The organism is Algoriphagus oliviformis, assembly GCF_017254915.1.
Lineage (GTDB): Bacteria > Bacteroidota > Bacteroidia > Cytophagales > Cyclobacteriaceae > Algoriphagus > Algoriphagus oliviformis.
Genome location: NZ_JAFKCT010000005.1, coordinates 229931 through 332375 on the forward strand (window position 1 = coordinate 229931; position 102445 = coordinate 332375).

94 protein-coding genes and 1 riboswitch (1 of these 95 only partly in view) are annotated in these 102445 nt (G+C 52.2%); of the genes, 52 read left to right on the top strand and 42 right to left on the bottom strand.

Annotated elements, in window-relative coordinates; all coding sequences use genetic code 11:
- The 4 genes in view from J0A68_RS13690 to J0A68_RS13705 are tightly spaced (at most 41 nt apart) and all read left to right on the top strand, a layout consistent with a single transcriptional unit that may run on beyond the window.
- Window positions 1-1273: the 3' portion of a nicotinate phosphoribosyltransferase gene (locus J0A68_RS13690; protein ID WP_206578773.1), read on the top strand. It extends 215 nt beyond the left edge of the window; only the last 1273 of its 1488 coding nucleotides appear in the window; the start codon falls outside the window, past its left edge; the stop codon is at window positions 1271-1273.
- On the top strand, window positions 1260-1889 hold the full coding sequence (gene pncA, locus J0A68_RS13695) for a bifunctional nicotinamidase/pyrazinamidase (RefSeq protein WP_206578774.1): 630 nt from the start codon (window positions 1260-1262) through the stop codon (window positions 1887-1889). The genes J0A68_RS13690 and pncA overlap by 14 nt, the downstream gene beginning before the upstream one ends.
- A gap of 3 nt (window positions 1890-1892) precedes the next feature.
- On the top strand, window positions 1893-2408 hold the full coding sequence (locus tag J0A68_RS13700) for an acyl-CoA thioesterase (protein ID WP_206578775.1): 516 nt from the start codon (window positions 1893-1895) through the stop codon (window positions 2406-2408).
- Window positions 2409-2449: 41 nt separating this feature from the next.
- Window positions 2450-2983 carry a dihydrofolate reductase family protein gene (locus J0A68_RS13705; protein WP_206578776.1) on the top strand — a complete coding sequence of 178 codons (534 nt, stop codon included), beginning with the start codon at window positions 2450-2452 and terminating at the stop codon, window positions 2981-2983.
- Window positions 2984-3025: 42 nt separating this feature from the next.
- On the opposite strand, the gene J0A68_RS13710 is transcribed toward J0A68_RS13705, so the two are convergent.
- Window positions 3026-3343 (bottom strand): antibiotic biosynthesis monooxygenase family protein, encoded by a 318-nt coding sequence (locus J0A68_RS13710; protein WP_206578777.1) that lies wholly within the window; start codon window positions 3341-3343, stop codon window positions 3026-3028.
- A 159-nt stretch (window positions 3344-3502) separates the two neighbouring features.
- Here J0A68_RS13710 and J0A68_RS13715 point away from each other — a divergent pair, with 159 nt between their 5' ends.
- Window positions 3503-4450 (top strand): DUF4097 family beta strand repeat-containing protein, encoded by a 948-nt coding sequence (locus tag J0A68_RS13715; protein ID WP_206578778.1) that lies wholly within the window; start codon window positions 3503-3505, stop codon window positions 4448-4450.
- A 542-nt stretch (window positions 4451-4992) separates the two neighbouring features.
- On the opposite strand, the gene J0A68_RS13720 is transcribed toward J0A68_RS13715, so the two are convergent.
- Window positions 4993-5553 carry a hypothetical protein gene (locus J0A68_RS13720; protein WP_206578779.1) on the bottom strand — a complete coding sequence of 187 codons (561 nt, stop codon included), beginning with the start codon at window positions 5551-5553 and terminating at the stop codon, window positions 4993-4995.
- Window positions 5554-5871: 318 nt separating this feature from the next.
- Between J0A68_RS13720 and J0A68_RS13725 the strand changes: the two genes are divergently transcribed.
- The gene (locus tag J0A68_RS13725) at window positions 5872-7023 is read left to right on the top strand and encodes a class I SAM-dependent methyltransferase (protein WP_206578780.1); all 1152 of its coding nucleotides are present in this window, start codon (window positions 5872-5874) and stop codon (window positions 7021-7023) included.
- A gap of 8 nt (window positions 7024-7031) precedes the next feature.
- Here the strand turns inward: J0A68_RS13725 and J0A68_RS13730 are convergent, their stop codons facing one another.
- Window positions 7032-8243, bottom strand: coding sequence for a serine hydrolase domain-containing protein (locus tag J0A68_RS13730; protein WP_206578781.1), 1212 nt, complete (start codon window positions 8241-8243; stop codon window positions 7032-7034).
- Between the two features lie 147 nt (window positions 8244-8390).
- Here J0A68_RS13730 and J0A68_RS13735 point away from each other — a divergent pair, with 147 nt between their 5' ends.
- Entirely contained in the window at window positions 8391-9635 is a 1245-nt protein-coding gene (locus J0A68_RS13735) for an NAD(P)/FAD-dependent oxidoreductase (protein ID WP_206578782.1), read from the top strand.
- A 142-nt stretch (window positions 9636-9777) separates the two neighbouring features.
- Window positions 9778-10140, top strand: coding sequence for a hypothetical protein (locus J0A68_RS13740; protein ID WP_206578783.1), 363 nt, complete (start codon window positions 9778-9780; stop codon window positions 10138-10140).
- A 125-nt stretch (window positions 10141-10265) separates the two neighbouring features.
- On the opposite strand, the gene J0A68_RS13745 is transcribed toward J0A68_RS13740, so the two are convergent.
- Window positions 10266-11195, bottom strand: coding sequence for a ThuA domain-containing protein (locus J0A68_RS13745; RefSeq protein ID WP_206578784.1), 930 nt, complete (start codon window positions 11193-11195; stop codon window positions 10266-10268).
- A 74-nt stretch (window positions 11196-11269) separates the two neighbouring features.
- On the opposite strand from J0A68_RS13745, the gene J0A68_RS13750 reads away from it, so the two are divergent.
- From J0A68_RS13750 to J0A68_RS13765, 4 genes are all read left to right on the top strand, one after another.
- Window positions 11270-12238 carry a DUF6807 domain-containing protein gene (locus J0A68_RS13750; RefSeq protein WP_206578785.1) on the top strand — a complete coding sequence of 323 codons (969 nt, stop codon included), beginning with the start codon at window positions 11270-11272 and terminating at the stop codon, window positions 12236-12238.
- A gap of 27 nt (window positions 12239-12265) precedes the next feature.
- The gene (locus J0A68_RS13755) at window positions 12266-13636 is read left to right on the top strand and encodes a Gfo/Idh/MocA family protein (protein ID WP_206578786.1); all 1371 of its coding nucleotides are present in this window, start codon (window positions 12266-12268) and stop codon (window positions 13634-13636) included.
- A gap of 38 nt (window positions 13637-13674) precedes the next feature.
- Window positions 13675-15069 (top strand): putative oxidoreductase C-terminal domain-containing protein, encoded by a 1395-nt coding sequence (locus tag J0A68_RS13760; protein WP_236025595.1) that lies wholly within the window; start codon window positions 13675-13677, stop codon window positions 15067-15069.
- A gap of 445 nt (window positions 15070-15514) precedes the next feature.
- Window positions 15515-16486: an aldo/keto reductase gene (locus tag J0A68_RS13765; RefSeq protein WP_317195115.1), complete on the top strand. Its 972-nt coding sequence runs from the start codon at window positions 15515-15517 to the stop codon at window positions 16484-16486.
- Window positions 16487-16551: 65 nt separating this feature from the next.
- Here the strand turns inward: J0A68_RS13765 and trpF are convergent, their stop codons facing one another.
- Window positions 16552-17172, bottom strand: coding sequence for a phosphoribosylanthranilate isomerase (gene trpF, locus J0A68_RS13770; protein ID WP_206578787.1), 621 nt, complete (start codon window positions 17170-17172; stop codon window positions 16552-16554).
- Between the two features lie 131 nt (window positions 17173-17303).
- Between trpF and J0A68_RS13775 the strand changes: the two genes are divergently transcribed.
- The 10 genes from J0A68_RS13775 (at window position 17304) to J0A68_RS13820 (ending at window position 31622) form a co-directional block, all read left to right on the top strand.
- A complete protein-coding gene (locus J0A68_RS13775; RefSeq protein ID WP_206578788.1) occupies window positions 17304-17993 on the top strand; it encodes a hypothetical protein in 690 nt (229 codons plus the stop codon).
- The gene (locus tag J0A68_RS13780) at window positions 17980-19647 is read left to right on the top strand and encodes a S8 family serine peptidase (RefSeq protein WP_206578789.1); all 1668 of its coding nucleotides are present in this window, start codon (window positions 17980-17982) and stop codon (window positions 19645-19647) included. Before J0A68_RS13775 ends, J0A68_RS13780 begins: the two co-directional genes overlap by 14 nt.
- Window positions 19648-19703: 56 nt before the next feature.
- Window positions 19704-20354 (top strand): ribulose-phosphate 3-epimerase, encoded by a 651-nt coding sequence (gene rpe, locus J0A68_RS13785; protein ID WP_206578790.1) that lies wholly within the window; start codon window positions 19704-19706, stop codon window positions 20352-20354.
- 119 nt (window positions 20355-20473) lie between these two features.
- Complete coding sequence (locus J0A68_RS13790; RefSeq protein WP_206578791.1) at window positions 20474-20974, top strand: hypothetical protein; 501 nt, start codon at window positions 20474-20476, stop codon at window positions 20972-20974.
- Window positions 20975-21067: 93 nt separating this feature from the next.
- Window positions 21068-22087 carry a hypothetical protein gene (locus J0A68_RS13795; protein ID WP_206578792.1) on the top strand — a complete coding sequence of 340 codons (1020 nt, stop codon included), beginning with the start codon at window positions 21068-21070 and terminating at the stop codon, window positions 22085-22087.
- 95 nt (window positions 22088-22182) lie between these two features.
- The gene (gene gyrA, locus J0A68_RS13800; RefSeq protein ID WP_206578793.1) at window positions 22183-24705 is read left to right on the top strand and encodes a DNA gyrase subunit A; all 2523 of its coding nucleotides are present in this window, start codon (window positions 22183-22185) and stop codon (window positions 24703-24705) included.
- A 26-nt stretch (window positions 24706-24731) separates the two neighbouring features.
- Entirely contained in the window at window positions 24732-25940 is a 1209-nt protein-coding gene (locus J0A68_RS13805; RefSeq protein WP_206578794.1) for a tetratricopeptide repeat protein, read from the top strand.
- A 188-nt stretch (window positions 25941-26128) separates the two neighbouring features.
- Window positions 26129-27244, top strand: coding sequence for an acyloxyacyl hydrolase (locus J0A68_RS13810; RefSeq protein WP_206578795.1), 1116 nt, complete (start codon window positions 26129-26131; stop codon window positions 27242-27244).
- Between the two features lie 93 nt (window positions 27245-27337).
- On the top strand, window positions 27338-29800 hold the full coding sequence (locus tag J0A68_RS13815; protein ID WP_206578796.1) for a PIG-L family deacetylase: 2463 nt from the start codon (window positions 27338-27340) through the stop codon (window positions 29798-29800).
- A gap of 103 nt (window positions 29801-29903) precedes the next feature.
- Window positions 29904-31622, top strand: coding sequence for a sodium:solute symporter family protein (locus J0A68_RS13820; RefSeq protein WP_206578797.1), 1719 nt, complete (start codon window positions 29904-29906; stop codon window positions 31620-31622).
- A 124-nt stretch (window positions 31623-31746) separates the two neighbouring features.
- Here the strand turns inward: J0A68_RS13820 and J0A68_RS13825 are convergent, their stop codons facing one another.
- The gene (locus J0A68_RS13825; RefSeq protein WP_206578798.1) at window positions 31747-32595 is read right to left on the bottom strand and encodes a DUF2911 domain-containing protein; all 849 of its coding nucleotides are present in this window, start codon (window positions 32593-32595) and stop codon (window positions 31747-31749) included.
- 177 nt (window positions 32596-32772) lie between these two features.
- Here J0A68_RS13825 and J0A68_RS13830 point away from each other — a divergent pair, with 177 nt between their 5' ends.
- Window positions 32773-33693 (top strand): 2-hydroxyacid dehydrogenase, encoded by a 921-nt coding sequence (locus J0A68_RS13830; protein ID WP_206578799.1) that lies wholly within the window; start codon window positions 32773-32775, stop codon window positions 33691-33693.
- Window positions 33694-33701: 8 nt separating this feature from the next.
- Window positions 33702-34544 (top strand): universal stress protein, encoded by an 843-nt coding sequence (locus J0A68_RS13835; protein ID WP_206578800.1) that lies wholly within the window; start codon window positions 33702-33704, stop codon window positions 34542-34544.
- Here J0A68_RS13835 and J0A68_RS13840 read toward each other — a convergent pair.
- Window positions 34531-35340, bottom strand: a complete 810-nt coding sequence (locus J0A68_RS13840) for a tetratricopeptide repeat protein (RefSeq protein ID WP_317195116.1) — start codon at window positions 35338-35340, stop codon at window positions 34531-34533. The genes J0A68_RS13835 and J0A68_RS13840 overlap by 14 nt on opposite strands.
- Before the next feature lie 72 nt (window positions 35341-35412).
- Here J0A68_RS13840 and holA point away from each other — a divergent pair, with 72 nt between their 5' ends.
- From holA to trmB, 9 genes are all read left to right on the top strand, one after another.
- Window positions 35413-36435: a DNA polymerase III subunit delta gene (holA, locus tag J0A68_RS13845; protein ID WP_206578801.1), complete on the top strand. Its 1023-nt coding sequence runs from the start codon at window positions 35413-35415 to the stop codon at window positions 36433-36435.
- Window positions 36436-36543: 108 nt separating this feature from the next.
- Complete coding sequence (locus J0A68_RS13850) at window positions 36544-39531, top strand: tetratricopeptide repeat protein (protein ID WP_206578802.1); 2988 nt, start codon at window positions 36544-36546, stop codon at window positions 39529-39531.
- Window positions 39532-39534: 3 nt separating this feature from the next.
- Window positions 39535-41247 (top strand): TonB-dependent receptor, encoded by a 1713-nt coding sequence (locus J0A68_RS13855; protein ID WP_206578803.1) that lies wholly within the window; start codon window positions 39535-39537, stop codon window positions 41245-41247.
- Between the two features lie 67 nt (window positions 41248-41314).
- Complete coding sequence (locus J0A68_RS13860; protein WP_206578804.1) at window positions 41315-42142, top strand: hypothetical protein; 828 nt, start codon at window positions 41315-41317, stop codon at window positions 42140-42142.
- A gap of 1 nt (window position 42143) precedes the next feature.
- The gene (locus J0A68_RS13865; RefSeq protein ID WP_206578805.1) at window positions 42144-42833 is read left to right on the top strand and encodes a MotA/TolQ/ExbB proton channel family protein; all 690 of its coding nucleotides are present in this window, start codon (window positions 42144-42146) and stop codon (window positions 42831-42833) included.
- Window position 42834: 1 nt separating this feature from the next.
- Window positions 42835-43224 carry an ExbD/TolR family protein gene (locus tag J0A68_RS13870; RefSeq protein ID WP_206578806.1) on the top strand — a complete coding sequence of 130 codons (390 nt, stop codon included), beginning with the start codon at window positions 42835-42837 and terminating at the stop codon, window positions 43222-43224.
- 3 nt (window positions 43225-43227) lie between these two features.
- The gene (locus J0A68_RS13875) at window positions 43228-44184 is read left to right on the top strand and encodes an energy transducer TonB (protein ID WP_206578807.1); all 957 of its coding nucleotides are present in this window, start codon (window positions 43228-43230) and stop codon (window positions 44182-44184) included.
- A 2-nt stretch (window positions 44185-44186) separates the two neighbouring features.
- A complete protein-coding gene (locus tag J0A68_RS13880; RefSeq protein WP_206578808.1) occupies window positions 44187-45473 on the top strand; it encodes a bifunctional folylpolyglutamate synthase/dihydrofolate synthase in 1287 nt (428 codons plus the stop codon).
- Entirely contained in the window at window positions 45474-46136 is a 663-nt protein-coding gene (gene trmB / locus J0A68_RS13885; RefSeq protein WP_206578809.1) for a tRNA (guanosine(46)-N7)-methyltransferase TrmB, read from the top strand.
- A gap of 3 nt (window positions 46137-46139) precedes the next feature.
- Here trmB and J0A68_RS13890 read toward each other — a convergent pair whose 3' ends face one another.
- A complete protein-coding gene (locus J0A68_RS13890; RefSeq protein WP_206578810.1) occupies window positions 46140-46907 on the bottom strand; it encodes an SDR family NAD(P)-dependent oxidoreductase in 768 nt (255 codons plus the stop codon).
- Window positions 46908-47170: 263 nt separating this feature from the next.
- Between J0A68_RS13890 and J0A68_RS13895 the strand changes: the two genes are divergently transcribed.
- Complete coding sequence (locus tag J0A68_RS13895) at window positions 47171-48040, top strand: DUF1684 domain-containing protein (protein ID WP_206578811.1); 870 nt, start codon at window positions 47171-47173, stop codon at window positions 48038-48040.
- 90 nt (window positions 48041-48130) lie between these two features.
- Window positions 48131-48550 carry an RrF2 family transcriptional regulator gene (locus J0A68_RS13900; protein WP_206578812.1) on the top strand — a complete coding sequence of 140 codons (420 nt, stop codon included), beginning with the start codon at window positions 48131-48133 and terminating at the stop codon, window positions 48548-48550.
- A 78-nt stretch (window positions 48551-48628) separates the two neighbouring features.
- Here the strand turns inward: J0A68_RS13900 and J0A68_RS13905 are convergent, their stop codons facing one another.
- The 4 genes from J0A68_RS13905 to J0A68_RS13920 form a co-directional block, all read right to left on the bottom strand.
- On the bottom strand, window positions 48629-49657 hold the full coding sequence (locus tag J0A68_RS13905) for a sugar phosphate isomerase/epimerase family protein (protein ID WP_206578813.1): 1029 nt from the start codon (window positions 49655-49657) through the stop codon (window positions 48629-48631).
- A 222-nt stretch (window positions 49658-49879) separates the two neighbouring features.
- Window positions 49880-51580 carry a gamma-glutamyltransferase gene (gene ggt, locus J0A68_RS13910; protein WP_236025596.1) on the bottom strand — a complete coding sequence of 567 codons (1701 nt, stop codon included), beginning with the start codon at window positions 51578-51580 and terminating at the stop codon, window positions 49880-49882.
- Entirely contained in the window at window positions 51577-53937 is a 2361-nt protein-coding gene (locus J0A68_RS13915; protein WP_206578814.1) for a S9 family peptidase, read from the bottom strand. Before J0A68_RS13915 ends, ggt begins: the two co-directional genes overlap by 4 nt.
- A 25-nt stretch (window positions 53938-53962) precedes the next feature.
- On the bottom strand, window positions 53963-54298 hold the full coding sequence (locus J0A68_RS13920; protein ID WP_206578815.1) for an Hpt domain-containing protein: 336 nt from the start codon (window positions 54296-54298) through the stop codon (window positions 53963-53965).
- A 168-nt stretch (window positions 54299-54466) separates the two neighbouring features.
- Here J0A68_RS13920 and J0A68_RS13925 point away from each other — a divergent pair, with 168 nt between their 5' ends.
- The 3 genes from J0A68_RS13925 to J0A68_RS13935 are packed head-to-tail and all read left to right on the top strand — an operon-like array spanning window position 54467 to window position 55731.
- Window positions 54467-54625 carry a hypothetical protein gene (locus J0A68_RS13925; protein WP_206578816.1) on the top strand — a complete coding sequence of 53 codons (159 nt, stop codon included), beginning with the start codon at window positions 54467-54469 and terminating at the stop codon, window positions 54623-54625.
- Complete coding sequence (locus J0A68_RS13930; protein ID WP_206578817.1) at window positions 54622-55080, top strand: DUF2452 domain-containing protein; 459 nt, start codon at window positions 54622-54624, stop codon at window positions 55078-55080. The genes J0A68_RS13925 and J0A68_RS13930 overlap by 4 nt, the downstream gene beginning before the upstream one ends.
- A gap of 3 nt (window positions 55081-55083) precedes the next feature.
- Window positions 55084-55731, top strand: a complete 648-nt coding sequence (locus tag J0A68_RS13935) for a DUF7255 family protein (RefSeq protein WP_206578818.1) — start codon at window positions 55084-55086, stop codon at window positions 55729-55731.
- Between the two features lie 141 nt (window positions 55732-55872).
- Here the strand turns inward: J0A68_RS13935 and J0A68_RS13940 are convergent, their stop codons facing one another.
- Both J0A68_RS13940 and J0A68_RS13945 read right to left on the bottom strand, forming a co-directional pair.
- Window positions 55873-56490 carry a deoxynucleoside kinase gene (locus tag J0A68_RS13940; RefSeq protein WP_206578819.1) on the bottom strand — a complete coding sequence of 206 codons (618 nt, stop codon included), beginning with the start codon at window positions 56488-56490 and terminating at the stop codon, window positions 55873-55875.
- Between the two features lie 15 nt (window positions 56491-56505).
- Window positions 56506-57399, bottom strand: coding sequence for a 3-hydroxyacyl-CoA dehydrogenase family protein (locus J0A68_RS13945; RefSeq protein WP_206578820.1), 894 nt, complete (start codon window positions 57397-57399; stop codon window positions 56506-56508).
- Between the two features lie 181 nt (window positions 57400-57580).
- On the opposite strand from J0A68_RS13945, the gene J0A68_RS13950 reads away from it, so the two are divergent.
- On the top strand, window positions 57581-58414 hold the full coding sequence (locus tag J0A68_RS13950) for a CvfB family protein (protein WP_206578821.1): 834 nt from the start codon (window positions 57581-57583) through the stop codon (window positions 58412-58414).
- On the opposite strand, the gene J0A68_RS13955 is transcribed toward J0A68_RS13950, so the two are convergent.
- Window positions 58411-58770, bottom strand: coding sequence for an arsenate reductase family protein (locus J0A68_RS13955; RefSeq protein WP_206578822.1), 360 nt, complete (start codon window positions 58768-58770; stop codon window positions 58411-58413). The genes J0A68_RS13950 and J0A68_RS13955 overlap by 4 nt on opposite strands.
- A 70-nt stretch (window positions 58771-58840) precedes the next feature.
- On the opposite strand from J0A68_RS13955, the gene J0A68_RS13960 reads away from it, so the two are divergent.
- Window positions 58841-59335, top strand: coding sequence for a YkgJ family cysteine cluster protein (locus J0A68_RS13960; RefSeq protein WP_206578823.1), 495 nt, complete (start codon window positions 58841-58843; stop codon window positions 59333-59335).
- Window positions 59336-59380: 45 nt separating this feature from the next.
- Entirely contained in the window at window positions 59381-60313 is a 933-nt protein-coding gene (locus J0A68_RS13965; protein WP_206578824.1) for an ROK family protein, read from the top strand.
- On the opposite strand, the gene J0A68_RS13970 is transcribed toward J0A68_RS13965, so the two are convergent.
- Window positions 60294-60680 carry a hypothetical protein gene (locus J0A68_RS13970; protein ID WP_206578825.1) on the bottom strand — a complete coding sequence of 129 codons (387 nt, stop codon included), beginning with the start codon at window positions 60678-60680 and terminating at the stop codon, window positions 60294-60296. The two genes, J0A68_RS13965 and J0A68_RS13970, sit on opposite strands and share 20 nt — an antisense overlap.
- Window positions 60681-60904: 224 nt before the next feature.
- Here J0A68_RS13970 and J0A68_RS13975 point away from each other — a divergent pair, with 224 nt between their 5' ends.
- The 6 genes from J0A68_RS13975 to J0A68_RS14000 all read left to right on the top strand — a co-directional run bounded on the left by J0A68_RS13975 (window position 60905) and on the right by J0A68_RS14000 (window position 67759).
- On the top strand, window positions 60905-61399 hold the full coding sequence (locus J0A68_RS13975; RefSeq protein ID WP_206578826.1) for a DNA topoisomerase IV: 495 nt from the start codon (window positions 60905-60907) through the stop codon (window positions 61397-61399).
- Between the two features lie 9 nt (window positions 61400-61408).
- Window positions 61409-63310: a DNA topoisomerase IV subunit B gene (locus J0A68_RS13980; protein ID WP_206578827.1), complete on the top strand. Its 1902-nt coding sequence runs from the start codon at window positions 61409-61411 to the stop codon at window positions 63308-63310.
- An 88-nt stretch (window positions 63311-63398) separates the two neighbouring features.
- Window positions 63399-64028, top strand: coding sequence for a SatD family protein (locus J0A68_RS13985; protein ID WP_206578828.1), 630 nt, complete (start codon window positions 63399-63401; stop codon window positions 64026-64028).
- Complete coding sequence (locus J0A68_RS13990; RefSeq protein ID WP_206578829.1) at window positions 64012-64338, top strand: hypothetical protein; 327 nt, start codon at window positions 64012-64014, stop codon at window positions 64336-64338. The genes J0A68_RS13985 and J0A68_RS13990 overlap by 17 nt, the downstream gene beginning before the upstream one ends.
- The gene (locus tag J0A68_RS13995; RefSeq protein ID WP_206578830.1) at window positions 64339-66957 is read left to right on the top strand and encodes a DNA gyrase/topoisomerase IV subunit A; all 2619 of its coding nucleotides are present in this window, start codon (window positions 64339-64341) and stop codon (window positions 66955-66957) included.
- A gap of 94 nt (window positions 66958-67051) precedes the next feature.
- Window positions 67052-67759 (top strand): TrmH family RNA methyltransferase, encoded by a 708-nt coding sequence (locus J0A68_RS14000; RefSeq protein ID WP_206578831.1) that lies wholly within the window; start codon window positions 67052-67054, stop codon window positions 67757-67759.
- Here J0A68_RS14000 and J0A68_RS14005 read toward each other — a convergent pair whose 3' ends face one another.
- The 3 genes from J0A68_RS14005 to pckA all read right to left on the bottom strand — a co-directional run bounded on the left by J0A68_RS14005 (window position 67760) and on the right by pckA (window position 70770).
- Window positions 67760-68362, bottom strand: a complete 603-nt coding sequence (locus J0A68_RS14005; RefSeq protein WP_206578832.1) for a hypothetical protein — start codon at window positions 68360-68362, stop codon at window positions 67760-67762.
- Between the two features lie 229 nt (window positions 68363-68591).
- Window positions 68592-69035: a peptidylprolyl isomerase gene (locus tag J0A68_RS14010; RefSeq protein WP_206578833.1), complete on the bottom strand. Its 444-nt coding sequence runs from the start codon at window positions 69033-69035 to the stop codon at window positions 68592-68594.
- 133 nt (window positions 69036-69168) lie between these two features.
- Window positions 69169-70770, bottom strand: coding sequence for a phosphoenolpyruvate carboxykinase (ATP) (pckA, locus tag J0A68_RS14015; protein WP_206578834.1), 1602 nt, complete (start codon window positions 70768-70770; stop codon window positions 69169-69171).
- Between the two features lie 343 nt (window positions 70771-71113).
- On the opposite strand from pckA, the gene J0A68_RS14020 reads away from it, so the two are divergent.
- Window positions 71114-72613 (top strand): peptide MFS transporter, encoded by a 1500-nt coding sequence (locus J0A68_RS14020; RefSeq protein ID WP_236025602.1) that lies wholly within the window; start codon window positions 71114-71116, stop codon window positions 72611-72613.
- Window positions 72614-72843: 230 nt separating this feature from the next.
- Here J0A68_RS14020 and J0A68_RS14025 read toward each other — a convergent pair whose 3' ends face one another.
- The 9 genes from J0A68_RS14025 to pdeM all read right to left on the bottom strand — a co-directional run bounded on the left by J0A68_RS14025 (window position 72844) and on the right by pdeM (window position 81462).
- Window positions 72844-75888, bottom strand: coding sequence for a TonB-dependent receptor (locus tag J0A68_RS14025; RefSeq protein WP_206578836.1), 3045 nt, complete (start codon window positions 75886-75888; stop codon window positions 72844-72846).
- Window positions 75889-76204: 316 nt separating this feature from the next.
- Window positions 76205-76546, bottom strand: coding sequence for a gliding motility protein GldC (gldC, locus tag J0A68_RS14030; protein ID WP_206578837.1), 342 nt, complete (start codon window positions 76544-76546; stop codon window positions 76205-76207).
- A gap of 58 nt (window positions 76547-76604) precedes the next feature.
- Window positions 76605-77264 carry a CoA transferase subunit B gene (locus J0A68_RS14035; protein ID WP_206578838.1) on the bottom strand — a complete coding sequence of 220 codons (660 nt, stop codon included), beginning with the start codon at window positions 77262-77264 and terminating at the stop codon, window positions 76605-76607.
- 4 nt (window positions 77265-77268) lie between these two features.
- Complete coding sequence (locus J0A68_RS14040) at window positions 77269-77964, bottom strand: CoA transferase subunit A (protein WP_206578839.1); 696 nt, start codon at window positions 77962-77964, stop codon at window positions 77269-77271.
- 13 nt (window positions 77965-77977) lie between these two features.
- Window positions 77978-78901, bottom strand: coding sequence for a bifunctional riboflavin kinase/FAD synthetase (locus J0A68_RS14045; protein WP_206578840.1), 924 nt, complete (start codon window positions 78899-78901; stop codon window positions 77978-77980).
- Window positions 78888-79571, bottom strand: coding sequence for a tRNA pseudouridine(55) synthase TruB (gene truB / locus J0A68_RS14050; RefSeq protein WP_206578841.1), 684 nt, complete (start codon window positions 79569-79571; stop codon window positions 78888-78890). The genes J0A68_RS14045 and truB overlap by 14 nt, the downstream gene beginning before the upstream one ends.
- Window positions 79572-79617: 46 nt before the next feature.
- Entirely contained in the window at window positions 79618-79827 is a 210-nt protein-coding gene (locus J0A68_RS14055) for a DUF3098 domain-containing protein (RefSeq protein ID WP_206578842.1), read from the bottom strand.
- Window positions 79828-79831: 4 nt separating this feature from the next.
- On the bottom strand, window positions 79832-80722 hold the full coding sequence (locus tag J0A68_RS14060) for a cell division protein FtsX (protein ID WP_206578843.1): 891 nt from the start codon (window positions 80720-80722) through the stop codon (window positions 79832-79834).
- Between the two features lie 41 nt (window positions 80723-80763).
- On the bottom strand, window positions 80764-81462 hold the full coding sequence (gene pdeM, locus J0A68_RS14065; protein ID WP_206578844.1) for a ligase-associated DNA damage response endonuclease PdeM: 699 nt from the start codon (window positions 81460-81462) through the stop codon (window positions 80764-80766).
- 138 nt (window positions 81463-81600) lie between these two features.
- Here pdeM and J0A68_RS14070 point away from each other — a divergent pair, with 138 nt between their 5' ends.
- Entirely contained in the window at window positions 81601-81957 is a 357-nt protein-coding gene (locus J0A68_RS14070) for a DUF2147 domain-containing protein (protein WP_317195119.1), read from the top strand.
- Window positions 81958-81981: 24 nt separating this feature from the next.
- On the opposite strand, the gene J0A68_RS14075 is transcribed toward J0A68_RS14070, so the two are convergent.
- The 14 genes from J0A68_RS14075 to J0A68_RS22945 all read right to left on the bottom strand — a co-directional run bounded on the left by J0A68_RS14075 (window position 81982) and on the right by J0A68_RS22945 (window position 97073).
- Window positions 81982-83034, bottom strand: coding sequence for a homoserine O-acetyltransferase family protein (locus J0A68_RS14075; protein ID WP_206578845.1), 1053 nt, complete (start codon window positions 83032-83034; stop codon window positions 81982-81984).
- Between the two features lie 12 nt (window positions 83035-83046).
- On the bottom strand, window positions 83047-84351 hold the full coding sequence (locus J0A68_RS14080) for an O-acetylhomoserine aminocarboxypropyltransferase/cysteine synthase family protein (protein WP_206578846.1): 1305 nt from the start codon (window positions 84349-84351) through the stop codon (window positions 83047-83049).
- A gap of 175 nt (window positions 84352-84526) precedes the next feature.
- Window positions 84527-84638, bottom strand: a riboswitch (SAM riboswitch).
- 91 nt (window positions 84639-84729) lie between these two features.
- Entirely contained in the window at window positions 84730-85371 is a 642-nt protein-coding gene (gene can / locus J0A68_RS14085; RefSeq protein ID WP_206578847.1) for a carbonate dehydratase, read from the bottom strand.
- Window positions 85368-86909 carry a SulP family inorganic anion transporter gene (locus J0A68_RS14090; protein WP_206578848.1) on the bottom strand — a complete coding sequence of 514 codons (1542 nt, stop codon included), beginning with the start codon at window positions 86907-86909 and terminating at the stop codon, window positions 85368-85370. The genes can and J0A68_RS14090 overlap by 4 nt, the downstream gene beginning before the upstream one ends.
- Before the next feature lie 105 nt (window positions 86910-87014).
- Window positions 87015-88349 carry an argininosuccinate lyase gene (gene argH, locus J0A68_RS14095; protein WP_206578849.1) on the bottom strand — a complete coding sequence of 445 codons (1335 nt, stop codon included), beginning with the start codon at window positions 88347-88349 and terminating at the stop codon, window positions 87015-87017.
- Window positions 88350-88361: 12 nt separating this feature from the next.
- Entirely contained in the window at window positions 88362-89432 is a 1071-nt protein-coding gene (locus J0A68_RS14100) for a M20/M25/M40 family metallo-hydrolase (protein WP_206578850.1), read from the bottom strand.
- Window positions 89432-90232 (bottom strand): acetylglutamate kinase, encoded by an 801-nt coding sequence (gene argB / locus J0A68_RS14105; protein WP_206578851.1) that lies wholly within the window; start codon window positions 90230-90232, stop codon window positions 89432-89434. The genes J0A68_RS14100 and argB overlap by 1 nt, the downstream gene beginning before the upstream one ends.
- Before the next feature lie 25 nt (window positions 90233-90257).
- Complete coding sequence (locus J0A68_RS14110) at window positions 90258-91202, bottom strand: Rossmann-fold NAD(P)-binding domain-containing protein (protein ID WP_206578852.1); 945 nt, start codon at window positions 91200-91202, stop codon at window positions 90258-90260.
- Window positions 91203-91205: 3 nt separating this feature from the next.
- Window positions 91206-92339, bottom strand: coding sequence for an aspartate aminotransferase family protein (locus J0A68_RS14115; protein ID WP_206578853.1), 1134 nt, complete (start codon window positions 92337-92339; stop codon window positions 91206-91208).
- Between the two features lie 94 nt (window positions 92340-92433).
- Entirely contained in the window at window positions 92434-93402 is a 969-nt protein-coding gene (argC, locus tag J0A68_RS14120) for an N-acetyl-gamma-glutamyl-phosphate reductase (protein WP_206578854.1), read from the bottom strand.
- Complete coding sequence (locus J0A68_RS14125) at window positions 93395-94585, bottom strand: argininosuccinate synthase (protein WP_206578855.1); 1191 nt, start codon at window positions 94583-94585, stop codon at window positions 93395-93397. Before J0A68_RS14125 ends, argC begins: the two co-directional genes overlap by 8 nt.
- 36 nt (window positions 94586-94621) lie before the next feature.
- Complete coding sequence (locus J0A68_RS14130) at window positions 94622-95305, bottom strand: GNAT family N-acetyltransferase (protein WP_206578856.1); 684 nt, start codon at window positions 95303-95305, stop codon at window positions 94622-94624.
- A 384-nt stretch (window positions 95306-95689) separates the two neighbouring features.
- Window positions 95690-96934 carry an aminotransferase class V-fold PLP-dependent enzyme gene (locus tag J0A68_RS14135; RefSeq protein WP_206578857.1) on the bottom strand — a complete coding sequence of 415 codons (1245 nt, stop codon included), beginning with the start codon at window positions 96932-96934 and terminating at the stop codon, window positions 95690-95692.
- A 13-nt stretch (window positions 96935-96947) separates the two neighbouring features.
- Window positions 96948-97073: a hypothetical protein gene (locus J0A68_RS22945; protein WP_262898028.1), complete on the bottom strand. Its 126-nt coding sequence runs from the start codon at window positions 97071-97073 to the stop codon at window positions 96948-96950.
- A 200-nt stretch (window positions 97074-97273) separates the two neighbouring features.
- Between J0A68_RS22945 and J0A68_RS14140 the strand changes: the two genes are divergently transcribed.
- The 3 genes from J0A68_RS14140 to J0A68_RS14150 all read left to right on the top strand — a co-directional run bounded on the left by J0A68_RS14140 (window position 97274) and on the right by J0A68_RS14150 (window position 101983).
- Window positions 97274-97981, top strand: coding sequence for a DsbA family oxidoreductase (locus J0A68_RS14140; protein WP_206578858.1), 708 nt, complete (start codon window positions 97274-97276; stop codon window positions 97979-97981).
- Window positions 97982-98215: 234 nt separating this feature from the next.
- Window positions 98216-100639 carry a TonB-dependent receptor gene (locus J0A68_RS14145; protein WP_236025597.1) on the top strand — a complete coding sequence of 808 codons (2424 nt, stop codon included), beginning with the start codon at window positions 98216-98218 and terminating at the stop codon, window positions 100637-100639.
- 12 nt (window positions 100640-100651) lie between these two features.
- Window positions 100652-101983: a DUF4374 domain-containing protein gene (locus tag J0A68_RS14150; RefSeq protein WP_206578859.1), complete on the top strand. Its 1332-nt coding sequence runs from the start codon at window positions 100652-100654 to the stop codon at window positions 101981-101983.
- The last annotated feature ends 462 nt before the right edge of the window (window positions 101984-102445 follow it).

Sequence of the window (102445 nt, forward strand, 5' to 3'; positions counted from 1 at the left end):
AGCCGACTTGGAATACCTGGAGGTGATGAAAAACAAGGACGGGAGTCCGGTCTTTGAGCCGGCGTTTCTGGACTACCTCCAAAACCTCCAATTCTCCTGCGACATCGATGCGGTAGAGGAGGGGACGGTCATTTTTCCCAACTCACCCATGGTCAGGGTCAAAGGGCCGCTGATCCAATGCCAGCTGCTGGAGACTCCGCTGCTGAACATCATCAATTTCCAAACCCTGATCGCCACCAAAGCTGCCCGGATCAACGTTGCCGCACAGGGAGAGCCGGTTTTGGAGTTTGGGCTTCGCCGGGCACAGGGCATAGACGGGGCTTTGGCAGCCAGCCGCGCCGCCTACATCGGCGGCTGTACCTCCACGTCCAATGTGATGGCTGGCAAGCTGTTCGGAATTCCAGTCGCTGGAACCCATGCGCACAGTTGGATCATGTCTTTTGAGACGGAGCTGGAGGCCTTTCAGGCCTATGCGGAAGCCTTCCCAGATCAATGTATCTTCTTGGTAGACACCTATGATACGATCAATGGGGTGAAGAATGCCATCAAGGTCGGGGAGATTTTGCGGAGCAAGGGAAAAGAAATGGTGGGCATCCGGATTGACTCCGGCGATCTGGCCTACTACAGTTCCCAAGCCCGACAGATGTTGGATGAGGCGGGTTTTCCGGAAGCAAAAATCGTCGCTTCCAACGACCTGGACGAGCATATCATTGCCTCGCTCAAATCCCAGGATGCCGATATCAACGTGTGGGGAGTGGGTACCAAGCTGGTCACTGCCTACGATCAGCCAGCCCTGGGCGCGGTGTATAAGCTCTCAGCGATCAAGAATGCGGACGGCCACTGGGAGCCCCGGGTAAAGGTATCCCAGCAGTCGCTAAAGATCAACGTGCCGGGATTTCACAATACCAAACGGTATTTCAGCAAAGGGAAAGCCGTGGCGGACATGATCTTCCTCGAAGACCAGGAAATCGACCCCAAGGGCGTAGTGATCATCGATCCGGTCGATGCGACGCGACGCAAGCGCTTGATGCCCGCATTCTATCAGGAAGAAGTCTTGCTGAAACCGATATTCAAGCAAGGAAAAAAAGTGTATAAGCTGCCTACTTTGACAGAGATACGGGAGCGAGCTTCAAGCCAACTGGAGTCGCTAGATAAGACGCATATGCGCTTGGTAAACCCACACCTGTATCCGGTAGGTTTGGAGGAAAACCTGCACCATCTGCGGATGGAGCTGGTATTGAAAGCCAAAAAATTTGAAAATGGTGAAGATTGAAAAAGACGACGCGCTGCTGATCGTGGACGTGCAAAATGACTTCCTGCCAGGCGGCGCACTGGCAGTAGCCGAGGGAGATCAGGTGATCCCGGTGATCAATGGGCTGCAAAAGAAATTTGGGCTGGTCGTCGCCACACAGGACTTTCACCCCGCCTGCCATGGCAGCTTTGCGGCAAACCATCCGGGCAAAAGGCCCGGCGAGATCATTGAGCTGGCGGGCTTGCCCCAAGTATTATGGCCAGTCCATTGCGTGCAGGGCAGTTCGGGCGCGGACTTCCATGACGGATTAGACCGTGGGACTTGGAAGGCCGTTTTTCAAAAGGGCAAAAACCCGGAGGTGGATTCCTATTCCGGCTTTTTTGACAACGCCAGAAGAGGCGCGACAGGCCTCGGGGATTTTCTGACAGCAACTGGCGTACGGCGGGTGTTTGTGTGTGGGCTGGCCCTGGATTATTGCGTTAAATTTACCGCCACAGACGCCAAGGAGCTGGGTTTTGAGACCTTTTTGGTCAGCGATGCGACCCGCGCGGTGAATTTGGCCCCAGGCGATGGAGCAAAGGCAATCCAAGAAATGAAAACGCTGGGCATCAAAATCATTACCAGCAAAGAACTTTAAGACATGTTTGACTACGATCCAGACAAGCACTACGCCAGCGAAACCGAAAGCCGCGTGGTGATCCGCTTTCAGGACTGCGACCCGCTCCAGCACCTGAACAATGCGAAGTACTTCGACTATTTTTTCAACGCCCGCGAAGACCAGGTTCCGAAGCTATACGGCTTGGAAATCATCGATCTGATCAAAACCTACAAGGCCGCCTGGGTGGTGTACAACCACAACATCAGCTACGTGAAGCCTGCTATGGTCGGGGAGTGGGTGCGCATCATGAGCCGGATACTGTGGTACAACCACAACACCATCGTGGTGGAGTACTACATGACCGATGACTCCAAGACCCAGCTGAAGACCGTGCTCTGGTCGACCATGCGCTATGTGACGCTGAAAGAAGGCAAATCCACCGACCACAGCGGGGCGGTGCAGGATTTTCTGAAAGCCACTTCCGTGAATCTGGACATCTCCCAGATGGATATCCGGGACAGGGTGAAAGCGCTGGTGGCGGAGTTTAAAAAAGCCTAGGCGAAAAGGATAAGAGCAATTGCCATAAATACACGAAAACCATGAGGAAATTGAGCATTTACATCGCCTCCAGTTTGGACGGCTTTATCGCCAAGCCAAATGACAACCTGGAGTTTCTCAAACTGGTCGAGAAGGAAGGGGAGGACTACGGCTATGCTGATTTTACGGCGACGATAGATACGATCATTCTCGGGCGGAAAACCTACGACTGGGTGCTTCGGGAAGTCGGTACCTCGCACTATGACAATGGCGACAGGGACGTCTATGTGATCACCCGCTCGCCTAGGCCCAGCAGCGGCAGGACTACTTTTTTTACCGGTGACTTGCCAGAGTTGGTCAGGGGGCTAAAGTCTGGAGAGGGGAAAAACATCTACTGCGACGGCGGAGCCGAGGTGATCAATTCCCTTTTGCGGCACGACCTGATCGACGAACTGATCATTTCCGTGATTCCCGTACTGCTCGGTGAGGGAACGCGGCTTTTTGCCGAGGGAAGGCCAGAACAGCAGCTTGAACTTTTGGGCACCAAATCATTTGAAAGCGGCCTGGTGCAGCTTCACTACCGGCGCAAAGGATAAATTGGCAGACAGCACGCTACTTTTTTCCATAAAAGCTGAAAATCAAAGCTCAAATCCATAGTCCCGCTCCACGAGCGCAATGCGGGTTTTGTAGGCCGAGTACCATTTTTCGCGGCCGTATTGCTGGGCGAGCAGGTGGTCTGTATTCGCCTTCCATTTGCGTATCGCCTCGGTGTCAGTCCAGTAGGAAATGGTGATTCCCAATCCCTCGCGCACACTTTCATGTCCTAGGTAGCCGGCTTGCTGCTCGGCAAGGCGGACCATTTCCCCGGCCATTTCTGCATAGCCTTCGTCCACGTCTGTACGGATGTTGGAGAAAATCACGGCGTAGTAGGGTGGTTTTGGAGTGGTTGCTATCATTTTTTTTTGAAAAAGGAGTAGGGGTAAAGGTCGGCTCGATTGTCTTAGCTAAAAATAGGGAAAAGAGCGGGCGTGTTTGTCGCACTGCCAAGAAATAGTCGGCCTGGCTCAGAGACCCTGAAGAAAAGCAGAATCAAAACTATCTAAATAAAACCAACTATGAGATTTAGCAACATGAGTTACAAGAGCAAAAGTACCGGCCTGCTACTGGCAGCGTTGATCGCGTTTTCTTCCTGCGAAGGAGAAATGGAAGTCGTGCAAAGCATCAATGAGGAATTTGCCGGTGTCGAAAAGATCCAGGTCGAATCGTCCTTCATGGAAATCAACTACCAAGGGGTTTCCGGTCAGGCGGCTGTACAAATGAATGGGCTCTTGGAGTCCAGCCGCTCTGGCAATTTCGAGATCGAATACAAGCAGGAGGGAAATACCCTCTTCATCGAACTGGACAAAAACGGCGTTTTCGGGGGCGGTAACCATCGGGCAGTGGTCAATTTGGTCGGGCCAAAAGACTTGGAGCTGAGCGTGGAGTCTGGATCTGGCAAGACGGTCGTGTCTGGCATCGAGTATCCGCACCTTCACCTCAGCTCTGGCTCAGGCAATATCCGGGTGATGCAAGCTCGGGTGCCTTCCATACGCCTGCAGGTGGGATCGGGGTCCATCGAAGGGTTCGACTTGATCGGTGACGTAGATGCAGATGCTTCCTCCGGAAAGATAGAAATCGATCAGATGCAAGGCAATCTCGCCATCGAAGCCTCCAGCGGTGGCGTCAAAGTAAGAAACCTGACCGGCAAGCTCAACGTGCAGATGAGCTCTGGAAAAGTGGAAGTGGCCAATGTCTCCGAGATGGAAAGCATGAAGGTAAGCTCCGGCAGTATCACCGGAACCGGAGTGGGCCTGAGCCCCAATACGCGCTTGGTGAGCTCTTCGGGAAGGATTGCCATCCAGAGCATTTCCAACTTGGCGGACTACAACTATGATTTCGAGGCGGGGAGCGGCCGGGTGACCGTGGGCGAAAGCTCTTCCTCTGGCTCGCTGAAGATCAACAACGGCGCGTCAAGTACTATTTCGGGCTCCGTTTCCAGCGGATCCATAGAAATCAAAAACTAGCAGTCGAAGTCCAAAAAACGCAGCCCCGGCGATTTGCCGGGGCTTTTTTTGTCCAAACGACATATCGTTTACGATTTTTTGTACTTGGTTTTGAAAATTGGGTATTCTGCCGAAAAGGGTAAACCTTGCAGCACTATTCACTGAATACAATCGATAGCACGTGTCGGTTTGATATTTGTCAAGAAAATCCAGGGAGCAAATCTCCCCGAGGAAGATCTGCGTAATTTTGTATGCATGACGAATAAGTTGTCTTGGATTTCCAAATAATATTTGGCTGGCGTTGTTTTGTTTCTTCTTTGCGAAACAAGAGCCGGGGTGTTGCGGTGTCAGAATTCCGCAACGAGTCCTGAGGCCAAGCCAGACATCTCGACTTCAATACAGTCTTCCTTTCTGTGTCGATACCAATACTTGGTAAAAATAATAAAGGAGTAGTGAAAAGTTGTTTAAATCACCCCCAAAAACCCCGGTATATACACCGGGGTTTTGTTTTTGAAAAAGGATTTAGGATTGTAGAAAATCGAATTGTCGGAAGCCAACTTGGTTTACTTGCACTCGGATGGCCTTACCTGCGCCTTGCCGCCACAGTCGAAGTATTTTTCGAAGTTGTACCATTCCAGTGACACACCCACTTCGCAATGGTAGTTGGCTGTAGCCTCGTCGATCGGATAGCGGATGTCTGTTGTTTCATTTATGCCCATGCCGTCGTCGACGACAGTCCAAATAGCATAGTAGCCCGGATAGGTCGGATCGGAGCCGGAAGTGATCACGCCGGTGATTCTCGCCGTTTTGCAGTCCTCAGCAAAGGCAATGCAGATAATTTCCCCCTTGGCGTGAGAAACGGGCTCACCTTCTACTCCGAAGTTGTAAACCTCAAAAGTTCCATCTACGACGCGGTTCTTGAGCCGTCCATTGTAAGAGTGGATCTCGGTTGCGCTTTTGTACTGCATTCCTTGGAAATCCAGGAATACGTCTACAGCTTTTGCGGTGCCTTCCTTATCGATCCAGGGTATGTCTGGCGTCAGGGAGGTGTCTTCCAGCGAACAGCCAAATGCGAAGATGGCCAGTGCGGCGAGTGCGATGTTTTTGGGTTTGATAAACAGCATGTCTTTTTATTAAAACCAATAAATAATATATGAAATACAAATAAATGTATTTGATTGAAATTTTCAAATTAACGATGAAAAAAAACTAATTTTTGTTGGTGCAATTGAAGTAGTAGTCAGTTTTGAAAAGGAGGATCAAAAAGGGAATTTGTCTTTTGGAAATCGGAAGGGGGAGTTCAGGGCTTAATCCCAATTTCCTGTGGAATCGCTGATTTCAGCCCGATAGGCGGGTTTACATAGAGTCCGGAATTCCTTAACTTTTGCCAACGAGTCGAACCCATTCTGTTTCATTTTTCATCGACAAAACTTCCTGTTTTTATGGCAAGTAAATTTGCTCGACTTTCGGATTTGCTTTGGGCGCATTTCGAGAAAGGAGGAACCGTCTCCGTCCGTATTCCATTTTCATTGATCAGTCCGGAAGGCGAAGAACGTGTATTTGGGGTAGGGTATCCCAGATTTTCGCTTCGGCTAAATGGTCAAGATGCCATATCGGCCTTGAGTACGCTGGACCAAAAGCAGATCGTAAAAGCTTACCTGAAAGGGCAGATAGACGTGTCCGGGGATTTTTTGCAGGTATTGTCTCTCAGAACTTATTTTGGGGATAGGCGTGGAGTCAATTTTGTGTGGCGATTGGTTCGTCCCCTTCTTTTTGGCCAAGTAAAAAGCGACAAAAAATGGATTTCCCAGCACTACGACTTGGATTCGGACTTTTTCCGACTGTTTTTGGACCAAAGACACAGAGCCTATTCCCAGGCGGTTTTCGATTCTGACCAAGAGTCTTTGGAGGATGCGGAAACGCGCAAGTTTGAATTTGTGCTGGAGTCCATAGGAGCCCAGCCGGGCCAGAGGATACTTGAGATCGGGGCGGGTTGGGGTTCCTTTGTGGAGTTTGCGGGCCAGCGGGGGATACACGTCACCTCCTTGACCATATCGGAGCAGTCCAGACACTTTGTGCAAGAGGTCATCAATGCGCAAAACCTTCCCTGTGAGGTCTTGATGAGGCACTTTCTACAATATGATCCCGGGGCAAAGTTTGACGCAATCGTCAACTGTGGGGTGACCGAGCACCTGCCTGATTACAAAGCTTCGCTGAGACAGTATGGCAAGTTGCTCAAGCCAGGCGGTCATCTCTATTTGGACGCCAGTGCGGATCGGACGAGGAATTCCCATGGGACGTTTATGAACAAATATGTGTTCGAAGGCAACGGCCATCTGATGGTTTTGCATGAATATCTAGCCCAGGTGGCCAAAACACCGTTTTTGATCAAGGGCATCTGGGACGACAGACACAACTACTATCTGACCTGTCGGGAATGGGCCAAGCGGCTGGACGCCAACCGAGAACTCATCGAGGAGCGATGGAGCCAGTCGTTGTACCGGACTTTTCAGCTGTACCTATGGGGGAGTGCAGAGGGGTTTCTGTCCGGGTCTATACAGGCCTACCGCGTCGTACTTCAGCTACCCGAATGATTTCGAAGCTATTTGCCAAGGCTTTCCAGCACCAGTCTTACCAATTCGGCCTTGTCTCCGTTTGGAATCCATCGGGCCACGATCACCAGGTCGTTTTCTTGATCTACGTAGACCATGTTCGTTCCGGCACCGATATGGAGAAAAGCAGTTTTTGGCGCCGACGGCACTTCTTTTTGGTCGTGGTTCAAAAAGTAGTTCATCATCCCGTAGCCAGGCTGAGCTTTGGTTGGTGTGCGGGATTTGGCAATCCAGCTGGGTTCGATGAGCTGTTGGCCGTTCCAGTTTCCATTGCGCAGTGTGAGGTAGCCAAATCTGGCCTGATCCCACGCCGATAGCATCATCCCGCCACCCCAGTGCGAGCCTCCGCTGATGGATTGGACGATCTGCCCATCCAGGATGACAAAGGAGTTTTCATAGCCCGTCCATCTCCAGGTATCGCTGGCTCCGATGGGATCCATGATTTTTTCCTTTAGGACGTTTGGGAGCGGTTTTCTCCACACATTCAAGAGTGCCAAAGCCAGGACATTGACCCGGGTGTCGTTGTATTCATAGGTCGAGCCCGGAGCATTTCTAGGCCGCGTTCTCCATTCCTTCGCTTCGCCGCTTGGCCGATCCGCCCAGTCGGGCTTTCCCCAGAGGCTCCCTTCCCAGTCCGAAGTCTGCCTCAGCAGGTCATCCCAGCGGATCTTTCGGTTGTGCTCGGTGTCAAAGAGCTCGAATACATCGTCCTCGTAAAGATGGTCCGCTTTGTTCACGGTAGCTCGCATCGGATCGTAGGGATAGATGGGGGCCATGTAGGGATAGACCAGATCCATCTCATCGCGGATTAGTCCCTCCTTCACCGCCAGTCCCGCAGTGGTGGAAAGGAAGCTTTTTGCCACGCTGAAGGTCAAATCCACTCGCCCCGGATCTCCCCACTGACCCACGACATAGCCCTGGTAGATGATCAGACCCGTAGCCGGCCCCCTCGTTTTCATCGGGCCCACGGGATAGCCAAAGGGCTCCCGACCAAAGGCGCTCTCGTAGTGGGCGATCTTCAGGTTGGGGTTTTGCTCACTTTCATGCGCTGTCGCAAAGTCTATGGCTGCCTTGATTTTGGCTTCGTCCAGTCCGAGCTCGTCGGGCTTCTTGCTGAGCCAGTTGTTCTTTTCTGGAAAGTAGGTTTGGGCTTGGGAGGAAAAAACGACAAGTGAGAAGAGTAGGAGGCAAAGCTTTTTCATGGCGGGGGATTTGGTGCGATGTTAAGGATTTCTGCAACGGCTTGCCAGACCATCTGTCAGAAATTCCGGACTGCAATCGGCAAACACCTGGTGGGAATCTGTGTTATCTTAGGAACTAGACACACACGGATTCAAGCCATCAACGCAATGGACGAAAAAATCTACATTATCGGCGCAGGACTGGCAGGCTTAGTAGCCGCCTTGGAGTTGGAGAAAGCGGGCTTTTCGCCAATCATCCTCGAAGCCTCGGATCGGGTAGGCGGCAGGGTCAAAACCGACCAAATCGACGGATTTCTCCTCGATCATGGATTTCAAGTGCTCAATACCGCCTATCCCGAGGCGCAAAAATACCTTGACCTGAATGCCCTGGACTTGAAGAAATTCACTCCCGGCGCGATTATTTTTGAAGGAAAGGACTTTTATATGGTCTCGGATCCGCTGCGGAGTCCGCTCGGCGCGATGGGGACACTCTTTTCCAAAGTTGGGACGTTTGGAGACAAACTGACGCTGGTTAACCTGGTGCGGAAGCTAAAAAAGCTCAGCGACGAGGAGATTTTTGCGAAGCCCTCGCTGCCTACCCACCAATATTTGCGTGACTGTGGCTTTTCGGAGCAGATCATCGCCAACTTTTTCCGGCCGTTTTTCAGGGGGATTTTTCTGGAAAAGCACCTGAATACCTCTTCCCGAATTTTTGAGTTTGTGTTCAAGATGTTTGCGCTGGGCCACGCCGCCGTGCCGGCGAAAGGCATGGGGCAGATCCCGGAGATGCTCCGTCGCCAACTCAGCAAGACGCAGCTTTATTTCAATACGCCGGTCAAGCAGGTAGCCGGAAAAACCATCCAGCTGGAAAATGGCGAGCTGATCGAGGCCGACCGCATTGTGATTGCCGTCCAGCCCGATCGGGTGATGCCGCAGCTGCAAGGGCAGTTTTCTTCTCCCCAGCAGGTGACCAACCTCTACTTTTCCCTCCAAAAATCATTTATCGCCAAACCGATGATTGGCCTGGTCACGGGCGAAGGCTTGGTAAACAACCTCGTGTTCATGGACGATGTGTCAAAAAACTACTCGGAAAACGGGCGGGCACTGCTCTCTGTAACGGTCTTGGAGAGCGAGCTGGAGGAAAAAACCTTGATCGAGGCCGTCACCGCCGAACTGGAGCGCATCTCCGGTGTCAGCAGCAAGTACTTCCAGTTTGTCAAGTCCTACCACATTTCCCACGCCTTGCCCTTTTTGGACGATCCGAGGTACAGCATCCCGATGACCGAATGCAAGATCTCCGACCATGTCTATCTCGCGGGCGACTATTTGCTCTATGGCTCCATCAATGCTGCAATGACTTCTGGACGGATTGCCGCGGAAGCGGTCGTGCATAGCTATATGAGGACGTATTGAGGGTTCTTTTTCCTCGATTAAATGAATTGGGACGAAGTCTTGGTTGCTCACTTGAGAATTTAGACGCGGAGGAAAGTATAATAGGCCAAGTCTGTAGCGAATTTCGATCAAGCTCCGTCTTAAAACGAAATCTTCTTATCAAATGAAAATCTACTTTTTTGTATTCGCTGTTGCTATTTGCTTCATGGGATGTCAGTCGGACACCGATCCGACATGTTTAGAAGTTGCCATGATAGGGGTAGATCCGTGCGGTGGAGGGATGTTAGTCTCCGTGAAAAAGCCGGAAAATATCGGAGAAACTATCACTTATGACGGGACGACTTATACTAATGTGGTGAAAGTATTTACGACCCTAACCATTCCAGCGTCGACTACCACATATATCCAATTCAGAGATTTCGATCCCGAAAAAGACAAGCAGTTCTATGGGATCTGTCTTGCAATTTACGCGCCTTACCCTGTCCCATGGAAGGTCGCCACATATTGGACTGAAGCCCCTTGTTGATAATTTGCTGAAGGAGTTTTTCCAGACACATGAGATAAAAGAAAAAAGGCGCTGAAATCAAATTCCAGCGCCTTTTTCATCGGTCACCCGACATCGGACTCTCGTGCTGAGCCTGTCGAAGCATTTTACTTTCCAACCGGCGTCTCGTCACATTCTACATCGCCGGCAACATATTGCATGCCGTCCAGGTAAAACTGCAGCAGTTGCGGGTTTTCGAAGCTTTGCGCGTTGTGGGAAGGGGAGATGTACATCACCTTGCCTTTGCCTTCGGAGCGAATCCAAGACACGTAGGTCTTGCCTTCGGTTTTTTCCTGGCCTTTGCGCTGTCCGTCGATCTCGGCATTGTTAAAGTAGAGCAGTGGCTTGAAATCGCCCTCTGCGTAGGCATTCTTGTAGAAGTATGGCTCGTCGACATGGTTGAAGCCCTCAGCCGGGAAGGCCTGCACCAGCGGGTGCTTCGGATCTTCCAGTCTCACTTGGATGGCTTGCTGCTTGGGATGGTAGTCAAAGCTGGCTCCCAGCAGTCGGCTGAAATCCCATGAGTTGTTCAAAATAGTGTTTCCTCCGTGGACGACCATCAGGCCTCCGCCATTTTTCACATAGCTGAGGATATTTGCTTCGAGCTCTTGGGCTTTCTTCAAGACCGTGAGCGAGTCGAAGTTTTCGCCTGCTTCTGCTTTGAGTTTGTCCCAAAAGAGATTGCGATGATCACCGATGGAGCAGGTGTTGTTCAGAATGATGGCGTCGTATTTTTTGAGGTTTTTGGCCTCAAACTCGGAAATGTCCTTGCTGCCGCTCACGGAAAAGGCTCCGCTTTTGTCTCCGAGGATTTTCAGCATTTCCTCGGTGTGGGGGATGACCCAGTGGTTGAATCCGGTGTGCAGGGAAAAAACCAGGATGTTTTTCTTTTTGGCTGGAAAGGTTTGTTTCTCAGGAGCCAGCGATCTGATCTGGTCTTTCCAGGCTTGGTCGAGGGTGACTTCTTTTAGGCTCTGGGCACAGGCAAAATGAAAAGTGGAAAAGAAAACGATTGCGTAGAAATAAAGCCGCTTCATGGGGATTAGTAAAACTGGGTTAATTGGTTTTTGGAGATTTTAATAAATTGGAAGCCCAATAACCTGAATTTTAAATGTGTTTCAAAAGGAAATTATTTCTATCCCTGCTTTTTCTGGGATTTTCTTCGGTATCGTTTTCGCAAAAGATCACCCTAGACGAGACTTCTACCGGAATTGACTTTTTGATTGACAATCAGCGAGTTTTGACCTATCAGACTGCCAAAGAGCCTGTGCCGGAGGGCGTCAAATCGGACTTCAGCAAGTCGGGCTTTATCCATCCCATTACCTCACCGAGTGGCCAAGTGCTCAGCCGAATCCAGCCCAAAGACCACTACCACCACTACGGAATCTGGGGACCTTGGACACGAGCGACGATCTCCGGACGGGAGGTGGATTTTTGGAATCTAGGAGATGGCAAGGGTCGCGTGGACTTCGCCAAAGTGCTTTCCAAAAAGGTAGCTGGCGGAGCAGCTGAACTCAACGTCCGCCAAAATCACTTAGACCTCAAGGCTCCGGAAGCGGAGAAGCTGGCCATAGAAGAGGACCTTCGGATCAAAGTCAAGCCTGCCGACAAGGGCAGATATATGGTGGACTATACCACCACCATCGAAACCAAGATTCCCGGCGGAATTCTCCTCGACGACTACCGCTACGGCGGCGGGATTGGTTTCCGCGCCACCGAGCTCTGGGGTGATGCCAACAGCAGCATCCTTACTTCCGATGGCAAAACCCGCAAGGACGCTGACGGCACCAACGCCAAATGGGTGATCGTGAAGGGGAAAACCGCCGATCCCTCTGGCCAAAGTGGGATTCTTTTCCTTTCCCACAATACCAACAAATCCCACCCTGAGCCGCTTCGAGTTTGGCCACTGGGCCAGTACAAGGGCGAGGGAAATGTGTTTATCGAGTTTTGCCCCATCCGGCACGAGTCCTGGGAGATACAGCCCAACGAGCGCTACTCGCTCAAGTATCGTTTGATCGTCTTTGATGGAGACCTTACGGCCGATGAAGCCGAGGCCTATTGGAGAGCATTTGTGAAATAATAACCCTTTTACTCTGATTCTATAGTTATGCAAAGAAGAGATTTTATGAAAAAAACCGCCTTGGCTTCGGCTGCGATAGGTTTTCCGACGATTGTTCCAGCTTCCGTTTTTGGTAAAAATGCACCAAGCAACCGAATCACCATAGGCCAAATCGGCTGCGGACGGATTGCCCGAGACCACGACTTGCCTGGGACCTGGCGCCATGAGGTAGCCCAGCTGGTGGCTGTCTCCGATGTGGACAGCAATCGTATGGCTGATGGCAAAAAGCTCATAGAGAACTATTACACCAAGAAGAACGGCAAGCCCTACGTGGACGTGAAGCAATATGGCGACTACCGTCAGCTGCTTTTGGACAGAGAAATCGACGCGGTGGTGATCTCCACGCCGGATCACTGGCACTCCCAGCCAGCCATGGAAGCAGCCTTGGCCGGAAAGCACGTATATGTGCAAAAGCCAACTTCCCTGACAATCAAAGAAGGCCGCCAGCTCGTCGACGTCGTCAACAAAACAGGTATAAAACTTCAGTTGGGTACCCAGCAGCGCTCCAGTGAGCAGTTTCGCATCGCTGCAGAGCTCGTGAGAAACGGTCGCATCGGCAAGCTCCATACCGTGAAGATCGGCCTGCCAGGCGATCCTTCGGGGCCAGAGGCTGCCCCTATGCCTGTTCCCGCTAATCTGAACTTTGAGATGTGGCTGGGCTCTACGCCCGAAGTGCCCTATACCGAAATCGGCGTGCATCCTCAGGTAGGCTACGACCGTCCGGGATGGCTGAGACTCGAAAACTACGGTGCCGGTATGATCACCGGATGGGGACAGCACCACTTTGACTCCGCCGCTTGGGGGATGGACACCGAGCTGACTGGCCCACGATATATCGAGGCCGTGGCTGATTTCCCTCGCTCCGGTCTCTGGAATGTACACGGCGACTTCATGGTGAAGGCTGAGTACGACAACGGCATCATGATGCTCACCTCCGGCGGCTATCCCAATGGTATCCGCTACGAAGGTACTGACGGATGGATCTGGGTATCCAGAGGAAACTACCAGGCTTCCTCTTCCGACCCCGTGGCCAAAGACAATAATGCCAAGGCACTGGATGCCTCCGATCCGAAGATCCTCCAGTCGGTCATCGGCCCCGAGGAAATCCACCTGATCAAGAGTACAGAGCATCACGGCAACTGGCTGGGCGCTATCCAAGGCAACAACGAACTGCTTTCTCCGGCAGAGATCGGCCACAGAGCCTGTTCGGTCTGTCTGGTGAGCCATATCGCCATGAAGCTGGGCAGAAAGCTGGAGTGGGACGCAGCCAAAGAGGAGTTTGTCAACGACAAGGAAGCCAACTCCCACCTCAGCCGTACACAGCGCAGACCTTGGGGTACTGACTATGTCAAAGCCTAAATGATTGTTTTCAAGCCTTGGCGGCTATGCCTAACTTGATGAAGTTTAAATTTGAAATGATGTTTTCCAACAAAGTAAAAATAGGGGCCGCTTTGGCCCTTTTTTCCGCCTCTTGTTCCAGTCCAGAGATGAAAAGCGACCTGTCTGAATCTGATACAAAGGTGAAGATCATGACCTTGGATCCCGGGCATTTCCATGCCGGGCTCATCCATAAGTCCATGTACCCCACGGTGGATTCGACGGTGTACGTCTTTGCGCCGGAAGGTGCCGAGCTCAACGACCACCTCAAGCGTATCGCCGGGTACAATGAGCGCTCGGAGAATCCCACAGCTTGGAATCTGGAGGTGTACACTGGAGCGGATTATCTGCAAAAGATGATCTCAGAGAAGCCTGGCAATGTGATGATGGTGGCCGGCAAAAATGACCGGAAAGTCGATTACATTCTCGCGGCCATAGAAAACGGCATACACGTCTATGCGGACAAGCCTTTGGTGATCAACCAGGAGGGCTTCAAGAAACTTCTCAGGGCATTTCAGCTCGCTGGCGAAAAGGACCTCTTGCTCTACGATATCATGACCGAGCGCTTTGAGATCACCACGCTGCTGCAGCGGGAGCTTTCCATGATCCCGGAGGTCTTTGGAGAGCTGGAGACCGGTACGCCCGAGGATCCGGCGATCACCAAGGAGTCCGTGCACCACTTCTTCAAGTATGTGTCGGGCGCTCCGCTGATCCGTCCGGACTGGTTTTTTGATGTGGCTGTCGAGGGCGAAGGAATCGTGGACGTGACCACCCACTTGGTCGATCTGATCCAGTGGGAGGCATTTCCTGGGGTGACGCTCGATACCACGGACGTGCAGATGCTGGCCGCTAAGAGATGGGCGACGTCCATGACGCTGGAGGAATTCCAAAAAGTGACCGGGAAGAGCGAAATCCCGGATTTTCTCCAAAAAGACATGAAAGACGGAAAGCTGGAAGTCTTTGCCAACGGCGAAATGACCTACACGCTCAAAGGCAAACACGCCAAAGCCAGTGTGATCTGGAACTATCAGGCTCCCGAGGGAAGTGCGGACACGCACTACAGCATGATGCGCGGCACCAAGGCCAAGCTGATCATCCGTCAGGGCAAGGAGGAAAACTACCGTCCGGCCTTTTATGTCGAGCTGGCTGGAGCAGATCTCGCTTCTTTGGAAAAGGCTGTAAAAGAAACCCTTCAGGGCAAGTATCCGGGAATCGGCTTGGAGAAAATGCCATCCGGCGAGTACCAGGTGACCATTCCAGATTCTTACCACAACGGGCACGAGGCGCATTTCGCCCAGGTGACCGAGCGCTTTTTGGAATATTACCAAGCGGGAAAAATGCCAGCTTGGGAAGTGCCAAACATGATCACCAAGTACTACACCAATATCAAGGCAAGGGAGTTTGCTTTGAAGTAAGCTAGGTAGTAAACAAATACAGGCTGGGCGGGGTTGAATGATCCCGCCCAGCTTTTTTTGTGCCAAAGAAAAGAAGAAGGTGCTCCATGGAAAAGGCTCGAATTGGATTTTGGACAGCTGGTGGGCTAGGGGGGACGTCCCAAAGCGGATTTTGCCCGTATAGGATAGTGTGCCGTCTTAATTTGCGATTTTGGCGGAGGGATCGGTTCAGGATTGTCCTGAAAAGAGGTAGATTTAGCTAGTCAGAATTTGTTTTGAGGTAAAAAAGAACATGATTATCCGCAATCTTGCCAGTAAGCGAATTTGCTTCTTCAATCGGGTCGGGAGACCGATGACCGAAGACCGAAGTAGGGCAAAGCCCTAATTTTAACGTTCTTTCGGATTGTCACGGCTGCCTAATGGCATAGAGGCGGAAAATCGTATAAAGTTAACCCTAGTTTTTTCGATGAATCAACAATTGACCGCAATGAAACACCTGGAATTTGCAAACGGAGACAGACTTCCCATCCTGGGGCTCGGCACATGGAAGAGCAAGCCTGGAGAAGTGAGAAAAGCCGTTTTTTGGGCCATAGAGGCCGGATACCGCCACATAGACTGCGCCGCGATCTACCAAAACGAGCGGGAAGTGGGGCAGGGGATAGCCGATGCGATGGCTGTCGGATTGGTGGACAGAGCGCAGCTTTTCGTGACCTCTAAGCTGTGGAACAACAGTCACCGGCACGAGGACGTGAGACCGGCCTTGGAGAAGTCCCTGGACAATCTTCGCTTGGACTACCTGGACCTCTATCTCGTGCATTGGCCCATCGCTTTCAAGCCGGGTATTGGCTTTGCCGAGCATAGGGAGGATTATTACACCTACAAGGACGTACCCCTGACACAGACCTGGGAAGCGATGCAGGAGCAAAAAGACGGTGGGGCCGTGAGGCACATCGGTGTTTCCAATTTCAACCAAGCCAAGCTGAAGGAGCTCCTTGCCATGGCTGGACAGCGACCGGAAATGAACCAAGTGGAAATGCATCCCTTTTTGCCCCAGACGGGATTGGTGGACTTCTGCAAGGAAAACGGCATCCTGATGACCGCCTACTCTCCTTTGGGCTCGCCGGACTCTCGAGGAGAACGACATAAAAACGACCCCAAGCTGCTCGAAAACCAAACGGTGGCGGACATTGCAAAAAAACACGGGGTAAGCCTCGGGCAGATCCTGCTCGCTTGGTCTATGGCTCGGGACATTGCGGTGATTCCCAAATCGGTCAACCAAGGCAGGATCGTGGAAAACCTCAAATCAGCAGAGCTGGAGCTGGACGCAGAGGACATGGATAGACTTGCCGCTATCGGCATCGCACATCGCTTCGTCGATGGCAGCTTTTTCACGGGCCCCCAGAGCCCCTACAAATCGACCGATCTTTGGGACTCTTAAATGGGTCGAAAGAAAAGAAGGCAGGAAGCAAGGAGCTAGACTCTGGACTTCCTGCCTTTGGTTTTTTAATCTTCAGTCTCGAGCTTTTCGAGGATGTCGGCCAGCTCGTTCATGTCTTTGAGCCCGGGTTTGATTTCTTCTCCTCCGCTCAGGGATATGCCGTAGATGCCGCTTTGGTCGATTAGATCGAGGATATTTGACTCCGTGATGCCGGTTCCCAGGATCACTTTGCAGTTTTGCGCGAGCGCGGTCACCACTTCCAGGTCTCTCGGTGCCAAGGTTTCTTCCTCGGAAAAGATATGGAGGACGATGTTGGACTCGCTGAGAAGGCCGGCTACTTCTGATTCGATGTGGCGGATCTCTGCCAGCGCTACCTTATAGATGAGGGAATAGTCCGTGGCGGCGAGCGCTTGGAGTTCTTCCAGCCTGTCATATTCTATCCAGGTGATGGAGGGATAGGCCTTCAGCTTTTCGAGGAGGTCTGGAGAATTGTGATGGGTGAATTCGCCCACGAAGTCCACGCCCGATACCCAGCCGGTGATTTCCTGAAACTGCGCCGGATTGACATAATTTTCGGAAGTTTCATTCAGGTTAAAACCAAGGAGGTTGACGTACATTCCCGCGCCGTATCGCGCATCGGTCAGGTTGGTGACGCTGTTTAGTTTTACAAAAGTCTTGAGGGCCATAGTAGAATAGGAATTGGACGGCTAAGGTAAGCAGGCCAATTTTAACAGAAAAGCAAAGTTAGCTCGGCGAAATTGGCCTATCCTCTCGCGGTGGCGGAAAATGATTGTATTTTTCGTAGTATATTTTCGGCATGGTAATGCGCTTTTCCCAGCTATATCTCCTTCTTGTCTTGCTTTTGCTCGCCTGCGGCGAAAAGATCGAATCCCCGGAATCCGACTTGCAAAGGGACTTCCAACCGCTTGAAATCGGGAATTTTTGGATCTACCAAGTGGATGAGACCATCCACTACGGGGAAAACGACTCCGAGAGTTCCAGCTATTTTTACAGGGACTTGATCCGCGGCAGCTATCTGAATGCAGAGAATGAAGTGGTCTATATCGTCTCTCGATCCAGGTCTGAGGATCGCGTATCCTGGACTCTGGACCTGGAGTACACGCAGCTCTATCGGGATCGTATCCTATTGCGAACGACCCAAAATACTCCTCTCGCCGCGTTGGTGTTTCCACCGGAACTGGGCAGGCTTTGGAACGGAAAAGCTTATCAGGCGGAGGGAGACGATGATTTTGAGATTGATGGGTTGGGGCCCTCCAGCCTTCCGGGTTTTGAGGAGGTCACGGCTGTGCGGGTAAACCAGGAAAATCTCGACGACAAAATCACGATCCGCGATATACGGTATGAAATCTATGGAAAAGGAGTTGGGCTTTTGGAAAAATACGACGAAGTGCTGACCTATTGCTCCAGAAACGACTGCCTGGGAAACCAGCTGATCGACGGCGGAAGCAAAATCCACCTGACCTTGATCGACTATGGAAAGGAGTAGCTACGGAATGGGATTGCTTTTGGTCTTGTTTTTGGCATTCTCAGCCAAAGCCCAGGATCGCTATGCCGTATATTTCAAATACAAACCCCAGACCTCCCTTTCGCTTTCCCGTCCCGCTGAGTTTTTGACCCCAAAAGCCATCCTAAGAAGAGAAAAGGAGGCAATCCAGCCAGACAGCTTAGACTTGCCGGTGTCGGCAAAATACCTCAGCGAGGTGGCCGACCTGTCGGAGTACGTGCTTTATACCAGTAAATGGATGAATGCCGCTGTGTTGGTCGCGGATCAGGCGGGGAGGGATGCCATGGTTGCGCTTCCCTTTGTGGATAGGGTGGAGCTGGTGGCTAGAGGCTTTTTGGAAAAGCCAAATGCCAGACTGCGCAACCAAGTAGATGACGGCGTGACCGTGGAGAAGGAAGGAAGAGTCTCCAAGCTGAATACCCGTGAGCTGGCCCTCACGGACAATTCCTATGATTTTCAAAATGAACTGATCGGCATAGACCGTATGCACGCCGATGGCTATACGGGCAACGGGGTGCTGATCGCGGTTTTTGATGCAGGTTTTCCGGGCACCAACACCAGCTCGGCCCTTGCGCATCTTTTCTCCAACAACCAAATCATCGCCGAAAAGGACTTTGTCCGGCCTTGGAACAGTGACATTTTCACCGCACATCAGCACGGCACCAATGTCCTTTCGCTCATCGCGGCAAATGAGCCTGGCAAGCTCGTGTCGGGAGCCTATGACTCGGATTTTATTCTGATGATCACCGAGGAAGTGGCAACGGAATACCGCGTGGAAGAGTTGAACTGGGTGCGCGCGGCCGAGTACTCGGACAGTCTGGGCGTGGACATCATCAGCAGCTCAGTGGGCTATTGGGATTTTGACGATTTGGATATGAACTACCGTCTGGAAGACCTGGATGGAAAGACCACAGTGATCACCAGAGGAGCGAGCATTGCCTCCGGCAAAGGAATATTGGTGGTCAACTCGGTGGGAAACTATGGAGCCAGCGGAGCTTCCAGCTTGGTCGCTCCGGCTGATGCGGAAGATATCATCTCGGTGGGCTCCGTAAAGACGAATGGTGAAGTCTCGACTTTCAGCTCCAGAGGCCCGACTGGAGACGGACGCTTCAAGCCGGAACTGTCGGCTTTTGGCGACAGTCCCAGCCTGATCCGCTCCAATGGTTCGGTGGGTTCCTCGAGCGGCACGTCTTTTTCCGCACCTCAGATCACGGCGCTGGCCGCTGGGCTCTGGGAGGCAAAGCCAGAATGGACGAAAGCCCAGCTGATGGAGAACCTTTTTAGAAGCGCCAGCCAGTATGACGCCCCTAACAACCTGCTCGGCTACGGAGTTCCCAACTACTATGATGCGCTCTATGGGGAGATTCTTTCCGCTCCAGAGGAGGAAAAGAAAGCGTTGAGGTTATTCCCCAATCCCATTCAAGGCGATGTATTGAGCATTCACTTTGGCACTGGAAGCAGCTGCACAATCCGGCTGGTCGACACGGGCGGAAGGACGCTTCTGGAGCAGGAGCTTCTGAGGACAAACACTTCCTCTCCCTACACGCTGGGTCTGCAGGACATCAAGCCTGGCTTGTACTTGGTCTTATTGAGCGAGGGAGGCTATGTGAAGCATACCAAACTGATAAGGCATTAGCCGATTTTGTCCCGCCGCCGGATTTTACTTGATTTGTATAGTTTAAGATACCCACTATGTCTCCATTGATTGCCCCGTCCATACTTGCCGCCGACTTTGCCAACCTCCAGACTGAAGTCGAGATGCTCAATCGATCCGCGGCGGATTACATCCATGTGGATATCATGGACGGCGTTTTTGTTCCAAATATCTCCTTTGGCATTCCCGTGACCGAGGCGATCCAGCGGCATGCGAAGAAGCCGCTGGACGTCCATCTGATGATCGTCAATCCGGATCCTTACCTGGAGGCCTTTCGTCGTGCCGGAGCGGAAAATATCTCGGTGCACTACGAGGCCTGCCCCCATCTCCACCGCACGGTGCAGGCTATTCATGGCCTCGGTGCCAAGGCCGGCGTCGCCATCAATCCCCACACTTCCGTATCTCTTCTCGAGGAAATAATAGCGGAGATTGACCTGGTCTGCATGATGTCGGTCAATCCCGGGTTTGGAGGCCAGAAGTTCATCGAAAACACCTATTCCAAAGTCTCCCGCCTAAAGGATTTGATCCTGAAAAAAGGCGCCGCGACCAAGATCGAAATCGATGGGGGAGTGAACGAGCAGAATGCCCAAAAGCTTGTGTCCGAGGGTGCCGACATCCTGGTGGCAGGCAGTTTTGTGTTCAGTTCGGCAGATCCCGTCGCGACGATAGCGAGGCTGAAATCGTCTTAAATTTGCCTGAAATTCGCACTACCGCTTATCACAAAATATCTTAAAAGGACATTTTTTGCTTGGTTTTTGAGGCTTAGAAGGTTTAATTGAAAGCTTAACAATTTTAAACTAAGACGATTATGAGAAAGATTTGGATGTTTATGTTCCTTTTTGGAGGATTGAGTTTGGCGGCATTTGCCCAGGAAGCTGCTGGAGAAGAGACTGTTACGGATGATGAACTGAAGAAGTTCGCCAATGTGGAATTTATGACTTCTGAATTTGTGGACAAAAAAACAGAAGAGCTGAAGAACATGATCCTCAACAATGAGGTCATCGACGGCGGCGCAAGATACAACGAGATCAAAGCGGCTTGGGGCGATGCTGCCAAAGAGGCGGAAATCGAACTGACAGATGAGGAAAGAGCAGCCTACAAAGCGATCAAGGATTTCCAGGATTCGCTGCAGAGCTCCGTGGTGGAATACAAGACTGAGCTGATCAAGGATGACGAGGTGCTCGGCGTATCTACCTACAATAAAGTGAACGGCGCCATCAAGGAAGATCCGGCTATGAAAGAGAAGCTGGATCAGATGGTAGAAGAAATGAAAAGCAAGGACGAGGACGGCGAAGCTCCGGTGAAGTAAGGTTCTTGGCAAAAGATTTGAAGAAGTCTCCCCAAAAAGGAGGCTTCTTTTTTTATTTTCACACCATCCGAACCACCGCGTCGTTTACTTACCATGACCATCAGAAAAACCGTTCTCCTCGCAGTTGCCTTTCAATTCCTTATTCTTCACGCCTTTGCCCAGGATGAGGACATCTTTGGGATCAGCACCAAAGCCAAAAATCCCAAGAGTGAATCCGGCGTGGGCAACGTTTTTAGGAATGTCCTGGAGGCCTTCGCCGTGGAATTTTCGACGGGAGCTGCCTATCACCAGATAGGCACGGACTTTTACTCCGAAAATCCTTCACTCTATCCCATCTCCCAATACCAAAACCTGGAGAATTCGGAATTCAGCCTGCAGGATACGCTCTCGCTGTCCAGCAATGAGTGGATCTTCCCCCTGCTGAATGGCGGCGTCCGGATCAACCTCTTCAATCTGTTGACCATTGGCGGAGGGTATGGCATGGAGTGGGGCAACTTGGCGCCGATGAGGGGCAATGACCACGAGTTCCAGTTTGAGGGAGCTACCTACCAGATCAGCAAATATTACGGCACCGTGGGGCTGGTGCTTTTTGACGCCAAGCGTCGCCAAAGCATTCTCAAATGGCAATACCGAAAGTATAGCAGCAACAACCTATACATGCAGTCAGAGCTCCGTCAGCGGGCGAGAGCCAACTATCCATGGAGATTTATTTTGGAGGGGGAGTTTGGAAAAATGAATTTGAAAAAATCCTACGACCCGGCGCTGGCTACGGGGGGAGCTCCCTACGTGCCGCGGCTGGCGGTGTCGGAGGATCCTTATTTTGGCGTTTCCATGCGGGTCGAATACGATTTCTCCGAGTATGCCAAGGTCTTCGTGAAAGGAGGGGCGGAGTTTAGGGAATTTACCTACGCTGCTTCTGATTTTTCTGAGTTTCAAAACATTGACCAAACCGTCTATGGACTACAGGCCGGCTTGGCCATCAAGATTCCCGGGACCAAGCGTTGCAAAATCCAGGGCTGCGGCGTGGTGATGAAGCACCTCCATGACGGAGTAGAGTACCGGGGAAGCTCCATTTTCAACATGCAAAACCGCAAAATAGGGCAGTGGTATTGATGGTCTGAAGGCCTCGCAAGGTTTGAATCTTGGGTTTCGAAACCTTGCAGTTTTTACTATCTTGCAGCTTAATTTGAAGCGCGAAAAAGTACTTTATGGCCCAAGGAGAGAACGAGCACATCATACCAATCAATATTGAGGAGGAAATGCGTGGTGCCTACATCGATTATTCGATGTCGGTCATTGTTTCCAGAGCACTTCCTGATGTCCGAGATGGACTCAAGCCAGTTCACAGACGCATTCTCTACGGGATGCAGGAGCTCGGCGTATTGCACAACAAACCCTATAAAAAATCAGCCAGAATCGTCGGGGAAGTATTGGGTAAATACCACCCCCACGGAGACTCCGCAGTTTACGAGACGATGGTCCGTATGGCCCAGGATTGGTCCCTGAGATATCCCTTGGTCGATGGCCAGGGTAACTTTGGGTCTATTGACGGGGACAATGCCGCCGCAATGCGATATACCGAAGCAAGGCTGAAGCGCATCGCCGAGGAGCTGCTGGTGGACATCAACAAGGATACGGTCGATTTCCAGTTCAACTTTGACGACTCCCTGAAAGAGCCTACGGTATTGCCTGCCAAGGTGCCAGCCCTGCTCCTGAACGGAGCTTCCGGTATTGCGGTGGGTATGGCGACGAACATGGCCCCGCACAACCTGGGCGAGGTCATCGATGGTATCGTGGCCTATATTGATAACAAGGAAATCACCGTGGCCGAGCTGATGAAGTTTATCATCGCTCCGGACTTCCCTACGGGCGGGATTATCTATGGCTACAATGGCGTGAAGGCAGCTTTCGAAACCGGAAGGGGCAGGATCGTTCTTCGAGGCAAGGCCAACGTGGAGACCAAGGACGGAGGAAACAAGGAGATGATCGTCATCACCGAAATCCCTTACATGGTCAACAAGGCCAACATGGTGGAAAAAACCGCCGCCCTGATCAACGAAAAGAAAATCGAGGGCATCTCTGCCATCCGCGACGAGTCTGACCGCTCCGGGATGCGGATCGTCTACGAGCTCAAGCGTGACGCAGTATCCAGCGTCGTACTAAACAACCTCTACAAGCACACCGCGCTACAGACTTCCTTCTCAGTAAACAATGTGGCTCTCGTCAAGGGAAGACCCCACACGCTCAACCTGAAGGATCTTATCGTCCACTATGTCGCACATAGACACGAGGTGGTGATCCGCAGGACCGAGTACGAGCTCAAGGAAGCAGAGAAAAGAGCGCATATCCTCCAGGGCTATCTTATTGCCCTAGACCATCTGGATGAGGTCATTTCACTGATCAGAAACTCCCCTGATCCAGAGACTGCGAGAAACGGTCTGATGGAGCGATTTGAACTGAGTGAGATTCAGGCCCGAGCGATCCTGGATATGAGGCTACAGCGCCTCACAGGCATGGAGCGGGAGAAGATCCAGCAGGAATACAAAGAAATCATGGCACTCATCGAGGAGCTGAAAGAGATCTTGGCCAATGAAGACAAGCGAATGGAAATCATCAAGACCGAACTGGTCGAGATGAAAGATCGCTATTCCGATGACCGTCGTACCGAGATCGAGCACAACGCGGAGGACTTCAGCTACGAAGACATGATCCCTAATGAGGAAGTGGTGATTACCGTTTCCCACCAGGGATATGTGAAGCGCACTGCGCTGACCGAATACCGCACCCAAGGAAGGGGCGGGGTAGGTTCCAAAGGAGTGAGTACCAAAGAGGATGACTGGACCGAATATATTTTCACCGCATCCACCCACAATTACCTTTTGATCTTTACCGATAAGGGTAAGCTGTTTTGGCTGAAGACCTATGCGATACCTGAAGGGTCCAAGACCGCCAAAGGCCGCCCTATCCAGAATTTGATCAACATCGAGTCCGACGACAAGATCCGATCCATCATCCAAGTGGATAGCCTTGACGACGAGGATTACATCAACAACCACTTCTTGGTCATGATCACCAAGCAGGGCGTGATCAAAAAGACTACGCTTGAGCAATACAGCCGACCAAGATCCAATGGTATCATTGCCCTGAATATCAGGGAGGACGACCAGCTGGTCAATGTCAGCATGACCAACGGCAGCCAGCATATCGTGATCGCCGCCAAGTCTGGCCGTGCGATCCACTTCCCGGAAACAGCGGTGCGCCCAATGGGCCGTACAGCGACAGGAGTGAAGGCGATAACGTTAAATGGTGATAAAGATTATGTCATTGGCATGGTTTGTGCCTCAGAGGAAGATGCCACCCTACTGGTAGTCTCCGAAAAAGGCTACGGAAAACGCTCCGAACTGGAGGAATACCGAATCACCAACCGTGGTGGCAAAGGAGTGAAAGCGATGAATGTGACGGATAAAACCGGTGCGTTGGTTGCGATCAAAGAGGTGGTGGATACGGATGATCTGATGATCATCAACAAGTCCGGCATCATGATCAGAATCTCCATGGACGAACTCAGGGTGATGGGCCGAGCTACCCAGGGGGTGAGGCTGATCCGAGTGGGAGAGGGAGACGAAATCTCCTCCGTGGAGAAAATCTCCAGAGAGGAAGAATTGGAAAATCAGGATTCTTCTGATCTTGCAAACCAATCTTCTGAAAGTACAGAAGAACCTAAAGAGTAACCGAACAATTAAGATAAATAACGCTAATGAAAAAGCTGATTCTCTCTTTGGCACTGCTAAGTGCTACATCCTTGGCCTTTGCTCAAAAGAAAGTAGTAAGGGAAGCCGAAAAAGGATATAAATCCGGAAACTATGACGCTGCACTGACTGCGATCAACGCTGCCGCTACCAATCCAGAAACCAGCGGTGACCCTGCGACTTTCTTACTGAAAGCCCAAATCCAAACCAAAATGTTTGGTTCGGACTCTTCCAACACCATGGAGACCGTAGAAATGGGCGCCGAGGCATTGGAAACTTACAACAAGTCTTTCGAAATGGCCGGAGCCGACAAGTCTTCAGGTGTAGGTAAAGACGTCTATGCTGAGGACATGCCAGGCGTACCGGACAACATGCGTCCTTACTCCATACTCACTCTGAAAAACATCTCTTTTGACAAAGGCATCGAAAGATACAACGTCGAAGATCTGGAGATGGCCTATGAGTTCTTCAACCTGGCTGGCGAGATTGACCAGAAAGATACCACGATCCACTACAATGCCGGTTTCTTGGCAAACGACCTGGGTAAATTTGAGGAAGCTAAAAAGCACTTCGGCTACCTGCTGGAGGTTCCTGAATACAACAAGTTGAACGCTTACTACTTCATGGTTCAGATCCTGAGCACAGAAGAGAAGAATCCAGAGGCGGCTTATGAGTTGGTAAACAAGGCAAAGGCTGACTATCCAAACGACAAAGTCCTGGCTGAGTATGAAATCCAGCTCTTGCTGCAACTGAACAAGATGGATGAAGCAATGGCCCAAATCAAGGATGCGCTTGCCAACGATCCAAACAACACGGGTTTGCTGCTGAGATCAGGATATCTGAAGGAACAAGCGGGTGACACAGACGGAGCACTGGTTGATTACAAAAAGTCTGTAGAGGTAGATCCAAACTTCTTCGAAGGCAACTACTACACCGGCGCGCTGCTGCTGGAGCAGGCAACAAAAATGCTGAACACGCTGAACGATCTTTCTGACGCTGAGTGGGAAAAACAGTCCCCGATCATCGGCAAAAAGGCTGACGAAAACTACAAGAGCTCTGTTGCCTACTTCTCAAAGGCCCTTGAGCTCAAGCCGGACAACACCGACATCATGATCATTCTCTTCCAAGTCCACAACAGATTGAAAAACACTGCTGAGGCGGAAGCGATGAACAAGAAATTGACTGAACTTCTTGGTCCAAACTGGCAAGAAAACTAAGATCGAATTTCAACAAAGGCCGACTGAAATGTCGGCCTTTTTTTTGGCCTTAGGAAAGTGTAGCTTTTTTGCCGGCTTGGCCGTCTACTGACTTGGATACTGACTTTTGTCATCTCTGCCCAAAAGCCTGAGTTCTGAAAGGAATTTTAAATAGTTTTGCACTACCTAATCCAAGCGGAAGAGAATTTATGTTTTATCTGATTAAAGTTGGATTTTTCCTGTCTTTGATTTTTTTGGTCAGCACGGTTTCCGCCCAGAATCCCAAGTTTCAGAAGTCGCTTTCCTTCTCCTACGAAACAGGCCCCATGCTCAGCAATGGCACTGACTGGGGCAACGAAATCAAGGATGCGGTGGATTTCAAAGCCATCGATGTCAAGTTTGGCTGGAGAAAGCTGTCCAACACCAAGTTTAACTACCTGTACAGATATCCGACCTTGGGCTTGGGCTTCAATACGACCCTAAAGTACTACCAAGAAATAGGCAAGCCCCAGGCTCTGTATGGTTTTATGGAGATTCCATTCTCCGTTTTGGGACAAAGGAAAAGGGTGAGTTTCGGCTATTTCACGCAATTGGGATTGGGCTTCAACCTAAAGCCCTACGATTCGCTTTCGAACCCCAACAACAAGTACATTGGCTCCAAGGTCAATGCCTACATCCACATGGGCGTCAATTCCACAGTCCGGATTTCGCCAAGGACGGATTTTCAGGCCAGCCTGGGCCTAAAGCATTACTCCAATGGTTCGGCCAAGAAGCCGAATGCGGGTATTAACCTTTTTCCTCTTAACCTGGCGATGAAGATCAAGCTGGGAGAGCTGCAGCCCACGCCAAACGCCGCTCCCGACTTTGCCAAGAAGGAGTTGAAGACCTTTTGGAATCTGGCGCTCTACACGGGAATCAAGAATTACGAGATCGGCGATCCGGTGTATTTCAGGGGCGGTGTGGGATTCAATTACCTTTTGGAGCCGACTTACAAATACCGCTTGGGCTTGGGGATGGATCTGTTTTGGGCGCAGGGCATGGAGTCGAGATTTCCAGAGGAAAGCTTTTCCTTCAAAGACCAGACTTCCTTGGCTTTGGTCGGCTCTTGGGAGTGGCAGCTGACCGAGCAGCTGTACGTGCCGATCGGGCTGGGAGTGTACTTGTACTCCAATGAATTGAATCAGGAAATGAGCTGGTTCTACGAGCGTATCGGTGCGCGGTACCGCTTTGATAACAACATGTTTGCAGGCTTGCAGATCAAAGCCCACAAAGCGAAAGCCGACTTTTTTGAGTTTACCGTGGGCTATACGATTCCCGGAAAGTGATAAGTTGGATCTCGGAATTTTATCCACTAGTCACAAAATATTTTTATTTGGTCTGAGAATAGGATAGCTTTCTGTGTCAATCAAAAGCCCAATATGATCTCGCCCAAGCATGTCCAAGCGTTTGTTTTTGTTGTTTTCGGCTTTTTCAGCAGCCTCTCTTTAGCCCAGTCCCTTCCTTCTTCCCTGATCTACCAGCAGGTGCTCCAGCTGGAGGAAACCAAGCGCGTGCTCTACGTCGCTGCACACCCCGATGACGAAAATACGCGGCTGATCGCCTATCTCGTCAATGGCGTCCATGCGGAAGTGGCCTATCTCAGCCTCACACGGGGGGACGGGGGACAAAATCTTATCGGTAAGGAACTCGGGGTGGAGCTGGGACAGATCCGTACCCAGGAGCTGCTCAAGGCCCGTGAGACCGATGGAGGAAGGCAATATTTCACCCGAGCGACTGATTTTGGGTATAGCAAAAATCCCACGGAGACCCTTCAAAACTGGGACAAGCAAAAGGTCTTAGCCGATGTGGTCTGGGCTATTCGCCGCTTTCAGCCGGATATCATCATCACCCGATTCAATACCATTCCCGGCGTGACGCACGGGCACCACACCACTTCGGCGATTTTGGCAGGTGAAGCTTTTGAGTTGGCTGGCAAATCCGACGCGTTTCCAGAGCAGCTTGATTGGGTAAAGCCATGGCAGCCCAAGCGCATCTTCTTCAACGCCTACAACTTCGGTGGGGAATTCAAGCCCGAGGAGGGAAAGAAGTACCATGTTTTCCAAGTGGGCGGCTACGATCCGATTTTGGGCGAAACCTACCACCAGATTGCCGCAGACAGCAGGACAATGCACAAGTCCCAAGGCTTCGGTGCCACGGCGGGCATAGGCGAAGCCCGTGACTATATCCAGCTGGTGGCCGGAGAGGACTATGAGCAGGATGCTTTTGAGGGAGTGGCAGATCGCTGGCAGACGGTGGCTGGAGGAAAGGAAGTCCAAAACCAACTCAAGCAGCTGATAGCCGGTTTTGACTTTGTCCAGCCGGAAAAGAACATCCCCGCACTGCTGAAAATCCGGTCGGCGATGGCTGCGCTGGGCTCTGATGAAACCTGGATCGCTGAAAAAATGGGGAAACTAGACCAGGCGATCAGACTCAGCCTGGGCTTGGAACTTGAATTCAACGTCAGAAAGGAAACAGGATTTCCCGGGGAGGAAATTCGTGCCGAGCTCGTCGTAAACAATCCCTCTTCGCAGGCGCTCACTATTTCGGCCTTCCGCGTCGGCGGGATCCAGCAGGCGGAAGCGAGTGGAGAGCTGGCTTCCAACAATACCCTGTCTGCGCCGGTGACCTTCACCATTCCTTCCGATGCGGCTTATTCCCAGCCTTATTGGCTGAGTCGTCCCATCGACGGTGCGCTATATGATGTGCGGGATCAAAACCTCATCGGAAAGCCTTTCAACGAGCCGGCGATTTCCGGAGACCTTTCCTATGAAGTAGGGGGACAAAAATTTTCCATTTCGGTGCCATTGAAGTACAAATACAATGACCAGGTGGACGGAGAGGTCAAGCAGCCCTTTGTGATCGTGCCCGAAGTGGACCTGACCGTGTCCAAGGAAAACGTGTTTTTGGTATCCGGAGCAGAGCCTACGGTCACCGTTTCCGTTAATTTCAGGGATCAGTTTTTGGCTGGTGAACTTGACTTTGAGGTTTTGGATGCTTCCCAGTTTAAGATCCTCAGTATTGAGGACGTGCCGATCCAAAAGAGGAGAGTGTATCAGGTATCCTTTATTCCCAATGGAAGTGGACTCAAGCGCGTGACCGCACGCTTCACTACTGGCAGTGGCAAGGCCTACACGCAGAGCAGTCGGTCGATTTCCTACAAGCATATTCCCAACCTTACCTATTTTTTCCCGTCCTCTCTCAACCTGATCCAAGAAGACTGGAAGGTGTCTGGGGCTGAGATCGGCTATGTGCCGGGGGCGGGGGATGACGTGCCGGGAGTGCTTACAGCCCTGGGGTACAAGGTATCCTTCATTGGTCCGGAGGACTATGATGTGGAGCGGCTCAGTAGATTTAAGGCCATCGTGGTCGGAATCCGCGCTTACAATACCAACGAGGTACTGGCAGCCAACCAGGCCGTGCTGATGGGCTATGTACGTGCGGGGGGCAACCTGATCGTGCAGTACAACACCAGTTCGCCGCTGCTCACCAACCAACTGGGGCCATTTCCCTTTACCATCGGGAGGGATCGGGTAGCGGTGCAGGGATCTCCTGTGACGGCCGATTGGCAAAATCCTGTCTTGGCAAGCCCGAATCAAATGAACCCGCAGGATTTGGAGGGCTGGGTGCAGGAAAGGGGGCTTTACTTCGCCACCGCGATCGATTCGGCCTATCAGACCCCATTTGTGATGCAGGATCCAGACGAGCCGGCCAGCAAGGGAGCCCTACTGGTGGGCAAGTATGGGGACGGGACTTTTGTCTATACCGGGATTTCCTTTTTCCGACAGCTGCCTGCTGGAGTACCGGGTGCCACCAAACTATTCATCAATCTGATCGAGCAATAAACATGAAGGAGGAGCGGATACGCTGGAAGTTGATTTACATTGGGCTGATGGCCAGCCTTTTCGCGATGATCGCACTGTTTTACTGGCTAACGGTGGCATTCGCATGAGTACACTCGACTGGGTCGTCCTGTTTTGGACTTTGATTTCAATCGCCATCTATGGGATCTACAAAACCAGGGAAAACCGAACCCTGGAGTACTACCTGAGGGGCCGCAGTAGCATGAACTGGTGGACGATAGGACTGTCCATCATGGCTACCCAAGCATCCGCCATCACATTTCTTAGCACACCAGGGCAGGCCTATGAAGATGGGATGCGTTTCATCCAGTTTTATTTTGGACTGCCGCTGGCGATGATCATCATCTCGGTGAGCTTTGTGCCCATTTACTATAGACTGAAAATCTACACTGCGTACGAGTATCTGGAGCAGCGCTTCGACTTGAAAACCCGGACGCTTACCGCGCTGCTATTCATTGTACAGCGGGGGCTGGCGGCGGGAATTACCATCTATGCGCCTGCGATTATACTTTCCACGCTGCTGGGTTGGAACTTGACCTGGACCAACATCCTGATCGGTACGCTGGTCATCCTCTACACCGTCTCGGGCGGGACAGAGGCCGTGTCCATTACCCAAAAGCAACAGATGGCGGTGATGATGGGCGGGATGATCCTGGCTGGCATCATCGTGATCAAGTTGCTGCCCATTTCCTTTGGCGAGGCACTGCACGTAGCAGGCAAAATGGACAAGCTGAACGTGGTCAGTTTCGAGTTTGACCTCGCTGATCGCTACAATGTCTGGTCTGGTATGACCGCGGCGGTCTTTCTCTTCCTGAGTTATTTTGGCTCGGATCAAAGCCAAGTCGCCAGGTATCTCTCCGGACAGACGATAGGCCAAAGCCGGATGGGCCTGATCATGAACGGTTTCCTGAAGATCCCGATGCAGTTTGTGATTCTCTTCATCGGGGTGATGGTGTTTGTCTTTTACCAGTTTATCCAGCCTCCGCTGGTGTTCAATGTGGTGCAGACAGACAAGCTGCGACAGAGCGAGTATGCGCCGGAGTTTTCCGAGCTGGAAAAGAAATACCAGTCCAATTTCGAGTCCGGGAAGGCGGCCTACACGGAGATGCTCGCCGCGATCGATGCAGGCGAGGAGGAAAATGCCGACCTGATCAAGGGACGCATCCAAGAGATCAAGGCCGAGCAAAACGAAATCCGCGAACAGACCAAGGAACTCATCCTCAAAAATGATCCCGCGGCGGAAACCCGGGATACCGATTATGTCTTCATGAGGTTTGTGATGGACTATCTGCCAAAAGGCGTCGTGGGTCTTCTTTTCGCGGTGATCTTCAGCGCGGCAATGTCGTCCTCTGCCTCAGAGCTCAACGCCCTCGGCTCTACCACGACCATCGACCTTTACAAAAGGTCCTTCAAAAAAGAAGCAAGCGACCAACACTACGTCCGCTCGTCCAAGGCCTTTACAGCTTTTTGGGGACTTGGGGCCATTCTGTTTGCTACCTATGCCTCGCTTTTCGAAAACCTCATCCAAGCCATCAACCTACTTGGCTCGCTGTTTTACGGTACTATTTTGGGAGTGTTCCTCGTGGGCTTTTTTATAAAGTGGGTGAAAGGAAGGGCTGTGTTTATCGCGGCACTACTGTCTCAGGCTACCATTTTGCTGATCCATTTCCGAAATGGAATTGGCATTTTGGGCTTCCACTGGGATATAGGATTTCTGTGGTACAATGCCGTGGGATGCCTGTCGGTGATGTTTTTTGGGGTGATTTTGCAGCCTATCCTGGGAGGTAAGGGGCCCAAAGGCTAAAAATTAAAAAGCCCCAGAATCATGTCTGGGGCTTTTCGGTTTTAGCCTTTTCCTTCTGCGGGAATCGTCGAAAGTGTCTGTATTGATCCGGAATCCAATTTTTCGATCTTCTGCTTCCTGATTTTTACTTGATCGACTTGATCAGACGGTCGTTTAGGGCTACGTAGTCGGGGTTGTCCGCTTCGGCGGCCATAGACTTGGATTTGTTGGCGGAGTCCAGTGCCTCGGTTTTCATGCCAAGTGTATTTTCGATCTTGGCCCTGAGGTGCATGGTCCAGTATTGTGGCTCCTCCTCGGTGGACTGTTTCACCCAGGCGTAGGCTTGGTTGAGGTCTTTGGAGGTAGTGAAGTAGTAGTTTGCCGCCTGGAAAAGGAGCGTAGGGTTGGAGGATTTGGCGTCGATGACTTCCTTCTGGATTTGGGCCATGACGACGGGATCCACGTTGGTCTCGACTTGGAAATCAACCTGGGTATTGTCCCATCTGATGGAAGTCACCAGGCTGTTGTCGGTGATGTTGTTGAAGCCGATTTCGAAGGTCTCCGATTTTTTGCTCGGCTTGGTGGTGGCTGCCTGAAACCTCAATTGGTCCTCGGCTGGATCGTATCCGATGGCTCCCCAAAGTTTGGTGTTTTTGCTGAGAATGAGCGTCCATTGGCTTTTTTCAGGAATTGCGTAGAGCGCGTAGGTTCCCGCCGGCACCGTCTGCCCACTGATGGACACCTCGGTGGAGAAGGTGATCTGCGTGGCCGAGTTGGCGCCAGTTCTCCAGATTTGGCCATAGGGTACGAGCTCGCCAAAGATCTTCCTGCCCTTGGCACTCGGTCTGCTGTAGTCCACCGTCACCACAGACAGGCCAAACTGCTGGGAGATTTTGGAGCTGGGACTCGCCTGGGGCATTTGGAGCTGCTGCGAAAAACCGGCAAAGCTAGCCAGGAACAGTGTCATGAGAGCGAAATGGAATTTTCTGGTCATGTTTTATTAAATTGAGTTTTGATTACAATCTCGAAACGTTGTTGATGGTTCGCAAAGACATAGCGGTTTGGTTTTTTTCGTTTCCATGCTACGAGATTTCCCCTCGGTTTTTGACCAACGGATGTCGGAGGCTTTCCGAACCTGTTATTTTTACTCCAGAACCCAAAAATACTCAAAATGAGCTTAGCGATCATAAGCCCCGGCCGCAATCCCAAAGTTTGGATCGACGCCCTCACTTTTCACGACCCTGAAATAGACATCCAGGTTTACCCCGACATTACCAGGCCCGAGGAGGTGCAGATGGCCCTGCTCTGGCAGCACCCTCCAGGTTATCTGGATGCCTTTCCCAACCTAAAACTCATCAGCTCCCTGGGTGCAGGGGTGGACCATATCCTGAGCGACCCGGCGATTCCCCGCTCGGTTCCGATCGTCAGGATAGTGGACGAGAAGCTCACCTGGTCTATGACCAACTATGTGGTGATGGGCGTGCTCAACTTCCACCGCCAGCTGCCCAGGTATCAGGCGGATCAGAAGCGCAAGGTCTGGGATATGAGCAATCCGGAGATTCCCACGCGCATAGGCGTGATGGGGGTAGGGGCGCTTGGCGGCGATGTGCTGGACAAGCTCGACTACATGGGCTTTCCTGTATTTGGCTTTGGTTTTTCGGAAAAAGAAGACTTTCCATATCCCTACTTTTCCAAGGACCGGCTGCAGGAGTTTTTGGACGAGATCAACGTGTTGGTATGCCTGCTTCCGCTCACCCCGGACACCGAGGGTATTTTGAACCTGGATCTTTTCAAAAAGTGCAAACCAGGTACTTTTTTGATCAATGTGGCTAGGGGAAAGCACCTCGTCGAGGAGGACTTGATCCCGGCGCTGGAGGCCGGATATATAGCTGGGGCGCTTTTGGACGTCTACAGGACGGAGCCTCTGCCGACGAGCCATCCGTTTTGGGAGGAAAAGCGGATCCAGCTCACCCCGCACATCGCCAGCGTGACCAATCCCCAGGCCGCCGCTCCCCAGATTATTGACAATTTCAAGAGACTGAAGGCCAACCAGCCCCTTTTTAATCTCGTTAACCGCCAGAGAGGCTATTGATGTTACTGATGGAAAACACTTTTAAGATTCTTTGTCCTACAGATTTTTCCGAATGTTCCCTAAATGCCATAGAGTTTGCCACCAAATTGGGTGAAAAATTGAAAGCACACATGGTGTTGTTTCATGTGCTCAACCGGGAGGATTATCTGAAGCTCTCTCCGCTTGACCAAGACGGAAAGCACCAGGAGGATTTTGTGAAGGAAAAGCTCACCAACCTCCAGAAAGCGGTAATCTATGAGGGGATCCCAAACGGGCTGAAGGGCTGTGACGTGGATTTTCAGGAGGGAAAAATCGTCAGCGGAACGCTGGAATATGCCAAAAAAATCAATGCCGACCTGATCGTGGCGGGCACTGAGGGGATCAACGAACTCCGCTCACACATCATCGGCAGCAGGGCTAGCCGGATGGTGGAGCAGTCGGATCGCGATATCCTGATCGTGCCCCGGAAGGTCTTTTTCAAGCCTCCCCGCAAGTTTGTCTATGCCTCGGACTACCTCGAGGAGGACAAGCTGGCCATACAGAAGGTGGTGGATCTGGCGAGCCTTTTTGACTCGGAAATCGACATCGTCCACGTCTCCTCCAGCCAAAAGGCCATCGACAAGTCGCTACACATCGCCATGGTGGATGAGATCAAGCCCTTTGTCCGCTATGAGAAAATCAACTACGTACTCAAATCCTATCGGGATGACCTGGCCTTGGGATTGGAAAACTACCTGCAGGTAGCCAAGGGCAACGTGCTGGTCACACTCAGCAAGAAAAAATCCTTTTTTGACCAGATCTTCTCCAAGAACCTGTCAAAGAAGATGTCCTACTTTCTCAACAAGCCGCTCTGGGTGATCAAGCGTTTTTAGACTTTTTGCCCGAGAAAAAATCGCCCAGGAACCTGCCAAACTCACGGCGGGTCTTGGAGTCCAGCAGCAGAGACTTGAGCGTGCTCCAAAAGTGGCCTGAGCTCATTTGTTTGGGTGCCTGTTCCCGAATGGGCCCTGGCTGGGGTGTTTCCGCAGATTTTTTGCTTCCTATGGAAGGAAGGTCGTTGGCCGATTTTTCCGGATCATACCCGATGAGTTCGTCGGATTTTTCAAAGCTTTTCTTGGACCGCTCCTTGAATCCCAGCTTTTCCTCTACCAGCCCCTTGTTGTTGTAGGCCACGGCGTCCTCGGGATCTAGCTCGATGGCCTTGTCGTAGTCTTCGATAGCTCCGTGGAGATCGCCGATACGATCCTTGAAGAAAGCCCGGCTGCTATAGCGGTAGGGGTTTTTCGGATCCAGGTTAGCAGCACGATCCAGTTCCGCTAGCGCCTCGTCGTTTCTTCCCAAAAGATGGAGCACCACGGCGCGGTCGCTGATGTAGTCCGTCTGATACGGCTTCTGGCTGAGCAGAAGATCAAAATCCTGCAGGGCCGCTTCGCCTTTTCCGAGGCGGGTCAAGATCCTCGCCCGATAGAGGTGGAGTGAAGATTCCCCTGTCTTGGATGAAATCAGCTGGTTGAATATCTCCAGGGCCTCCTCAAACTTCCCTTCCTGATACAGTGCTATCCCTTTTTCGAAACTCATCATGTTGTTAGATTCCCAATGGCTGTGGATGGTCGACTGAGAGCCGTTGACCAATATCCATACAAAGTTAAGCCCGGAATAGTTTGCCAAAGAATATTTTCCCGGTTTTTGCTCCGGTTTCCCTCTGCCTGTTATCTTTAAACCTTCTAGTTTTCCCCATCCATGGCCCATTCTCCCGAAGCTGTACTCAAAGATCTGAAAGCGAAAAAGTTTGCCCCCATTTACTTTTTGGAAGGGGAGGAGCCCTACTACATCGACCTGATCACCGACTACGTCGAGAAGAATGCCATCCCCGAACACGAGAAGGGATTTAACCAGCTCGTGATGTACGGAAAGGACTCTCCGATGAGCGTGATCCTGAGCAATGCCCGCAAATTCCCCATGATGGCTGAACGTCAGGTGGTGATAGTGAAGGAGGCGCAGAGCATTCCTGATCTTGGCAAAGAGGATGCGCAAAAGCTCCTGTTGGCCTATGCGGGCAATCCCCTGCCGAGCACGATTTTGGTCTTTGCCCACAAGCACAAAAAGCTGGACGGAAGGGGCTCGCTGAAAAAAGAGCTGGACAAAAAGACCGTGTTCGTCAACTCGGAAAAGGTCAAAGACTGGAAGCTGACCGAGTGGGTAGAGGGATATTTCCGGGGCTTGGGACACCAGATCGAGTCCAAAGCCGCGCAACTGCTGTCCGACTCGATAGGCAACAACCTGGAGGTGATCACCAATGAGGTGGGGAAGATGCTGATCAATTTTCCCGAACCGACCAAATTCACCGCCGAGCACATCTCCAAGTACATCGGCATCAACAAAGAGTACAACAATTTTGAGCTGACCAAAGCGATAGGATTCAGGGATGTGATGAAGGCCAACCAGATCATCCACTACTTTATCCAAAATCCCAAGTCCCATCCGATTATCCCGATTTTTTCCTTGCTGTACAACTACTTCAGCAAGATAGCCCTCATCCACCGGGCTGGGGCCATGCCTGACAACCAGCTGGCCGGAGCCATAGGCGTAAACCCCTATGCGCTAAAAGAGTATTCAGTGGCCGCCCGAAACTACAAATTGGGCAAGGTAATTGATGTGTTCGCACACATCAAAGAGGCAGACCTTCGCTTCAAGGGAGTGGACTCCGGAAGCATGGAGCAGGGTGAAATCCTCCGCGAGCTGGTGTATAAGATTTTGCACTGATTACCCGACAGCCAATCCGGAAATAGAAGCTGTGGCATGCCATCCGCAAACGGCGCGTGGTGTCCGCCGTGATGTTCCTATTGGTCTCTATAAACCAATTATAAACCGATGAAATACTACCTGGTACTGATTGCAGGCCTGGGGATAAGTGCGGGGACGCATGCGCAGTCCACGCTGTATCAGACCAGTCCCCAGCAAGCTCTGGATTATCAATTGGAGCTTTTTGACAAACAGCTCTTTTCGGCGGTTCTCTATGACAACAGCCGATTGCTCGCCCAAAACCTCACCTCGGAGCAGCAAAAGTCCGCTGAGCTCCACCGCGCGATGGCCGCGCTTCAGGTGGAGAGCCCCGATGGCCCGGGATTGATGAAAGCCTATATTTTTGACCACGGCAACCACCCCTCCGTAGCCACTGCGGGCCTGTACATGGGGGATCACTTTTTCTACAAAAGAAACTACAAAGAGGCACTGGATGGCTATGCCTTGGTGAAGACCAACAGTCTCAGTGAAGCCAATAGGGCAGAGGTACTGTTCAAGCAGGGCTACTCCCATTTTCAGCTGAAAAACTACGGTGCGGCGGCTCCGTTTTTTGACCAAGCCAAGACGCTCAACCAGCCTGTCAGTGCCGATGCCTACTACTACAGTGGCTTCATCGCGATGGAAAACGGCAACAACGCCAAGGCCATCGCCGATCTGCAAGCCGCAGGCAAATCCTCCTTCTATGCCAACAAGGTTCCCTATTTGCTGACCGCGCTGTACTATCAGGAGAAGAGCTACGATCAGGTAATCAGCTACGCAGAGCCGCTTTTGGCTTCGGGTCAAAGCCTGGATCGCAAGGAAACCATCAATCTCTACCTGGCCGAGGCCTACTATGCGAAAAAGGATTTTGCCAACGCTGCGAAGAACTACGATGCCTTCATTAACGCCAAGAAGGGGACACTTTCCCGGGAAGAGGTGTATAAGGCGGGTATTTCTTTCTTCGAAATCGGCAACTACCAGCGCGCGACCGACTATCTGAAGGTCTCGGCCTCTGCCACCGACGAAATTGGACAGTCATCCAGCTATTACTTGGGCCATGCATATCTGAAGCTGGACAATTACCAGTTTGCGACCACCAGCTTTCAGGCCGCATCCAAATCCTCCTTCAACAAGCAGATCCAAGAGGAATCCCTCTTCAACTACGCGAAAGCCAGCCTACAGAAGGGCACTTTTTCCACGGCGATCTCCGCCCTCGACGAATACCTCGATACCTATCCAAGCGGAAAGAATCGGGCTGAGGCAGAGACCCTGCTCTCTGAGGCGCTGATCAATTCCAACGACTACCTGCGTGCCATCGAGCAGATGGACAAGATCCGCAACAAGTCTCCGCGCATCCAGTCAGCCTATCAGAAAGTCGCCTACTACCAGGCCATGGTCTACTATCGCGACCAGAAATACAAGCAAGCGCTTTCCCTTTTGGATAAGTCCCAGGCATTTCCGGTAGACAAAGAGCTGCTCTTGGAGACCCATTTCTGGAAAGGTGAGATCCTAGCCGCGGAGGGGAATCTTCCCCAGGCCATCCGTGCTTATGAGGCGGTTCGTGCCATGAATCCGGCAAGCAACAATCCCTATGCGATCAAAAGCCACTACGGCTTGGGCTATGCGCACTTCAATTCCCAAAACTATCCCAGAGCCGAAGAGCAGTTTAGGCTCTACACTGACAAGCTGAGAGGAAGAGAGGACAAACAAAACTATGACGATGCGCTGCTTCGTCTCGGTGATTCCCAATATGTGCAGAAGAAGTTTGGGGATGCAGCTGCCACTTTCCAGCGGGCGATCTCCGAGTCCAATTCCCAGATCGACTACGCCTACTACCGCTTGGCGGTGGTGCAAAACTTCCAGTCGCGAAACAACGAGGCACTTGGCAATCTGGATCGACTGATCTCGGGATTCCGCACTAGCCTTTACCTGGAGGACGCCATGTTTCAGAAGGGGCAGATCTATCTGGAGGAGTCAAGATACAACGAAGCCTCCCAGGCTTTCACGGACTTGATCATGAATCGCTCAAACTCTCCTTTCATTCCTTTCGCTCTGGAAGGCAGGGCCGTGGCCAATTTCTCCCTGAGAAACTACGACCAGACCGTCGCCGACTATCGCGACATTCTCAACAATCACCCCAATTCGGACAACGCCGAAACAGCCCTCAAGGGCCTACAGGAAACCTTGGCACTGCAAGGCAGATCCGGTGAGTTTGGAGACTACGTGGCCAAATACAAATCGGCCAATCCCGGCTCCGGCAATGTCCAGTCCCTGGAATACGAAGCTGCGAAGAGCCTCTATTTTGACAAAAACTACGCACAGGCGGCGCGGGCTTTGGAAAACTACCTCCGCAGCTACCCGCAATCCGCACAGCGCAGTGAAGCGCTTTATTTTGCCGGTGATGCGTTTTTGCAGGCCGGAGATCAAGAGCGCGGCCTCAGCTTTTTCCGTCAATTGGAAAAGGAGCCTTCTTCCCCACAGCGGGTGAGAGCCATGCAGAAGATCGGCGCGATCGAGCTGGAGCGAGGCAACTATGCGGCTGCGATTCCTTACTTGGAGACTGCTGCGCAAAATGCCCGAAGCAAGGTAGAGGAAGCCGAGGCCTTCCAAGGTCTGATGGTAGCCAATTTCGAAGCAAAAAACTATCAGCCGAGCATCACCTATGCCGACAAGCTGATGACGCTGGACGGGATTATTCCCGAGTCCACGCCAACGGCACTGCTGACCAAAGCAAAGGCCCAGGCGGGACTGAAGCAAAACCAGCAAGCGGAGCTCACGCTTCAGCTCCTGGTCAACGAGCACAAGACCATACAGGGAGCGGAAGGATTGTATTTGCTGGCTTTGTCTTTGCAGCAGAAAGGGGACATCGCCAAGTCCAACGACGCCATCTTTGACTCCTCCGGCCCCTACGCAGACTTTGGCTACTGGTATGGCAAGATGTTCCTCCTGCTGGCGGACAACTACCTGAAAACCGGTGAAGACTTCCAAGCCAAGGCTACGCTCGAATCCATTGTGGAGCGCGCTACCAATGCCGAGATCAAAGCCGAAGCCGAAGCCAAACTCAAAACCCTGAACTAAGCCATGAACAGACTGACTTTATATACATTCATTGTGGGGGCTATTGCTTGTGGAATCACCCCCTTGTCGGCCCAAGATCAGCAGCAGAAGAGGGGAGAGGTGCAGGATCAGGAGTTTGTGATCAGAAAAGACCGGGTACTGACGGTTCCCACCCAGCCTAGAGCCTATGAGCGCATGCCTGCCTTGCCTCAGCCGAAGGGCTTGGGAGACTTTAGTTATGCTGTGACGCCCTTTTTTCTAAACCTCCCGGCTCTGAAGCTCCAGCCAACGGCTTTGGAGAAAAACTACCGACAGGACAAAGTAGACCTTTACCCTGGCTATGTCCGAGCCGGATACGGCAATTTTGCCTCGCCGCTACTTGAGGGACGATATATGTCCATCAATGCCGACCCACTTAACTATGCGCTGAAGTTCCAGCATCAGAGTTTTGGCAAAGGTCCGGTAGAGGCGGAGCAAAGCGCCGAGTCGCACACGGTCTTTGGAGCGGACGGAAGCTATTTTGGGGAGCTGTTTGAAGTGTTTGGAGGATTGGAATGGGGTCAAAACAAATACTCCTTCTATGGTGTCGATCCTGTGAATTTCGAAAATCCCGACTCTCCCTTTGAGACGGCAAACAATGTACTCAACCATGTACAGGTCAAGGCAGGCGTAAGGGACATCGAGAAGACTGGGCCTTTTTCCTATGAGGGCCAGCTGAGTTTTAGGAATTTCAAGGACAGCTACGCCGTCAAGGAAAACGAAGTCGGGATCCAAGCCGGAGGTAAATTCCGCACCGAATCCGACTGGTCGGGCAAGGTAGACTTGGCCTATTTCCATACCAATCCCAACGACGTCAACTACCAGGAAAAGCGCAACTATTTTTCCATCCGTCCACGCATTTCCTACGACTACGAGGCCTTCCGCTTCACGGCTGGGCTGAATTTGGTGTCTGAAAATGACTCTCTGGCGGACAAGGACAGCGATTTTCATATTTTCCCGGTATTGCAAGCCAGCTACCAGTTTGCCGATGAGTTTGGTTTCTTTGCCTCATTCTCCGGAGACGTGCAGCGGAATACCTATTTCAGCTTTGTCAACGAAAACCCCTACCTCGGCCCGAGCGAACAATTGCTCAACACCATCAACAACTACCAGATCGAAGGCGGTGTCGAGGGGCAGTTTCAGGAGGCGTTTCACTACCGCGCAGGCGTCAAGGTAAGCCGATTCAACCAGCTTCATTTCTTTGCCAATTCCCTTACGGACACTGCCCGTTTTGAAATCGTCTATGATGACAAGTCCACCGTGGCCAATATCAACGCGGAATTGGGTTTTAAGCTCAGCGAGTTTTATTCCTTGGGCAGCCGACTGGACCTCTACCAATATGAGCTGAATACCCAGCAGGAAGCTTGGCACCGGCCAGTTTGGGAGCTGAGGATCAACAATCAGGTGACTCCGGTAGAGCGACTCGTCGTGCAGGCCAATCTCAATTTTATGGGAGGAGTCAAGGCGAGAGGCGAAGCGATCCCTACCGCCGATTTGATACCGGTTCCGAGTGGATTTTATGAAGTGGAAACACTGAAAACCATCGCCGACCTACAGCTCAAGGCTTCCTACGGCATCACCGACCGCATTGGGATCTTTGCCGAAGGCAACAACATCCTCAATGGGAATAACGCCAGATGGCTCAACTACCCCGTCAGAGGCATTCAATTGATCGGCGGGGCGAGCTTTAAATTCTGATAATGTTTCACCGCTGGGTTGGCCTTTCCCTGCATTTCGGTTAGTTTCGTAGCTTTCCCCCAAGCGCATGTCGGCAAAAGATTCAGAGAGCAAGCAGTGGTCAGACCCCAAGGATTTCGGACTTCCCTTTGTGGAAATCAGTCCGCTCAAGCCAAAACTAGAGGCAAAGGAGTTGATTTCCAGTGAGGTGTTGGCTTCTGGGGAAGAGCATTTGGAGGAGGAACCAAAAGCGGGGGTAGCGGAATCCGAGCCGGCGTCTGTCCCTACCGAAACTCCCGCTCAGGCCGTCCAGCCCAAGACTGCACCACCTGCCGCTGCCGCGTCGAAAGACGGGGAAAAGTCTTCTTCCTGGGCGTGGGCAGTTCTGCTGATAGGCTTGGGGATTGTGACGGTGATCGTTTGGCAGATCCTCGAAAACCGAAAGCCGGCAGTTTCAGAAACCATTTTTGAGGTGGTAGAGCAAGACAGCCCCCAATCGGAGCCCGTTGCAAGCCAATCTCCCGCCGAAACTACAGCAGCTGGACAAAATCAAGAGGTTGTAAACCAGGACTCTATCGCTACTTCAACTATTTCAAACCCTAATATTTCCAAACCAGCCGAAACTGGTACAACTATTGCCAATACTGCATCTGGGAATTTGATCCGAGTAGAGTCCAAAGGGGAACGCCCGCAGTATTTTATCATCGTTGGAAGTTTGCCAAATGAAAAGATGGCGATAGAGGAGGCGAGCCAGTATTTTGCGAAAAACGCGGAGCTATACCTCATCACTCCCTACGACGGTGGCAGCAACTACCGCCTCGCCCTTTCCAGGTTTGCCAGCTTCAGGTTGGCGGCCGAGAAACTCGAAGAGCTCAAATCCCAATACAGCGAAGAATTGTGGATTTTGAAATATTAATATGACTCTTCTCCAAACCCTCTCTACCGATTCCCTATCCTCCATGGACAGTCTGGCCATGGGTGCCGAAGCCAAAAACATCGGCTTGCTCGACCTCCTCATCAAAGGAGGCTACATGATGGCTCCGCTTTATCTCTTGTTTGTGCTGGCGATATTTATCTTCGTCCAGAAGCTCATCACGCTCAACAAGGCCGCCAAAACCCCCGGCCACCTGATGGATCAGGTGAAAGTGCTGGTGCAGAGTGGACAGATCGAGAAGGCTAAGATGCTCTGTGCCGGAGAAAATACCCCGGTGGCCAACATGATCGCCAAAGGGGTGGACCGCATCGGTTCCCCACTGAAAAACATAGAGGTGTCTATCGAAAACGTCGGGAAGATTGAGATCTATAAACTGGAAAAGAACCTCGGCCTGTTGGCCACTGTTTCCGGTGCTGCGCCGATGATCGGCTTCTTGGGTACCGTTACGGGGATGATCCAGGCTTTTATCTCCATCGCGCAGGAAGAGGGGATGGTCTCTCCCAAGCTGCTTTCCTCCGGGATCTACGAAGCGATGATCACCACGGCCGCCGGGCTGGTGGTCGGTATCGTGGCCTATCTAGGCTACAACTACTTGGTCACGCAAGTGTCCAAGCTGGTTCACAACATGGAATACACCTCGATTGAATTCATAGACCTTCTTCAGGACAAATAAGATGGGACTTCAGTCAAAAAACAAAATAGAAGCGGCGTTTAGCATGTCGTCGATGACGGACATCATCTTCCTCCTGCTGATCTTCTTTATGCTGACTTCCTCGTTTATCACGCCCTCAGGGCTTCCAGTTAACTTGCCTTCCAGCGAGACTTCGGACATCGTGATGCAGGAAGTGACGGTCACGGTGACCAAAGACCTCAAATATTCCGTTAATGATAGGGTAGTGGGACGTGACCAGATCAAATCGGAATTGACTGGACTACTGGCGGGCAAAAAAGGCCAAGTCGTCCTGCACATTGACAAAGACGTACCGGTGGAGTACTTGGTGGAAATCGGCGGTATCGCAGCCGGTCTCGAAGCCAACGTGTCCATCGCCACAAAACCCTACTAAGCCATGGAAACTTGGAATGCGGATAAGGTAGAAAAGGACAGCAAACGCAAATCGGCGATCATCACCTTGGTGCTGAACGTCCTGCTGTTGCTTGCATTCTACTTTATCGTGGTTTGGAAGCAGCCCATTCCTCCGCTTCCTACCTATGGCTTGGAGCTGAACCTTGGCTTTACTGACACGGGCTCCGGCAACAGGGACAGCCCAAATGCCCCTTCGGAGACTCCATCCCAAAGCGTGGAGCAGGCCGCTCCCGGCGAGGTAGCCCAGGCTGTCACCCAGCCAGCGACTCCCGCGCCCAGTCCCAAAACAGAGACGGCAAAGCCAAAAACCACTTCCAAACCAGCAGAAAACCAGGCGGTGACCAACAAGCCATCTCCGATCAAGGGGGTAGAAAAGGCTTCAACGGAAACGAAAAAACCTGATCCCGTAAAGACGGAACCTACGAAGACCGTCACCACACCTGCCAAATCAGAAGCGGAACAGACGACCCAAAAAGCACCCGAGAAGCCTAAAATCGACCAGCGGGCGATCTTTGGAGCGGGAGGGACTTCTGGTAGCAGTTCTAAGCCAGCGGCTGGAGGAGCCCAAGGCTCATCCAATGCAAAAGGCGATGAGGGAAAACCTACGGGCACGGTCGATGGCCGGGCGATCATGGGAGAGGGAAGCGGCAAAGGTACCAACTCCGGTTCCGGATACAGCCTTGACTTGGCTGGATGGGACTTCGCATCCAGACCTACCATCAACGACCGCGTATCCACCCGCAATGGCAAAATCGTATTTAAGATCACCGTGGATGACTCTGGACGGGTTGTGCAAGCCGTGCCGCTCGAGTACAATGTCTCCAACGATGTCTTGGCCTATTACCGGCAGGTCGTCAACCAGATCAATTTCAAAAAATCGGGCGGTGCCGCCGCAGACTTTTCGACCGGAAAGATCACCTTTGTGATTCAGGTGGATTGACGATGGATTACAAAGAAACGCTGGATTACCTCTTTCACGCCCTTCCCATGTTTCAGCGGGTAGGAGCGGCGGCGTTCAGAAAAGATCTGGGCAATACGCTCGCACTTTGTGCCCATTTAGACAATCCCGAGCGGAAATTCAAGTCTGTGCACGTCGCCGGCACCAATGGGAAAGGTAGCACTTCCCATTCTCTGGCGGCCATTCTGCAATCAGCTGGCTACAAAACCGGCCTCTACACTTCCCCGCACCTCAAGTCTTTCACCGAACGAATCCGCATCGACGGGAAGGAGATTGGCGAGGAAGCCGTTGTGGAGTTTGTGGCGGAAAACAAGGGTTTTCTTGACCAGCTCCAGCCCAGTTTTTTTGAGATGACGGTCGGCATGGCTTTTTGGCATTTCGCCAAAGAGCAGGTCGATATCGCCATCGTGGAAGTGGGCATGGGCGGGAAATATGACAGTACCAATGTCCTGCTGCCCGAGCTATGCATCATCACGAATATCGGCTGGGACCATGTGCAGTTTTTGGGAAATACGCTTCCCGAGATCGCCGGGGAAAAAGCGGGGATCATCAAGCCGAGTATTCCGGTAGTCATCAGCCAAACCCAAGAAGAGACCGAACCGGTTTTTGTCCAAAAAGCCCAGGAGCAGCAGGCACCGATCGTTTTCGCAGACCAAAAGCTCAGGGTTGTAAAAATGGCTTCACACCAGAAACTGGCCCTGTTTTCCGTGGAAAAAGACGGACAGAAATCCGAGCTTAACTTTGGCCTACAGGGAGACTATCAGCGCTTCAACCTACCGGGCATCCTGGAATCTGTGTCTCAGCTTCGAGAGATGGGATGGGATATTTCTGAGGCAGCGCTGGAGAAAGGTCTGGCGGAGGTGAGCGCCTTGACGGGACTGAAAGGACGCTGGCAAGTTTTGGGAGAAAAGCCTACCGTGATAGCGGATACGGGGCACAACGAACCCGGTATTCGGGAGATCCTGGCGCAGCTCGAGACCTATGACTACTCCCAGCTTTGGATGGTATTGGGTATGGTGCAGGACAAGGATATTTCGAAGATCCTGGCGCTGTTGCCCAAAGATGCTCGCTATGTTTTTTGCCAGGCGGACTTGCCAAGGGCGATGCCCGCAGCGCAGCTTGCCGAGAAAGCCAGGGCTCTCGGACTCTCGGGTGATGTCATTTCGGACATCAACCAAGCGCTGAACTTTGCCCGAAAAAATGCCGGAGCGGATGACCTGATATTTGTCGGAGGCAGTACTTTTGTGGTCGCAGAAATCGACGATCTTTAAATGAGCAGAAAAAAGCTGGTTCGCTTTGCCCAAAACGAATTAAATCCCAACGTTGTCCAGGCCGGAAAACCCATTTTTGAAGAAATCAAAGGCCACTGGAACGAAAAACAATTCCAAAATCCCAATCCCATTGTAGTCGAATTGGCCTGTGGCCGCGGGGAGTTTACCGTCGGTCTGGGTCGTGAGTATCCTGAGCAAAATTTCATCGGAGTGGATATCAAGGGCAGCCGGATCTGGAAAGGCAGCTCGACCGCGACCGCCGAGGGCATCACCAACGTGGCTTTTCTTCGTACCCAAATCCAGCAGCTGGAGGACTTTTTTGCCGAAGGCGAGATCTCAGAACTCTGGATTACTTTCCCGGATCCGTTTCCGAGAGACGGGGACGAGAAGCGCCGGCTCACTTCACCGAAGTTTCTGGACATGTACAAGCCGATGATCAAGGCTGGGGGCACCGTCCACTTCAAGACCGACAACACCGGGCTTTTTGACTACAGCCTGGAGCTGGTGCAGTCCCGCGAGGATATCGAGGTGCTGGCCTTTACGCATGACTTCTATCAAAGCGAGATGAAGGATGACCACCACGGGATCAAGACGCGCTACGAAAAAATATTTTCCGACAAGGGGGAAAAGATCAAATACCTCAAGTTTAGATTCAAAGGCTGAGCCCTAGATCGAAAATCCCCCGTCGGCTGTGTAAACCGCTCCGGTGGTATAGGATGAGGCCGAGGCGGCCAGGTAAAGGGCCAAAAGGCCGATTTCCGTCGAGGTGCCGGTTCGCTTGATGGCTAGTTGCTGTAGGACTTTGTTCATGATTTTCTCGTTGCCCCAGAGTGGCTCGGAGAGCTTGGTCTCGATCAGGCCGGGACAGATGGCATTCACGCGGATTTTGGCTTCGCCCCATTCCTTGGCAAACACCTTGGTGAGGGAAATCAGCGCTGCTTTGGATACGGAATAGATGCCCAAGCCGGTCTCTGGGCTGATACCTCCGATCGAGGAAATGTTGATCACCGAGGCGCCGGAAGACTTGCGAAGGTGGGGGAAGCAGAGGCGGCAAAGTTCAAAGGGCGCCTTGACGTTGACCGCCATGATTTTGTCAAAAGCTTCCAAGCTGGTCTCATGAACCGGCCCGAAAACCGGGCTCGTGCCGGCATTGTTGACCAGAATGTCGATGGTTCCATACTTATCTACGGTTTTTTTTACCAGCGCCGATAGCTCGTCCACGTTGCTCACGTTGCAGGCGATGCCGTGGGCTTCGTAGCCTTGGGTTTTGAGGTGGTTGGCTTTTTCATCCAGCGCGTCTTGTTTGCGGCTGCTGATGACGACTTTGGCTCCCGCAGCGGCAAAGATCTCCGCGATGCCAAACCCTATTCCCTTGCTTGCACCTGTGATCAGGGCCACTTTACCATCGAGCGAAAAAACAGAGGATAAATCCATACGATTGTGGTTTTTTTGATGTCTTAAGATAGGGAAATAGACTGAGGGGACATTCGTTTTCTGCTTCAATAATCATGATTTTTAAAGGATTGCCGCAGGATGGAAAAAATGTGAAGAAAGAACGGTGGGGAGACGATCCGATTGCACTTTTGTGGGGCTATTCCCATCAGATCAAGCTATAAGTTTCTAATTTGGGGCGTATTGTAGACATTCCCACCACAGATCTCGTCCGCCTTTGGCGAAATGATGGATTGACATAAAGCATGAAAACACCGATTGCCTTCCTTTTGGCCTATTTGTCCATAGCCTTTTCGGCTTTCTCCCAAAATGCCGAGTTTGAACAGTGGAAAGATCACCGATGTGAGGAGCTGCTGGCTGAAAATGGCTGGTTGAACTTGGCGGGCTTGCTATGGCTGGAGCCAGGAGCCAACCACCTCTATTGGGTGAATGATGACAGCTTGGCGATTTCTTCCTCAGCCCAAAAAAGAGCACTTGGCTTGTTTCGGGTAGCATCTGATCGCGTGGTGTTTAGCTCGGCTACCGGGCAGGAGGTGGCCAACTCAGTTGGGAAAGCCAATGAGATGGTGCAGTTTCCCCTGGAAGAAGGACAGGATGGGAGCCTCCAGTCAGGCAAGTGGAAATGGTCTGTAATCGAACGGGGAGGCCGGTTTGCGGTGCGACTGAGAAACCTCCAGCACCCGGCTTTGGCCGCGTATGCACCCACGCCGACTTTTGGCTATGACCCGCATTGGAGACTGGATGCTTTTTTCCAGCCCAAGTTCAATGAGTTCATGTCCATCACCAATGTCCTTGGGCAAGTCATCGAGTGGCGTGTGATGGGATTGTTGAAGTTTGAGATCGATGGAGAGAAGCAGGAACTGATCATGCTTGAGGATGAGGGAAAGCTGTTTGTGATCTTTTCCGACGAGACCAATGACCGGGAAACCTACCCCAGCGGGCGTTACCTCTATGTGGCCTTTCCGGACAACAAGGGAAATACCATCATTGACTTCAACTACGCCTACAATCCCCCCTGCGCCTACACGGCGTTCGCCACTTGCCCCATTCCTCCCAGGGAAAACCGTTTGGATTTTCGGATAGAGGCAGGGGAAAAAGTGCCTTTGAGCCACTGATTGCTCGTTTTTTCACTTTCTTCCAAAACTCATCCCCGACTTTTCGGCTTCCCCGGTTTTTCGTACTTTGGACGCCAATAACCCATCCTTATGCTATCCAAAAGAGCCAAATACGCCATCAAAACCATTCTTTTCCTGCAAGACCATCCGGAGCTGGTCCCCGTTTCGGCCAAGCTGATCGCAGAGCGTGAGCGTATTCCCTACAAGTTTTTGGAAAACATCCTCAGAGATCTCAAGACCCACCAGCTGGTCAAAAGTATCCGGGGAGCCGAAGGAGGCTATACCCTGGCCAAAGATCCTGCGGAAATCAGCATTGCGCAGATCATGCGGGTGGTGGACGGACCGATTGCGCTGATCCCCTGTATATCGGAACGCTTCTACGAGGCCTGTGCGGAATGCGAGGATGAGGAAACCTGCCGCATCAGGCATTTGTTTGCGGAGGTGCGATCCGAGATGGTGCCGATCTTGGAGCGTCCCATCACGACCCTTGCGGTGAAAAAAGAGGGTTAAAAAGAAAACCGAGCCAGAATTGCTGACTCGGTTTTCTGGTCTGGGAAAATGCGATGCCTTTCCGCTTCCCACCGGCTTCTAGGCCAATGCTTTTCGGCAGAATTCCACGCACTTCTGGACTTCTTTCACCGCGTCGGATCCCTCCGGCACCTGGTATTCCAGTTCGATAGTCGCAGGAAACTTGTATTTGTTTTTCTGCATGAGCTTGAGCATGTCGCCTATCGGGGTGTCGCCTTGGCCCCAAGCCAGGTTGCCTTTGCCGTTGGCCGGAGTCTGCCGATCCTTGGTGTGCATGCTGAGGATGCGGGAGTGTTGCTTTTCGATGAGTTGGAGTAGGTCGCTATGGCCTGCGGCAATGTAATGGCCCGCATCGAGGTTGAGTCCATTGTTTGGGCTTTGCGCCAGCGCGGTATCCCAAAAGGTGAAAGTCTCCTGTTCGTGCCCGTGGTAGCCTACGTTCATCTTGTTTTTTTCACCGAGCTTGCCGAGACGGAGCGTCTGCTCATCGTCGGAAGGATGCTCCAGAGTGACGTGGCTGGCACCGAGCGCTTTGGCGGCTTTCATTCCATAGGCGACTTCCAGGTCTGAGTTGTTTCTGCCAAAAGCGCTGGGCTTGAAAGCATAGATGCTCACGCCGGCGTCTTTGTACATTTTGCGCAGCTGCTCAAACTTCTTCATGTCTGCCTGGGCTCTCCAGTCCGCTACCACTTTCGTGTAGGCTTCGGACTGGGCGCGCAAGTCCGCCATTTCTTTGGTTTCGTCTTCGGTGAGGGTCTCTCCCCGACGCTGTTTTCCCCCCAATTGAAAAGCCCGCATCCTGTCAAAAGTCGGCTTGGGCATTCCGGCAAAGCTCTCGGCGGGATCGCCCATCAGCTCAATGGAAGATAGGCCAGAGTCCACCACGTATTTGAGGGTTGCTTCGGCGCTTTGGTCAGGCAGGGACCTGAATGAATAGGTAATGCAGCCGATCTTGACGCCATTGATCTCTGAATCGGGCTTGTTTATCGATTTGATGAGGGCAGGCGCGCCTTGCAGCCAGGATGGGGCCATTGCAAGCCCAGCGATGCCCAGGGCTGATTTTTGGAGAAATTCTCTTCTGTTTTTCATGTGTTTTTTATTTGATTTTAAATGGACACATGGAATCTCGCATGTCGAAGAATCAATCCGGACTGGGATAGTTGAGGATGCTTGATTTCATGGTTATTCGGGTTTGAAAGATTGTCTTAAACTCAAATTAGGATTTTTATCCGGGCTTTGCCTTCTAGATTGGAATATCGTCAAAATCAGCGCATAGCTGGTAGCATGGCGTGACGAAGTAGGACGGTGGGCTCAATAGCCCACCGCTTTGTCATCGCCTCTGGGATCGGCCCCGCCTTCCAGCCTGCCGTCAGGCAAGACCAAGATGGCGTCTACTTTTCCGATGATTGGGCTGTTGTTTTCGTTGATCAGGTAGCCTTTGGCCTTGAGTGATCGGATCAAGGTCGAATCAAAGGAGTCCGGTTCGAAATTGACCAAATCGGGCAGCCACTGGTGGTGGAATCGGGGAGACTCCACTGCCTCCTGCATGCCCATGCCAAACTCGGCTACGTTGAGAATCGTCTGCAACACCGAGGTAATGATGGTCGATCCCCCAGGGGTGCCGACGACCATCCAGAGCTTGCCGTCTTTTTCCACAATCGTGGGCGTCATGGAGCTCAGCATGCGCTTGCCCGGGGCAATACTGTTTGCTTCGGCACCGATGAGGCCAAACATGTTGGGCACTCCTGCTTTGGCGCTGAAGTCGTCCATTTCATTGTTCATGAAAAAGCCCAACTCGTCGATGTAGAGCTTGGAGCCGTAGCCCCCATTCAGCGTGGTAGTGACGGAGACGGCATTGCCCTCCGCGTCCACGATGGAGTAGTGGGTGGTCTCCATGCTCTCCGCAAACTGCACGCTACCCTCGGCAATCTCCTCGGACTTGGTGGCTTGATCCATGCTGAATGACGCCATTCTTGACTTGAGGTAGGAGTCGTCAAGCAATTGATCAACAGGTATTTCTACAAAGTCAGGATCGCCCAGGTAATAGTTGCGGTCGGCATAGGCTCGACGCTCGGCTTCCACCAGGACCTGCACATATTCTGGAGAATGGTGTCCCAGCGCGTGCAGATCAAAGGCCTCGACCATCTTGAGGATCTGTCCCAAAGTCATTCCTCCCGAGCTCGGTGGAGCCATGGAAATGACCCTCATGTTGCGATAGGGAAAGACCAAAGGATCACGCCACTTCGCCTCATAGGCAGCCAAGTCCGCCTCGGTGATGATGCCGCCTTTTTGCTGCATGTGGGCAGCGATGATCTTGGCGCTTTCTCCTTTGTAAAACTCGTCCCGGCCGTTTTTGGCGATTCTCCCGAGGGTGGCGGCAAGGGTGGGTATTTTCAGCGTGTCTCCGGCTTGGATGTCACGGTCAAAGAAAGTTCCAGTACCGTTGGCGTCCACAAACTGGCTCCTTGACCGCTGAAGCCGTTCTGCTTGCCGCTCCGTGACGACGAATCCGCGGTTGGCCAGCTCGATGACCGGCTGGAGAATCTCCTCGGGACTGAGTTTGCCAAATTTTGCCTGGGCTTCAAATATCCCGGCAATGGTGCCTGGAACACCGGAAGCCAAGGCTCCCTTGGTACTCAGGCCGGGTACCACGTCACCGTTTTCGTCCAAGTACATGTCCTCGGTCGCTGCTCCAGGGGCTTTTTCCCTGTAGTCTATCGAGCCGACAGCGCCGTCGGCCAAGCGATAGACCATGAATCCGCCTCCTCCGAGATTACCGGCAAAAGGGAAGGTCACCGCCAAAGCCATCTCGGTTGCCATCATGGCGTCAAAGGCGTTGCCACCTTTGCGCAGCACTTCCAGTCCGATGAGGGACGCTTCCTCCCGAGCGGAGACGACCATGGCCTGCTCGGCGATCAGGCCTCGTTTGATCTCCTGTGTTGGTGTTTCTTTCCCGCAGGAAAAAAGCACCAAAACGGCGAAGAGCAGCGCTATAGGTTTCCTGTTTGTCATTGCTGCTTGTCCAATAGGGTGCTGTTGAACAGCTTCAGGATGCGTTTGTACTCGTCTGTCCAGCTGCTAGGCTCCACGAATCCGTGGTCTTCCACCGGATAGACGGCCATTTCCCAGTTGTCTTTGCCCAACTCGATCAGGCGCTGGGAAAGCCGCACCACGTCCTGGAAATGCACGTTGACATCGACCATGCCGTGGGCGATGAGGAGATTGCCCTGCAAGCCTTCGGCAAAATAGATGGGAGAGGAGCGTCGGTAGGCGATGGGATCCTCCTCGGGAGTGTTGAGGATGTTGGCGGTGTAGCCATGGTTGTAGTGCGCCCAGTCGGTGACCGAGCGAAGGGCTGCTCCGGAGGTGAAGAGATCGCCGTGGTTGAACAGTGCCATCAGGGTAATAAAGCCTCCGTAGCTGCCTCCATAGATTCCGATTTTGCCCGGAGTCACCCCATGCTCTGCGAGCAAATACTTGGCGCCGTCAACTTGGTCGGAGAGGTCTTTGCCGCCCATGTGGCGGTAGATGCCTGTTCTCCAGTCACGCCCATAGCCAGCAGAAGCACGGTAGTCGATGTCCAATACTGTGTAGCCAAGGTCGGTCAGCAAGTTGTGGAACATGTATTCGCGGAAGTAGCTGCTCCACCATTTGTGGACGTTTTGCAGGTAGCCCGCGCCGTGGACGAAGATCACCGCAGCGCCGTTTTTCTTGGAAGCCTCTGGCAAATAAAGTCTAGCCGGAACCTGAGCTCCGTCCTGAGCCGTAAAGCGGACGATCTGGGGTTCTCTCCAAGAATAGGCCTTGAACTCCTCGCTCTGACCCGAGGTCAGTTGCTGGGCTTTTGCGCCGGCTTTGTTGTCCTGGACGTAGAGCTCAGCGGGGACATTGCTATAGGAGTAGATGATGGCGATTTTTTTCTCATCCGGAGAAAGCAACGCCGCGTTGTTTCCGGTCATCGAGGTCAGCTTTTCCATCGCGCCCCCCATGAGCGGCATTTTGTAGAAGTGGCGCTCTCCGGGATCCACCTCGGAGGTGGTCAGGTACCAGGATTTTTTGTCTTTGGAAAGAAAAGGATCGAAGACCTCAAACTTGCCGGAGGTGAGGGCTTTTTTCTCTCCGCTGGCGACATTTAAGAGATAGAGGTGCGAATAGCCAGTGGCTTCCGACTGGAAGTAGATGTGTTGGTTGTCGGGAAGCCAGCCGAGGGTGCCGCCGCCCCAGCCACTGACACCGGGACCGCCTACCCAGGCTTCGTCACGCTGACGATCCAGGGTCTTGAGGGCTCCGGTTTCCAGATCAAGCTCCGCGATCCAGCGGTCTTTGTTGTCAAAGGCCCTGATTTGGACGATGGCTTTCTTTCCGTCAGGGGAAAAAGTGGGGCTTGACAGGGTCAAGGCGCGCTCTTTTTCCTCCCAAGTCTTCTCGGGGTAATCTTTTACATAGTCAGGCAGATCCTTGATGCCAGGGAGATCGGATGTGGTGACAAAGTAAACGGTGTCCCTTGTCAAGTCGTAGATGCCGATTTCCACCTTGCTCGGGCTGTTGCCGACCTTGGATCTCGCGTTGAGGTCCTCGGTGTAGCCGGATGCATCGACGTAGTTGGGCACGGCGGTGTTTTTGTTGGATGCGGGGGTGAAAATCGAGAACGTCGCATACCGCTCGTCAGGGGAGAGCTGGAGGTTGGAGAGGTTTTTCCCCTGGGTATAATAGGTGAATTCATCAAAGCCCTCCCGGATCGACTCGCGGTAGGCTTTGGACTTTTCCTGAGCCTCTTTTCTTTCCCTCACGACATTCAGCAGCTGGAGGTTTTCGGACTCCAGGAAGCCGGCTTTGTCATCAGCCTTCTCCTTGGGCTTGTTGCCATTGGAGATGTTGGTGGCTTTGGTGGTGCTTTTTGAGGCGCGGTCAAAAACGTAGATGTTTCCGCCGGAGTTGAAGGCGATTCGGTTTTCATTGGCCAAAAACTTCAAATTGCTCACCGGCTCATGCCACTCGAACAGCGTAGTGCTCGTCTTCTTTTTCAGGTCTTCGAGGATGATCTGATGGTCCTTGCGATAGATTCTCAGGCTTTGGTCTGCGTTGGTGTCGGATTGGGGCCGGGCGAGCGCTTTTTCCTCCGCCCAATGGACTTTGGAGATTTGGGTTGGATTGGCCAGGTCGATCTTGTAGAGGGAGTCCGCAGGGTCGCCGTCGAGGTTATATTTGAAAAAAATCTGTTTGCCGTCCTCGCTCCACTCGGGCGAGGAAGGGAAGACTCCCATCCATTTGGGGTCGCGCATGATGTACTCGACGCTAAGGGTAGACTGGGCCGACGCCTCCGACAAAAGGAAAAGGAGTATCGGCAGAAGAAGTAGTTTTCTCTGCATGGGTAAGGTTTAGGGTGTTTAGATTTCAGTTGATTGCCGAAACGAACTTGCTCAATTCGGATTCGATGACCTTGATTTGCTCCTGGAGGGAATCATTGAGCGGGGCGGAATTTTCGAGGTTGGCCTCGATTTCTTCCAGGGTTTTCCTGGTCTTGATTGCCCCGATGTAGCTCATGCTGGGCTTGGCTTTGTGGCATCGCTTTTTGATCGTCGCAAAGTCCCCTCCCGAGTAGAATGAGCCCAATTCCTTTAGATCTTTGATATTGGTGTCCAAGATGATTTGGATCATCTCCCGGATCATATCCGGATCATCGTCACCAAAGTACTGATAAATGGATTGCTCGCTGATGAGTTGGTACATGTGCGGAAAAAGAAGGATGTAAACTGATAAAAATCGAGGTTTGGTGCCATTAAGATAAAATAAAAAACATTTTTCAAAAAGACCTTTTTGCTTTTCATCAGTTTTAAATTTGCCCCGACAAAAGACGAATCTTGACCAAAACCTCCGTCAGTGGGGGTAAAGGAAGACATGACTAAGAACAAGAAAATTTTCCTGGCTCTTTTCATCATTTTCATGGCCATCATGCTCTGGATAGGCTACGACATCTCGCGCAGGACGACCTTCCCGGGATCCAAAGGCAACCTGAAAGAGCGGATTTCCACGGAGACCGAAAGCGACAAGAAATGAGCGGAAAGAAGATCGACATCGACAAGATCGACCTGGAGCGGATGAAGGAGTCCACCACCGAGACTCCGGGAACGCTGCCCTACGCCCACCACAGCGGCAGCGCGCTGGTAAAGCCCGAAGACCAAGGCAAGATCAGCGGCCGTGCCGTGGCGGCAATGCACACGCAGACCGAGATGCAGATGGCGCAGATCTATGAGCAGATGCGGCTGCTGGCCGAGCAAGCCAAAAAAATCCAATCCCGGGTGGAAGTATCCGAACGTATCTATCAGGCCTCCATGGCCTTTGAGCCGCTGATCAACCATCGCTATTTTTTGTACCAAAAGGCTGACGGCTCGGACTTTCTTTCCATGATCGCGCCCGAGGAGTGGGGGAGAAAGCGGGATTGGGCCGCCTTTGTGGCCGAGGTGAAGCTGCTCGCAGACCACACCTGGGAGATTCTGAGGGAAAACAGCTAGGAAATGGAACATCTGATGACAAGACAGCTCGACCTGATATTGAGGGAAGGTGGAGCGGAATACGACTGGCAGACCGAACTGGAGCTGAATTCCACATTTTTGGACGCCAAGGGGAAAGCATGGCTCGCCGAGATTTTTGAAGATCTGGGAGGGAAAACCAGTTTTCCCCTGCTGGAGAAGCTGAAGTTTGACTTCAAGCTGGGCAGGACACTGATCGTGTGGGATGACGAGCTGCACTTCAACCGCTACCGACTGGCGACTTTTCGCTCGGAGATGTACTCCGAGTGGAACTTTGTTTTTGCCGAAGGCCACAAAAGACTCTGCCGAACCTACGAGCGGGACTGCCTCAAAGCGGGGATGCAGCAGCGGGTTTGGATCGGCCCTCCGGTGGCAAAAAATGTCTTTGGCGAAGCCTCGGAGCCGGGTGATCTCAGCGGAAACGGCGCCATTGGCTGGAAACTGACCGCCTACAACGACGCGCAATACGACCTACAAACCCGCCTTCATGGCTACAAACTGGTCAGGCTTTCTCCCTACGAGACGCTCATGACTGGAGGCGCACTCAGGCGTCTCGACCAGCTGCTGGTAAATCCAAAGGAAGAGGAACGGGCCATGCTGTACAATTGGCTGAAGAGGAAGCTGGGCAGCTAGTGTTTGGTATCAAGTAGCTGGTAGTTAGTAGCAAGTATCAAGATGCTGGAATCAAGATGCTGGAATCAAGAGCCAGGAAACGAGATTTGAGAACCCGGCCCCAAGAATCTAGATGTGAGAATCAAGGGCCGAGCGCCTAGATCAGGAAAACAACCCAAACATCTCCCGTTCTATTTTTTCCACGATAAATGAAAAATCCTCCGGTCGCTCGACAAAGTCCAAGTCGTTGACATCTACCACGAGAAGCTTGCCCTCCTTGTACCCGGCGATCCACTCCTCGTAGTGTGAATTCAGGTTTTTGAGATAGTCTATCCGCATCGCCGTCTCGTAGGTTCGGCCTCGCTTTTCGATCTGCCCGACCAGCTTAGGAATGTCGGCTTTGAGGTAGATCAGTAGGTCGGGGGCCTTCACGTGGGTGATCATCGAGTCAAAGAGGCTCTTGTAGTTCCAATAGTCCCGCTCGGTCATCAGCTTGCTCTTGTAGAGGTTAGCCGCAAAGATGTACGCATCCTCATAGATCGTCCGGTCCTGAATGGTAGAAATGGGGCTTTCCTGGATTTTTCGGATTTGGTTGTACCTAGAGTTGAGGAAATAGACCTGCAGGTGGAAGGCCCAGCGCTTCATGTCTTCATAAAAGTCCGGCAGATAGGGGTTTTGGTCAACGGACTCAAACTCCGCCTTCCAGCCGTAGTGTTTGGCCAATTTCTCGGTGAGCGTGGTTTTGCCGCTGCCGATGTTTCCGGATACCGCGAGATGCATGGGAAGTGCTGGGTTTTAATTTTTGGCAAATCTAGCGGAAACGACGAGGTCTTTGCTACCGGGGCTGTATCGGTAGAAGCCTTCTCCCGTTTTGACGCCTTTGAAGCCAGCTTCGACCATGTTGACCAGCAGGGGACAGGGGGCGTATTTCGGATTGCCAAAGCCTTCCTGCAGCACCCGCAAGATGGATAGACAGACGTCCAGCCCGATGAAATCGGCCAGCTGCAAAGGGCCCATGGGATGGGCCATGCCCAGCTTCATCACCGTGTCGATCTCCACGACTCCCGCCACTCCCTCAAATACGCTGTAGATCGCCTCATTGATCATGGGCATCAGGATTCGGTTCGCGACAAAGCCCGGGTAGTCGTTGACCTCTACCGGATCTTTGAAGAGGGTTTGGGAGAGCTCCATGATGCTTTTGGTGACCTCCTCAGAAGTGGCGTAGCCACGGATCACCTCGACCAGCTTCATCACGGGAACCGGATTCATGAAATGCATGCCAATCACCTGCCCCGGCCTTTGTGTCACCGCGGCGATCTTGGTGATGGAGATCGAGGAGGTGTTGGACGCCAAAATCGCCCCAGCAGGCGCAAACTGGTCCAGCTTTCTGAAAATATCCAGCTTTAGCTCCAGGTTTTCCGTTGCGGCTTCCACGACCAGATCGGCTTGCACCACTCCTTTTTCCAGCTCGGTAAACGTGGAGATGCGAGCCAGGGAGGCTTCTTTTTCGACTTCGGTCAGGAGTCCTTTGCCCACCTGGCGATCCATATTTTTGGAAATGGTCGCAAGGGCTTTTTCCAAAAACTCGGGCTTGATATCCACGAGCGAGACGTGGAATCCGTGCTGCGCAAAGACATGTGCGATGCCGTTTCCCATGGTGCCGGAGCCGATGACTGAGATTGATTTCATAATTCCGTGATTGCGAGTGAAAAGCGTTATGATTTGGGTTTGGGCTGCATGGGTACCAAGCCAGCCGTTTCCAAAACTAAGTTGAAGCCTTTCCAAATCCAATTTTGCTGGAGGGCTTTCGCGACTTTGCCCGCGGCAAAAAACACCTCGGCCAAAAACGATTAATCCATACCTTTGGGACATGAAAGAACTCGGCCAGATCAGCAGATTACCCATCAACCGCTTCACCGACTACGGTGCCTACATGGCGCTGAGCGACGGGGGAGAAGTCCTTTTGCCCAAAGGCTACCTCGAAGGCGACGAAAGGGAAGGGGACTTCCTCAGCGTCTTTGTGTACACCGACAGTGAGGATAGGCCTGTGGCCGTGACGAGTACGCCGAAGCTGCTGCTGGATGAGTTTGCCGTACTGGAGGCCAAGGAGGTTGGAAAGATCGGCGCTTTTATGGACTGGGGACTTCCCAAGGACCTTTTTGTGCCGAGTGGGGAAATGGGCAAGCCGATGAAGGCAGGCGAAAAGTACCTGGTCAGGCTTTGCCTGGACCATCGCTCCAACCGACTGATCGGCGTCTCAAAGTACCGGGAATTCCTCTTTCCGGCGCCTGGCGACTATCAGCCCGGAAATGAGGTCGAGGGACTGATTTTTGAAAAAAGCGAGCTGGGCTACAAAGTCCTATTGGAGGACCGCTATGAGGGGCTGATCTATGCCAACGAGGTATTCCAACCCTTGGAAATCGGCTCCACGAGGACGCTTTGGGTGAAAAAACGCAGGGATGACGGCAAGCTAGACCTGCAGGTGCTGCCCATGGGCAGGGTGAAATATGACGAAGGAGCGGAAAAAATCCTGGAAATCTTGGATTCCAAGGGATTTCTCCCGCTCCATGACAAATCCGATCCGGCGGAAATCCAAGCGATGCTGGGCATGTCCAAGAAGCATTTCAAGCAATGCATCGGCCAGCTCTACAAAGCCCGGCAAATCCTGATCAGACCGGACGGGATATCCCGCAGCGAAGACTAATCCAGCTTGAGGATGTCGCTGGGCGTCCTGCAGAGGATCGCCCTGTTTTTGAATATGGCGATTGGGCTTTTGATCAGATGGGGAAATTTCACCAGGATGTTTAGCCAGCCCTCGTCGTCCCAGTCCTTGCCGGCGATTTGGTTTTGGTAGTCCGGATGGGAGCGGTTTAGCAGATCCTTGGGTCTCAGCTGGAGTTTGCGCAGGATCTGATCCCATTGTGTGGCGGTAATGGGCTCTTTGATGACATCGATCTCGTTGACAAACTTGGTGAGGGTCTTGGCGTAAGCCTTGGTCTGCTTGTCTATCGGCTGGGTCGGACTGTGATAGAAGTACAGTTCTGAAGGGTGTAGTCTCATGGCGCTTGGGTTTAGTGTACAATAATATAGTGAAATATTCTAAATATTTGTAATTCAATATTTTGCAAGATTGGCGATTGACCTAAATAAATTTTCCAAGGAGAGCAAATCCGACTTTCCTGCAAACAAGAAGCTCAAGGAAAAACTCCGGAAGACCAAGCCGAAGGATCTGGATGCCCGTTTTCACAGCTTGCACGAGGAGGTCTTTGAGGAGATGGATTGCCTAAACTGTGCCAATTGCTGCAAGACTACCAGCCCGATCTTTATCCAGACGGACATAGACCGGCTCGCCAAGACCTTCCGGATGCGGAGCAGCGAGTTTATCGACGAATATCTTTTTCGGGATGCGGAGGGCGATTACGTGCTTCGGTCCGCCCCCTGTCCCTTCTTGGGAGCCGACAACAAATGCCTCGTGTACGAAGATCGCCCCAAGGCCTGCCGGGAATATCCCCACACGGACCGAAAAAACATGCTGGGTATCTTGGATCTCAGTCTGCGCAACACCCTGGTCTGTCCTGCTGTCCTCAAAATATTTTATGAGATCGGCAAAGAATATAGGAAGTGACGCATTTCTTTTGCTTTTTTGGCAATCAAACCTATAAATAACACTATGAGCAAACAGGATTCTCTTTTCTTGGGAGTGGATGTTGGAGGCACACACCTAAAGATTGGATTGGTAGATAGGGAAGGCAAGATGCTGGACTTCCAAAAAGAAGATACAACGCCATACAGAGACAATCCTGACGGTTTTGGAAAGTGCTTCATCGAAGGACTCGGAAAATACCTCAAGAAATACCCTGAAGTGGACAAGGTGGGAATCGGCCTCCCCGGCATGATCACCAAAGATAGGACCACGCCTCTGGAGATCCCCGCTATCCCGGGCCTCAATGGATTTCCGCTCAAAAAGAGCCTTTTGGAGAAATACCCCAACTACGAATTTTTCATGGAGAACGACGCGGCGGCGGCGGCCATCGGGGAGTTTTACTTTGGAAAAGGAGAGGTAGCCGAAAACTTCCTGTTTATCACCATGGGCACCGGTATCGGGAGCGCGATGGTATTGGAGGGGCAGGTTTTCAAAGGCTCCAGGGGAAATGCCTTGGAAATGGGGCATATGCTGTCCAGGGGAAATGCCGGTCTGGAGACGCTGATCGGAAGAAACGGAATCCTCCGCATCATGGAAAACCTAATCGCTGCCTACCCGGAAAAAGCCAAGGATTTGGTAGGGAAGGAGCTGGGTACTCACCTGCTGGTGGACACCGCCAAGGCTGGAAATGAGGTTTCCCTGATGGTATTCAAGGAAGTTGCTGAGATTTTGAGCGAGGCTATCGTCTCTACCGTGCGGATACTGGACGTGACCGATGTGTATTTTGGCGGCGGGATTTCGGCCGGGCTGGAATTCATGATGCCGACCATCGACTACAACACCAGAAAATACCTTACCCCGTACTACGTGAAAGACCTACGTCTGAAGAAGGCTACGCTGGAAAACAACGCCGGCACCTTGGGCGCCGCGGCCCTTTGCTTTATGGGTTCAGGGTTGTGATCGTGACCTCGGACACTTTGCTGATCGCATTCATTCGAAAAAGGACCCTGAGGGGTTCTTTTTCGCTTTCCACCCCCTCGCAGTCGCCACTGGGCTCGATGAAATAGAAGAAAAAGCTCTGGCTTTTGTCTACCAGCTCTACTCGGTCTGGTCTGCCAAAGGTCTTGATCAGGGCCTGGTTGTCCGCTCCCAGGAAGTTGTTTTTCACGGTTTGAAAAGCCTCCAATTCCTGCATTCTCAGCCCCTTGCAGCCATAGCGGTCGGACTTCCAGTTGTCCAGGTTTACGGCTCCGGCATCCATTTTTCCGCTGCAGGAAGCGACGCCGATCAGGGCTAGGAAAAGGAGGGGATAGAGGTGTTTTTGCATGCTGGATTGATTTTGTGCGTAAAGATGGCTTCAAAAGTCGAGGCTGCCGCAAAATTTCGCAGCCTAAAAAATCACGGACGTGCAAAAAACCAAACCCTGCTGAGATTCATGAGTTTGAAAAAACTCCGAAAGTCTCTGTCGGAATTATCCTCAGCGGGATACGCAGGCCCCGTCCGATGGTTAGCCCAAATCGGTTATATTAGCACGTTCAATCACTCATTCACATGTATTACAGATTTGGAAAAGTATTCTACTTCACCAGTATTTTACTTTTCGTTTTCTTCCTATTGTATTTCTATTCGGCACTTTCCGAGACCATTGGGCTCCGAGTGGACGAAGACGGGACAGTCGCCAGAACGGTGGAAAAAGGCTCCTTCTTTTACGGCATGATCGCCGCCTTCCTTGTCTTGAATGCCGTCACGCTCTTTACCCCAAAGTCCCTGGAGACGAAGTCCAACAAAAAACTCCACCGGATTTTCCCCATCGGAGACCCTTTCCGGGACTATATCCTTACCTGGTTTTACTCCTTTGGCGGCGTCATCAACCTGAGCTTGGCGCTTTTGGTGTTTTTTGTCCACTCGATCAACAATCAGGAATCCATCGCCTCAAGCCAGTTTAACTTTTTCTTCTACCTCATGCCCGCACTGCTGGCGCTTTGGGTAGTGGGGCTGGTGGTCTTGTTGGCCGGCAAATTCAAACAAATGCAAAAAGGAGCGTAATCGAATACTATGGCAGAACCGGTAAAATATACAGAAGACAGCATCAAGTCCCTGGATTGGAGAGAGCATATCCGACTTCGTCCCGGGATGTACATCGGCAAGCTGGGTGACGGTAGCGCCCAGGACGATGGGATCTATGTGTTGGTCAAGGAAATCCTCGACAACTCCATCGATGAGCACATGATGGGACATGGCCGCACGATAGAGGTGAAAATCTCCGAGCACCGGGTCGAGGTCCGCGACTACGGCCGTGGCATTCCCCTGGGAAAGGTGATCGACTGTGTGTCCAAGATCAACACGGGAGGCAAGTATGACTCTGGCGCTTTCCAAAAGTCCGTCGGCCTCAACGGGGTCGGTACCAAGGCTGTAAACGCCCTTTCGGACTATTTCAAAGTCCAGTCCTACCGTGAAGGAGAAAGCAAAATGGCTGAGTTTGAAAGAGGCGTGCTCACCAATGATGCACCTATCGGCAAAACCTCCGAGCGGAACGGGACCAAGACGGTTTTTTCTCCGGATGCCTCGATCTTCAAAAACTACCACTTCATCCCGGAGTACCTGGAGAATCAGATTTGGAACTACGCCTATCTGAATGCCGGCCTGACGATCAACTACAACGGCAAAAAATATTTCTCCGACAAGGGCCTGTTTGACCTTTTGTCCAACAAAGTCGATGAGGAAAGCGTCCGCTATCCAATCATCCATATCAAAGGCAACGACATCGAGGTGGCCATCACGCACTCCGGCTCGTACGGCGAGGAGTATTATTCCTTTGTCAATGGACAATACACCACGCAGGGAGGTACCCACTTGGCGGCTTTCCGGGAGGCTATCGTCAAGACCGTCAGGGAGTTTTACAAGAAAGACTTTGACGCCTCGGATGTACGGCAATCCGTCGTGGCGGCCATTGCGGTGCGGGTACAGGAGCCGGTTTTTGAATCCCAAACCAAGACCAAACTGGGCTCCCAGTCTGTAGGTCCGGATGGGCCTACGCTTCGGACTTTTGTCAACGACTTCATCAAAACCGAGCTGGACAACTACCTCCACAAGAATCCTGCGGTAGCCGATGCGCTCCTGAAGCGTATCCTACAGTCCGAACGCGAAAGAAAGGAGATCTCCGGCATTAAAAAGCTCGCTAACGAGCGGGCGAAAAAGGCCAATCTTCACAATAAGAAATTGCGGGACTGCCGGGTCCACTACGATGATCCGAAGGCAAACGAAGAGGTGAAAAACAACACCATGCTCTTCATCACCGAGGGGGACTCAGCTTCCGGGTCAATCACCAAATCGCGGGACGTGCAGACCCAAGCGGTCTTTTCCCTGCGTGGCAAGCCGCTGAACTGCTTTGGCATGACCAAGAAGGTGGTGTATGAAAACGAGGAGTTTAACCTGCTCCAGCATGCGCTCAATATCGAGGACGGCATAGACGGGCTGCGTTTTCGCAAGATCGTGATCGCGACCGATGCCGATGTGGACGGGATGCATATCCGCCTGCTGATCATGACCTATTTCCTTCAGTTTTTCCCTGATTTGGTGAAAAATGGGCACCTCTACATCCTAGAGACTCCACTCTTCAGGGTGAGAAACAAAAAGGAAACCATCTATTGCTATACCGATGAGGAACGGCAGCGCGCCATCCACAAGCTGGGAAACAAGCCCGAAATCACCCGATTCAAAGGTCTTGGGGAGATATCTCCGGAGGAATTCGGCAATTTCATCGGAGAGGATATCCGGCTGGAGCCCATCATTCTGAATAAGGAAACGAAAATCTCCGATCTGCTGACCTTCTACATGGGCAAAAACACGCCTGATCGACAAAGCTTTATCATCGAGAACCTGAAGATAGAAAAAGACCTGGCCTTGGAAGATCCTAGAAAGGCTCAGGAAGCAGAGGAAGAAAACGAAGCGGCTTAGTTTTTGCATAAAAAGAGCAAAAATGATAAAATTTGCATAAAATATGCAAAAATAGTAATTTTTGTATAAATTGTACAAAAATGAAGTAATGAGAAGCTGGATATTGATGGGGGACATCGTCGGCAGCAGCGATGCTGACCAGCGGGTTCTCCAGGAAAATTTTGCAAGACTGATCAAAAGGATCAACGATGAATTCCCCTTGGGCCTGGAATCTCCGCTGACGATTACGCTTGGGGATGAATTTCAGGGCGTGGTTGGTTCGGCGGCTGACGCCGCCGAGATCGTGCTTGCGCTGGAGGAATATCGCTGGGAACTCGATGTGGAGATCCTGATCCGCTACAGTCTGGGTCTTGGGGAGATATCGACACCGATCAACCCAAAGATCGCGTATGGCATGTTGGGGCCGGGACTGTCGGTGGTGAGGGAGGCGTTGACAGAGATGAAGCAGGAGGAGGATAGGATGATGATCTCCGGAGAGCATCCCCAAAAGCGCCAGATGGCTCTTGCGATGAACATCTTTCTGGAGAAACAGGAGGAGTGGAAATGGAAAGACCGGCAGATTATCAGTGGCTATTTTCGATATCGGGACTACAAGAAGGTGGCAGAGGTGATGGGCAAGGATGTTTCGCTGATTTGGAGGAGATTTAAGTCGCTGGGTTTTGAATCCTATCGCAAACGGAAAAAACTGGTAAGATTGATCTATGGAGCAGACGATTAGTTTTTTGGGATGCTATCTGCTGTCTGAATTGATCGCCTATTTCGTGTTTCGGAGGGTCAGAAGGAAATTTCTGGGCAAATCCGGCTCTGCCCGCCCCATGTGGAACGGAATCATCGAGCGTGTTTTTCTCTACCTCTGCCTCCTTACCGGCGTGTACCATGGCTTCACGCTGTTTGGTGCGCTGAAGATCGGCACCAGGATCAAGGCGGACGAAAATAAAGTATCTAACGACTATTTCCTGATCGGAAATATGATCTCGGTAAGCCTGGTCATGCTGACCACTTACCTTTATCAAAACTGGATTTTGTAAATGAGTGACGAAAACATAAAAGCAGACGGTGCAGACGAAAGCCTGCACGACTCGGTTCCGGTGACCGGGATGTACAAAGAGTGGTTTCTCGACTACGCTTCCTATGTGATCCTGGAGCGTGCGGTGCCGGCGATTGAGGACGGTTTTAAACCCGTTCAGCGCAGGATCATGCACGCCATGAAGGAAATGGACGATGGGCGATTCAACAAGGTGGCCAACATCATCGGCCAATCCATGCAGTACCATCCGCACGGCGACCAGTCCATCGGCGACGCGATAGTCAACATGGGCCAAAAGGAACTCCTGATCGAAACCCAGGGAAACTGGGGGGACGTCCGTACCGGCGACAGTGCTGCAGCGGCACGATACATCGAGGCCCGACTGTCCAAGTTTGCCCTGGAGGTGGTCTTCAATCCACAGACGACCGAGTGGCAGCTTTCCTATGACGGGAGAAAGCGGGAGCCGGTGACGCTTCCGGTGAAGTTTCCGCTTTTGCTGGCGCAGGGAGTGGAAGGCATCGCGGTGGGACTTTCCACCAAAATCCTCCCGCACAATTTCATAGAGCTGATCGAAGGCTCTATCGAGATCCTGAAGGGAAACAAAACCAATGTACTTCCAGATTTTGCCACAGGCGGCTTGGCCGACTTCTCTGACTACCAGGAAGGCGTCCGGGGAGGAAAGATCAAGGTGCGGGCAAGGATTGAGGAAGAGGATAGCAAGACGCTTGTAATCAAGGAGATTCCCTACGGAGTGACTACCGATTCCCTGATCGATTCTATTCTCAAAGCCAACGACAAAGGCAAGATCAAAATCAAAAAGGTCGTGGACAACACGGCCAAAGACGTGGAGATCCAGATCCAGCTCACGCCGGGCGTATCCCCGGATGTGACGATTGACGCGCTCTACGCCTTCACGGACTGCGAAGTGTCGATCTCTCCCAATGCCTGCGTGATCATCAACGACAAGCCGGTATTCCTCAGCGTCAATAGAATCCTCGAGTACAATACCCACCAGACCAAGGAGCTTCTCCGTAGGGAGCTGGAGATCCGCAAGGCCGAACTGATGGAGAAGCTGCTTTTCTCCTCCTTGGAAAAGATCTTCATCGAAAACCGCATCTACCGCGACATCGAGGAATGTACCACCTGGGACGGGGTCTTGGAGGCCATCGACAAAGGGCTCGATCCCTACAAGCCGGACTTCTACCGTGAAATCACCCAGGACGACCTCACTCGCCTGACCGAAATCAAAATCAAGCGAATCTCCAAGTTTGACGCGTTCAAGGCCGACGAGCTGATGAAGCGACTGCAAGAGGAGCTCAAGGAGGTCAACTACAACCTGAAGCACCTGACGGAATTTTCCATCAAATACTACCAAAACCTGCTCGACAAATACGGGAAAGGCCGCGAGCGCAAAACCGAGATCCGCGCCCTCGACACCATCGAGGCCACCGTCGTCGCCGCCAACAATGCCAAGCTCTACGTCAACAAGGCCGATGGTTTCGTGGGCTACGGGCTGAAAAAGGACGAGTTTATCTGTGATTGTTCCGACCTGGACGACGTGATTGCGATCCGTAGAGACGGGAAATTTGTCGTGTCCAAGATCCAGGAAAAGGGCTTCATGGGCAAGGACATCCTCTATGTGGGCGTGTTCCGAAAGAACGACGACCGGATGACCTTCAACCTGATCTACCTAGACGGGACTTCCGGCCGATCCATGGTGAAGCGCTTCCAAGTCGGTGGCATCACCCGCGACAAGGAATATGACCTGACCAAAGGCACCAAGGGCACCAAAGTCATGTACCTCACCGCCAATCCCAATGCGGAAGCGGAGACGGTCACCGTCTATCTTACCCAAGGTGCCAAGGCCCGGGTTAAGGTCTTTGACTTCGACTTTGCAGAGATCGAGATCAAAGGCCGTGGGGCGGGAGGAAATATCCTCACCAAGTATCCGGTGCGCAAGATCCAGTTTAAAATGGAAGGGAAATCCACGCTCGGCGGACTGGATATCTACTATGACGTCGTCGTAGGACGCTTGAATACCGACCAGCGAGGCAAGCACATCGGCAACTTCCTGGGCGATGACAAGATCCTGGTTTGCTACAAAAACGGGGACTATGAGTTGACGAGCTTTGAGCTTACCAACCGCTACGAGCCATCGGATGTGCTGCTGATCGAGAAGTTTGACATCCAAAAGGTCATCTCGGCGATCTATCTCGACGGCGCATCCAAGCTCTACTTTGTGAAGCGGTTCTTGATCGAAACCACCACGGTCAACAAGCGTTTCAACTTCATCTCCGACCACAAGCAGTCTCAGCTGAAAGTAGTTTCGACCGACAGTCAACCCCAGGTTTCTGTGACGCTGATCAAAGGCAAGGAGGAAGAGGTCGCGGAATACGACCTGGACATGCTGATCGACGTGAAAGGCTGGAAAGCCATTGGCAACAAGCTGAGTACCTATATGGTGAAAGACGTGGTCTTGCTCCAGTCTGAGAAAGCCTCAGAGGCGGAGGCCGAAGAGGATGTGCCTGAAGAAAGCTCGCCCGACCAGGATCTTGAGATCGGCTCTACGATTGACCTGAGTCCAAAGAAAGACGACGAGGATCAGCTGGGGCTTTTCTAGAAAAGCGTAAAGAGAACTCCATAATTTTAAGAAAGTGTTTTCCGGCCAAGGTCGAGAAGACACTTTCTTTTTGTTTCACATCAGCAAAACGGCCATGCAAAAAGAAGACGAACCCATTTTTGACCCCGGACTTTTAGAATACCTTGGGCAGTACGTCACCGAGCACAAAAAGGCCGTGATGGAACAGGTGCTCGCCAAGCGGACGAGGCACTTGACCGTGGTGCTGGAGGATATCTTCAAGCCCCACAATGCCAGCGCAGTGATCCGAACCTGTGATTGTTTTGGCCTACAGGACATCCATGTGATCGAGAAGACCAACCAGTACAAGGTCAATCCCTACGTCACCCGAGGTGCGTCGCAGTGGGTGGATCTGCATAAATATTACCGGGAAGACGGCACTTCGGTGGATGCCTGCTTTGACAGCCTGAGGGAAAAAGGCTATAAAATCTACGGCACAAGCCCTGCAGCAAGCTCGCTGTCCATCTACGAGCTACGTCCGGACGAAAAGCTCGCCTTGGTTTTTGGCAACGAGCACGAGGGAATCTCTGGGGAGGTCAAATCCAAAGCCGACGGGCTAGTCCACATCCCCATGCTGGGATTTACGGACAGCTTTAACATCTCCGTGTCGGCTTCGATTTTCCTGTATGATTTGGTAAAAAAAGCAGCATCCATGGATCTGGAAGGCTTTCACCTATCCGAGTCCGAGAAAAACCAACTTCGGCTGAAATGGTATCGCGGGGTAGTGAAAAAATCGGAAATCCACGAGAAGGTATATTTCAAGAACCGGAAAGAGTCGGAGTGATCATTTTTTTTGGAACAGCTCGGAAAAGGGTTTCTTAGGCTGCTTTTGCGAGGCTCTTTTTGCTTTCTGCCGTTGTTTTTGACGGCGTTTTTGCTCCTTGCTTTTGACCAACACCGTCCTGGCCGAGATCCCTACCTGTCCTCTGTAAAATTCCTCCCGACCGCTGATGTTGACGTTGGGCTTGTAGTCCACGGCGATCACCGCGTTGGCCACTGTCAGCTCAATTCCCGCCACCAAGTCCACTCCAAAGGTGGCATTGCCGTAAGTATGGACGATTTCTTTGGTGTCGGGATTTTTGACAAAGCTCTCTTCATTGCCAAAAGCGACACCGCCTCCGAGGTAGTAGTTAAACCGTTTGGAGATGATGGGCCGATGCCTTTCGGCCAAGAGGGAAAAAGTGGTGTTTTTGCTAAAGTCCGATTGGAGGATTCCCTCTAGGGTAACCCGTTCGGTGACGCGCTGCTGCAGGGTAAGTCCGAGGGTTCGGTTCAGGTCGGAGTTGCCAAAGCGGAGGCCGAGGGCCGTGCCGTAGCGCTGGGAGAAACCTGGCGTGGCTAGTAGCAGGCTCAGCAGGAACAGGGGGAAGACAAGGGCTTTGTTCATGGAATGGGGGATAGGCCTTCCATTTCTCAATTTCCATTCCAAACAAAAAATCCCTCAAGAGAGGGATTTTCCGATTATCTGATTTTGTACCATTAGCTGCCAGTGGTTATTCCAGAGAACGCAATCCCCTAGGTTTTGCCCTACTTCAGTCTTCCAGCCTGCCTGAGCAGACAGGCCCGCCTGAAGAAGTAGTTCGGCGACTGGCAAGATTACGGATATACAGGGACGATCAAGCTTCTGTCTCGGAGATGACGATCTTTTCGATCTTGTCCCCGGCGCGGATGGCGTCGATCACTTCCAGGCCTTCCACCACTTTGCCAAAGCAGGTGTGGTTTCTGTCCAGGTGGGCGGTGTTGGTGCGGCTGTGGCAGATGAAAAACTGGGAACCGCCGGTGTTTCTGCCTGCATGGGCCATGGAAAGCACGCCACGGTCGTGGTATTGGTTGTCGCCGTCGAGCTCACACTTGATCTTGTATCCGGGGCCTCCCGCGCCATTGCCGATCGGGCATCCGCCTTGGATCACGAAGTTGGGGATCACACGGTGAAAAGTGAGGCCGTCGTAAAAGCCTTTATTGGAAAGGTCTACGAAGTTTTGGACTGCGATGGGTGCGTCCTTTTCGTAAAACTCCACCTTCATGGTGCCTTTTTCAGTAATGATTTCTGCTGTCTTCATCAGGTTAAAATTTCTGGTTTATCCGACCCTTTGGGTCAAAAGAATTTAGAATCGCAAAAATAGGGGATCGGCCGCTACTTTGGCAATAAAAAAGAAAAGGAGTGATTGCCACTCCTTTTCCTCCAGCATTCGCTTACTTCAGCGGGGCTCCATTGAGGATATCCTCATCTGCGAAGTCCTCGAACTTCCTGAAGTTTTCCCTAAAGGCAGTAGCCAGGTTTTGGGCGGTCTGGTCGTAGTCTGTCTTGTTTTCCCAGGTATCTCTTGGATTGAGGACCTCGTAGGGCACGTCGGGACAGATTTTGGGCACCATAAAGCCAAAGATCGGATCGACTTGGTAGGGGGCAAATTCCAGCTTGCCGTCCAGTGCCGCCTTGATCATCGCCCGGGTATGGGCGAGCTTCATGCGGGAACCCACGCCGTAGGGGCCGCCTGTCCAGCCGGTATTGATCAGCCAGACATTCACCTCGTTTCTTTCCATTTTCTCGCCAAAAAGCTTGGCATACTCCGTCGGATGGAGTGGCAGGAAGGCAGCGCCAAAGCAAGCCGAAAAGGTAAGCTTGGGCTCGGTGACGCCCATTTCCGTACCGGCTACCTTTGCCGTATACCCGGAGATAAAGTGGTACATCGCCTGACTTTTGTTCAGCTTGGAAATCGGCGGGATCACGCCAAAGGCGTCTGCAGTCAGGAAAAAGATGTTTTTCGGAACCGATCCCACGGAAGGCTGCAGCGCATTGGGAATGTAGTGGATGGGATAGGCGGTGCGTGTGTTTTCCGTCAGGGAGCGATTGGCGTAGTCTATTTCGCGGGTACCGGTCTTGAAGCAGGTATTTTCCACCACCGAACCAAACTTGATCGCATCGTAGATCTCGGGCTCCTTGTCCCGGCTCAGGTCCACGACCTTGGCGTAGCAGCCGCCTTCGAAGTTAAACACCGAATCCTCTGTCCAGCCGTGTTCGTCATCGCCGATCAGCTGCCGGTGGGGATCGGCAGACAGGGTAGTCTTGCCCGTGCCGGAGAGTCCAAAGAAAATCGCGCTATCGCCGTCTTTGCCCATGTTTGCAGAGCAGTGCATGGAGAGAATGCCCTTTTCGTGAGGCAGCAGGAAATTGAGCACGGAGAAGATGCCCTTTTTCATCTCGCCGGCATAGGCAGTGCCACCGATCAGGATCATTCGCTTGCTCAGGTTGAGAATGGCAAAATTTCCACTTCGGGTGCCATCCACCTCGGGATCCGCTTGGAAGTCCGGCGCGCAGATGATGGTAAAGTCGGACTGGAAGTGCTTCTGCTCCTCACGGGTAGGGCGCAGGAACATGTTGTGGCAAAAGAGGTTGTGCCAAGCCAGCGTATTGATCACCTTGAGCTTGAGCTGGTGCTGGGGATCGGCGCCGGCCAACGCATTTCGCACGAAGAGGTCTCTGTTGGCCAGATGTTGCTTCATCTTAGCCAGGAGCTGGTCAAACTTTTCCTCATCAAAGGGAATGTTGATCTCTCCCCACCAAACGGCATCTCTGGTCTTCTCGTCCGATACGAGGTAGCGGTCCTTGGGCGAACGGCCGGTGAAGGTTCCGGTGTCGACCATGAGCGCTCCGGTCGAGGTAAGGAATCCCTCTTTTCGGCGTAGCGCATGCTCGACCAGTTCGGCTGGAGTGAGGTTGGAGAAGACTTTTCCCGTGGTATCCACATCTGGGAGTGGATAGTGGGAAAGGGTAGGAGTCAGAACGAGGTTCTGCATAGAATTTGGGTTTATATTCTGAAAATCGTCTTCCCAAAATTAGAGAGATTATTGAAATTCAAAACCAAAAAATCGCCGAAATTTGGCCGTTCAATCGATTACGAAGAAGAATCAGAATAATATTTGATTTTTGTCAGCTTTCCCGGTTTTAGCTGAAAACCGTCCCGTTTTTCTCTTGGGCTGTCCCGCCAAAACAGACCGCCAGTCCTGTAAAACTTTTTAAACCAGCCCCAAAAGTTTTATCATTGCAGTTCTGTTTCTTACCCTTAAAAATTGATTCTTGGAAAAACAACTTAACTCTGAATTTACCGGGCCTACGGCATTTGGGCATCCCAAGGGGCTGATGACCTTGTTTTTCACAGAAATGTGGGAACGCTTCAGCTACTACGGCATGCGCGCGCTGCTGATCCTGTTCATGACCAAAGCCATCGTGGACGGTGGATTGGGCTTTGATGACAAGACAGCCGGTGCGGTCTATGGGCTCTATACCATGGGTGTCTATCTGTTGGCTTTGCCGGGAGGATGGCTGGCCGACCGGCTTTTTGGATTGAAAAAGTCCGTATGGTACGGCGGGATCATCATTGCCCTGGGCCACTTCATGATGGCTCTGCCCGGAATAGAATCCTGGATAAACGGATCGGCCGGGCCAAAGGAAAGCCTCAACACGCTGGACACCACTTCTTTCTTCCTAGGTCTGATCCTCATCGTGCTGGGAACTGGCTTGCTCAAGCCCAACATCAGCTCCATCGTTGGTCAGCTCTATCCAGCGGGCAGCTCCAAGCGTGACGCAGGCTTCTCGATCTTCTACATGGGAATCAACCTGGGAGGCTTCATTGCCCCAATCGCCTGTAGTACTGTAGCAGAATTTGACATGCACATGGGCTTCGGCCTCGCTGGCCTTGGCATGGTGATTGGCCTGGTCCAGTACAAGCTGACCGGCGGTGCGCTGGATGGCTATGGAGAGGCTCCGGTCGCGGTGACTGCTGAGGAAGTGGCAGCGACGAAAAAACTGCGCTCCATGACTTCCCTAATCGGCCTGGTAGGCGCTGTGGTCGTCGCCATCCTTTTCACCGGAGTCGTGCCCATCGACGCATCGGCTATTGCAGGGGCTTCGGGTACGGTCATCGCCATCGTGGCGTTTGGCTACTTGGGCTATGTGATCCTGTTTGGAGGATTGGAGAGCTCTGACAAAAAGAAAGTCGGCGCAATCGCCATCCTGTTCATTTTCTCCGCCATGTTTTGGTCTGGATTTGAGCAGGCGGGTTCTACATTGAACCTTTTTGCGGAGCGATTCACGGATCGCAACATCTTCGGATGGGAAATCCCTACCGGATATTTCCAGTCCATCAATTCACTCTTCATCATCATCTTCGCGCCGGTTTTTGCCGCGCTGTGGATCTGGTTGGGTAGAATCCACCTGGAGCCAAGCTCTCCGCTGAAGTTTACCTTCGGCTTGCTCTTACTGGGCCTTGGTTTCTTTGTGATGTACTTCGCTACGAAGATCGCCGCCTCAGGTGACCTGGCAGCACCGACTTGGCTGATCGTGACCTATATGCTGCACACCTTTGGTGAGCTGAGCCTGTCACCGGTAGGCCTTTCCCTTACCACCAAGCTCGCTCCGAAAGGCTATGCGGGGCAGATGATGGGGATTTGGTTCCTGTCCGTTGCTTTGGGCAACCTGGTAGCCGGGATCATCGCCGGAGAGGCAAGCGGAGGCACCGAAGAGGGCTTGGCCGCGATGCCGGATCAGTTTATGATGATCGTGTACACCGTGATCGGCTCTGCTGTTGTGCTCTTCCTTTTGAGACCTGTATTGCGCAAGCTCATGGGAGACGTTCGTTGACGCTCACTTTACACCAAACAAAAACAGCCTCCGGATCATCTCCGGAGGCTGTTTTTGTTTGTAGCTACGCGTGCAGGAGGGAACTTCTATCGGAGAAAGAATAGGTGGCTTTCCCAAAAGGTCTTTCGTACCGACTTTGGCCTAAACCACCTCCTTTCCATCTTTTTCCAGAGTGGAAAAAAGAAAGCCATCCAAAAGGATGGCTTTCAGCTGCTAGGCTATCTGTGGGTTTAATTTAAGAATTCATCGAAAGTAAGGCTGACGTAGTACATCGTGCCCACGGTCGGGTTGCCCCAGGCTTGGCGATAGCCGGTGGAGTTGAACAGGTTGGAACCGCCTACTTTCAGGATGGACTTGATGCTTTTCAGCTTGTAGCTCAGCTGCGCGTCAAAGGTGCCGAAAGAAGGCATCACGGACAGCTGCTGGGAGGAGACTGAAGTATTCACGAAAGACGACTGCCATACAAAATCACCTTGCCATCTGTAGGAGAGGGAGAAGCCGAGATTGTCGATGACTTCTCTATTGGCAAAGTTGAGCACATAGCGGTACTCTGGCGTGTTGAAGGATGGCTGAAAGCCAGTCTCAGCAAAGTCCTCGAGGTTGGACAGTGTGTTGTACGACACATTGCCGCCCAGAGAGTATCCCTTGCTTAGCTTGTAGTCCATCCCCAGAGCCCAGCCCCAAGATTTGATGATTTCGGTTCTGTTGACTGGGACTGAGTACACGTTTCTTCCTCCAGGACCCACACCGATGAGATTAAGTCCTGTGATCGGATTTGGTCCTTGGGAACCTGTCGTAGAATTGCCATCCTGAACGAGCACCTGTCCACCGATGAAGTTCTCAAACCGGTTGAAATAGGCGTATGCGTCTACGAGCAGTCGGTTGGCAAACAGTCCCTTGTATCCCACTTCAAATGACTTCACCACTTCCGGCTCGAAATCCCTGAACTCATACGGAGTCAGTTTGTCGAGATTGGCGGTGGAAGCGTTGACAGGAACCAGCTGGCCAGCGATCTGTGGTACCAGCTGGGGGACTAGCGCCGCAATGGCCGCGGGAGCTTGCTCAGGTGGGATCTGACCTGACTGTACTTGTTGGGTCACGATCTGGGTAGCTTGTGCGATTGCCAGTTGGGTAGCTTGTTGGATGCTTTGTTGGTAGACCGGAGAGTTGGGCTGGATGTCTGCCTGCACGCCTGCGCCAAACGTCTGAACCGAGGAAAGTGGATAGACGGGGTTGGATACCATGTTGTACCGATCTCTGAAAAGAGGAAGTCCACCCAATAACCTCGCTTGGGGAGTCAGCAAGTCGATGTATTGGTCTTGGGTGGTAGGGATGCGGAATCCGGTCTGGTAGGAAGCCCTGAAATTGTGGTCGCCCACGGAATAGACGCCCGATACCCTTGGAGACCATTGGCCTTTGAAGTTTTCGTTTTTGTCATAGCGCACGGAAGCTGTCAGCTTGAACTTGTCGCTAAACAGTAGTTTAGAGCCCTGCAGGTAGCCACCGTATTCGTTGATTTTGAATTCGTCGCCGTTTTCATCCGTGGCAAAAAGCGTCTTCTCAGAGTTCAATGCGTAGATCCGGTAGTTTGCACCTACTACGAAATCCGCCCAAGTGATGTCTTTGAACTGATAGGAGCCTTCGAAATGGTACAGGTTGGTCTTGTCCACAAACTGAGCCCCGACGCCAGTCGCGTCGCCAGGGATCGGTTTGGAAGTCACTTTGTTCTTGGCCGCCTCAAATTCCGGCGTACCCGGCATGAGCCTGCCTTGGTCCGCAAATGCCCTAGCAGCGGCATGGGCAGCCAGATCATCCGCGCCCTGTAGTCTTGCTTGCGCATAGGCCCCTACATACTCGGGAAACCACTGGGTGCTTTGCTTCCATTCTTCATTAATGCCTTGGGCAGCGATACCTACCGCAAATGCGTCTCCGGACCGTTCCTGAGTGGTGTAGGCCCGCAGGAACCAGTTTGCGCCTCTCAGCTCAGCCTTGTACTGACCCAAGCTGAAATTGGCGATGGAGTAGCGATCCGCCCCGGTGTAAACCGTGGTGCCGTAGCCATAATTGCCTTGCAGGACGGCTTCCACCCGGTCATTGAGTCTCCAGTGGAGCGCACCGTTCAGTTTCAGGGATTTGGTGTTGTAGTCCGCGAGTTCGTTTTCCTTATAGCCTGTCCTGGAGACAAACTGGCTGGGGATCAAGGCCAGGGCAGCGGAGGGAAGTACGCCTGCTGCCACCATTTGGTTTGCCACGCTGGTCATGCTGACGTTGGTCTCGTCTCCATACACGTTCACTCCATTGTAGCCGGGATTGTTGAGCGGATTGCCCGTCTCGATGGTAGATCCGTTGAGCAGGGACTGATCTCGGAAGTCATTTGCCTGCCAATCATCCGCAGTCAGGTAGCTGACGTTGACCTTGAAAGCGACCTTGTCCGAGAAAGCTTTGGCATATCTCGCGCTGAAGTCATAAAAGCCGGTGCTGGCAGAAGTCCTGGACTTTTCGCTCATGACGCCTGTCTTCACACTCGCTGAAAGCCCCTGATATTGAAAGGGGTTTTTGGAGTTCATCAGCAGGATGCCGTTGATGGCGTTGGGTCCATAGAGGGCTGAAGCCGCCCCTGGGATCAATTCGACGCTCTCGAGATCGAGCTCCGAAATACCGGCAATGTTGCCGACGGAGAAGTTTAAGCCCGGGGCTTGGTTGTCCATTCCGTCGATCATCTGCACCGTCCGCACGTTTCCGTTGGAGTTGAATCCCCTGGTATTAAAGGACTTGAAAGTGAGGGACTGCGTACTCATCTCCACGCCCTTCATATTGTTGAGTGCATCGAAAAAGCTCGCTTGGGGTACTTCACGAATGGCGATGATGTCCATCTTTTCCACCGAGACAGGAGACTTCATGATGCTCTCTTCGACGCGGGAGGCGGAGATGACCACTTCCTGTCCCATGATTGAGGCCTCTTCCATGACGACGTCCAGACTGGACATGCCTCCACCCACTTCTACTTCCTGGGAGGTGTAGCCCACCATGGAAAATACCAAGGTGAAAGGTGGCTCCTGGTTTACATTCAGGGAGAATTTACCGGAAAGGTCGGAGATCGTGCCGATCACCTTTCCCTTTACGATGATGTTGACTCCCACGAGGGTTTCCTTGGTCTCCTTGTCGGTGACCGTTCCGGAAATGGTAGTCTGGGCAAACACTGGCGCGGTTCCCAAGGAAACCAACAGTGTCAAGCTTAAAACCGCCGCCCAGATTTTTCTGGTAAAATTTCTCATAGGCTATTTTGCGTAGTTTTTTTGGTGTTGTTAATTGAGGTGATTAGATATTGATTTGATCGAAATTTATGGTAAAAACCGAATTAACAACCCCTTCGGATTAAATAATTGGACATGTCGGATTTTTTAAAAATTGCCTAAAAATGGAAACTGAGGCCTATTTTGAGGAGAATCAGAAATTATTCTCCAAGTCCTTTAGAAATACAGAAGCGAGGGGATGGATTTATTAAAAATTACTAAAAACGGTTTTTTCGCTTTTGGCGGGCACAAAAAAAGGCATGGGGTCGCCCATGCCTTCCGTGCCGGTGAATTCCGATCAGGAATTCCTTTTGTTTTCCTCGTTGACATGCTTGACCAAGCGGTCGCACAGCTCCTTCATTTCCTCGGAGAAGTACTCGTCCCCGGTGCTGTTGAGTATGGTCTGTGCCATACCGCCCAGGATGTCGATGTAGAAGCGCTTCATCTCCACGACAGACATCTCCTCGGTCCAAAGGTCGATGCGGAGCGTGGCGTGGTTGAGGTTGTCCCAGACGTTCACGCTGATGCTCTTGGTGGATTCCATGCCCCCAGACTCCTTGTCAGAGGCATCCCACTGGATCGCTTTGGGGAGGTTATTGTCATCCAGTTCGATCTGGAAGTTGATGTCTGATTTTTTCATATGGGATAAAATTTAAGGGGAAACCCGTCCAGGTCTTGGCGAGTTCCCAGGTTTTGTGTTAATCGAATGTCATTTCGGGGATTTCTCCCTCGATGATCAGCTTTCCGGCAGTTTTGGCTTTGATTTCCTCCACGGACACTCCGGGAGCTCGCTCCTTGAGGACAAAGCCTCCCCTCGGCGCAACCTCCAGGACAGCGAGGTCGGACACGATCTTCCTGACGCATCGGATACCCGTGATGGGCAGCGTGCAGTCGGGGAGGAGCTTGGACTGTCCATCCTTGGAGCAGTGCTGCATGGCCACGATGATGTTGTCTGCCGAGGCCACGAGGTCCATGGCACCACCCATGCCCTTCACCATCTTGCCGGGTATTTTCCAGTTGGCAATGTCGCCGTTTTCCGACACTTCCATCGCTCCCAGGATAGTCAGATGTACATGGCCACCCCGGATCATGGCAAAGGAATCTGCCGAATGAAACAGCGCCGAGCCTGGCAGCACGGAAATGGTCTGCTTGCCGGCATTGATCAGGTCTGCGTCGACTTCGTCCTCCGATGGGAAGGGGCCGATGCCGAGCAGGCCGTTTTCGGATTGCAGGACGACGCTCAGGTTTTCGGGAATGTAGTTGGCGACTAGGGTAGGGATGCCGATGCCGAGATTGATGTATTGTCCGTCTTTCACCTCTCGGGCGATGCGTTGGGCTATTTGTTCTTTGGTCAGCATGGCGTCAGTGGGTTACGGTTCGTTTCTCGATTCGCTTCTCGTAGCGCAGCCCTTGGAAGATGCGCTGTACAAAGATGCCAGGGGTATGGATCTCGTTGGGATCCAGCTCTCCGTCGGCCACCAGTTCTTCCACTTCCGCGATGCAAATCTTGCCCGCAGTCGCCATGATAGGGTTAAAATTCCTTGCGGTGCCTTTGAACACCAAGTTGCCCGAGTGGTCGCCTTTCCAGGCTTTCACAATCGAAAAGTCAGCTCGCAGCCAGCTTTCCATCAGGTAGAGCTTGCCATCAAACTCCCGCGTCTCTTTGCCCTCGGCCACTTCCGTGCCTACTCCGGCAGGGGTGAAAAAAGCCGGAATACCAGCTCCTCCAGCCCTCACTCGCTCGGCCAAGGTGCCCTGGGGGATCAAATCCACCTCCAGCTCCCCGCTGAGCAGTTGCCGCTCAAACTCGGCATTTTCGCCCACGTAGCTGGAAATCATCTTTTTCACCATCCTCTTTTGGAGTAATAGGCCGATGCCAAAGTCATCCACGCCGGCGTTGTTGGAGATGATGGTGAGCCCTTTGATGTCCTTTTCGAGGAGGGCTTGGATGCAGTTTTCGGGAATGCCACAGAGTCCAAAGCCACCCATCATCAGCGTGCTGTCGCTGGGGATATCGGCCACGGCCTCCTGTGCACTCTTCACAGTCTTGTCGATCATACGGTATTTGGGTTTAAAGTAAAGACTTCGCGGCCTGCTGGTCTTTTCCCAACTGGGCCTTCAATGCTTCCAAACTGTCAAATTTCCGCTCTTCGCGCAAGAATTCATGAAAATAAACCGTGATCTGCTTGCTGTAGAGATCGCCTTGGAAATCAAACAGGTGGGCTTCTACCGTCTTTTTGGTCCCGTCCACCGTCGGCCGGTTGCCGATGTTGAGCATGGCTTTGTAGAGTACGCCTTCGACTGAAGCCTCTACTGCGTAAACGCCATCCCGGGGGATAAGTTTGTAGTCGTTGGGGATGTGGATGTTGGCCGTGGGAAAGCCGATGGAGCGTCCGATCTGCTGGCCTTTGATCACCAAGCCGTTGAGCTCATAAGGGCGCCCCAGGCAGCTCTCGGCTGTTTTGACGTCACCAGACTCCAGCGCCTTGCGGATCTTGGTGCTCGACACGGCGATTTCTTCCACGTCCTGTCGGGATATTTCCTCCAGCTCCAGCCCAAAAGCGTGGCTATTTGCCTTGAGATACTCGAAGCTTCCTTCCCGGTTTTTGCCAAAGCGGTGGTCGTAGCCGATCACCAGCTTGCGGGTATGTATGGCGTCGATGAGTACTTTCCGGATAAACTCCTCTGAAGTCAGTTGGGAAAACTCCTGTGTAAAGGGAATCGTGATCAGGTGGTCTATCCCAAACTGGCGCAGCAACTTGGCTTTTTCCTCAAAAGTGCTGAGCAATCTGAGATTGTGCTCTTTTGGGTAAAGCACCAGCCGGGGATGCGGCCAAAAAGTAATCAGGACCGTCTCTCCCTGGATAGACCTGGCGATCTCGCGGATGCGCTTGAGGATCTTCTGATGCCCCAGATGGACCCCGTCAAAGGTCCCCGAGGTGACTACGGCATTTTTGACCGGAGTAAAGCCCTCCAGTCCTTCATAGATTTTCATGGGGTCTGGCTTTGATTTCTTCGATCAGATCGGGTAGATGATGGGCATCCGACAGGAGAAAATCGCCGATGCGGGTGCGACAGAGCGCTTTCAGATAGGCTCCGGTTCCGAGTATTTCGCCCAGGTCCCGCGCGAGGCTGCGGATGTAGGTGCCTTTGGAACAGGAGATCCGAAAATCGACCTCATCCCCCTCAAAACGTGTGATTTCAAATTCACGCACCTGAACTGGGCGCGCTTCCATCTTGACCTCCAGTCCTTTGCGGGCGGACTCATACACGCGCTTGCCATCCACCTTGATGGCGGAGTGCATGGGAGGCACCTGGAGAATGTCGCCGGTCAGCTGGGCTGCGGCACTTTTGACTTGTTCAAGAGTCACTTGGGAAAAATCGCCAACGGGAATTACAGGTTTCTCTAGATCAAAGGACTCCGTAGTCGCCCCGATCACAAAGGTGCCGGTGTACTCTTTTTCCTGGCCCATGTAGGTCTCGATCTGCTTGGTCTGCTTGCCCGCGCAGACGATCAATAGGCCGGTGGCCAAAGGGTCAAGTGTGCCCGCATGGCCCACTTTCTTGATACGAAGGGCGTTTCTTACTTTTTTGACCACGTCAAAGGAAGTCCATTCCAGTGGCTTGTCGATCAGAAATACTTCTCCATAAGCTTCTTGCTGCATGTCGGTAAGTTAGTCGGCCTGGCTACTCAGGCCGGGAAGGAGGGTGTTAGCGCTTTTCGGCTTTTGCAAAAATCGCGTAAAACTCAAAAATAAAGCCAGCCAAGGTCACGATGGGGCCAAGGGTCAGGCCGAGAAATCCGTTGCCGTGCGGCTGTCCGTCGAGGCCGATCAGGACGAATCCCAACACGATCATCGCCAATCCCACCAGCATGAGCTGGTAGTTTCTTTTGGAAAAAGGAAGGGGAGAATTATCCATAGTTTTAATATAGTTCGTCCAGAGACATGTTTAAGTACTTGTTGACTGCCCGCAGGGTGCTGAATACGGAAAGTACCCCTCCAGTGAGGATGAGCGTGGCGAAGAGGAGCAGCAGCAGGGATTGGTTTTGGAGCATCACAAAGCCCTCAATGTTGGACTTGGTGTATTCGACCAGCCCAAAGAGAATGGCCGAGGCTACCGCTCCGGCGATCATGCCAAACAGCAGCGCCCGCATCAGGAAAGGCTTTCTGATAAAGCCCCGGGTAGCGCCCACGAGCTGCATGGATCGGATGAGAAAGCGCTGCGAAAAGAGCGCCAAGCGGATCGTATTGTTGATCAGCATCACCACGGTGATGATCAGGATCAGGATAAATCCGCCCATGACCAAGCTTACTTTCAGCAGGTTTTTGTTGATCGAGTCGACCAAGTCAGTCATGTAAGACACCTCAAACACGCCCGAAATAGCCTCCAGGTCCTTGGCTATGGCATCCAGCTGCTCAGAGGTCTGAAACTCCTCCGCGACCATGATCACATAGCTGTCGCGAAGCGGGTTGTCCTCCAGAAACTCGGTGAAGTCCTCGCCGGTATTTTCGATGAAGGTCGCAGCAGCCTCCTCGTCGGAGATGAAGCGCAGGCCTAGCGTGTCGGCCTTGGTGAGGATGAAAGGCCGGCCGGAAATGTTTTTCCTGATCTCTCCCAGCTGCTCCTCAGAGAGGCCTTTGTCCAGAAAAATCTGCACTTCCACGTTTTCCCGGATCATCTTGGTCAGCGACCTGGCCTGGATGAGGATCACTCCAAACAGCCCGACGATAAAAAGCGAGAGGGTGGTACTGAAGAGCACACTGCCAAACTTGAAATGTCCGAGTGTCTTTTTCTTGCGGGAAAGCTGCGCCATAGTGGGAAAATTCAGGTCAAAAATAGGAAAGCCGTTGGGATTTAACCAATCGATGTGCCAGAAACGAGCGGGATGATTTTTCCGGGGGCAATTGCCCAGATTTTATCCCCAGCCTTGGGCCGTATCCGCGCCAGCCCGGTGAAATTCCCAAAAGCAGGCAGAAGCAGCTGGCTTTCGCTTTGGAAGAAACAGGGCAGCATCACTGACTGCCGGGCTTTTCCCGTCAGCCTCACACCCGGATGGATATGGCCGCAGATATTGAGCTTACCGGGGGGAATGGTGTCCATGGGTTCGTGGGAAAGCAGAAAAGGCCCAATCTCCAGAGGTTCCTTGTGGATTTGAAGAACAGACTGCCGGTAAGCCTCGGGCGAGAGCACGTCATGGTTTCCCTTGACGAGGTGGAAAGTGGTGTGGCCAAAGCTTTCCAGAAACTGGTTGAGGTAGGTCCATTGTCCGTTCCAGTCGGAGTGGAAGAGGTCTCCAAGAAAATAGGTGTCCTTGGGCCGGAACTCGCTGTGGAGCTGCTGAAGGCGGATGAGGTCTAGATTGTGGACGGGCTCCGGGATGGGGATACCTGACTTTCGGAAATGGGCCGCCTTGCCAAAGTGCAGGTCGGCAATCAAGAGTAGGTCCAAGTCCTTGACCCAAAGAGCTTTTTCCAAAAGAAAACCCAGCGTGTGCGACTGGAAACCTGTGAAATGTCCGCTCCGCTGCTGTGTTAAATTTTCTGCCTCATCCATAACAGTTTCAAATCTATCCGTATTTAGGCATATCAAACCTTAAATTTTACGAAAACAAGCCAACTAGCGTCAAAATGCCTCTTTCTGCTCCTCTTCCTTGCAGCCGCTTTTGAAAGCAAAGCCCAGTCCGCCGATGCGATCCTCGGAACTTGGTACAACACGGAGAAGACCGCCCAAGTCGAGATAGAAAAGAGCGGATCGAGCTATTCGGGAAAAATCGTGTGGCTCAAAAACCCAAACCCGAATGGGAAACCTGCCACAGACAAAAACAACAGCGAAGCGCAACTGAGAAACAGGCCACTGATCGGCCTGAAGCTGCTCGATGGGCTGGAGTATGAAGGGGGCATCTGGAAGGATGGAGAGATCTACGACCCGAAAACCGGCAAAACCTATTCCTGTGAGATTCGGCTACCGTCTGCCGACATCTTAGAGCTCAGGGGGTATCTTGGCTTTTCCTTCGTAGGCAAGACGGTGGAGTGGACGAGGGTGAAATAAAAAAAGCGGGTTGCCCCGCCTTTTTTATTTTTGCTCCAAGTAGTAGGACTTGAGAAAGTATGCCAGCTGCTCAAACTCGATGAGAAAGGCGTCATGCCCCGCTGTGGAGTTGATCTCCTTGTAGGTGCCGCGCTTGGCCTTTTGGCTGATGTACTGGGATTCCTTGGGCAGGAAAAGCAAGTCTGAATTCACGCCAATCGTGAGAATCCTCGCTTCGATGGAAGCAATTGCCGCATCTACGCCGCCACGATTTCTGCCCAGATCATGGCTGTCCATGGCTTTGGAAAGCGTCCAGTAGGACAGGGCATTGAATCGCTTGGCCAGCTTTTGGCCTTGGTATCTCAGGTAGGAAGCGGCCCGGAAACCGTCCAGTTTCTCCTCCCGGTCACTTTGCTTGATGGTCAGGTCGTCCGGATGGCGATAGCTGACCATCGCAATGGCGCGGGCAGCTTCCAGGCCCTTGCTTCCAGCCAGTTCGTGCCTTTCGCCCCAAGTGCTGTCCGACTCGATGGCCATGCGCTGCGTCTCATTCAGGCCAATCACCCAAGGGGATGTCTTTGCCGTAGAAGCCAAGATGACCGCATTTTTGAGTTTTTGACCCAGAGTCACTGCCCATTCCAGACCAACTTGCCCTCCCAAAGATCCACCGATCAAGGTGTGGATCTGGCCTATTCCCAGATGGATACGGAGCTGCTCCAGACTTGCCGCCAGATCACGTGGAGTGACTTGGGGGAAGTCATAGAAATAAGGCTCGCCGGTGGCCGGGTTTTCACTGAAAGGATTGGTAGATCCGTAGCAGCTCCCGAGCAGGTTGGCGCAGACGATGAAGTGGTCTGCCGGATCAAAGAACTTGTCTTCTCCGATCAGGCCGCTCCACCATTCGGCTGCCTTGGAATCTCCCGTGAGCGCATGGATCACCCAGACCACATTGGATCGGTCGGGATTCAACTGTCCATAGGTGGTGTAGGCGAGTTGGTAATCTTTCAGGATTTCTCCAGATTCCAGATGTAGCGGTTCTGTAGCTTGGAAAATCTCCTGGGTCATAGTCGGTTCAGCGTATTGGCTTGTCAAATTCATTTATCGGGGTAATCAGATTTTGTCGAATGCTTGCTGTAGGTCAGCCTTGATATCGTCGATGTGCTCGATGCCGAGGGAGATGCGCAGCAGAGTAGGGGTGACGCCCGCCGCAAGCTGCTCCTCGTCGGAAAGCTGCTGGTGGGTAGTGGCCGAAGGCTGGATGATCAGGGTCTTGGCATCGCCTACGTTGGCCAGGTGGGATACCAGCTCCAGGCTGTTGATGAAAGCGGAGGTCTGCTCCTTGCTTCCCTTGATCTCGAAGCTTAGCACGCCGCCGAATCCGTTTCTCAGGTATTTTTTGCCCAAGGCATGGTAAGGCGAAGACGGCAGCCCTGGATAGTTCACTTTGGAGACTTGTGGATGGGCTTCCAGCCATTTTGCGATTTCGAGGGCATTGTCCACGGTTCTTTGCACGCGCAGCGAAAGCGTCTCTATGCCCTGTAGCAGCAGGAAGGAATTGAAGGGGCTGATCGCCGGTCCAAAGTCACGCAATCCTTCCACTCTTGCCCGGATGGCGAAAGCGATGTTTGGCAGTCCCAGCGGATTGTTTTCCCCAAAAACCTCCCAAAAGTTCAATCCATGATAGCCCTCCGAAGGCTCTGAGAACTGCGGAAACTTGCCGTTGCCCCAGTTGTAGTTGCCGGCATCGACGATGATACCCCCAATGGAGGTGCCATGGCCGCCGATCCACTTGGTAGCGGAGGAGACGACGATATTGGCACCGCGGGAGATAGGCTGGAAGAGGTATCCACCCGCGCCAAAGGTATTGTCGACGACCAAAGGAATGTCATGTTTTTTGGCCAGGGCGGCGATGGCATCAAAGTCGGGAATATTGAATTCGGGGTTGCCGATCGTCTCCAGGTAGATCGCTTTGGTCTTGGAGTCGATCAGCTTTTCGAAGGCCTCCGGGGAGTCTCCTTTTGCAAAGCGGGCTTCGATGCCCACCCGCTTGAAAGCCACCTTAAACTGGTTGTAGGTGCCTCCGTAGAGAAAGCTGGTGGAAACGAAATTGTCCCCGGCCTGCATGATGTTGTTCAGCGCGAGAAACTGTGCGGCTTGGCCGGAGCTGGTCGCGACGGCGGCCACGCCACCTTCTAGCGCGGCGATTCTTTTTTCAAACACATCCGTGGTCGGATTCATGATCCGTGTGTAGATGTTTCCAAATTCCTTCAGTCCAAATAGGTTGGCGCCGTGCTCGGCACTGTTGAACACGTAGGAAGTCGTTTGATAGATGGGTACTGCCCTGGAGTTGGTGGCAGAGTCGGGCTCTTGTCCGGCATGGAGCTGGAGGGTTTCGAAGCGATAGGTAGCAGACATAAAACAGGGATTATATGGGTTGGAAAAAAGATAATTGACAAAAACTCGGAAACGGAGAAGCCATCCTCAGAACACGCTCGTTCCGGGAAAGGCGGAAAACAGACTCCATGGGGGAGGGCTGCGGCTGATAGCCTAAAGAAATCTTGAGAATAAATCGCTTGTGCATCTTGCAAAGAATTTATAGTCCCGAAAGAGAATACCCCAGTCGGCAGGAATTGGCACCTTTCCGCATTTGCGGGGTTGCCAGAGGGTCATAGAGCCTGTCTCTCGCCTCTTCTGTATAAATCCCCGCACCAAAAGTGAAAGGATGTGCAAAGAAATACCCGGAAACCGAGAAATCAAAATCTTAGCTCAGCTTCCGGGAAAAAAATCAAAAGGCTACAGATCGGCTTGGTCGTAGCGGAAAATTGGGTTGATGGCCTCAAAGTCCGCTTTGATGGTGGTGAGTTCTTTGACCAGACCGTTATTTAGGCCGTAGACCCAACCGTGGATCTCAGGAGCTTGGCGTGCTTTCCAGGCCTTTTGGATGATGGACGTTTTGATGAGGTCTTGGCATTGCTCCATCACATTGAGCTCCACAAGGCGGTTGACCTTCTCGGAATGGTTGTCTATCCCGTCGATTTCGCCATTGTACATTTTATAGACTTCCTTGATGTTGCGAAGCCACTTGTTGATCAGGCCCAGGCTTCTGTTGCCAAGGGCTGCCTCGATACCGCCACAGCCATAGTGGCCACAGACGATGACGTGCTCCACTTGGAGGACTTCGACGGCATACTGGAGTACGGAGAGCATATTGAGGTCGGTGTGTACGACCATGTTGGCGATGTTTCGATGGACAAAGATCTCCCCGGGATCGGTTCCGGTGATTTCGTTTGCGGGAACCCGGCTATCGGAGCATCCTATCCACAGGAATTTTGGCTTTTGTTGTCCGGCCAGCCGGCTGAAGAAGTCTTTGTCCACTTGGGTTTTTTCTTCAGACCAGGCTTTGTTTTGAAGTAAAAGTTTTTCGTAGGGGTTCATACTTTTTGTCTCACATTGTTGGAGAATCCTTCCAGTATTATTTGAATGTCCTTGTCAGGGGCTGTTTCGATAAAATCGTGCAGCAACTCTTGGATGTCATGATCGATAAAGCGCGCCTTGACCGCGTTGAGGACGACGTTACTTCCCGGTGGGATAGTGGAAAGTTGCTTCATGAGAGGAGCCTTATTGAGGAAAGAAACGTCCTTTTGCAGCTTTACCAGGTAGTTGCCGTTGAGCTCGGTCACCATCAGAGAGCGATGGAAATTGGTTTTTATGACAAAAAACAGCCCTACGACCATGCCAATGCCTATGCCGACGAGCAGGTCGGTAAACAGAATGGCAAATACCGTGATCACAAAGGGTAGAAACTGGTCAAAACCTTTTTTGTATTCTTTGATAAAGATGGCTGGATTGGCCAGCTTGTATCCTACCAAAAACAGCACTGCTGCCAGACAGCTGAGTGGTATTTTGTTGAGCACCCCTGGAATCGCAAGTACCAAGATCAGGAGCAAAAAGCCATGGAAAATCGCCGACATCTTGGTGCGGGCTCCTGAGGACACGTTGGCGGTGGTGCGGACGATCACCACCGTCAGGGGCAATCCGCCTACGAATCCGGAAAGAACGTTGCCGGTGCCCTGCGCGACCAGCTCCCGGCTGGCCGGAGTGATGCGTTTGTAGGGGTCAAGTTTGTCTCCAGCCTCGACACTGAGTAGGGTCTCGATACTGGCGATGATCGCGATGGTGAAGGCTACAAGCCAGAAACTAGCATCTGTCACCAGACTGAAATCGGGAAAGGTCAGAAGGGTGGTAAACTCGCTGAGACTGCTGAGCTCAGGAATCGAGACCAGATGGTCGCCCCCGACCTGCCAGCTTGGCATCCAAAATCGATAGGTCTCGTTGATGACGATTCCGGCAATCACGGCCCAAAGCGGGCCCGGTATGACGCCGATGATCTTGTGGCTTTTGATCTTTGGCTTTTCAAACAAAAACAATATAAGCAAGCCAATCAATACAATGGGAATGGCGCCGGGGCTGTTGTAGATGAAGGCATAGTAGATCTCCGTGAAGGTATTGTGCTGATCCATCTGCTCAAAGGCCATATCGCCGATGTGGTCTTTGTCGTAGCCCAATGCATGGGGGATCTGTTTTAGGATCAGAATCAAGCCAATTGCCGTAAGCATGCCTTTGATCACGGAGTGCGGAAAATAATAGCCCAAAACTCCAGCGCGGACCACGCCTAGCAAAAACTGTATGAGCCCCGCGGCAACTACGGCGCCCAGGAAAAGCTGAAATCCCCCCAAGCTGGAGATCGAGTCGAGCACGATAACGGTCAAGCCTGCCGCTGGACCACTGACGGCCACGTGCGAACCGGAAATCGACCCTGCGACGATCCCGCCGATGATACCGGCAATCAAGCCTGCCATGGGGGGCGCTCCACTGGCCACCGCGATCCCCAAACAAAGGGGGAGTGCTACCAAGAACACCACCAAGCTCGACCTGAGGTCGTACTTCAGATTCTCTCCAAAAAGTCCGTTCATAGTGCAGAAAATAAGAATAGTACCGCTTGAATAAAAGCAATACACGCTAAAAATAATTTTCCGCCTAGAATATTTTCCGATTCACTTATCGGGTAAAATAAAATTCTAGCTGATCAGGCTGCTGTAGGCTAGGTCGATTTTGCTGAAGTCAAAGGCCTGTTTAGCTGCATCCATTTTCCCCTGGATTGCCGCCAGAGATAGATTGCCGATGCTGCCCTCATGGCTATGGCTCAACTGGCTCTGGTCTGGGGCAAACTGGTCTGCTTCGATTTCAAGCCCCACCTGCTTGTAGGCATCACGGAAAGGCACGCCCTTCAGCACGAGCTCGTTGACCACTTCCACGGAGAAAAGATGCTTATAAAAGGAGTCTTGGAGGATGTTTTGGCGGACTTTGATCGAGCGGAGCATGAAGGTACTCATGGCCACGCAGGACTTCAGCATCTCAAAGGCCGGGAAGATCTCTTCCTTCAGCAGCTGCATGTCGCGGTGGTAGCCCGTGCTCATGTTGGTCAGCAGCAGGCTTACCGTCGTCGGTACGCCCTGGATTTGGTTGGTTTTGGCACGAATCAGCTCAAAGACGTCCGGGTTCTTCTTGTGCGGCATGATGCTGCTGCCCGTAGTCAGGTCGTCCGGAAAGGCGATGAAGGCAAAGTGCTGGTTCATAAACAGGCACACGTCCGTCGCCAGCCTGTTTAGCGTACCGGCGATTCCCGCCATGGCAAAAGCCAGCGTGCGCTCGGTTTTCCCTCGGCTGTTTTGCGCATTGATCACATTGTGGTGCAGGTCTGCAAAGCCCAAAAGCTCCGTCGTCAAGGTTCTGTCCAGGGGAAAGCTGGAGCCATAGCCAGCCGCAGAGCCCAGGGGATTTTTGTTGCTCAGGTCAAAGGCGGCCTTGAGCAAGCCCAGATCCTCGGTCAGGCCTTCGGCAAAAGAACCAAACCAAAGTCCAAAGGAAGAAGGCATGGCCAGCTGGGTGTGGGTGTAGCCGGGCATGAGGTTATTTTTGTGCTTTTCGGAAAGCTCCATCAGCATCGCAAACAGCTCCTCGATCTCTTCTACCAACTCCCGGATGGCCGAGCGGTAAAACAGCTTGAGGTCGACCAGCACCTGGTCATTTCGGCTGCGGCCGCTGTGCAGTTTTTTTCCCACTTCCCCATAGCGCTCCGTGAGCAAAAACTCTACCTGGGAGTGCACGTCTTCCACGCCCGGTGCGATGGCGAACTTGCCCTCGCCGATCTCCGCGTAGATTTCTTTCAGCCCCTTTTGCAAAACAACATTGTCCTCGGCGGTCAGCAAACCGATCTTTTCCAGCATGTGGGCATGGGCCATGGAGCCGAGCACGTCAAATGGTGCCAGCACGATGTCGAATTCGGGATCGCGGCCGATGGTGAACTGTTCTACTTCTTTTTTGCTGCCGGTGGCTTTTTGCCAGAGTTTCATGGGTAAGTTGCTTTAGCTGAGTTCAGCGTATTTGTTGACGATGGAGATGTAGCCTTGGATTCCGTTTTTGATTTCCTCCAGGAAAATGAATTCGTCGGCTGTATGAGACCTGGCGGAGTCGCCGGGACCGATCTTGACCGAAGGCCAAGGGATAAGCGCCTGGTCGGAGAGCGTGGGGCTGCCGAATTTTTCGAGCTCCAGCTTGGCTGCCACGCGGTACATCAGGTGTCCGTCCGGTAAGTGGGAGGACTGCAAGCGCATGGAGCGGGGCGTCAGGTCTGCCTTGAGATTCCGCTGGAGCTCGGCAAAGGCCTCCTCCAGGGTATAGGCATCTGTCACGCGTACGTCCAGGGTGTACTCACAGAGATCGGGAATCACGTTGTGCTGGTGGCCAGCCTTGATGACCGTCATCGTGACTTTGGTACGTCCCAGGAAGGGTGAGGATTTGAAAAATTCGAAGTTTCTGATCTCGTCGAGGTCTTCCATGGCTAGGTAGATCGCGTTGACACCTTCCTCCCGGGCGGCGTGGCCGGCCTTGCCATGGATTTTGGCATCGATCACCAGCAGGCCTTTTTCGGCTACCGCGAGACGCATTTGGGTGGGTTCGCCCACGATGGCGAGCTCCGCTTCGGGCAAAGTTGCTGTCAGTGAGGCTATCCCATTTGGCCCGGAAATCTCCTCTTCCGCAGAGGCGATCAGGAGCAGGTTGAAGGGTAAGGGCTTGCCGATGAAATGGCAAAAGGTGGCAATCAGGCACACCAGCGGTCCACCGGCATCGTTGCTGCCGAGCCCGAAAAGCTTCCCGCCTTCGACGCTGGGCAAAAAGGGATCTTTGGTGTAGCCATTGTTGGGCTTAACGGTGTCGTGGTGGGAATTGAGCCAAATCGTAGGCAACACGGGGTTGTACTCGCTTGCGAAAGCCCAGACATTGTTTCCTGAGCGATTGACGTTTATGCCTTTTTCTGTCAAAAAGACTTCAATCCTATCCGCAGTCTTGCCCTCCTCCTTGGAGTAGGAGGGGATGGCGATCAAGTCCTTGAGCAGCTGTACCGCCTCATCAAAAAGTGCTTTTGGCTTCTCCATCAGTATAGGTCAAATCGGTTGCGCTCGATGGTGGTGCCTGAGAGTTTACCCTTGGCAGCGAGGAGTAGGTTTTCGGCCTTTCCGATCCACACGTGGTTCACGCCCTTTTCCAAAGCCGCAAAGGCGTTGTCCAGCTTGGGGATCATGCCGGAGTGGATCACGTTTTCCTTGCGCAGCTCGGCATAGATATCCTCGTTGATCAGCGGGATGATGGAGTTGTCGTTCTTCTCATCGACCAGCACACCGGCTTTGTTGAAGCAAAAGTAGAGGTTCACTTGGTGTTCGGCGGCTAGGCTTGTCGCCAGAGCAGAAGCGATGGAGTCGGCGTTCGTATTGAGCAGTTGGCCTTTTTTGTCGTGGGTGATCGCATTGACCACGGGCTGGAGCCCGGCGGTAAGCAGTGCGTCGATCAGCTTGACATTGATCTCTTGGATATCGCCTACAAAGCCGTAGTCAATCCCCTTCACGGGACGCTTGATGGAGCGGATCAGGTTGCCGTCCGCGCCGGTCATGCCGATGGCGTTGACTTTGAGAGCTTGCAGCTTGGCCACCAGGTTTTTGTTGATCAGGCCCGCATAGACCATGGTGACGATGTCCAGGGTGTCCTTGTCCGTAATCCGACGGCCATCGACCATCTCGGGCATCACGCCCAGCGACTCCCCAAAGCGGGACGCCATCACGCCGCCTCCATGCACGAGGATTTTGTTTCCTGGGAATTTGGCGAAAAGGGCCAAAAACTCATCCAGTTTGTCAGGGAAGTCAATGACGTTCCCGCCAATCTTGATAATTGAAATCTTCATAGGTTTGGTGGCTTGAAAAAAGGCATCAACCCAACAGGGTGCTGATCACCGCTTGGGCTGCGTAGATTCTGTTTTCGGCTTGTTTTTGCACCAAAGAGCGCGCCCCGTCCAGGATCTCGTCGGAGAGTTCCAGGTTTCTCCTGACGGGCAGGCAGTGCATTACTTTGGCGTTTTTGGCGTTTTTTAGGTGTTTTTCGGTCAGCATCCAGCTCGGGTCGGTGCTGATGATTTTCCCGTAGTCGTTGAATCCCGACCAGTTTTTGACATACACGAAATCCGCATCTTCCAGCGCCTTGCTTTGGTTGTGCTCGATGGTCGCGCCTTGGGAAAACTTCGGATCTAACTCGTATCCGGCAGGATGTGTGATCGTGAGGTCATGTCCCATCCCGACGGTCCACTCCGCAAAGCTGTTGGCTACCGCGTGGGGGATCGCCTTGATATGGGGAGCCCAGGTGAGCACAACTTTGGGTTTTTTCTTTTCCAGGGAAAACTCCCGGATAGTGATCTGATCCGCGAGGCTTTGAAGCGGATGGCGGATGGCCGACTCCAAGCTGACCACCGGTATGCCGCAATATTTCACAAACTGGCCGAAGACAAAGTCGTTGACGTCTTCTTCCCGGTTGGTCAGGGAGGGAAAAGCTCGGATCGCCAAGATGTCAAAATAGCTGCCCAAGACACCCGCTGCATCCTTGATGTGCTCCACGGTGCCTTTGTTCATGATCGCGCCTTCCTTCATCTCCAGCGCCCAGCCTTCCTTGTCCATGTTGAGGACGATGGCTTCCATGCCGAGATTTTGTGCGGCGATCTGGGTGCTGACGCGGGTTCGGAGGGAGGGGTTCAAAAAAATACAGCCCACCCGTTTGCCCTGCCCTTTGGCCAGGTCGAGTCGGGGATTGGCTTTATAGGAAAGAGCCAGGTCAATCAGTTCCTGACCCAGCTCTTTGGATTCAAATTGCGTGAAATGCTTCATCTATCAGTCGGTGGCTAAGATTTCTTTGAGAGCGATCAAAAACGAATTTAGCTCATTCCACTCGACCGACAAAGGCGGAAGCAGGCGAATGGTCTGCTTGGCCGAGGCCGAACCGGTGAATTGCTTGTATTTTTTCACCAGCTCGGAGCGCACAGGTCCCGCATCACGGTCGAGGTCGATGCCGATCATCAGGCCCTTTCCGCGGACTTCGAGGACTCCGGGGATTTGCTTGAGTTCGGCCATCACTTTCTCGCCCAGTTCATTTGCCTTAGCCTGGAGATTTTCGGATTCCATCACTTCCAGCACGGCCAGCCCAGCCGCGCAGGCAAGGTGATTTCCGCCGAAAGTGGTTCCCAACAAACCGTAGCTTGCTTTGAATTCTGGAGAAATCAACAATCCGCCGATGGGAAAACCGTTGCCCATGCCTTTGGCCATGGAGATCAGGTCAGGTTGGATGCCAGCCCACTGGAAAGCGAAAAACTTCCCGGTTCGGCCATAGCCCGACTGCACCTCGTCGAGGATGAGTTTGGCTTCGTATTTTTTGCAAAGGGAAGAAAGACCGCGAAGAAAGTCCTCAGAAGGAACCTGGATGCCGCCCACGCCTTGGATGCCTTCTACGATCACGCCAGCGATGGTATTGGTCTTCAAGGCTTCCTCTACCGCGTCCAGATCTCCGAAGGGAACGATGTGGAAATCCTCGCGTGTGTTGCAGGGAGCGACGATCTTGGGATTGTCGGTCAAAGCGACTGCGCCGGAAGTTCTTCCGTGGAAGCCGCCGCTGAAGGCGACAAAGCCGGATTTTCCGGTGGCGAAGGACGCCAATTTGATGGCGTTTTCGTTGGCTTCAGCGCCGGAGTTGGCTAGGAATAGCTGGTAATCCGGTAGGCCAGAGAGCTCGCCGAGCTTGGTGGCCAATTCCTGCTGGATAGGGATCTGGATGGAATTGGAATAAAAGCCCATCAAGTCCAGCTGATCCTTGAGACGCTTGACGTAGTGGGGATGGGTGTGTCCGATGGAGATCACGGCATGGCCGCCGTAGAGATCCAGGTATTCCGCCCCGTTTTCGTCCCAAAGCTTGCAGCCTTGGGCTTTGGTCAATGTGACGGGGATCAGGGGATATACGTCGAATAAATTCATTTTGAGTTCTGATTTTGGATTGATGATTTACGACGCTGGCTTGCGAGTCCATCTCCGAGGCATCCCTCGGTGCTTTTCTTTCGCGTCAAAAACTTCAAAAAGCGATGGACTTCAGCCTCAGCCCCATCCTCTCTTCCAGTCCAAAGGCCAGGTTATAGTTTTGCACCGCCTGTCCAGACGCGCCTTTTAGCAGGTTGTCAATCGCGGAGTAGACCACCAGTTTGCCCGCTTCCTTCTGCACATGGATGATGCACTTGTTGGTATTCACTGCCTGCTTCAGGTCGATGTCCTGGTCGGACACATGGGTGAAAGCGGCATCCTTGTAAAATTCCTTGTAGGCTTCGATAGCTTCTTCCTCCGTTCCTTCGAAAGGAAAATACGCCGTCACCCAAATCCCACGGGAGAAATTGCCGCGATAGGGGACGAAAAGCAGTTCTGAACCAAAGTCAGCATTGATTTGCCCAAAAGTCTGCTTGATCTCCTTCAGGTGCTGGTGGGTAAAAAGCTTGTACACCGACATGTTGCCGGTGCGGTAGCTGAAGTGGGAAGTCTCGGCCAGTTTCTTTCCTGCACCGGTAGAACCCGTGATGCCGGAGATATGGATGCTCCCATTGGCCCAGCCTTTGGCGATAGCCGGAGCCAAGGCCAGCTGAATGCCGGTGGCGAAGCAGCCTGGGTTGGCGATTTTCTTTGCAGACTGGATTTTAGCCTTGTTTACTTCCGGAAGTCCATAGACAAAGCCATTGGACTCGTTACGGAAATCGGTGGACAAGTCAATGATGACCGTCTCAGGAGCAAAGGGATGCTTTTCCAAAAATCCCTTGGTCTCGCCATGTGGCAATCCCAAGAAAACGGCATCTACGCCTTCAGCAGGTACTTTGTCGGTAAAAACCAAGTCGCAGTCGCCGATCAGATCGGGATGGACTTCGCTTACTTTTTTGCCTTTTTGGCTATTGGAATGCACGCAGACCAGTTCGCAGGCAGGATGGTGGACGAGGAGGCGAAGCAGCTCGCCTCCGGTGTATCCTGCCGCGCCGATCACCGCGGTTTTGATCTTAGTCATTGCTGTTTACTTTATGGAAGATGGCGGTTTGGTTGCCCAGGATTCGGGTGAAGCCTTTCACATCTTCGCCGGTGTAGCCTTTGTTCATCTCGCCGTAGCTGCCAAACTTGGAGGACATCAGGTCGTGGTCGGAAATAATCCCCAACAGGGTAAATCGATACGGCTGGAGCAACACGCGAACGTCTCCGCTCACAAACTCCTGCGTGCTGGCTAGGAAAGCCTCCAGGTTTCTCATCACCGGATCCAGGTAGTGGCCCTCGTGCAGGTGATTGCCGTAGAACTCGGCCTGCTGGTTTTTCCAAAACATCTGCCACTTGGTCAAGGTGTGTTTCTCCAGCAACTGGTGTGCTTTGATGATGACAATCGGGGCGGCAGCCTCGAAGCCTACGCGGCCTTTGATCCCGATGATGGTGTCACCCACGTGGATGTCGCGGCCGATGCCGTAGGGAGCAGCCAGCGCCTGAACCTTTTGGATCGCATCGACAGAGTTTTCAAAAGACTCGCCATTCACGCCCTTGAGTTCTCCTTGAACGAAAGTCAGCTTGATCTCTTTCGCCTCTGTTTCGGTCACTTGGGTAGGCCAAGCTTCCTCGGGAAGGAAGTCGGAAGAAGTCAGGGTTTCCTTTCCTCCCACAGAAGTTCCCCAAATTCCTTTGTTGATGGAATAGGCTGCCTTTTCGAAGTTCATCTCCACGCCGTGCTTTTTCAGGTAGTCGATTTCCTCCTGACGGGAAAGCTTCAGGTCGCGGATCGGGGTGATGATCTCGATATCGGGCACGATGGTCTGGAAGATCATGTCAAAGCGAACCTGGTCGTTGCCAGCGCCGGTAGAGCCGTGGGCCACGGCCTTCGCTCCGATGGACTTGGCGTATTCAGCCAAAGACTTGGCCTGGAGGATTCGCTCGGCCGATACGGAGAGGGGGTAGGTGGCGTTTTTCAGCACGTTGCCGAAAACAAGATACTTGATCACCTCTTCATAGTAAGTATCGAGTACTTCCAAAATCTTGAAGGAAGCAACGCCCAAAGTGTTGGCGCGGGCTTCGATGGTGGCCAGCTCTTCTTTAGAAAAACCTCCGGTGTTTACGATGACCGCGTGGACTTCGTAGCCCAGGTCTTTGGTCAGGTGAAGCGCGCAAAAGGTGGTATCCAAGCCCCCACTGTAGGCTAAAACGACTTTCTTCATGATGTCTAAACAGGTTGGTTTCCCGAAGGAAATTGGTTAAAGGAAAATGCTCTTGACCGAATCCTTTGACTTGGTCAGCTTGAGCATCATGTATTTTTTGAGTCTGACCCATCGGTCAAACAGTTTTAGGTCTTTTTTGAAATCATCCCGCAGCGCCAAGTCTTCCGTGTGGTTCTTTTTGGCCTGGGGATCATAGAGCATGGCAGTGCAGATGCAGTTCTGACGGTTTTTGGAAGTCAGGATTTCATAATTGACGCAGCTTTGGCAGCCTTTCCAAAACTCCTGGTCGTCGGTGAGGTCAGCATAGGACACCGGGATATAGCCCAGCTCGGAATTGATCTTCATCACCGCCGCGCCGGTAGTCAAGCCAAAGATCTTGGAATCGGGGTATTTCTTACGGCTGAGTTTGAAGATTTCCTGCTTGATCTTGCGTGCAAGGCCATACTTTCTAAACTCTGGGGAAACAATGAGGCCGGAGTTGGCGACATATTTTCCATGTCCCCAAGCCTCGATGTAGCAAAATCCCGCCCAGCGACCATCGGAGGACAGGGCTATCACCGCCTTGCCTTCGTCCATCTTGGTTTCGATGTAGGCAGGGCTACGCTTGGCAATGCCAGTTCCGCGGGCTTTCGCAGAACTTTCCATTTCCTCGGTGATTTGGGTCGAATAGATCTTGTGAGAGGGATCAGCTACTATGATTTTGAAAGAGACTTCTTCCATGGATAAGACATGAATTGAACCGTCCGGAAGGACCAGTACTTGGGTTGAAATTTACTTACGGAATTAGGCGAGGGGTGTTTTCCAGGTGGGAAAACAGTAAATATCATAGGGTCAAACCCTAAAAGTAAACCTGTTCCTCCTCGAAGGAGAAAAATCAGGCATAGCAATGCGCGCCATCACCCAGCCGAATGCCGGAGCCGAATAGGATGCTATGTCTGTGGAGTAAATCATGCTTTTGAGGGTGCAAATGTTGTTTGTTGAAAAACTAATTGCAAGAAAAATACCAAAAAATTGCGGCTCCGTCCCCGGATTGTCCATTGGTTAATGGTTACCACAATTTTATCTTTTCCAGACCAGGTATTTTGCCGATTAATTTTTCGTCACTTAGGCCGCCATTTCCTTTAAAGCTTTTACCAACTGGTCTAGTTCCCCGGTTGTGGTAAAAACATTCGGACAGATGCGGCAGCCTTTGACGCCAGCCCCGTCTATGGGCGCGGAGTAGATCTTGTATTTTTCGAAAAGTACCTTGCCCATGTCGGCCGGGCTCATTTTCTCCACCCACACGTTGCCAATGCCGCAGCATCGCTCTGCTTCCTCTGGCGTGTTGACGGTGATTCCGGGATGGTTTCTGACCTGGTCTGACCAGTATTTCTGTAAAAATCTCAGGCGTTCCTCTTTCTTTTTTCCACCGATCCGATTGTGGAAATCTATGGCATCCAGCACTGTGAGGTCCGTATGGACCGGATGGGTACCGATGTGGTTGAGATAGGAGATGGTTTTCAGTTCCAGGTTGCCGGGTGCGAGCAGGGGCTCGATCTTGGAGATTTTGTCCTTTTTCACATACAACATCCCACATCCCAGCGGCACGCTCAGCCACTTGTGCAGGCTGCTGCCATAGTAGTCGCAGTCCAGCTCGTGCAGGTCAAAGGTAAATTGCCCCACGGCATGCGCTCCGTCCAGCATGACTTCCACGCCCTGGACATGAGCCATATCGGCGATCTTCCGCACAGGGAGGATGTGTCCGGTGATGTTGACGATGTGCGGCACCATGATCAGCTTGGTCTTTGGTGTGATGGCCTGGCGATAGGCTTCCACGACTTCCTCGTCGCTTTTGGGATGCATGGGAATGTCGATCTTGACCGTTTTGATTCCCCAGCGCTTGGCTGCCAGCTCAAACATCGTCTGCATCGTGCCGTAATCCTGATTGGCAAACACGGCTTCGTCGCCCGCTTGCCAAGGATAGCCGGAGATGATCAGGTCTAGGGACTCGGTGGTATTTCTGGTCAAAACGACTTCCTCGGGATCTGTGCCCAGCAGCTTGGCAACGGCAGCGGCGGACTTGGCTTTGTTTTCAAACTGCACCGTCCGCATGTAGTAGGCCGCCTGATAGTTGATGTCCCGGATGTGGTTCATGTACTTTTCCAGCGTTTCCTCGGGGAGAAAGCAATAGTTGCCGTTTTCCAGATTGATGTAGTCGGGATTGAGGCGGTAGCCTTTCCTGAGCTGGTCCCAGATGTCATCCGCGGCAAAGTCAAGCCTGTCCAGGGAAAAGGCGGAAGTCTTTTGGGGCAAAAGGCTGGAGCCAAGTCCGGCCACAGCGAGGGATTTCAGAAAAGTGCGTTTTTTCATGGTAAGGTCGGGATTAAAGCAGGTAGGAAAGTAGCCAGACCAGAACCAAAAAGATCGCCATCCAGGTGATCCATGGGGAGCGCTTGGGAAACTCAAACTGGCAGATGGGGCAATTTTTGGCCTTTGTATCTACTTCCATGGCACAGGAGGGGCATTCTTTGGTTTTCACGATCCGTTGAACTCTTTAGGCTGTTTATCGATTTGGAAGATAATCAAATCAACTAAGCCATGAAATCGGGCGTGAGTTACTTTAGTCTGAAAGTTGATTTTTGCTAACCTCAAATCCCACCTGCCTGTCGGCTGACAGGTGAGCCATCTATTAACTTAACTTATCCACACATGAAAATCGAAATTTGGTCGGATGTCGTTTGTCCCTTTTGCTACATCGGGAAAAGAAAGCTGGAAAAAGCCCTGGACAAATTCCCCCAAAAAGACAAGATAGAAATCGAATGGAAGAGCTTTCAGCTCAACCCCGACCAGGAGACGAATCCCAACCTGAGCACCCTGGAGCACCTGTCCCAGTCCAAGGGCTGGTCTATGGAGCAGACCCGCGAGATCACTTCCAACGTGGTGAATATGGCAGCGGCGCAGGGCTTGGACTTTGACTTTGACAAGGCTGTGGTCGCCAACACCAAAAATGCCCATCGACTGATCCATATGGCAAAAGCCATTGGGAAAGGCGGGGAGATGAAGGAGCGCTTGCTGCAAGCGTACTTTTCCGAAGGAAAAAATGTCGATGACTTTGCGACCTTGATGTCTCTCGGAGAAGAGCTGGGACTCGGCGAAGCCGACGTTGCCGAAATGCTTGAATCGGAACGGTTCGAAGACGCTGTGGACCAAGATATTTATGAGTCTCGCCAGCTGGGCGTCAGAGGTGTTCCTTTCTTCGTGTTGGATCGGAAGTTTGGCATCTCCGGAGCACAGGCTGACGAGGTATTTGACCAGACGCTGGAAAAAGCCTGGGCGGATTATGCCAAGGAAAATCCGGTGCTAAAAATGGCTGGAACTGAGGATGGAGAAAGCTGCGATGTGGATGGGAATTGCTGATTTGGGTACCTAGTATCCAATAGCAAGTACGGCTACGACATGAAATCAAAAATCCGCTGGAAAGGGAGGTGAACATCCCGATTCGGCTGATTTTTTATGTTTTGCGTAAGCGCTTGACTTTTAAATATTACCAAGTCAAAAAATGTCGGGAGGGAAATGGCATGGCAAAAAAGATTTAATAATATTTAGACTAATTCTAATTAAGCTTTATTTTCGCGGCATAATTCGCTGGTGATGAAAATGGCTTTCTGTGCGATGGCTCTGGCTTTCGTAGGATTTTTGAATACAACTTTTGTTTTTTCCCAGACCGGAACGATTTCGGGAAAACTGACTTTTGAGGATGGAACTCCGGTGGCCTATGCGACCATGCATATCGCCGCTTTGAGGAAGCATACCCTTTCTGACGAGAGAGGCAACTATTCCCTCCCGGAAATACCCTACGGCAACCATGAGCTGGAAATTGCCAGCATGGAGATCCAAAAGGGAACCCACCGCATTGAAATCAACCAGTCGAAGCACAGCCAGACCTTTGTCCTGCAACGGGCGGGGGATAGGCAACTCGCTGAAGTGCTGGTGCAAGGCGCCTCTGTCAAGGAAGAAATCGAGGAGACCGGTTTTGCGGTGAATGTGATCGAGACGAAGCGCGCCGCCCTGCAATCGCTGCAGACCAATGATTTGCTCAACCGATCCGTAGGGGTCAAGGTGAGGCAGGCGGGAGGCTTGGGATCTGCTGTAAACTACAATCTCAACGGTATGTCGGGCAACTCGGTCCGCATTTTTATCGACGGCATCCCGATCTCTACCTACGGGGCTTCTTTCAGCCTCAATAGCATTCCTCCTGCGCTGATCGACCGCATCGAAATCTACAAAGGCGTGATCCCTGCCCATCTGGCGGACGATGCCCTCGGCGGCGCGATCAACGTGATCCTCAAAAAGAGCGTGGGGACAAATCTGAGCGCGTCCCTGTCCTACGGCTCCTTCAACACGCAGCAGGCTAACTTCAACGGGAGCTTCCGGGATGCCAAGTCCGGCTTTACCGTAAAAGCCTCCGGCTTCTACAACTATTCGGACAATGACTATGAGGTTTGGGGCAAGTTTGTAAGGAATATCCTGCCCAACGGACGCTACGACTATGTCCGTGCCAGACGTTTCAACGACGCCTACCGCTCTGTCGGAGGACTGGTGGAAGTCGGCTTTACCGGAGTGAAGTGGGCGGACCAGTTCCTCATCGGATACAACGGCTCGGATGACTACAAGGAAATCCAGCATGGTACCTACATGACGATCCCTTACATGGGCCGCTTTACCGAGTCTTCGTCCAATGTGCTAAGTCTGAACTACAGAAAGTCCGATTTCATTGCCAAGGGCCTGGAGGTGACTTTCAGCGGAATGCTGAGCGAGCGAAACCAGGTGGTCAACGACACCGTGCGCTGGAACTACGACTGGTTTGGGAACCTTAGCTACGGGCTAAACGGCGAACCCATCCGCCGCCCATCCGGAGCCCAGCAGGGAGCGCCAACGATCAACCACATCGATCGAAACGTAGGGACTTTCCGCAGTGGGTTCAACTATGATTTTGCCAAAAACCACCGACTCGTTTTCAGCCACATGTACTACGAGATCGATCGGCAACAACGGGACGAAATGCGTCCAGCCATTGAGCGGGAGTTTATCGGTACTCGGGATCTGATCAAGAACGTGTCCGCCTTGGCCTACGAATTCACCGGCTTCGATTCCCGACTGAAGTCCAACCTTTTTGGAAAGTACTACCAGCAGAAGATCGACCGTATGGACCCCAAGCTGCAAAACCAAAACGGCGAGATGGTCAAAGTCGAAGATCGGGTGGCCAGCAACAAGCAGACGCCTGGCTATGGCCTGGCGCTTTCCTACACCCTGAATCCCAAATTCACGATCCTCACCTCGGCTGAGAAGGCGGTTAGGCTTCCTTCCGAAAATGAGGTCTTTGGAAGCCCGGGGGACAACATCATCGAAAACATCGGTATCCGTCCGGAGATCAGCAACAACCTGAATGTGGGGTTTCGCGCTGTCCCGTTGGAAAAAGCAGACCACAAGTTGAGTCTCTACCTGTCTGGTTTCGTGCGGGACACCAAGGACAAAATCGTCCAGCGGATCAATCCCCGTCTCAACGACGCGGTGCAGACAGATCCCTTCGAAAACTTGGGAAAGACCAAGTCCATAGGATTTGAGGGGGAGCTGGCCTATTCCTTCAAGCAAAACCTCAACGTGTCGGTCAATGTGTCGAAGTTCAATTCGGTGTTCAACATGCGTCTCGACCCGAACGGCAACGAATACTCCTACTACAACCAACAGCTGCCAAACGAGCCCTTTTTCACCATCAACAGCACCATACGGTATGCCCTGAACAACCTCATCCAGGACAATTCTGTGGTCAACCTGTACTACGGGTTTGGCTTTGTGGACAGGTTTTACACCACTTGGTTGGAGATCGAAGACTTCCGGACTCCACGTCAGTTTATCCAAGACTTGGGAGTCAACTATGTATTCCCAAGCAAAAGGCTGGTCATCAGCGGCGACGTGCGCAACATCTTTGACCAGCAGGCCTATGACAATTTTGCCGTCCAAAAGCCCGGTAGGGGCTTTTACCTAAAAATCAATTACACTCTCAATAATTTCTAACTAGTACGATTTATGAAAAAGCAATTTTTAAATCTTGGACTTCTAACGGCTATGCTGGGTGCTGCGGCTCTGGCAAGCTGTACTGACAACGGGGGAGACCCAGTGACGCCGCCTACCGAAACCGAAGATCGCTGGATCACGGTGGCCGGTGCGCTGATGGGCACCAACCCAGGTGACGGCAACGGAGGTACCAAGGTGTTTTCGGTAAGCAAGGAGGAGGCAAAAAATCCGGACGTACGCATCAGCGTTTTTGCGGATGGATACGGAGTGCCTTCCAACCGAACCGCTCGTCTCCAGTCTTCCGAGGATGGCAATACTCTTTTCAACATCGCCTACACCGGCGACAACGGCGGGGAATTTTCCAAGTATGACGTGAAGGGTGGCGCTGAATATCCAAAGGCGGACGTGTCGGTAAACATCTCCCAATATGCGGGCACTTCCCCGAGATGGGTGAAGCTTTTTGACGAGGACAAAACCGGAATAGCCGTCAATGTGGCCAATATCGAAGCCAACAACGCACCTGGGGGCTCCACCCCGAGCGCGCCTTTCGCCTACTATAGAGGAACAGCCACTGTTTTGGCACTGGATCTTCAAAACGCGCTGATTTCAGCTTTCAAACAATATCAGATTCCATTGACTCCACAGGAGGAAGCGGCTGGCCATACCATCTTCAGACTGGACGCTCCCGTACTGAACCAAGCCGGCAATAAGCTTCTCATCGGTACCTGGATGCGTAAATACGACGTGGCTACCGGAACCACCCAAGGCGACTACGAGCGTCTGGGCACCAAAACCGTCGTGGTGGACTATCCTTCCCTGGAAAATCCGACCGTCATTACCTCTACTGTAGGCTTTGGTGACTGCTCTGGCTACAGAAGCTTCAACAGCTTCCTGGCCGAGGACGGCTCCATCTACCAGGCTACCCAGCGTGATCCCAATGGCTCGCACATCCTCAAAATCACCTCCGCCAACCAGTATGACAACTCCTATGTTTTCAGCCTCGATGCAGCGCTGGGAGTGGACGATGTCTATGTCGATGCGTGGAGATATGCGGGTGACAACAAAGCCATCGCGCTATACACCCATGGCGGCAGCGACCAAGGCTATATCGCCTATGTGGACCTTGCGGCCAAGACTGCTACCAAAGTTGACATCCCGTACGACGCTGACTTGGATTTTGGTCAGTACCAAGGTTTCGTAGTGGACGGAGATGAAGTCTATGTCGCAGTGACGCCTACCGGCAAAGACGGCAACATCTACATCATCAACACCAAAACCGGTGTGGCCACCAAAGGCGCCACTTTGGTCAACGAGCCAGGCAACCACTACATCGGTATCTTCTAAACCATCACACGCCGGGCAACCCGGTGTAAACAAAAAGAAACTCCCGGCAGATCTGTCGGGAGTTTCTTGTTGGTAGGGGGGAGGTGAAGGAGCGCCTGATGCAAGATTACTTTTGAGAGGGGAAAGCTGCGGGGTGGGAGGAGACTTCTAGAAAGTAGCAAGTATCAAGTACAAAGTAGCTAGAGGCTTGATCGATATTTTGGTTTGCCATTCAGGATAAAGAAAGTCCGTGGATCGGAAGGTTTTTTCCAACTGATTCCACGGACTTTTTATGCACGTTATCTCTGGTCAGCCAATCTTGGTTCTTGACTCTTGGTTCTAGCTACTTGATACTTTGACTATGCCTGAAAATGGTTGTCACTATTCTGTCAATTATCGAGTTAGAATTTCTGTTTTCAATGGATTCTTCTTCTTTGGTTGTTCAGGTATTCTTGGTTTCAATTCCAATGTATAACCGGTGAT

Excerpts from the sequence above, each read along its gene's own strand:
- pncA (WP_206578774.1), top strand. The coding sequence starts at position 1,260 with ATGGTGAAGATTGAAAAAGACGACGCGCTGCTGATCGTGGACGTGCAA.
- J0A68_RS13700 (WP_206578775.1), top strand. The coding sequence starts at position 1,893 with ATGTTTGACTACGATCCAGACAAGCACTACGCCAGCGAAACCGAAAGC.
- J0A68_RS13705 (WP_206578776.1), top strand. The coding sequence starts at position 2,450 with ATGAGGAAATTGAGCATTTACATCGCCTCCAGTTTGGACGGCTTTATC.
- J0A68_RS13710 (WP_206578777.1), bottom strand. The coding sequence starts at position 3,343 with ATGATAGCAACCACTCCAAAACCACCCTACTACGCCGTGATTTTCTCC.
- J0A68_RS13715 (WP_206578778.1), top strand. The coding sequence starts at position 3,503 with ATGAGATTTAGCAACATGAGTTACAAGAGCAAAAGTACCGGCCTGCTA.
- J0A68_RS13720 (WP_206578779.1), bottom strand. The coding sequence starts at position 5,553 with ATGCTGTTTATCAAACCCAAAAACATCGCACTCGCCGCACTGGCCATC.
- J0A68_RS13725 (WP_206578780.1), top strand. The coding sequence starts at position 5,872 with ATGGCAAGTAAATTTGCTCGACTTTCGGATTTGCTTTGGGCGCATTTC.
- J0A68_RS13730 (WP_206578781.1), bottom strand. The coding sequence starts at position 8,243 with ATGAAAAAGCTTTGCCTCCTACTCTTCTCACTTGTCGTTTTTTCCTCC.
- J0A68_RS13735 (WP_206578782.1), top strand. The coding sequence starts at position 8,391 with ATGGACGAAAAAATCTACATTATCGGCGCAGGACTGGCAGGCTTAGTA.
- J0A68_RS13740 (WP_206578783.1), top strand. The coding sequence starts at position 9,778 with ATGAAAATCTACTTTTTTGTATTCGCTGTTGCTATTTGCTTCATGGGA.
- J0A68_RS13745 (WP_206578784.1), bottom strand. The coding sequence starts at position 11,195 with ATGAAGCGGCTTTATTTCTACGCAATCGTTTTCTTTTCCACTTTTCAT.
- J0A68_RS13750 (WP_206578785.1), top strand. The coding sequence starts at position 11,270 with ATGTGTTTCAAAAGGAAATTATTTCTATCCCTGCTTTTTCTGGGATTT.
- J0A68_RS13755 (WP_206578786.1), top strand. The coding sequence starts at position 12,266 with ATGCAAAGAAGAGATTTTATGAAAAAAACCGCCTTGGCTTCGGCTGCG.
- J0A68_RS13760 (WP_236025595.1), top strand. The coding sequence starts at position 13,675 with ATGAAGTTTAAATTTGAAATGATGTTTTCCAACAAAGTAAAAATAGGG.
- J0A68_RS13765 (WP_317195115.1), top strand. The coding sequence starts at position 15,515 with ATGAATCAACAATTGACCGCAATGAAACACCTGGAATTTGCAAACGGA.
- trpF (WP_206578787.1), bottom strand. The coding sequence starts at position 17,172 with ATGGCCCTCAAGACTTTTGTAAAACTAAACAGCGTCACCAACCTGACC.
- J0A68_RS13775 (WP_206578788.1), top strand. The coding sequence starts at position 17,304 with ATGGTAATGCGCTTTTCCCAGCTATATCTCCTTCTTGTCTTGCTTTTG.
- J0A68_RS13780 (WP_206578789.1), top strand. The coding sequence starts at position 17,980 with ATGGAAAGGAGTAGCTACGGAATGGGATTGCTTTTGGTCTTGTTTTTG.
- rpe (WP_206578790.1), top strand. The coding sequence starts at position 19,704 with ATGTCTCCATTGATTGCCCCGTCCATACTTGCCGCCGACTTTGCCAAC.
- J0A68_RS13790 (WP_206578791.1), top strand. The coding sequence starts at position 20,474 with ATGAGAAAGATTTGGATGTTTATGTTCCTTTTTGGAGGATTGAGTTTG.
- J0A68_RS13795 (WP_206578792.1), top strand. The coding sequence starts at position 21,068 with ATGACCATCAGAAAAACCGTTCTCCTCGCAGTTGCCTTTCAATTCCTT.
- gyrA (WP_206578793.1), top strand. The coding sequence starts at position 22,183 with ATGGCCCAAGGAGAGAACGAGCACATCATACCAATCAATATTGAGGAG.
- J0A68_RS13805 (WP_206578794.1), top strand. The coding sequence starts at position 24,732 with ATGAAAAAGCTGATTCTCTCTTTGGCACTGCTAAGTGCTACATCCTTG.
- J0A68_RS13810 (WP_206578795.1), top strand. The coding sequence starts at position 26,129 with ATGTTTTATCTGATTAAAGTTGGATTTTTCCTGTCTTTGATTTTTTTG.
- J0A68_RS13815 (WP_206578796.1), top strand. The coding sequence starts at position 27,338 with ATGATCTCGCCCAAGCATGTCCAAGCGTTTGTTTTTGTTGTTTTCGGC.
- J0A68_RS13820 (WP_206578797.1), top strand. The coding sequence starts at position 29,904 with ATGAGTACACTCGACTGGGTCGTCCTGTTTTGGACTTTGATTTCAATC.
- J0A68_RS13825 (WP_206578798.1), bottom strand. The coding sequence starts at position 32,595 with ATGACCAGAAAATTCCATTTCGCTCTCATGACACTGTTCCTGGCTAGC.
- J0A68_RS13830 (WP_206578799.1), top strand. The coding sequence starts at position 32,773 with ATGAGCTTAGCGATCATAAGCCCCGGCCGCAATCCCAAAGTTTGGATC.
- J0A68_RS13835 (WP_206578800.1), top strand. The coding sequence starts at position 33,702 with ATGGAAAACACTTTTAAGATTCTTTGTCCTACAGATTTTTCCGAATGT.
- holA (WP_206578801.1), top strand. The coding sequence starts at position 35,413 with ATGGCCCATTCTCCCGAAGCTGTACTCAAAGATCTGAAAGCGAAAAAG.
- J0A68_RS13850 (WP_206578802.1), top strand. The coding sequence starts at position 36,544 with ATGAAATACTACCTGGTACTGATTGCAGGCCTGGGGATAAGTGCGGGG.
- J0A68_RS13855 (WP_206578803.1), top strand. The coding sequence starts at position 39,535 with ATGAACAGACTGACTTTATATACATTCATTGTGGGGGCTATTGCTTGT.
- J0A68_RS13860 (WP_206578804.1), top strand. The coding sequence starts at position 41,315 with ATGTCGGCAAAAGATTCAGAGAGCAAGCAGTGGTCAGACCCCAAGGAT.
- J0A68_RS13865 (WP_206578805.1), top strand. The coding sequence starts at position 42,144 with ATGACTCTTCTCCAAACCCTCTCTACCGATTCCCTATCCTCCATGGAC.
- J0A68_RS13870 (WP_206578806.1), top strand. The coding sequence starts at position 42,835 with ATGGGACTTCAGTCAAAAAACAAAATAGAAGCGGCGTTTAGCATGTCG.
- J0A68_RS13875 (WP_206578807.1), top strand. The coding sequence starts at position 43,228 with ATGGAAACTTGGAATGCGGATAAGGTAGAAAAGGACAGCAAACGCAAA.
- J0A68_RS13880 (WP_206578808.1), top strand. The coding sequence starts at position 44,187 with ATGGATTACAAAGAAACGCTGGATTACCTCTTTCACGCCCTTCCCATG.
- trmB (WP_206578809.1), top strand. The coding sequence starts at position 45,474 with ATGAGCAGAAAAAAGCTGGTTCGCTTTGCCCAAAACGAATTAAATCCC.
- J0A68_RS13890 (WP_206578810.1), bottom strand. The coding sequence starts at position 46,907 with ATGGATTTATCCTCTGTTTTTTCGCTCGATGGTAAAGTGGCCCTGATC.
- J0A68_RS13895 (WP_206578811.1), top strand. The coding sequence starts at position 47,171 with ATGAAAACACCGATTGCCTTCCTTTTGGCCTATTTGTCCATAGCCTTT.
- J0A68_RS13900 (WP_206578812.1), top strand. The coding sequence starts at position 48,131 with ATGCTATCCAAAAGAGCCAAATACGCCATCAAAACCATTCTTTTCCTG.
- J0A68_RS13905 (WP_206578813.1), bottom strand. The coding sequence starts at position 49,657 with ATGAAAAACAGAAGAGAATTTCTCCAAAAATCAGCCCTGGGCATCGCT.
- ggt (WP_236025596.1), bottom strand. The coding sequence starts at position 51,580 with ATGACAAACAGGAAACCTATAGCGCTGCTCTTCGCCGTTTTGGTGCTT.
- J0A68_RS13915 (WP_206578814.1), bottom strand. The coding sequence starts at position 53,937 with ATGCAGAGAAAACTACTTCTTCTGCCGATACTCCTTTTCCTTTTGTCG.
- J0A68_RS13920 (WP_206578815.1), bottom strand. The coding sequence starts at position 54,298 with ATGTACCAACTCATCAGCGAGCAATCCATTTATCAGTACTTTGGTGAC.
- J0A68_RS13925 (WP_206578816.1), top strand. The coding sequence starts at position 54,467 with ATGACTAAGAACAAGAAAATTTTCCTGGCTCTTTTCATCATTTTCATG.
- J0A68_RS13930 (WP_206578817.1), top strand. The coding sequence starts at position 54,622 with ATGAGCGGAAAGAAGATCGACATCGACAAGATCGACCTGGAGCGGATG.
- J0A68_RS13935 (WP_206578818.1), top strand. The coding sequence starts at position 55,084 with ATGGAACATCTGATGACAAGACAGCTCGACCTGATATTGAGGGAAGGT.
- J0A68_RS13940 (WP_206578819.1), bottom strand. The coding sequence starts at position 56,490 with ATGCATCTCGCGGTATCCGGAAACATCGGCAGCGGCAAAACCACGCTC.
- J0A68_RS13945 (WP_206578820.1), bottom strand. The coding sequence starts at position 57,399 with ATGAAATCAATCTCAGTCATCGGCTCCGGCACCATGGGAAACGGCATC.
- J0A68_RS13950 (WP_206578821.1), top strand. The coding sequence starts at position 57,581 with ATGAAAGAACTCGGCCAGATCAGCAGATTACCCATCAACCGCTTCACC.
- J0A68_RS13955 (WP_206578822.1), bottom strand. The coding sequence starts at position 58,770 with ATGAGACTACACCCTTCAGAACTGTACTTCTATCACAGTCCGACCCAG.
- J0A68_RS13965 (WP_206578824.1), top strand. The coding sequence starts at position 59,381 with ATGAGCAAACAGGATTCTCTTTTCTTGGGAGTGGATGTTGGAGGCACA.
- J0A68_RS13970 (WP_206578825.1), bottom strand. The coding sequence starts at position 60,680 with ATGCAAAAACACCTCTATCCCCTCCTTTTCCTAGCCCTGATCGGCGTC.
- J0A68_RS13975 (WP_206578826.1), top strand. The coding sequence starts at position 60,905 with ATGTATTACAGATTTGGAAAAGTATTCTACTTCACCAGTATTTTACTT.
- J0A68_RS13980 (WP_206578827.1), top strand. The coding sequence starts at position 61,409 with ATGGCAGAACCGGTAAAATATACAGAAGACAGCATCAAGTCCCTGGAT.
- J0A68_RS13985 (WP_206578828.1), top strand. The coding sequence starts at position 63,399 with ATGAGAAGCTGGATATTGATGGGGGACATCGTCGGCAGCAGCGATGCT.
- J0A68_RS13990 (WP_206578829.1), top strand. The coding sequence starts at position 64,012 with ATGGAGCAGACGATTAGTTTTTTGGGATGCTATCTGCTGTCTGAATTG.
- J0A68_RS13995 (WP_206578830.1), top strand. The coding sequence starts at position 64,339 with ATGAGTGACGAAAACATAAAAGCAGACGGTGCAGACGAAAGCCTGCAC.
- J0A68_RS14000 (WP_206578831.1), top strand. The coding sequence starts at position 67,052 with ATGCAAAAAGAAGACGAACCCATTTTTGACCCCGGACTTTTAGAATAC.
- J0A68_RS14005 (WP_206578832.1), bottom strand. The coding sequence starts at position 68,362 with ATGAACAAAGCCCTTGTCTTCCCCCTGTTCCTGCTGAGCCTGCTACTA.
- J0A68_RS14010 (WP_206578833.1), bottom strand. The coding sequence starts at position 69,035 with ATGAAGACAGCAGAAATCATTACTGAAAAAGGCACCATGAAGGTGGAG.
- pckA (WP_206578834.1), bottom strand. The coding sequence starts at position 70,770 with ATGCAGAACCTCGTTCTGACTCCTACCCTTTCCCACTATCCACTCCCA.
- J0A68_RS14020 (WP_236025602.1), top strand. The coding sequence starts at position 71,114 with ATGACCTTGTTTTTCACAGAAATGTGGGAACGCTTCAGCTACTACGGC.
- J0A68_RS14025 (WP_206578836.1), bottom strand. The coding sequence starts at position 75,888 with ATGAGAAATTTTACCAGAAAAATCTGGGCGGCGGTTTTAAGCTTGACA.
- gldC (WP_206578837.1), bottom strand. The coding sequence starts at position 76,546 with ATGAAAAAATCAGACATCAACTTCCAGATCGAACTGGATGACAATAAC.
- J0A68_RS14035 (WP_206578838.1), bottom strand. The coding sequence starts at position 77,264 with ATGCTGACCAAAGAACAAATAGCCCAACGCATCGCCCGAGAGGTGAAA.
- J0A68_RS14040 (WP_206578839.1), bottom strand. The coding sequence starts at position 77,964 with ATGATCGACAAGACTGTGAAGAGTGCACAGGAGGCCGTGGCCGATATC.
- J0A68_RS14045 (WP_206578840.1), bottom strand. The coding sequence starts at position 78,901 with ATGAAAATCTATGAAGGACTGGAGGGCTTTACTCCGGTCAAAAATGCC.
- truB (WP_206578841.1), bottom strand. The coding sequence starts at position 79,571 with ATGCAGCAAGAAGCTTATGGAGAAGTATTTCTGATCGACAAGCCACTG.
- J0A68_RS14055 (WP_206578842.1), bottom strand. The coding sequence starts at position 79,827 with ATGGATAATTCTCCCCTTCCTTTTTCCAAAAGAAACTACCAGCTCATG.
- J0A68_RS14060 (WP_206578843.1), bottom strand. The coding sequence starts at position 80,722 with ATGGCGCAGCTTTCCCGCAAGAAAAAGACACTCGGACATTTCAAGTTT.
- pdeM (WP_206578844.1), bottom strand. The coding sequence starts at position 81,462 with ATGGATGAGGCAGAAAATTTAACACAGCAGCGGAGCGGACATTTCACA.
- J0A68_RS14075 (WP_206578845.1), bottom strand. The coding sequence starts at position 83,034 with ATGAATTTGACAAGCCAATACGCTGAACCGACTATGACCCAGGAGATT.
- J0A68_RS14080 (WP_206578846.1), bottom strand. The coding sequence starts at position 84,351 with ATGTCTGCTACCTATCGCTTCGAAACCCTCCAGCTCCATGCCGGACAA.
- can (WP_206578847.1), bottom strand. The coding sequence starts at position 85,371 with ATGAACCCCTACGAAAAACTTTTACTTCAAAACAAAGCCTGGTCTGAA.
- J0A68_RS14090 (WP_206578848.1), bottom strand. The coding sequence starts at position 86,909 with ATGAACGGACTTTTTGGAGAGAATCTGAAGTACGACCTCAGGTCGAGC.
- argH (WP_206578849.1), bottom strand. The coding sequence starts at position 88,349 with ATGAAACTCTGGCAAAAAGCCACCGGCAGCAAAAAAGAAGTAGAACAG.
- J0A68_RS14100 (WP_206578850.1), bottom strand. The coding sequence starts at position 89,432 with ATGGAGAAGCCAAAAGCACTTTTTGATGAGGCGGTACAGCTGCTCAAG.
- argB (WP_206578851.1), bottom strand. The coding sequence starts at position 90,232 with ATGAAGATTTCAATTATCAAGATTGGCGGGAACGTCATTGACTTCCCT.
- J0A68_RS14110 (WP_206578852.1), bottom strand. The coding sequence starts at position 91,202 with ATGAAGCATTTCACGCAATTTGAATCCAAAGAGCTGGGTCAGGAACTG.
- J0A68_RS14115 (WP_206578853.1), bottom strand. The coding sequence starts at position 92,339 with ATGAATTTATTCGACGTATATCCCCTGATCCCCGTCACATTGACCAAA.
- argC (WP_206578854.1), bottom strand. The coding sequence starts at position 93,402 with ATGACTAAGATCAAAACCGCGGTGATCGGCGCGGCAGGATACACCGGA.
- J0A68_RS14125 (WP_206578855.1), bottom strand. The coding sequence starts at position 94,585 with ATGAAGAAAGTCGTTTTAGCCTACAGTGGGGGCTTGGATACCACCTTT.
- J0A68_RS14130 (WP_206578856.1), bottom strand. The coding sequence starts at position 95,305 with ATGGAAGAAGTCTCTTTCAAAATCATAGTAGCTGATCCCTCTCACAAG.
- J0A68_RS14135 (WP_206578857.1), bottom strand. The coding sequence starts at position 96,934 with ATGAAAAAACGCACTTTTCTGAAATCCCTCGCTGTGGCCGGACTTGGC.
- J0A68_RS22945 (WP_262898028.1), bottom strand. The coding sequence starts at position 97,073 with ATGGAAGTAGATACAAAGGCCAAAAATTGCCCCATCTGCCAGTTTGAG.
- J0A68_RS14140 (WP_206578858.1), top strand. The coding sequence starts at position 97,274 with ATGAAAATCGAAATTTGGTCGGATGTCGTTTGTCCCTTTTGCTACATC.
- J0A68_RS14145 (WP_236025597.1), top strand. The coding sequence starts at position 98,216 with ATGAAAATGGCTTTCTGTGCGATGGCTCTGGCTTTCGTAGGATTTTTG.
- J0A68_RS14150 (WP_206578859.1), top strand. The coding sequence starts at position 100,652 with ATGAAAAAGCAATTTTTAAATCTTGGACTTCTAACGGCTATGCTGGGT.